The organism is Nocardioides sp. NPDC058538, assembly GCF_042719275.1.
Taxonomy (GTDB): Bacteria; Actinomycetota; Actinomycetes; order Propionibacteriales; family Nocardioidaceae; genus Nocardioides.
The window spans coordinates 1-111,042 of record NZ_JBHXNY010000008.1 but is presented as its reverse complement, the minus strand read 5'-3'; the positions used below and the strand labels follow the sequence as shown (position 1 = coordinate 111,042).

At 68.9% G+C, this 111,042-nt stretch carries 115 protein-coding genes and 1 tRNA gene (1 of these 116 only partly in view); 67 read left to right on the top strand and 49 right to left on the bottom strand.

Annotated elements, in window-relative coordinates:
- The 5 genes in view from ACFWQC_RS09940 to ACFWQC_RS09920 are tightly spaced (at most 60 nt apart) and all read left to right on the top strand, a layout consistent with a single transcriptional unit that may run on beyond the window.
- Positions 1-58, top strand: partial view of an alpha/beta fold hydrolase gene (locus tag ACFWQC_RS09940; protein WP_378676546.1) — the 3' end only. The gene continues 782 nt to the left of window position 1, outside the view; only the last 58 of its 840 coding nucleotides appear in the window; the start codon falls outside the window, past its left edge; it ends in the stop codon at positions 56-58.
- The gene (locus tag ACFWQC_RS09935; protein WP_378676543.1) at positions 55-981 is read left to right on the top strand and encodes a metal-dependent hydrolase; all 927 of its coding nucleotides are present in this window, start codon (positions 55-57) and stop codon (positions 979-981) included. The genes ACFWQC_RS09940 and ACFWQC_RS09935 overlap by 4 nt, the downstream gene beginning before the upstream one ends.
- A complete protein-coding gene (locus ACFWQC_RS09930) occupies positions 978-2,069 on the top strand; it encodes a PDR/VanB family oxidoreductase (protein ID WP_378676540.1) in 1,092 nt (363 codons plus the stop codon). The genes ACFWQC_RS09935 and ACFWQC_RS09930 overlap by 4 nt, the downstream gene beginning before the upstream one ends.
- A 60-nt stretch (positions 2,070-2,129) precedes the next feature.
- The gene (locus tag ACFWQC_RS09925; protein WP_378676537.1) at positions 2,130-2,663 is read left to right on the top strand and encodes a GNAT family N-acetyltransferase; all 534 of its coding nucleotides are present in this window, start codon (positions 2,130-2,132) and stop codon (positions 2,661-2,663) included.
- Complete coding sequence (locus ACFWQC_RS09920) at positions 2,660-2,938, top strand: hypothetical protein (protein ID WP_378676535.1); 279 nt, start codon at positions 2,660-2,662, stop codon at positions 2,936-2,938. The genes ACFWQC_RS09925 and ACFWQC_RS09920 overlap by 4 nt, the downstream gene beginning before the upstream one ends.
- Before the next feature lie 6 nt (positions 2,939-2,944).
- Here the strand turns inward: ACFWQC_RS09920 and ACFWQC_RS09915 are convergent, their stop codons facing one another.
- The gene (locus ACFWQC_RS09915; RefSeq protein WP_378676532.1) at positions 2,945-3,715 is read right to left on the bottom strand and encodes an IclR family transcriptional regulator; all 771 of its coding nucleotides are present in this window, start codon (positions 3,713-3,715) and stop codon (positions 2,945-2,947) included.
- Between the two features lie 69 nt (positions 3,716-3,784).
- On the opposite strand from ACFWQC_RS09915, the gene ACFWQC_RS09910 reads away from it, so the two are divergent.
- The 5 genes from ACFWQC_RS09910 (at position 3,785) to ACFWQC_RS09890 (ending at position 8,260) form a co-directional block, all read left to right on the top strand.
- Entirely contained in the window at positions 3,785-4,600 is an 816-nt protein-coding gene (locus tag ACFWQC_RS09910; RefSeq protein ID WP_378676529.1) for a 2-keto-4-pentenoate hydratase, read from the top strand.
- Positions 4,601-4,605: 5 nt separating this feature from the next.
- Positions 4,606-5,580, top strand: a complete 975-nt coding sequence (locus ACFWQC_RS09905) for an acetaldehyde dehydrogenase (acetylating) (protein WP_378676766.1) — start codon at positions 4,606-4,608, stop codon at positions 5,578-5,580.
- Positions 5,577-6,599: a 4-hydroxy-2-oxovalerate aldolase gene (gene dmpG / locus ACFWQC_RS09900; protein WP_378676525.1), complete on the top strand. Its 1,023-nt coding sequence runs from the start codon at positions 5,577-5,579 to the stop codon at positions 6,597-6,599. Before ACFWQC_RS09905 ends, dmpG begins: the two co-directional genes overlap by 4 nt.
- Before the next feature lie 62 nt (positions 6,600-6,661).
- Complete coding sequence (locus ACFWQC_RS09895; RefSeq protein WP_378676522.1) at positions 6,662-7,642, top strand: hypothetical protein; 981 nt, start codon at positions 6,662-6,664, stop codon at positions 7,640-7,642.
- 45 nt (positions 7,643-7,687) lie between these two features.
- On the top strand, positions 7,688-8,260 hold the full coding sequence (locus ACFWQC_RS09890; RefSeq protein WP_378676519.1) for a GNAT family N-acetyltransferase: 573 nt from the start codon (positions 7,688-7,690) through the stop codon (positions 8,258-8,260).
- A gap of 254 nt (positions 8,261-8,514) precedes the next feature.
- On the opposite strand, the gene ACFWQC_RS09885 is transcribed toward ACFWQC_RS09890, so the two are convergent.
- Complete coding sequence (locus ACFWQC_RS09885; RefSeq protein WP_378676516.1) at positions 8,515-8,976, bottom strand: GNAT family N-acetyltransferase; 462 nt, start codon at positions 8,974-8,976, stop codon at positions 8,515-8,517.
- Between the two features lie 114 nt (positions 8,977-9,090).
- On the opposite strand from ACFWQC_RS09885, the gene ACFWQC_RS09880 reads away from it, so the two are divergent.
- From ACFWQC_RS09880 to ACFWQC_RS09845, 8 genes are all read left to right on the top strand, one after another.
- Entirely contained in the window at positions 9,091-9,936 is an 846-nt protein-coding gene (locus ACFWQC_RS09880; RefSeq protein WP_378676513.1) for an LLM class flavin-dependent oxidoreductase, read from the top strand.
- Positions 9,937-10,299: 363 nt separating this feature from the next.
- The gene (locus ACFWQC_RS09875) at positions 10,300-10,710 is read left to right on the top strand and encodes a DoxX family protein (RefSeq protein ID WP_378676510.1); all 411 of its coding nucleotides are present in this window, start codon (positions 10,300-10,302) and stop codon (positions 10,708-10,710) included.
- Positions 10,707-11,768, top strand: coding sequence for an L-glyceraldehyde 3-phosphate reductase (gene mgrA, locus ACFWQC_RS09870; RefSeq protein ID WP_378676507.1), 1,062 nt, complete (start codon positions 10,707-10,709; stop codon positions 11,766-11,768). Before ACFWQC_RS09875 ends, mgrA begins: the two co-directional genes overlap by 4 nt.
- A 106-nt stretch (positions 11,769-11,874) precedes the next feature.
- Positions 11,875-13,485: an AbgT family transporter gene (locus ACFWQC_RS09865; protein ID WP_378676505.1), complete on the top strand. Its 1,611-nt coding sequence runs from the start codon at positions 11,875-11,877 to the stop codon at positions 13,483-13,485.
- Positions 13,486-13,666: 181 nt separating this feature from the next.
- Positions 13,667-15,142 (top strand): amidase, encoded by a 1,476-nt coding sequence (locus tag ACFWQC_RS09860; protein WP_378676503.1) that lies wholly within the window; start codon positions 13,667-13,669, stop codon positions 15,140-15,142.
- Positions 15,143-15,222: 80 nt separating this feature from the next.
- On the top strand, positions 15,223-17,046 hold the full coding sequence (locus ACFWQC_RS09855) for a serine hydrolase (protein WP_378676501.1): 1,824 nt from the start codon (positions 15,223-15,225) through the stop codon (positions 17,044-17,046).
- Positions 17,047-17,071: 25 nt separating this feature from the next.
- On the top strand, positions 17,072-18,391 hold the full coding sequence (locus tag ACFWQC_RS09850; RefSeq protein ID WP_378676499.1) for a M20 family metallopeptidase: 1,320 nt from the start codon (positions 17,072-17,074) through the stop codon (positions 18,389-18,391).
- Positions 18,392-18,531: 140 nt separating this feature from the next.
- Complete coding sequence (locus ACFWQC_RS09845) at positions 18,532-20,346, top strand: bifunctional metallophosphatase/5'-nucleotidase (protein WP_378676497.1); 1,815 nt, start codon at positions 18,532-18,534, stop codon at positions 20,344-20,346.
- A 58-nt stretch (positions 20,347-20,404) separates the two neighbouring features.
- Here the strand turns inward: ACFWQC_RS09845 and ACFWQC_RS09840 are convergent, their stop codons facing one another.
- On the bottom strand, positions 20,405-21,103 hold the full coding sequence (locus ACFWQC_RS09840) for a TetR/AcrR family transcriptional regulator (protein ID WP_378676495.1): 699 nt from the start codon (positions 21,101-21,103) through the stop codon (positions 20,405-20,407).
- Positions 21,104-21,260: 157 nt separating this feature from the next.
- Between ACFWQC_RS09840 and ACFWQC_RS09835 the strand changes: the two genes are divergently transcribed.
- The 4 genes from ACFWQC_RS09835 (at position 21,261) to ACFWQC_RS09820 (ending at position 23,184) form a co-directional block, all read left to right on the top strand.
- A complete protein-coding gene (locus ACFWQC_RS09835; RefSeq protein ID WP_378676493.1) occupies positions 21,261-22,136 on the top strand; it encodes a helix-turn-helix domain-containing protein in 876 nt (291 codons plus the stop codon).
- A gap of 31 nt (positions 22,137-22,167) precedes the next feature.
- Positions 22,168-22,240 (top strand) — tRNA-Lys (locus ACFWQC_RS09830).
- Between the two features lie 369 nt (positions 22,241-22,609).
- On the top strand, positions 22,610-22,813 hold the full coding sequence (locus ACFWQC_RS09825; protein ID WP_045548871.1) for a cold-shock protein: 204 nt from the start codon (positions 22,610-22,612) through the stop codon (positions 22,811-22,813).
- A gap of 224 nt (positions 22,814-23,037) precedes the next feature.
- A complete protein-coding gene (locus ACFWQC_RS09820) occupies positions 23,038-23,184 on the top strand; it encodes a hypothetical protein (protein WP_008360628.1) in 147 nt (48 codons plus the stop codon).
- A gap of 5 nt (positions 23,185-23,189) precedes the next feature.
- Here the strand turns inward: ACFWQC_RS09820 and ACFWQC_RS09815 are convergent, their stop codons facing one another.
- Entirely contained in the window at positions 23,190-24,323 is a 1,134-nt protein-coding gene (locus tag ACFWQC_RS09815; RefSeq protein WP_378676491.1) for a hypothetical protein, read from the bottom strand.
- Positions 24,324-24,373: 50 nt separating this feature from the next.
- On the opposite strand from ACFWQC_RS09815, the gene ACFWQC_RS09810 reads away from it, so the two are divergent.
- The 5 genes from ACFWQC_RS09810 to pstB all read left to right on the top strand — a co-directional run bounded on the left by ACFWQC_RS09810 (position 24,374) and on the right by pstB (position 29,431).
- Positions 24,374-25,240: an NUDIX domain-containing protein gene (locus tag ACFWQC_RS09810; RefSeq protein WP_378676489.1), complete on the top strand. Its 867-nt coding sequence runs from the start codon at positions 24,374-24,376 to the stop codon at positions 25,238-25,240.
- 177 nt (positions 25,241-25,417) lie between these two features.
- Positions 25,418-26,515, top strand: a complete 1,098-nt coding sequence (gene pstS, locus ACFWQC_RS09805; RefSeq protein WP_378676487.1) for a phosphate ABC transporter substrate-binding protein PstS — start codon at positions 25,418-25,420, stop codon at positions 26,513-26,515.
- A 100-nt stretch (positions 26,516-26,615) separates the two neighbouring features.
- Complete coding sequence (pstC, locus tag ACFWQC_RS09800; protein ID WP_378676484.1) at positions 26,616-27,572, top strand: phosphate ABC transporter permease subunit PstC; 957 nt, start codon at positions 26,616-26,618, stop codon at positions 27,570-27,572.
- Entirely contained in the window at positions 27,569-28,648 is a 1,080-nt protein-coding gene (pstA, locus tag ACFWQC_RS09795) for a phosphate ABC transporter permease PstA (protein ID WP_378676482.1), read from the top strand. The genes pstC and pstA overlap by 4 nt, the downstream gene beginning before the upstream one ends.
- Positions 28,649-28,657: 9 nt before the next feature.
- The gene (pstB, locus tag ACFWQC_RS09790; RefSeq protein ID WP_378676479.1) at positions 28,658-29,431 is read left to right on the top strand and encodes a phosphate ABC transporter ATP-binding protein PstB; all 774 of its coding nucleotides are present in this window, start codon (positions 28,658-28,660) and stop codon (positions 29,429-29,431) included.
- Positions 29,432-29,519: 88 nt separating this feature from the next.
- On the opposite strand, the gene ACFWQC_RS09785 is transcribed toward pstB, so the two are convergent.
- The 3 genes from ACFWQC_RS09785 to ACFWQC_RS09775 all read right to left on the bottom strand — a co-directional run bounded on the left by ACFWQC_RS09785 (position 29,520) and on the right by ACFWQC_RS09775 (position 33,420).
- On the bottom strand, positions 29,520-30,521 hold the full coding sequence (locus ACFWQC_RS09785) for an anion permease (protein ID WP_378676476.1): 1,002 nt from the start codon (positions 30,519-30,521) through the stop codon (positions 29,520-29,522).
- Positions 30,522-30,525: 4 nt separating this feature from the next.
- A complete protein-coding gene (locus ACFWQC_RS09780; protein WP_378676473.1) occupies positions 30,526-31,143 on the bottom strand; it encodes a DUF47 domain-containing protein in 618 nt (205 codons plus the stop codon).
- Positions 31,144-31,224: 81 nt separating this feature from the next.
- Positions 31,225-33,420, bottom strand: coding sequence for an RNA degradosome polyphosphate kinase (locus ACFWQC_RS09775; RefSeq protein WP_378676470.1), 2,196 nt, complete (start codon positions 33,418-33,420; stop codon positions 31,225-31,227).
- Positions 33,421-33,525: 105 nt separating this feature from the next.
- Between ACFWQC_RS09775 and ACFWQC_RS09770 the strand changes: the two genes are divergently transcribed.
- Positions 33,526-34,560, top strand: coding sequence for an alpha/beta hydrolase (locus tag ACFWQC_RS09770; RefSeq protein ID WP_378676467.1), 1,035 nt, complete (start codon positions 33,526-33,528; stop codon positions 34,558-34,560).
- A 15-nt stretch (positions 34,561-34,575) separates the two neighbouring features.
- Here the strand turns inward: ACFWQC_RS09770 and ACFWQC_RS09765 are convergent, their stop codons facing one another.
- Both ACFWQC_RS09765 and ACFWQC_RS09760 read right to left on the bottom strand, forming a co-directional pair.
- Entirely contained in the window at positions 34,576-37,200 is a 2,625-nt protein-coding gene (locus tag ACFWQC_RS09765; RefSeq protein WP_378676465.1) for a hypothetical protein, read from the bottom strand.
- A 103-nt stretch (positions 37,201-37,303) separates the two neighbouring features.
- On the bottom strand, positions 37,304-37,663 hold the full coding sequence (locus ACFWQC_RS09760) for a DsrE family protein (protein ID WP_378676463.1): 360 nt from the start codon (positions 37,661-37,663) through the stop codon (positions 37,304-37,306).
- A gap of 60 nt (positions 37,664-37,723) precedes the next feature.
- Between ACFWQC_RS09760 and ACFWQC_RS09755 the strand changes: the two genes are divergently transcribed.
- The 4 genes from ACFWQC_RS09755 (at position 37,724) to ACFWQC_RS09740 (ending at position 40,233) form a co-directional block, all read left to right on the top strand.
- Positions 37,724-38,224: an FABP family protein gene (locus tag ACFWQC_RS09755; protein ID WP_378676461.1), complete on the top strand. Its 501-nt coding sequence runs from the start codon at positions 37,724-37,726 to the stop codon at positions 38,222-38,224.
- A gap of 5 nt (positions 38,225-38,229) precedes the next feature.
- Positions 38,230-38,664: a Fur family transcriptional regulator gene (locus ACFWQC_RS09750; protein WP_378676458.1), complete on the top strand. Its 435-nt coding sequence runs from the start codon at positions 38,230-38,232 to the stop codon at positions 38,662-38,664.
- A complete protein-coding gene (locus tag ACFWQC_RS09745; protein WP_378676455.1) occupies positions 38,661-39,614 on the top strand; it encodes a YgfZ/GcvT domain-containing protein in 954 nt (317 codons plus the stop codon). The genes ACFWQC_RS09750 and ACFWQC_RS09745 overlap by 4 nt, the downstream gene beginning before the upstream one ends.
- A gap of 91 nt (positions 39,615-39,705) precedes the next feature.
- A complete protein-coding gene (locus ACFWQC_RS09740; RefSeq protein ID WP_378676452.1) occupies positions 39,706-40,233 on the top strand; it encodes a hypothetical protein in 528 nt (175 codons plus the stop codon).
- Here the strand turns inward: ACFWQC_RS09740 and ACFWQC_RS09735 are convergent.
- Genes ACFWQC_RS09735 through ACFWQC_RS09725 form a run of 3 tightly spaced genes read right to left on the bottom strand, consistent with a single transcriptional unit; the run spans position 40,158 to position 42,766 of the window.
- On the bottom strand, positions 40,158-41,150 hold the full coding sequence (locus ACFWQC_RS09735) for an ADP-ribosylglycohydrolase family protein (RefSeq protein WP_378676450.1): 993 nt from the start codon (positions 41,148-41,150) through the stop codon (positions 40,158-40,160). The genes ACFWQC_RS09740 and ACFWQC_RS09735 overlap by 76 nt on opposite strands.
- 11 nt (positions 41,151-41,161) lie before the next feature.
- A complete protein-coding gene (mshD, locus tag ACFWQC_RS09730; protein WP_378676448.1) occupies positions 41,162-42,010 on the bottom strand; it encodes a mycothiol synthase in 849 nt (282 codons plus the stop codon).
- Positions 42,011-42,019: 9 nt separating this feature from the next.
- Positions 42,020-42,766, bottom strand: a complete 747-nt coding sequence (locus tag ACFWQC_RS09725) for a response regulator transcription factor (RefSeq protein ID WP_378676445.1) — start codon at positions 42,764-42,766, stop codon at positions 42,020-42,022.
- A 122-nt stretch (positions 42,767-42,888) separates the two neighbouring features.
- On the opposite strand from ACFWQC_RS09725, the gene ACFWQC_RS09720 reads away from it, so the two are divergent.
- Complete coding sequence (locus ACFWQC_RS09720; RefSeq protein WP_160026766.1) at positions 42,889-43,158, top strand: MoaD/ThiS family protein; 270 nt, start codon at positions 42,889-42,891, stop codon at positions 43,156-43,158.
- Positions 43,159-43,308: 150 nt separating this feature from the next.
- Here the strand turns inward: ACFWQC_RS09720 and ACFWQC_RS09715 are convergent, their stop codons facing one another.
- Positions 43,309-43,743, bottom strand: a complete 435-nt coding sequence (locus tag ACFWQC_RS09715; RefSeq protein ID WP_378676441.1) for an Hsp20/alpha crystallin family protein — start codon at positions 43,741-43,743, stop codon at positions 43,309-43,311.
- A 95-nt stretch (positions 43,744-43,838) separates the two neighbouring features.
- On the opposite strand from ACFWQC_RS09715, the gene ACFWQC_RS09710 reads away from it, so the two are divergent.
- From ACFWQC_RS09710 to ACFWQC_RS09690, 5 genes are all read left to right on the top strand, one after another.
- Positions 43,839-44,129 (top strand): MerR family transcriptional regulator, encoded by a 291-nt coding sequence (locus ACFWQC_RS09710; protein ID WP_378676438.1) that lies wholly within the window; start codon positions 43,839-43,841, stop codon positions 44,127-44,129.
- Positions 44,130-44,158: 29 nt separating this feature from the next.
- A complete protein-coding gene (locus tag ACFWQC_RS09705; RefSeq protein ID WP_378676435.1) occupies positions 44,159-44,620 on the top strand; it encodes a thioredoxin family protein in 462 nt (153 codons plus the stop codon).
- 241 nt (positions 44,621-44,861) lie between these two features.
- Positions 44,862-45,323 (top strand): DUF4395 domain-containing protein, encoded by a 462-nt coding sequence (locus ACFWQC_RS09700; RefSeq protein WP_378676433.1) that lies wholly within the window; start codon positions 44,862-44,864, stop codon positions 45,321-45,323.
- A 52-nt stretch (positions 45,324-45,375) separates the two neighbouring features.
- The gene (locus ACFWQC_RS09695) at positions 45,376-46,224 is read left to right on the top strand and encodes a sulfurtransferase (protein ID WP_378676430.1); all 849 of its coding nucleotides are present in this window, start codon (positions 45,376-45,378) and stop codon (positions 46,222-46,224) included.
- Positions 46,225-46,226: 2 nt separating this feature from the next.
- Positions 46,227-46,526: a DUF1416 domain-containing protein gene (locus ACFWQC_RS09690; protein WP_357334369.1), complete on the top strand. Its 300-nt coding sequence runs from the start codon at positions 46,227-46,229 to the stop codon at positions 46,524-46,526.
- A 74-nt stretch (positions 46,527-46,600) separates the two neighbouring features.
- Here the strand turns inward: ACFWQC_RS09690 and ACFWQC_RS09685 are convergent, their stop codons facing one another.
- Together ACFWQC_RS09685 and ACFWQC_RS09680 are read right to left on the bottom strand one after the other, a co-directional pair.
- Entirely contained in the window at positions 46,601-47,191 is a 591-nt protein-coding gene (locus tag ACFWQC_RS09685) for a hypothetical protein (protein WP_378676425.1), read from the bottom strand.
- A gap of 29 nt (positions 47,192-47,220) precedes the next feature.
- Complete coding sequence (locus tag ACFWQC_RS09680) at positions 47,221-47,739, bottom strand: RNA polymerase sigma factor (protein WP_378676422.1); 519 nt, start codon at positions 47,737-47,739, stop codon at positions 47,221-47,223.
- 158 nt (positions 47,740-47,897) lie between these two features.
- Between ACFWQC_RS09680 and ACFWQC_RS09675 the strand changes: the two genes are divergently transcribed.
- The 3 genes from ACFWQC_RS09675 to ACFWQC_RS09665 are packed head-to-tail and all read left to right on the top strand — an operon-like array spanning position 47,898 to position 49,627.
- On the top strand, positions 47,898-48,209 hold the full coding sequence (locus ACFWQC_RS09675) for a hypothetical protein (RefSeq protein WP_378676420.1): 312 nt from the start codon (positions 47,898-47,900) through the stop codon (positions 48,207-48,209).
- The gene (locus ACFWQC_RS09670) at positions 48,193-48,747 is read left to right on the top strand and encodes a hypothetical protein (RefSeq protein ID WP_378676417.1); all 555 of its coding nucleotides are present in this window, start codon (positions 48,193-48,195) and stop codon (positions 48,745-48,747) included. The genes ACFWQC_RS09675 and ACFWQC_RS09670 overlap by 17 nt, the downstream gene beginning before the upstream one ends.
- A 55-nt stretch (positions 48,748-48,802) precedes the next feature.
- A complete protein-coding gene (locus tag ACFWQC_RS09665) occupies positions 48,803-49,627 on the top strand; it encodes a 3-keto-5-aminohexanoate cleavage protein (protein ID WP_355229437.1) in 825 nt (274 codons plus the stop codon).
- Between the two features lie 101 nt (positions 49,628-49,728).
- On the opposite strand, the gene cysC is transcribed toward ACFWQC_RS09665, so the two are convergent.
- The 5 genes from cysC to ACFWQC_RS09640 all read right to left on the bottom strand — a co-directional run bounded on the left by cysC (position 49,729) and on the right by ACFWQC_RS09640 (position 54,629).
- A complete protein-coding gene (gene cysC / locus ACFWQC_RS09660; protein ID WP_378676414.1) occupies positions 49,729-50,931 on the bottom strand; it encodes an adenylyl-sulfate kinase in 1,203 nt (400 codons plus the stop codon).
- Between the two features lie 226 nt (positions 50,932-51,157).
- Positions 51,158-52,408, bottom strand: a complete 1,251-nt coding sequence (locus tag ACFWQC_RS09655; RefSeq protein WP_355021524.1) for a GTP-binding protein — start codon at positions 52,406-52,408, stop codon at positions 51,158-51,160.
- Entirely contained in the window at positions 52,408-53,322 is a 915-nt protein-coding gene (gene cysD / locus ACFWQC_RS09650; protein WP_378676410.1) for a sulfate adenylyltransferase subunit CysD, read from the bottom strand. Before cysD ends, ACFWQC_RS09655 begins: the two co-directional genes overlap by 1 nt.
- Before the next feature lie 168 nt (positions 53,323-53,490).
- A complete protein-coding gene (locus ACFWQC_RS09645; protein WP_378676407.1) occupies positions 53,491-54,342 on the bottom strand; it encodes a HipA N-terminal domain-containing protein in 852 nt (283 codons plus the stop codon).
- Complete coding sequence (locus tag ACFWQC_RS09640) at positions 54,342-54,629, bottom strand: helix-turn-helix transcriptional regulator (protein WP_378676404.1); 288 nt, start codon at positions 54,627-54,629, stop codon at positions 54,342-54,344. The genes ACFWQC_RS09645 and ACFWQC_RS09640 overlap by 1 nt, the downstream gene beginning before the upstream one ends.
- A gap of 90 nt (positions 54,630-54,719) precedes the next feature.
- Between ACFWQC_RS09640 and ACFWQC_RS09635 the strand changes: the two genes are divergently transcribed.
- Complete coding sequence (locus tag ACFWQC_RS09635) at positions 54,720-55,886, top strand: nucleotide sugar dehydrogenase (protein WP_378676401.1); 1,167 nt, start codon at positions 54,720-54,722, stop codon at positions 55,884-55,886.
- A 141-nt stretch (positions 55,887-56,027) separates the two neighbouring features.
- Positions 56,028-56,405 (top strand): phosphomannose isomerase type II C-terminal cupin domain, encoded by a 378-nt coding sequence (locus tag ACFWQC_RS09630; RefSeq protein ID WP_355021519.1) that lies wholly within the window; start codon positions 56,028-56,030, stop codon positions 56,403-56,405.
- Positions 56,406-56,411: 6 nt separating this feature from the next.
- On the opposite strand, the gene rfbA is transcribed toward ACFWQC_RS09630, so the two are convergent.
- Positions 56,412-57,296, bottom strand: a complete 885-nt coding sequence (gene rfbA / locus ACFWQC_RS09625) for a glucose-1-phosphate thymidylyltransferase RfbA (RefSeq protein ID WP_378676398.1) — start codon at positions 57,294-57,296, stop codon at positions 56,412-56,414.
- Between the two features lie 94 nt (positions 57,297-57,390).
- On the opposite strand from rfbA, the gene rfbB reads away from it, so the two are divergent.
- Positions 57,391-58,389 carry a dTDP-glucose 4,6-dehydratase gene (rfbB, locus tag ACFWQC_RS09620; RefSeq protein ID WP_378676395.1) on the top strand — a complete coding sequence of 333 codons (999 nt, stop codon included), beginning with the start codon at positions 57,391-57,393 and terminating at the stop codon, positions 58,387-58,389.
- 4 nt (positions 58,390-58,393) lie between these two features.
- The gene (locus ACFWQC_RS09615; RefSeq protein ID WP_378676392.1) at positions 58,394-59,776 is read left to right on the top strand and encodes a sugar nucleotide-binding protein; all 1,383 of its coding nucleotides are present in this window, start codon (positions 58,394-58,396) and stop codon (positions 59,774-59,776) included.
- Between the two features lie 73 nt (positions 59,777-59,849).
- Here ACFWQC_RS09615 and ACFWQC_RS09610 read toward each other — a convergent pair whose 3' ends face one another.
- A complete protein-coding gene (locus tag ACFWQC_RS09610) occupies positions 59,850-60,785 on the bottom strand; it encodes a sulfite exporter TauE/SafE family protein (protein ID WP_355224522.1) in 936 nt (311 codons plus the stop codon).
- A 28-nt stretch (positions 60,786-60,813) separates the two neighbouring features.
- Here ACFWQC_RS09610 and ACFWQC_RS09605 point away from each other — a divergent pair, with 28 nt between their 5' ends.
- The 3 genes from ACFWQC_RS09605 to ACFWQC_RS09595 all read left to right on the top strand — a co-directional run bounded on the left by ACFWQC_RS09605 (position 60,814) and on the right by ACFWQC_RS09595 (position 62,881).
- On the top strand, positions 60,814-61,770 hold the full coding sequence (locus ACFWQC_RS09605) for an asparaginase (RefSeq protein WP_378676388.1): 957 nt from the start codon (positions 60,814-60,816) through the stop codon (positions 61,768-61,770).
- Between the two features lie 141 nt (positions 61,771-61,911).
- Positions 61,912-62,352 carry a helix-turn-helix domain-containing protein gene (locus ACFWQC_RS09600; protein WP_091045907.1) on the top strand — a complete coding sequence of 147 codons (441 nt, stop codon included), beginning with the start codon at positions 61,912-61,914 and terminating at the stop codon, positions 62,350-62,352.
- Complete coding sequence (locus ACFWQC_RS09595; protein ID WP_378676385.1) at positions 62,330-62,881, top strand: hypothetical protein; 552 nt, start codon at positions 62,330-62,332, stop codon at positions 62,879-62,881. Before ACFWQC_RS09600 ends, ACFWQC_RS09595 begins: the two co-directional genes overlap by 23 nt.
- Positions 62,882-63,026: 145 nt before the next feature.
- Here the strand turns inward: ACFWQC_RS09595 and galE are convergent, their stop codons facing one another.
- Positions 63,027-64,004: a UDP-glucose 4-epimerase GalE gene (galE, locus tag ACFWQC_RS09590; RefSeq protein WP_355021512.1), complete on the bottom strand. Its 978-nt coding sequence runs from the start codon at positions 64,002-64,004 to the stop codon at positions 63,027-63,029.
- Positions 64,005-64,047: 43 nt separating this feature from the next.
- Between galE and ACFWQC_RS09585 the strand changes: the two genes are divergently transcribed.
- The 4 genes from ACFWQC_RS09585 to ACFWQC_RS09570 all read left to right on the top strand — a co-directional run bounded on the left by ACFWQC_RS09585 (position 64,048) and on the right by ACFWQC_RS09570 (position 68,034).
- Complete coding sequence (locus ACFWQC_RS09585) at positions 64,048-64,722, top strand: dihydrofolate reductase family protein (protein WP_378676382.1); 675 nt, start codon at positions 64,048-64,050, stop codon at positions 64,720-64,722.
- A gap of 97 nt (positions 64,723-64,819) precedes the next feature.
- On the top strand, positions 64,820-65,734 hold the full coding sequence (locus ACFWQC_RS09580) for a sugar ABC transporter permease (RefSeq protein ID WP_355021510.1): 915 nt from the start codon (positions 64,820-64,822) through the stop codon (positions 65,732-65,734).
- The gene (locus ACFWQC_RS09575; RefSeq protein ID WP_378676379.1) at positions 65,731-66,615 is read left to right on the top strand and encodes a carbohydrate ABC transporter permease; all 885 of its coding nucleotides are present in this window, start codon (positions 65,731-65,733) and stop codon (positions 66,613-66,615) included. Before ACFWQC_RS09580 ends, ACFWQC_RS09575 begins: the two co-directional genes overlap by 4 nt.
- A 42-nt stretch (positions 66,616-66,657) precedes the next feature.
- On the top strand, positions 66,658-68,034 hold the full coding sequence (locus tag ACFWQC_RS09570; RefSeq protein ID WP_378676377.1) for an ABC transporter substrate-binding protein: 1,377 nt from the start codon (positions 66,658-66,660) through the stop codon (positions 68,032-68,034).
- Positions 68,035-68,118: 84 nt separating this feature from the next.
- Here the strand turns inward: ACFWQC_RS09570 and ACFWQC_RS09565 are convergent, their stop codons facing one another.
- Positions 68,119-68,877 (bottom strand): enoyl-CoA hydratase-related protein, encoded by a 759-nt coding sequence (locus ACFWQC_RS09565; protein WP_378676374.1) that lies wholly within the window; start codon positions 68,875-68,877, stop codon positions 68,119-68,121.
- A gap of 27 nt (positions 68,878-68,904) precedes the next feature.
- The gene (locus ACFWQC_RS09560) at positions 68,905-69,555 is read right to left on the bottom strand and encodes a TetR/AcrR family transcriptional regulator (RefSeq protein WP_378676371.1); all 651 of its coding nucleotides are present in this window, start codon (positions 69,553-69,555) and stop codon (positions 68,905-68,907) included.
- A 108-nt stretch (positions 69,556-69,663) separates the two neighbouring features.
- Between ACFWQC_RS09560 and ACFWQC_RS09555 the strand changes: the two genes are divergently transcribed.
- Genes ACFWQC_RS09555 through ACFWQC_RS09530 form a run of 6 tightly spaced genes read left to right on the top strand, consistent with a single transcriptional unit; the run spans position 69,664 to position 76,169 of the window.
- Positions 69,664-71,286: a class I adenylate-forming enzyme family protein gene (locus ACFWQC_RS09555; protein ID WP_378676369.1), complete on the top strand. Its 1,623-nt coding sequence runs from the start codon at positions 69,664-69,666 to the stop codon at positions 71,284-71,286.
- Positions 71,283-72,509 (top strand): acyl-CoA dehydrogenase family protein, encoded by a 1,227-nt coding sequence (locus tag ACFWQC_RS09550; RefSeq protein WP_378676366.1) that lies wholly within the window; start codon positions 71,283-71,285, stop codon positions 72,507-72,509. Before ACFWQC_RS09555 ends, ACFWQC_RS09550 begins: the two co-directional genes overlap by 4 nt.
- Complete coding sequence (locus ACFWQC_RS09545) at positions 72,506-73,612, top strand: phosphotransferase family protein (protein ID WP_378676363.1); 1,107 nt, start codon at positions 72,506-72,508, stop codon at positions 73,610-73,612. The genes ACFWQC_RS09550 and ACFWQC_RS09545 overlap by 4 nt, the downstream gene beginning before the upstream one ends.
- Before the next feature lie 52 nt (positions 73,613-73,664).
- Positions 73,665-74,972: an MFS transporter gene (locus ACFWQC_RS09540; RefSeq protein WP_378676360.1), complete on the top strand. Its 1,308-nt coding sequence runs from the start codon at positions 73,665-73,667 to the stop codon at positions 74,970-74,972.
- Between the two features lie 52 nt (positions 74,973-75,024).
- Positions 75,025-75,789, top strand: coding sequence for a DinB family protein (locus ACFWQC_RS09535; protein WP_378676357.1), 765 nt, complete (start codon positions 75,025-75,027; stop codon positions 75,787-75,789).
- A 29-nt stretch (positions 75,790-75,818) separates the two neighbouring features.
- Positions 75,819-76,169 carry a YrdB family protein gene (locus ACFWQC_RS09530; protein WP_378676354.1) on the top strand — a complete coding sequence of 117 codons (351 nt, stop codon included), beginning with the start codon at positions 75,819-75,821 and terminating at the stop codon, positions 76,167-76,169.
- On the opposite strand, the gene ACFWQC_RS09525 is transcribed toward ACFWQC_RS09530, so the two are convergent.
- Both ACFWQC_RS09525 and ACFWQC_RS09520 read right to left on the bottom strand, forming a co-directional pair.
- Positions 76,117-76,812 (bottom strand): helical backbone metal receptor, encoded by a 696-nt coding sequence (locus ACFWQC_RS09525; protein ID WP_378676351.1) that lies wholly within the window; start codon positions 76,810-76,812, stop codon positions 76,117-76,119. The genes ACFWQC_RS09530 and ACFWQC_RS09525 overlap by 53 nt on opposite strands.
- A gap of 1 nt (position 76,813) precedes the next feature.
- On the bottom strand, positions 76,814-77,497 hold the full coding sequence (locus ACFWQC_RS09520) for a GntR family transcriptional regulator (RefSeq protein ID WP_378676349.1): 684 nt from the start codon (positions 77,495-77,497) through the stop codon (positions 76,814-76,816).
- A gap of 113 nt (positions 77,498-77,610) precedes the next feature.
- Between ACFWQC_RS09520 and ACFWQC_RS09515 the strand changes: the two genes are divergently transcribed.
- The 4 genes from ACFWQC_RS09515 to ACFWQC_RS09500 are packed head-to-tail and all read left to right on the top strand — an operon-like array spanning position 77,611 to position 81,656.
- Positions 77,611-78,072, top strand: coding sequence for a nuclear transport factor 2 family protein (locus ACFWQC_RS09515; RefSeq protein ID WP_378676346.1), 462 nt, complete (start codon positions 77,611-77,613; stop codon positions 78,070-78,072).
- Positions 78,069-79,817, top strand: a complete 1,749-nt coding sequence (locus ACFWQC_RS09510; RefSeq protein ID WP_378676344.1) for an FAD-dependent oxidoreductase — start codon at positions 78,069-78,071, stop codon at positions 79,815-79,817. Before ACFWQC_RS09515 ends, ACFWQC_RS09510 begins: the two co-directional genes overlap by 4 nt.
- Before the next feature lie 31 nt (positions 79,818-79,848).
- Complete coding sequence (locus ACFWQC_RS09505; RefSeq protein WP_378676341.1) at positions 79,849-80,739, top strand: fumarylacetoacetate hydrolase family protein; 891 nt, start codon at positions 79,849-79,851, stop codon at positions 80,737-80,739.
- A complete protein-coding gene (locus tag ACFWQC_RS09500) occupies positions 80,736-81,656 on the top strand; it encodes a VOC family protein (protein WP_378676338.1) in 921 nt (306 codons plus the stop codon). Before ACFWQC_RS09505 ends, ACFWQC_RS09500 begins: the two co-directional genes overlap by 4 nt.
- 127 nt (positions 81,657-81,783) lie before the next feature.
- Here the strand turns inward: ACFWQC_RS09500 and icmF are convergent, their stop codons facing one another.
- The 15 genes from icmF to typA all read right to left on the bottom strand — a co-directional run bounded on the left by icmF (position 81,784) and on the right by typA (position 98,529).
- On the bottom strand, positions 81,784-84,900 hold the full coding sequence (icmF, locus tag ACFWQC_RS09495) for a fused isobutyryl-CoA mutase/GTPase IcmF (RefSeq protein WP_378676335.1): 3,117 nt from the start codon (positions 84,898-84,900) through the stop codon (positions 81,784-81,786).
- An 89-nt stretch (positions 84,901-84,989) separates the two neighbouring features.
- The gene (locus ACFWQC_RS09490; RefSeq protein WP_378676332.1) at positions 84,990-85,484 is read right to left on the bottom strand and encodes a MarR family winged helix-turn-helix transcriptional regulator; all 495 of its coding nucleotides are present in this window, start codon (positions 85,482-85,484) and stop codon (positions 84,990-84,992) included.
- Positions 85,485-85,507: 23 nt separating this feature from the next.
- Positions 85,508-86,059: a hypothetical protein gene (locus tag ACFWQC_RS09485; RefSeq protein ID WP_378676329.1), complete on the bottom strand. Its 552-nt coding sequence runs from the start codon at positions 86,057-86,059 to the stop codon at positions 85,508-85,510.
- Positions 86,060-86,096: 37 nt separating this feature from the next.
- A complete protein-coding gene (locus tag ACFWQC_RS09480; RefSeq protein ID WP_378676326.1) occupies positions 86,097-86,423 on the bottom strand; it encodes a DUF4333 domain-containing protein in 327 nt (108 codons plus the stop codon).
- Positions 86,424-86,492: 69 nt separating this feature from the next.
- Positions 86,493-87,392: an ectoine hydroxylase gene (thpD, locus tag ACFWQC_RS09475; RefSeq protein ID WP_378676323.1), complete on the bottom strand. Its 900-nt coding sequence runs from the start codon at positions 87,390-87,392 to the stop codon at positions 86,493-86,495.
- A complete protein-coding gene (locus ACFWQC_RS09470; RefSeq protein ID WP_378676321.1) occupies positions 87,389-87,823 on the bottom strand; it encodes an ectoine synthase in 435 nt (144 codons plus the stop codon). The genes thpD and ACFWQC_RS09470 overlap by 4 nt, the downstream gene beginning before the upstream one ends.
- 26 nt (positions 87,824-87,849) lie before the next feature.
- On the bottom strand, positions 87,850-89,163 hold the full coding sequence (ectB, locus tag ACFWQC_RS09465) for a diaminobutyrate--2-oxoglutarate transaminase (protein WP_378676319.1): 1,314 nt from the start codon (positions 89,161-89,163) through the stop codon (positions 87,850-87,852).
- A gap of 129 nt (positions 89,164-89,292) precedes the next feature.
- On the bottom strand, positions 89,293-89,793 hold the full coding sequence (gene ectA, locus ACFWQC_RS09460) for a diaminobutyrate acetyltransferase (protein WP_378676316.1): 501 nt from the start codon (positions 89,791-89,793) through the stop codon (positions 89,293-89,295).
- Positions 89,794-89,906: 113 nt separating this feature from the next.
- Positions 89,907-90,905, bottom strand: a complete 999-nt coding sequence (locus ACFWQC_RS09455; RefSeq protein ID WP_378676763.1) for a LacI family DNA-binding transcriptional regulator — start codon at positions 90,903-90,905, stop codon at positions 89,907-89,909.
- 2 nt (positions 90,906-90,907) lie between these two features.
- Positions 90,908-92,374, bottom strand: a complete 1,467-nt coding sequence (locus tag ACFWQC_RS09450; RefSeq protein WP_378676313.1) for a glycoside hydrolase family 1 protein — start codon at positions 92,372-92,374, stop codon at positions 90,908-90,910.
- Positions 92,371-93,201: a carbohydrate ABC transporter permease gene (locus tag ACFWQC_RS09445; RefSeq protein ID WP_378676310.1), complete on the bottom strand. Its 831-nt coding sequence runs from the start codon at positions 93,199-93,201 to the stop codon at positions 92,371-92,373. Before ACFWQC_RS09445 ends, ACFWQC_RS09450 begins: the two co-directional genes overlap by 4 nt.
- Positions 93,202-93,277: 76 nt before the next feature.
- Positions 93,278-94,270 (bottom strand): carbohydrate ABC transporter permease, encoded by a 993-nt coding sequence (locus ACFWQC_RS09440; protein ID WP_378676307.1) that lies wholly within the window; start codon positions 94,268-94,270, stop codon positions 93,278-93,280.
- Positions 94,271-94,273: 3 nt separating this feature from the next.
- Positions 94,274-95,566, bottom strand: coding sequence for an ABC transporter substrate-binding protein (locus ACFWQC_RS09435; protein ID WP_378676304.1), 1,293 nt, complete (start codon positions 95,564-95,566; stop codon positions 94,274-94,276).
- A gap of 160 nt (positions 95,567-95,726) precedes the next feature.
- Positions 95,727-96,560 carry a ketose-bisphosphate aldolase gene (locus tag ACFWQC_RS09430; protein ID WP_378676301.1) on the bottom strand — a complete coding sequence of 278 codons (834 nt, stop codon included), beginning with the start codon at positions 96,558-96,560 and terminating at the stop codon, positions 95,727-95,729.
- A 76-nt stretch (positions 96,561-96,636) separates the two neighbouring features.
- Entirely contained in the window at positions 96,637-98,529 is a 1,893-nt protein-coding gene (typA, locus tag ACFWQC_RS09425) for a translational GTPase TypA (RefSeq protein WP_378676298.1), read from the bottom strand.
- Between the two features lie 99 nt (positions 98,530-98,628).
- Here typA and ACFWQC_RS09420 point away from each other — a divergent pair, with 99 nt between their 5' ends.
- Entirely contained in the window at positions 98,629-99,924 is a 1,296-nt protein-coding gene (locus ACFWQC_RS09420; protein ID WP_378676295.1) for a M4 family metallopeptidase, read from the top strand.
- A 10-nt stretch (positions 99,925-99,934) separates the two neighbouring features.
- Here the strand turns inward: ACFWQC_RS09420 and ACFWQC_RS09415 are convergent, their stop codons facing one another.
- Positions 99,935-100,624, bottom strand: a complete 690-nt coding sequence (locus ACFWQC_RS09415; protein WP_378676293.1) for an aspartate/glutamate racemase family protein — start codon at positions 100,622-100,624, stop codon at positions 99,935-99,937.
- Positions 100,625-100,728: 104 nt separating this feature from the next.
- Positions 100,729-101,472 (bottom strand): SDR family NAD(P)-dependent oxidoreductase, encoded by a 744-nt coding sequence (locus ACFWQC_RS09410; protein ID WP_378676290.1) that lies wholly within the window; start codon positions 101,470-101,472, stop codon positions 100,729-100,731.
- Positions 101,473-101,618: 146 nt separating this feature from the next.
- On the opposite strand from ACFWQC_RS09410, the gene mshA reads away from it, so the two are divergent.
- A complete protein-coding gene (gene mshA / locus ACFWQC_RS09405) occupies positions 101,619-102,875 on the top strand; it encodes a D-inositol-3-phosphate glycosyltransferase (RefSeq protein ID WP_378676287.1) in 1,257 nt (418 codons plus the stop codon).
- Complete coding sequence (locus ACFWQC_RS09400; RefSeq protein ID WP_378676285.1) at positions 102,872-103,417, top strand: YbjN domain-containing protein; 546 nt, start codon at positions 102,872-102,874, stop codon at positions 103,415-103,417. The genes mshA and ACFWQC_RS09400 overlap by 4 nt, the downstream gene beginning before the upstream one ends.
- On the opposite strand, the gene ACFWQC_RS09395 is transcribed toward ACFWQC_RS09400, so the two are convergent.
- Positions 103,414-104,316, bottom strand: a complete 903-nt coding sequence (locus ACFWQC_RS09395; RefSeq protein ID WP_378676282.1) for a DMT family transporter — start codon at positions 104,314-104,316, stop codon at positions 103,414-103,416. The two genes, ACFWQC_RS09400 and ACFWQC_RS09395, sit on opposite strands and share 4 nt — an antisense overlap.
- Before the next feature lie 194 nt (positions 104,317-104,510).
- Entirely contained in the window at positions 104,511-105,494 is a 984-nt protein-coding gene (locus tag ACFWQC_RS09390; RefSeq protein ID WP_378676279.1) for a GlxA family transcriptional regulator, read from the bottom strand.
- 71 nt (positions 105,495-105,565) lie between these two features.
- Here ACFWQC_RS09390 and ACFWQC_RS09385 point away from each other — a divergent pair, with 71 nt between their 5' ends.
- Positions 105,566-106,879, top strand: coding sequence for an MFS transporter (locus ACFWQC_RS09385; protein ID WP_378676276.1), 1,314 nt, complete (start codon positions 105,566-105,568; stop codon positions 106,877-106,879).
- A gap of 5 nt (positions 106,880-106,884) precedes the next feature.
- Here the strand turns inward: ACFWQC_RS09385 and ACFWQC_RS09380 are convergent, their stop codons facing one another.
- From ACFWQC_RS09380 to ACFWQC_RS09370, 3 genes are all read right to left on the bottom strand, one after another.
- Entirely contained in the window at positions 106,885-108,174 is a 1,290-nt protein-coding gene (locus tag ACFWQC_RS09380; protein WP_378676273.1) for a hypothetical protein, read from the bottom strand.
- A gap of 129 nt (positions 108,175-108,303) precedes the next feature.
- Positions 108,304-108,981, bottom strand: coding sequence for a response regulator transcription factor (locus ACFWQC_RS09375; RefSeq protein WP_008360778.1), 678 nt, complete (start codon positions 108,979-108,981; stop codon positions 108,304-108,306).
- Positions 108,982-109,048: 67 nt separating this feature from the next.
- A complete protein-coding gene (locus ACFWQC_RS09370; protein ID WP_355020913.1) occupies positions 109,049-110,206 on the bottom strand; it encodes an ATP-binding protein in 1,158 nt (385 codons plus the stop codon).
- 120 nt (positions 110,207-110,326) lie between these two features.
- On the opposite strand from ACFWQC_RS09370, the gene phoU reads away from it, so the two are divergent.
- Positions 110,327-110,977, top strand: a complete 651-nt coding sequence (gene phoU / locus ACFWQC_RS09365; protein ID WP_378676269.1) for a phosphate signaling complex protein PhoU — start codon at positions 110,327-110,329, stop codon at positions 110,975-110,977.
- Positions 110,978-111,042 lie beyond the last annotated feature (65 nt).

Below are 111,042 nucleotides of genomic sequence, written 5' to 3'. Positions count from 1 at the left end.
TCCGGAGCTGGTCGCGGGCGAGATCGCGGCCTTCATCGAGAAGGAGGGTGTGCGATGAGCAAGGAGAGCAAGCGCGGGCACGAGCCGGCCAAGGTGGCCCTCCACCCGCGGAACGTGAAGTTCGACTGGAGCAAGCTGCCGCTGGTGTGGATCCCGGGCGAGGTCTTCGCCTCCCACTACGTCAACGTGCTGCACCTGCTGCTGCCCGAGGGGGAGCGGTGGTTCGTCAAGGTGTTCTCCGAGATCCTGCCGTTGATCGAGGACGACCAGCTGCGCGAGGACGTGATCGGCTTCATCGGCCAGGAGGGCGTGCATGCCGCCGCCCACCAGGAGGTGCAGGACTACTTCACCGACAACGGTCTCGACGTACGTCCGTTCGTGGCCGAGATCGAGGCCCTGTTCCGCAAGATCCTCGGCGACCGCGACCTGACCGGCCGGGCCAAGGAGGAGTGGCTGATCGAGCGCGCCGCGATCATCGCCGGCCTCGAGCACCTCACCGCCGTGCTCGGCAACTGGGTCCTCAACTCGCCCGCGCTCGATGAGAAGGGTGCCGACGAGACGATGCTCGATCTGTTGCGCTGGCACGGCGCCGAGGAGGTCGAGCACCGCAACGTGGCCTACGACGTCTTCCAGCATGTCGACGGGCGCTACGTCCGCCGGGTCCGCTCGTACCTGCTCGGCGGCACCGCCCTGCTCGTCCTGTGGTGGCGCGGCGCCGGCTACCTGATGAAGAACGACCCCACCGAGCCTGATCCGGCGAAGCGGCCGAAGGCAGGGCTGTTCCAGCTGATCGACGCCGAGCGTCGTGGGCTGGTGCCGGGCGTCGTACGCATCGGGTGGGCGACCTGGAAGTTCTTCCTGCCCGACTACGACCCGTCCAAGGAGGGGTCGACCGCCCAGGCGGTGAGCTACCTGGCCAAGTCTCCGGCGGCGCTGCGCGCCGACGCCATCGCGGAGACGCACAACGTGGAGGGTAAGTGAGCAAGCCGGCGCACTACGCCGTCCCGGACATCCCCGACTCACGGCTCTACCGAGGCTTCGAGGCGATCGTCGGGAGCTACTGGACCAAGGCCGCCTACCGATCCTGGCGGCGGCGCACGCCGCTCGGCAGGATCGACCGCGACCTGCACGTACGCGTCAGCCGGATCGACGAGGAGGGCCTCGACGTCAAGGCGATCTGGTTCGAGCGTGAGAACGGCAGCGAGCTGCCGGCCTGGGACCCGGGGGCGCACGTCGACGTGGTGCTGCCCAGCGGCCGGCTGCGGCAGTACTCGCTCAACTCCGACCCCGACGACCTCTCCGCCTATCGGATCAGCGTGCGCCGGATCGAGCCGACCGCGGGCGGAGGCGGTGGCTCCGTCGAGGCGCACTTCCTCTCCGTCGGCGACCGGCTGGTCCTGAAGGGACCGCGCAACGCGTTCCCGTTCGTCGACTCGCCAGCCGGCTACCTCTTCGTCGCCGGCGGCATCGGGATCACCCCGATCCTGCCGATGCTGCGCGACGTGGTGCGCCGGGGTGTGCCGTACGAGTTCGTCTACACCGGCCGCTCGCGCGAGACGATGCCGTTTCTCGCGGAGATCCGGGAGATCGTCGGCGACCACGAGATCCAGCTGTGGCCCGACGACGAGATGGCCCCAGGGACGGGGCGGAGTCCTGATGTGGCCAAGATCATCTCGCTGGCACCGGAGGGTGCTGCGCTCTACTGCTGCGGGCCGATGCCGATGATCGACGCGATCCGCGCGCAGATCCCCGACCCGCAGATCGACACGCTGCACTACGAGCGGTTCTCGCCGCCGCCGGTGCTCGGCGGCCGCCCGTTCCGGGTGCGCCTCGAGGACTCCGACATCGAGGTGGAGGTGGGCGCCGAGGAGTCGGCGCTGGCCGCCGTCCGCCGGGTGCGACCGGCCCAGGCGTACTCCTGTCAGCAGGGGTTCTGCGGCACCTGCCGGGTCAGGGTGCTGGAGGGAGAGGTCGAGCACCGCGACCATGCGCTGGCCGACTACGAGCGCGACGGCCACATGATCCTGTGCGTCTCGCGTGCGAAGGGGACGGTCGTGATCGACGGCTGACACCCGTCGTTCCGCGATATCGGTTTGTTCCGGCGGGCCGTGTGCTGGTCTGCTTGCGGCATGACAGCACTTGCCCTTCCCACGCTCGATCTCTACGACTCCTGGGCGGCGTCCGTCGCCGAGTTCGGCGGGGCTCATGTCGACGGCGCCGCCATCGCCGACGAGTTGGCCGCCGACGTGAGCCGTGAGGCGTGCGAGCGGCTGGTCACGAAGACCGCGCGGGACCGGAACCTCACGATCCCGCCGCCCGCCGGGCGGGTGCACGCCTCGTCCTTCTGGATCACCGACGACGGCCAGGTCGTCGGGTTCATCCAGCTCCGGCACGAGCTCAACGAGTTCCTGGAGAACGTGGGTGGGCACATCGGCTACTCGGTGCGGCCCTCGTCACGTCGCCAGGGGCATGCCCGGCGAGCGCTGGGTCTGGTGCTCGACGAGGCCCGGGCCCTGGGCCTCGAGCGCGTCCTGATCACCTGCGACGAGGACAACGGTGCCTCGGCGCGCACCATCGAGTCCCAGGGCGGCGAGCTCCAGGACGTCATCGACGCGGCTGCGTACGGCTACGGCCTCACCCGGCGCTACTGGATCAAGCTGTGACGGAGAATGACGTCGCCACCGAGGGGGAGGTGGAGTGGGCGCTGGCCGGTGACCCCGCCGCGCCCGCCGAGCAGGTCGAGGAGGTGCTGACGGCGCTGCGCACCACCGGAGGTACGCCCGAGGTGGGTGTCGAGGTGCTGCGGGCTGCTGCCTTCCGGCTCGTCTCCGAGGACAGGCTCGACGAGGTCGGCCGCGGCTGGCTGGAGCTCCTCGACGCCGTTCGAGCGCATCCGGACGCGAGGTTGGCCGACCTGCCGCCGGCACGCACGGACTGACCCGCGTCAGCTGGACAGGGAGCGGCGGCGGCTCGCCAGGCTGGAGAGGCCCTGGGCCGCGGCCCGGACGATCGTCACGTGGGCCTCGGGGCGGAAGCGGCCCACCGGGCCGGTGACGCTGATCGCGGCGAGCGCCTTGTCGCCGCCCTCGGCGAGGACCGGGGCCGCGATGCACTGCAGGCCTGCGGCCGACTCCTCGCGCTCGAAGGCGACGCCGTTATCGAGCACGGCGGCGAGCTGTCGCTCCAGCAGGCCGGGTGCCACGATCGTGTGAGGCGTACGCCGCTCGAGGGGGCCGCTGAGGATCTCCTGCTGCGCCTCGGGGTCGGCGTAGGCGAGCAGGACCTTGCCGATCGCGGTGCAGTGGACCGGCATCCGGCCGCCCGGGCGGGAGGGTGACTTCGCCTGGCGGTGGCCGCCGATCTTGGCGACGTAGACGACGTCGTGGCCCTCGCGTACGCCCAGGTGGACGGTCTCGTGGGTGCGCTCGTAGAGGTCCTGGAGGAACGGCATCGCCAGCTCCAGGAGCGAGCGTTCGACCGAGGCCCGCATGCCGAGCTCGAAGAGGCCGCCGGAGAGGCGGTAGCCGAGGTTGGTGCGGTCCAGGAGGCGGTTGCTGACCAGGTCACCGGCGACGCGGTGGGCGGTCGCCTTGGGGAGTCCGGTGCGGCGTACGAGCTCGGCCAGCGAGAGCACCTGGTCGTCGACCGTGAAGGCCCGCAGGATGGTCACCGCCTTGCCGAGCACGGTGTCGAGATCGGCAGATTGGTGAGGCATGGGATCACCGTACCGGTCAGCGGGACGACTGTGCCCCTGATCAGGCCCAACCGCTGAGACCGTGGGTACATGAGCGAAGTGACCTCCCAGCCCGACGTCGCCGGCGACGCTGCCGTCGCGGCCGCCGCAGACCGGCTGCTGACCGCCGCCGCCACCGGCACCCCCGTTCCTCCGATGCGGGACCTGCTGGCGGCGACCGATCTGGCGACGGCGTACGCGATCCAGGAGCGGCTCACCGCCGCCCGGGTCGCCGGCGGAGCCACCATCGTGGGCCGCAAGATCGGGCTCACGTCGAAGGCCGTGCAGGAGCAGATCGGCGTGGACACCCCCGACTTCGGTGTGCTCTTCGACGACATGGCGTACATGGACGGGGGAGCGCTCCCCGCCGATGCGATCCTGCAGCCGCGGGCCGAGGCGGAGATCGCCTTCGTGCTCGCCGCCGACCTGGCCGACGGTGATCTCTCCTACGACCAGGTCAGGGAGGCCATCGACTACGCCGTCGCCGCGATCGAGATCTGCGGCAGTCGGATCGCCGACTGGAAGATCGCCTTCGGCGACACCGTCGCGGACAACGCCTCCGCGGGCGCGTACGTACTCGGGACCGAGCGCCGGCGGCTGGACGAGTTCGAGCCTCGCGAGGTCACCATGTCGATGTCGATCGACGACGAGGAGGTCTCGACCGGGACCGGGGCGGCGTGCCTGGGCGACCCGGTCAACGCCGTCCAGTGGCTGGCTCGCTACGCGCGTGACTTCGGTGAGCCGCTGCGTGCGGGCCAGCTCATCCTCTCCGGCGCGCTCGGGCCGATGCGGCCGATCGCCCCGGGCAACACCGTTCGTTCCACCGTGTCGGGCCTCGGCTCGGTGGCCTTCAGCGTAGGGAAGTGACCTCCATGCCAGCGGAAAGCACAGGCAAGACCAAAGTGGCGATCATCGGGTCGGGCAACATCGGCACCGACTTGATGATCAAGGTGATGCGTACGTCGCAGCATCTGGAGATGGGCGCGATGGTCGGGATCGACCCGTCCTCCGACGGGCTCGCCCGGGCGGAGCGGTTCGGTTTCGCGACGACCGCCGACGGGGTCGAGGGGCTGATCGGGCTGCCCGGGTTCGACGACATCGAGATCGTCTTCGACGCGACCTCGGCCAAGGCGCACGTCGCCAACGCGGCAGCCCTGGAGCCCTACGGGAAGCGGCTGATCGACCTCACCCCCGCGGCGATCGGGCCGTACGTCATCCCGGCCGTCAACATCGACGAGCACATCGACGCCCCGAACGTGAACATGGTGACCTGCGGCGGGCAGGCGACCATCCCGATCGTGGCCGCGGTCGCGCGGGTGGTGCCGGTCGCCTACGGCGAGATCGTCGCCTCGATCTCGTCGAGCTCCGCCGGTCCCGGCACCCGGGCCAACATCGACGAGTTCACCGAGACCACCTCGGGCGCGATCGTGCAGGTCGGCGGCGCCAAGCGCGGCAAGGCCATCATCATCCTGAACCCGGCCGAGCCGCCGCTGATGATGCGCGACACCGTGTATGCGCTGGTCGAAGGCGGGTCTCGCTCCCTGGAGGAGCTGACCGCGGAGATCACCGAGTCGGTCGAGAAGATGGTCGGCGACGTCGCCGCGTACGTTCCCGGCTACCGGCTCAAGCAGAAGGTGCAGGTGCAGGAGATTCCCGACGACCAGCCGGTGGAGACGTTGCTGGCCTCGGCGGATGACGCCCGGCCCACGCACCAGGTGTCGGTGTTCCTCGAGGTCGAGGGCGCCGCGCACTACCTCCCTGCGTACGCGGGGAACCTCGACATCATGACCTCGGCCGCGCTGCAGATGGCCGACAGGATCGCTTCGTCCAAGGAGGCCGCGCGATGAGCACGCCCATCTACGTCCAGGAAGTCTCGCTGCGCGACGGCATGCATGCCGTCCGCCACCGGATCACGCCCGAGGACGTCAAGCGGATCGTCATCGCCGCCGACGAGGCCGGCGTCGACGCCATCGAGGTCGCCCACGGGGACGGTCTCACCGGCGGCTCGGTCAACTACGGCCCCGGCTCCAACAGCGACTGGGAGTGGATCGAGGCAGCGGTCTCGGTCATCAAGAACGCCCGCCTGACGACCTTGCTGCTTCCCGGCGTCGGCACGATTCACGACCTCGAGCGCGCCTATGACCTGGGCGTTCGCTCGGTGCGGGTCGCGACCCACTGCACCGAGGCCGACGTGTCGGCCCAGCACATCGCCGCCGCACGCGAGATGGGGATGGACGTCTCGGGCTTCCTGATGCTCTCGCACATGGCCCCGCCCGAGCAGCTCGCCGAGCAGGCGAAGCTGATGGAGTCCTACGGCGCCCACTGCGTCTACGTCACCGACTCCGGCGGCCGGCTGACGATGAACGACGTACGCGACCGGGTCCGCGCCTACCGGTCCGTGCTCGATGACGAGACCGAGATCGGCATCCACGCCCACGAGAACCTGTCGCTGTCCGTGGCCAACTCGGTCGTCGCTGTCGAGAACGGCGTCTATCGCGTCGACGCCTCCCTCGCCGGTCACGGGGCCGGCGCCGGCAACTGCCCGATCGAGGCGTTCATCGCGGTCGCCAACCTGTCGGACTTCAAGCACAACTGTGACCTGTTCAAGCTCCAGGACGCCGCCGACGACATCGTCCGTCCGCTCCAGGACCGCCCCGTCCGCGTCGACCGCGAGACCCTCACCATGGGCTACGCCGGCGTCTACTCCTCCTTCCTCCGCCACGCCGAGAACGCCTCCGCCCGCTACGGCGTCGACACCCGCGACATCCTCATGGAGTGCGGCCGCCGGGGTCTGGTGGGCGGCCAGGAGGACATGATCGTCGACATCTGCCTGACAAAGCTGGCTGAGGGCGAAGCGGCAAGCTGAGGGAACCCTGGGAGCGACAAGCGCACCAGGCGCGCCTGGCGCTCCCAGGGTTACCATGCCTCGTGGGTGATGAGCGGGAGGTGCGGGAGCGGCGGGAGGACGATGCTCGGCTGCTGCGGGCCCAGGTGCTGATGCAGGACGGGGTCGCGAGCCATGCGCAGCTGACCGCTGGCGGGGTGACGAAGACCGACATCGAGCGCGGGCTTCGTCGCAAGGAGCTCCGTCGTGTCCATCCGCGGGTCTACGTCGATCATGCCGGCCCGACGACGTGGCGCCAGCGTGCCTGGGCGGCGGTGCTCTACGCCGAGCCGGCCTACCTGTGCTGGACCAGCGTCGAGGAACCCCGGGGTCGCGATGACGGCGCCCCGATCCATGTCGCCATCGACCACCGGCGCCGGATCCGGCCGCAGGACGGGATCATCGTCCACCGGATGACGGGGCTGGAGCAGCGAGCCTATGGCGGCACCCCGCCCCGGCTCGCGGTCGAGGACAACGCGCTCGCAATGGCCCACGACGCCACCAAGGAGATCGACGCGATCGCCCGGCTGGCGGAGGTGGCGAGCAGGACGTACGTCACCGCGAGCTCGCTGCGCGCCGCACTCTCGCGCTATCCGTCGGTCCGCCGCCGGCCGCTCCTCGCCGCCCTGATCGGCGACCTCGAGGCCGGCACCCACTCGGTGCTCGAGCACGGATACCTCACCAAGGTCGAGCGCGCGCATGGCCTGCCTGTCGGCACTCGGCAAGCGCTCCGATCGGGTCCGGCGGGGACACAGCTCCGCGACGTGGACTATGCGGCGTACCAGCTCGTCGTCGAGCTCGACGGGGCCCTGGGCCATGACTCGTGGCGCGACCGGGCCCGCGACGCCGATCGTGCTCTCGACGATCTCGCGTCGGCAGGGTCGACCACCGCCCGCCTCCGCTTCCACCAGGTCTTCGACACCCCCTGCCAGACCGCCACCCGGATCGCCAGGATCCTCAGACGCAACGGCTGGGCGGGCGTGATGAAGGCCTGTGCCGAAGGATGTCGCATGAAGGAGGCCTGACTCGGGCCGCGGACACGACGGCTCGCCTGTGGTTGGATCCCTGGGGTGAGCTTGCCCGTGCTGAGCACCGAGCGGATCCGCCTCGAGCCGGTCTCCGACCGCCATCTGAGCGACCTGGTGGCGCTCAACTCCGACGCGGAAGTGATGGCGTTCCAGCTCGGTCGACCGGCGACACCTGAGGAGACCGCTGCCGAGTGGAAGACGCGGCTGGTGATGCAGTCGGATCCAGTGCGCGGGCTGGGTTACTGGGCGGGGAACGTCGGAGGCAAGTTCGTCGGTTGGTGGTCAGCATCAACTTTCGCGGGTCTGCCGGCACAGTCCGGTGTCGGCTACCGGTTGTGTCGTGATGCCTGGGGGAGTGGTCTAGCCACCGAGGGCGCCCGTGCGATGGTCGGGCAAGCCTTCTCGGTGCCGGGAGTGGAGCGAGTCGTCGCTTCGACGAGGGCGGCCAATACCCGCTCGCGCCGCGTGCTCGAGAAGGTCGGTCTTCAGCATGTCGCCGCCCAGCACAAGCAGCAGGAGGACCTGCTGTCTGGCGATCGAGAAGACGTCGTCTACGTGCTTGAGCTCGGCTCATGGCTCGACTCCGGTCGCGTCGCCAACGGATTGACGCCCTAACCCTGGGAGCGCCAGGCGTACGTGGTGCGCCCGACGCTCCCAGGGTCGACCTCGCGCGACGCTCCCAGATGTGCTCGCCGGTGGCGTCGCGTCCGGCCGGCAGACCCGTCTCCGGGTCGCCTAGGTAGGCGAGCTCGCGATCACCATGGATCGCCTGGTATCCCCGCCGCTGCAGTTCGTCGCAGACAGCGGTCTTCCCAGCGCCGGAGACGCCCTCGACGAGGTAGTTCCTGATGCCCATCGTGATGGCCGCCTCAGACCGTACGCCGCATCCGGACGTTCGGGCCGAACTCGGGGTCCTCCCATGGCGTGCCGACCGTGGCGAACCCGAGGTGCGTGAAGACGGCAGCACCGTCAGGTGTGGCGTTGCACCAGACGATGCCACCGCCGTGGTCGGCGATATGGGCGAGGCACCGCTGCAGCAGGCCGGTGGCGACCCCTTGGCCGCGCCACCCGGGTGCGGTGGCGAGCCGACGGAGCCGCCAGCCGGCATCCGCGCTCTCGGGCTGGTCGGGGTATGCCGCCGGGAACAGGGTGACGCAGCCGATCACCGTGCCTGCAGCATCCTGGGCGGCGTATGTTGCCACGTCAGGATGGTCCTCGCCCGGGATCCGCGCCACCTGGGGCGACGCGCCTCCGTGCAACACGTCAGCCCGTAGCCGATGTGTCCGGCTCGCTGCGACCTGCGAGATCTCGAGACGCTCCGCCGAAGCCATGCCGTGAACGTATCGGTCAGTGCCTGGAGTTTCGACCGGTTTCCGCCGTTGTGCAGGTGTGGTCGGCAAGAACGGTCAAGTGGACTGTCGGAGGTCGCGTCTAACGTGAGAGCCATGAAGTTCGGGTTCGTCGGAAGCTTTGGTACGCCGGCACAGCACGTGACGCTCGCGCGGGAGGCGGAGGCGCACGGTTGGGACGGGTTCTTCACCTGGGACGCGATCAGCATGGGGTCGTTCGGGCCGACGTGGGACCCGTTCGCGGTGCTCGCGTCGGTGGCGGCGGTCACCGAGCGGATCACGCTCGGGGCGATGGTCTTCGCTGCGCCGCGGCACCGGCCGTGGGAGTTCGCGCAGCGGGCGCTGACGGTCGACCATCTCTCCGGTGGGCGGCTGGTGCTGCCGGTCGGGGTCGGTGTTCTGGACGATCAGGGATACACGTCGGTCGACGGTCAGCTCACCGGGCTCAAGGAGCGCGCCGACCTGCTCGATGACCTGCTCGCCTTCCTGGAGAGGTCCTGGAGCGGCGAGCCGTTCGCCTTCGGCGGCACGCACACCCGCGTCGGCGAGATGGTCTTCCCCGAGCCGCCGGTCAACGGGCGCATCCCGGTCTGGCCGGTCGGGGTGTGGGACGCCGAGCGTCCCCCGGCCAAGAACCTGCGACGTACGCTGCGTTGGGACGGCATCGTCAGCCAGATCCGCAGCTCGATGGACGAGCCGGGCCCAGCCGACATCGCGGCGCTCGCGACGTGGCTGAGCGACCACGCCGAGGAGCCGGAGAAGTCGTTCGAGATCGTCACGCCCGGCCAGCTCTCCGGCGACCGCGAGCAGGACGCCGAGCTAGCTCGTGCGCGGGCCGATGCCGGTGCGACCTGGTGGATCGAGTCGTGGTGGGACCCGCAGACCGCGACCCCCGAGATGCTGCTCGAGAAGGTCCGCCAGGGTCCTCCCCGCCATGGCTGAGTCCGGTGCCGGCATCGTGATTTCGCGATACCGGTCCCCTATCGCGAAATCACGATAAAGTGCCTGTATCGCGGAATCACGATAGGGGACTGGACTGCTCTCGCGGCCTCGGACGTCAAGGCAGAGATCTCGAGATGGGGCGTACGCCGTGCCGACTGGGTCGTCGAGGACTGCCTTTGCGAGATCGCTGAGGTGGTCGCGAAGGAGACCCCGTTGCCCGGTGCCCACCCTGCCCTTCAAGACGACCTCGCAACCTTCACGAAAAATCTGCGGGAAGGAAGGCCGGCCGGGCGACCCGGGAGTCCTGAGGGCACTGGGTGACTCCACGGCTCCCACGTTGGGCGGGCGTGACAGAGTCGTCCCGTGAGCACTGAATCTTCTTCGCGGCTCGATCTGCCGCTCGTCGGGCTGGCCGCGCTCTTCCTGGGGTCCGGGACCCTGCATCTGGTGAGGCCGCAGGTCTTCGAACCGATCGTCCCGTCGGCGCTGCCGGATGCGCGCAAGGTGGTGGAGATCTCCGGGGTCGCGGAGATCGTCTGCGGGCTGGGGCTGCTGCACCCGAGGACCCGCCGGATCGCCGGGCTCGCGAGCGCCGCGCTGCTGGTGGGGGTCTTCCCGGCCAACGTGCAGATGAGCGTGGACGCGGGGAAGCGGGCGAACCGGAAGCGGACCCCCAAGTCGGCCGGGTTCTTCGCGGGCACCGTCGCACGGTTGCCGTTGCAGTGGCCGATGATCAAGGTGGCGCTGCGCGCCGGAAAGAGGACCGACGCATGACGTACGCCCCGGCAGAGGATCGCTACGACGCGATGCAGTATCGGCGGACCGGCAACAGTGGCCTGGATCTGCCGGCGGTCAGCCTCGGGCTGTGGCACAACTTCGGTGACGACCTGGCGTTCGAGCGGCAGCGGGCGATCCTGCGTACGGCCTTCGATGCCGGCATCACCCACTTCGACCTGGCCAACAACTACGGCCCGCCCTACGGGTCCGCCGAGGAGAACTTCGGCCGCCACCTGCGCGAGGACTTCGCCGGGCTGCGCGACGAGCTGGTGATCTCGACCAAGGCCGGCTGGGACATGTGGCCGGGGCCGTACGGCAAGATCGGCGGCTCGCGGAAGTACCTCATCTCCAGCCTCGATCAGTCGCTGAAGCGGATGGGGCTCGACTACGTCGACATCTACTATCACCACCGCCCCGACCCCAGCACACCGCTGGAGGAGACGATGGGCGCCCTCGACCAGATCGTGCGATCCGGGAAGGCGCTCTACGTCGGACTGAGCTCCTACTCCTCGGCGCTGACCCGGGAGGCGGCGGCGATCCTGCGCGACCTCGGTACGCCGCTGCTGATCCACCAGCCGTCCTACTCCATCCTCAACCGCTGGCTCGAGACCGACGGCCTGCTGGACACGCTCGACGAGGTCGGTGCCGGTGCGATCTCCTTCTCGCCGCTGGCGCAGGGTCTGCTGACGAACAAGTACCTCGGTAGTGGCGGCATCCCGGAGGACTCGCGCGCTGCCAAGGCCCGCTTCCTGACCCCGGAGGCGCTCACGCCCGAGACGCTCGCCGGCATCGAGTCGCTCAACGCCCTCGCTGTTGACCGCGGTCAGACGCTCGCCCAGATGGCGCTCGCCTGGGCGCTGCGTGATCCGCGGATGACCTCGGTGGTCATCGGCGCCTCCCGACCCGAGCAGGTCACCGACTGCATCGGCGCGCTCTCCGGTCCCGAGCTCACGGGCGAGGAGCTGGCCAGGATCGACGAGTACGCCGCTTCCACCGGCATCGACCTGTGGAAGCGCGAGCGGGTCGAGGGCGACCACCGCGAGATCTTCAACTGACCAACGGCCCCACCACATCGCGCCGGCCCGCGACGCTGATTTGCTAGCGTCGCGGGGCCTTCGTTGTTGCAGGCGACCCCACGCTCCGACTCGGTAGGAGAGCTGTATGTCCGCAACCACTGAACCGTACGCATCGACGCGAGGCGACCGGGTGCTCGCCTGGGTCGAGAGGACCGGCAACAAGCTGCCGGACCCGTTTATCCTGTTCCTGATCCTGTTCCTGGTCGTCGGGGTGATCTCGACGCTCCTGGCCGCCATGGACACCCAGGTGACCCTCCCCGGCGCCGACGAGCCGCTCGTGATCAACGGGCTCTTCACGGCCGAGGGCCTGACCTGGTTCACGGTCAACATCGGCGCGAACTTCATCGGGTTCCCGCCGCTGCTGACCGTGGTGACGATCCTGCTCGCCGTGACGGTCGCGGAGCGGACGGGGCTGCTGGCGGCGGCGATCCGCCTCACCCTGGCCTCCGCGCCGCGGTGGCTGCTGCCGTACGCCCTCGGGGTCGTCGGCGTCACCGCGAGCGTGATGGCAGACGCGTCGATGATCGTCATCCCTCCGCTGGCCGCCGCAGTGTTCAAAGCCGCCGGCCGGCACCCGATGGCGGGGCTGGTCGGAGGTTTCGCCGCCGCCGGCGCCGGTTACTCGACCAGCCTCGTGGTGACCAGCCTGGACGCGCTCTTCTCCGGGATCACCAACTCCGTCACCGCGACGCTCCCCGATCCGGGCGCCGCGGTGACGCCGGTCTCCAACTACTACTTCAACGTCGTCTCGGCGATCGTGCTCGCGTTGGTCGCGGGCTTCATCATCGACCGGGTCCTCGAGCCGAGGATGGTCCGCCAGAACGTACCGACCGACGAGGTCGAGGGCGATGCGGACGACCGCTTCCGGAGCAACGACGACGAGGTCGCCGCGGCCCTGAGGAGTCATCGCCAGGCGCTGGAGGCCCAGCTCACGCCGCAGGAGCGCAAGGCGTTCTGGGTGGCGATCGCGACCGGCACCGTCCTGGCGGTCGCGATGGTCCTGGCAGTGCTCCCGCAGGGATCGCCGTGGCGCAACGACGATGGGAACTTCCTGCCGGAGTCCGCGCTGATGGACTCGATCGTCTTCATCACCTTCGTCCTCTTCCTCGTCCCGGGAATCGTCTACGGATTCGTCGCGGGCACGTTGAAGACGGCCGCTGACGTGCCGAAGGTGATGGGTGAGGGGATCAAGGAGATGGCACCGTTCCTGGTGCTGGCGTTCATGCTCGGGCAGTTCATCGCGCTGTTCAACTGGTCCAACGTCGGTCCCGCGCTCGCGAAGGTCGGCGCCGACGGACTGCAGGGCACCGGCCTGACCGGCTTCCCGGTGATCATCGGCTTCATCATCCTGTGCTCGATCTTGAACCTGTTCATCATCAGCGGATCCTCGATGTACACGATCATGGGCGCGGTCTTCGTACCGATGTTCGCGCTGATCGGCTTCGAGCCCGGCTTCACCCAGGCCGCCTTCCGCATCGGCGACAGCGCGACCCAGGTGATCACGCCGATGAACCCCTACATGTTCGTCGTGCTGATGATGATCAGGAAGTACGAACCGGCAGCAGGTCTCGGCACCCTGATCTCCCGCACGCTCCCGTTCGTGATCCCGTTCTGGGTCGCCTGGCTGCTCGTGCTGACGGCCTTCTACTTCGGCGGGCTCGACGTCGGGCCGGGAGTCAGCCCACGGACGGACTGAAATGCCCTAGGGCATGTCTGGTGAAGACACGGCGGCCGCGAGCGGCGTTTCGGGCCGATCTGGCAAGGCGTCCGCCGCGAAGGCATCCTGGAGGCTGTCGAGCGGCGGCAACGCAGCCAGATCGGATGCGAAACGTCGCGTAGCGGGCGTGGATTCGCCAGACATGCCCTAGCCTGCGCTCATGCGGGTCGATGAGTATCTGACGTACGACGCCACCGGGCTGGCGCAGCTGGTCGCTGCCAAGGAGGTGACGGCGGCCGAGGTCCTGGCCGCGGCGCGGGAGCGGGCGGCGGCGGTGAACCCGCGGATCAACGCGATCGTCGCGGACATCCCGGAGGCCGATGCCCAGGTCGCGGGTGAGGGCCCGAGCGGGCCGTTCGCCGGGGTGCCGTTCCTGGTGAAGGACCTGGCTCAGGAGTATCAGGGGCACCCGACGACGTACGGCTCGCGGTCGCTCGTCGACGACGTCGCCGAGGAGCACTCCTACTTCACCCAGAGCGCTTTGGACGCCGGCCTGGTGATCTTCGGCAAGACGAACACCCCGGAGTTCGGGTCGAAGGGGATCACCGAGCCGGAGCTGTTCGGCGCTGCGCGCAACCCGTGGAACACCGACCACACGCCCGGCGGCTCCTCGGGTGGCTCCGGGGCGGCGGTGGCCGCCGGGATCGTCCCGGCCGCCGGCGCCAACGACGGCGGCGGGTCCATCCGGATCCCGGCGGCCTGCAACGGCCTGGTCGGTCTGAAGACCACCCGCGGGCTGCTGCCCCTCGGCCCGCAGAGCCTGGATGCCTCCAACGGCTTCGTCGTCCAGGGCGTGGTGACCCGCACGGTCCGCGACGCGGCCGGGCTCTACGACGCGCTCACCGGTGACCAGCCGCTGGCGATGATCCACGCGCCGCGCCCAGGCGCGGCCTTCTCCGAGGCCGTCGCGACCGCGCCGCGCAAGCTCCGGATCGGGTTCACCTCGACGTCCTCCATCACCGCGCCCGACCCGGAGGCGATCGCGGCCGTCGAGGACGCGGCCAAGGCCCTCGAAGCGCTCGGCCACGACGTCGAGGAGGTCGAGGCGCCCTACGACGCCGCCGAGCTCGGCCGCGACTTCCTCACCATCTGGTTCGCCTCCGCCGCTGCCGAGGTCGCCGAGGCCAAGCTCCGCGTCGGAGCCAAGAACGCCGACTTCGAGGCCGACACCCTCGCCGTTGCCGAGCTCGGCCGGGCCGGGGGAGTGGTCGCCGTCGAGCTCGCGCACATCAACCGCCGCAACCACGTACGCCGCCTCAGCGCGTTCCACGAGACGTACGACCTGCTGCTCACCCCGACGTTGGCCAAGCCGCCGCTGAAGGTCGGGCAGCTGACCACGCCCAAGGCGCTCCAGACCGCCGCGCGGGTGCTGCACAAGGTGCACGGCGGGCGGGTCATGCGCGCGACCGGGATGATCGACCAGCTGGTCGACGAGAACCTCGGCTGGGTGCCCTACACCCAGCTCGCCAACATCACCGGACGCCCGGCGATCTCGGTGCCGACCTACCGGACCGCCGCCGGACTGCCGCTGGGCATCCAGCTCTCCGGTCAGCTCGGCGACGACGGCCTGCTGCTGCAGGTCGCGGCTCAGCTGGAGCAGACGAAGCCGTGGGCGGAGCACTGGCCGACGCTCTGAGGGCCGGACCGGAGACCGGCGCCGTGAAAGAAAATTTCCTTTCACGCACGAAGCTCGCGCCGGAGCGGCAGTATCGGGGTATGACACCGTCTCCGGACATGCTCATGACCTCTCGGCGCACGCTTCTCGGCGGCACCCTGAGCGGAGTCGCGATGACTCTCCTCGGCGGTGCCGCGGTGGCCTCGACCCCAGAGGATCCGACCAAGGCAACCAGGTCGCTCGCCTCGCTGGCCGGCCAGCCACCGACGATCACGCCGGACGAGCTGACCTTCACCCCGCGCACCGTCCTGCGTCCCGGCCACGCCCGCCAGGTCGGCCTCGACCCGGCGCAGATCGCGAAGATCCGCACCGAGCTGGCCAGGTTCCTCGAGCCGACGACGGAGAACCCCGCCCATCCCCTGTACGCCGGGGCCACCGCGATCGCGGTCAAGGACGGCGTCATCGTCGCCCACGAGAGCGTCGGCAAGGCGCTCCGATACGGCCTGGACGGCACCACCGTCGTCGAGCTCTCGGCCGAGCAGCAGGTCGCGGCCGGGCTGGACACGATGTGGGACATCGCCTCGATGTCGAAGCTCTTCACCACGACCGCGATCCTCCAGCTGATGGAGCAGGGCAGCCTCGACCTCGAGGCGCCGGTGGTCACCTATCTGCCCGAGTTCGCGCCGCACGGCAAGGACGCGATCCTCGTACGCCACCTCCTCACCCACGTCTCCGGCCTACTCGCCGGCCCGTCGCCGTCGCTGTGGGCGGGCTACGACACCTACGAGGAGCGGGTCGCGGCGATCATGGACACGACGCCGACGCACGCGCCCGAGCAGATCTACCGCTACTCCGACATCAACCTGATCACCCTCGGGCTCCTGGTCGAGCGCCTCTCGGGGAAGAAGCTCGACGTCTACGTCCGCGACCACATCACCGAGCCGCTCGGGATGCGCGACACCATGTACAACCCGCCCGCCGACCGCCTCGACCGTGTCGCCGCGACCGAGTACCAGCCCTGGGCCGGCCGCCCGATGATCCGTGGCGAGGTGCACGACGAGAACGCCTGGGCCCTCGGCGGCGTCGCCGGTCACGCGGGCGTCTTCTCGACCGCGGCCGACATGGCAAGGTTCGGCCAGATGTACCTCAACGGCGGCGTCTACAACGGCACCAGGATCCTGACGGAGGACACGGTCAGGCTGTCGCTGCGCGACTACACCGGCGCCCGGTTCACCAGCTCCCGCGGCCTCGGCTGGGAGCTCGCCACGACCTGGTACCACGGCCCGATCTGGTCCCCGGTCTCCTTCGGCCACACCGGCTACACCGGCACCAGCATCGTGATGGACCCGATCGGCCACCAGCTCGTCGTGCTGATGACCAACCGCGTCCACCCCAGCCGCGACTGGGGCAGCAACAACCCCTCCCGACGTGCCGTCTCCGACGCGCTCGGCATGGCCTCGGCGGTCCGGCCGGCGAGGGGACGTACGTCGTGGTTCTCGGGTCGCACGAACGCGACGAAGGCGACGCTCGACGTGCCGCTCGCAGCCACCGACGGCGCGAGGCTTCGCTTCGACTACTTCTTCGACACCGAGCCACGCTTCGACTTCGGCCGGCTGCAGTACTCCACCGACGGCGCCACCTTCAGCCCGCTGCCCTGGACACTCGAGGGTGGTGACTGGAGGTGGGAGACCAGTGAGGCGGTCAACGGCTACGGTGGCCGCCGATGGCTGTGCGGCCGCGCCGAGCTCCCGGACGGCACGACCACGGTGCGGTGGACCTACGAGACCGACTCGTCCTCCCAGGGTCGCGGGGTCTACGTCGACGGCATCGTGGTGAGCCAGGGGCGGCGTACGTCGTTCGACTCCTCGCGTCCCGCCGACGAGGCACGCATCGTCGCCGACGGCTGGGCCCCCAGCTATCGGTGACACATCACCGATAGCCTCTGGGGACATGAGCCAGCCGCAGCAGCCGAACCCGTTCCTGGTCAACCAGCTCCGCGACGAGACAGACGCCAAGGCGCTCATCACGAAGGCCGCCGAGTCGACCTCGGCGGGTGCGCCGAGAGGGATTCTGGACGCGATCCGCGACAAGCTCGTGGACCTCGGTCCCGAGCTGATAGCGGTCTCCCACGACCTCGCCGAGCACCCGGAGACGGGCTTCGAGGAGCACCGCAGCTCGGCCGGGCTGGCCGAGTTCGTCGAGGCTCACGGCATCGAGGTGGCCCGTGGCGCCTACGGCCTCCCGACCGCCCTCTACGCCTCGGCGGGCGGCACCAAGGACGGCCCGACGATCGCCGTGCTCTCCGAGTACGACGCGCTTCCCGGCATCGGCCACGGATGCGGCCACAACCTGATCGCCACGGTCGGCGTGGGCGCGTTCCTGGCCATCGCGAGCGTGATCGACCGCCTCGGCGGCCGCGTGATCTGGCTCGGTACCCCGGCCGAGGAGGGCGGTGGCGGCAAGGAGCTGATGGCGCAGAAGGGCGCCTTCGACGGCGTCGACGCCGCGATCATGGTCCACCCGTTCACCTACGACAGCTCCGAGCCGGTCTTCCTGGGGCGCAGGCAGCTGAAGGTGACGTACGTCGGGGTGCCGGCGCACGCCTCGATCCAGCCGTTCATGGGGCGCAACGCCTTGGACGCGGCCAACCTGCTCTACACCGGCGTCGCGCTCAACCGGCAGCAGATGCCGCCGACCGACCGGGTGCACGCGATCATCACCGACGGCGGCCTGCGCCCCAACGTGATCCCGGAGCACGCCTCGATCGAGTTCTACGTACGCTCCGCCTACCCCGAGACGCTCAAGATCCTCTCCCAGCGACTGGAGGAGATGGCGATGGGCGCGGCGCTGATGACTGGCTGCGGTGTCGAGTTCAGCTGGGACACGTCGCCGGTCTACCTGCCGATCCGCAACAACAGCGGGCTGGCCCAGGCGTGGAACCGCCGCTACCAGGAGCGCAACCACACCGTCCTCGCGCCAGGCGTCGTCCCGGACCTGCTCGCCGGGTCCACCGACTTCGGCAACGTCTCCTTCCGCGTCCCCGGCCTGCACGCGATGGTCAAGATCGCCGAGCCCGACGTGTCTCTGCACAGCCGCGAGTTCGCCGCTGCCGCGGTCACGCCGTACGCCGACGAGGTGCTCGTCGATGCCGCCTACGGTCTCGCCGGGGTGGCTGCCGACTATCTCTCCGACGCGAAGCTGCGGGAGACGGTCCGCGAGGAGTTCGAGGAGGCTGGTGGAACGGTCAGCGTTACCGAATTTTTCGGGTGATTAACGGTTGATGACGATTCGGCAGCGGTAACCCGATTACCTCTTCCCAAGAAGAACCCGAAGGGGCATCGTTCCCTTCGTCGATCACTGAGATGGGGAGCCCCGCAATGTCTCGTAACATCCGAAGAATTCGCCCCGCTGTGGCCGTTGCCGCGGTCGCCCTCGCGGCCGCCGCGGTCGCCACCCCGTTGGCGACCTCTGCCTCGGCCAAGCCGGGGCCCGGTCACGGGAAGCATCTGGTCGACGTCCAGCTGCTCTCGTTCAACGACTTCCACGGCAATCTCGAGGCGCCGTCGGGTTCGAGCGGGCGCCTCGTCACCGGCCACCACATCGACCCGGCCACCGGTGCGCCGGTCGACGAGACCGTGAACGTGGGCGGCGTGGAATACCTCGCCTCCCACCTGGCCGAGGCCCGCAAGGGTCACAAGCGTTCGCTGACCGTCGCCGCGGGCGACCTGATCGGCGCCTCGCCGCTGCTCTCGGCCGCCTTCCACGACGAGCCATCCATCGAGGCGCTCAACAAGCTCGGCCTGGACGTGACCTCGGTCGGCAACCACGAGTTCGACGAGGGCTACAAGGAGCTGCAGCGCATCGCCGACGGCGGCTGCATCGACGACGGCGACGGCGAGGACAACCAGAACTCCTGCGCCGCCCACGAGTACGCGGGCGCCGACTTCGACATCCTCGCCTCCAACGTGATCGAGGACGCGAGCGGCAAGACGATCCTGCCGTCCTACGCGATCAAGCAGATCGACGGCGTCAAGATCGGCTTCATCGGCATGACCCTGGAGGGCACTCCCGACATCGTCACCGCCGAGGGGGTCAAGGGCCTCACCTTCAAGGACGAGGTCGAGACCGCCAACGCGCTCGTGCCCAAGCTGAAGAAGAAGGGCGTCAAGGCGATCGTTACCCTGATCCACGAGGGCGCCAACCTGCCGAGGGAGAAGTGGACCGATCCCGCCACCGGCACGGTCTACGACGTCAACGCCAGGTACGACTACACCTGCGAGGGCGGCGGCGAGCTGGTCGCCGGCTCGCCCATCGTGCCGATCGCCCAGGACCTCGACCCCGAGATCGACATGGTGGTCACCGGCCACACCCACAACCCTTACGTCTGCGACGTACCGGACCCCAAGGGGAAGTCCCGCCTGGTCACCTCGGCCTCGTCCTTCGGCCGGCTCTACACCGAGACCAACCTGAAGTACGACCTCAAGAAGCGCGACATCGTCCGCTCTTCGGTCAAGGGCTCGAACCTGCTGGTCACCCGCGACGTGGCCAAGGCCCCCGAGCAGACCACGCTGATCAACACCTACAAGGAGCTGGTCACCCCGATCGCCTCCCGCGTGCTCGGTTCGCTCTCCGGTGACGTCACCCGCACCACCAACGCCTCCGGCGAGAGCGCCCTCGGTGACCTGATCGCCGATGCCCAGCTCGCAGATCAGTCGACGGTCGTCAACGGGCAGGCGCCGGTGATCGCGTTCATGAACCCGGGCGGCATCCGCGCCGACCTGACCGCGACCAACTCGCCCTACGGCGAGGCGGTCGGTGAAGTGACCTACGACGAGGCGTTCACGGTCCAGCCGTTCAACAACTACATGGTCTCGCTGACCATGACGGGCCAGGACATCTACGACCTGCTCACCCAGCAGGTCACCGGCGCCAACGCCGCAACCCACAAGATCCTGCAGGTATCGGAGGGCTTCTCCTACCAGATCAGCCCCTCGGGTCCCGTCGACGGTTCGGTCACGCTCAACGGCCAGCCGATCGACAAGGCCGCGTCCTACCGGGTCGTGACCAACAACTTCCTGCAGGGCGGCGGCGACGCTTTCGCGGCCTTCACCAAGGGCACCGACCCCTACTACGGCGGCCTCGACATCGATGCCTTCTCCGCCTACCTGGAGGCCAACTCGCCTTACACCCCGGGCCCGCTCGACCGCATCACCGGGACCCGCTGAACGACGATTCGTTCGTACGCAGCGGGCCCGACCAGCTCTGAGCTGGTCGGGCCCGCTGTCATGTCGGCTCGCCCATCGACAGCTCCTCGACGAGGGTTGCCGCGGAGGAGGCTGCCGAGGCGATGCGACTGTCGGGGATCCCGCAGGCGCGCAGGCAGGTCGAGGCGATGACAGCGGCGGTCGCGTCGTCGATCGGCGCACCGCTGCTGCGGAGGGTGGTGGTGACCTCGACCAGATGCATGAGCATCTCGCCGAGGTGGCCCGGATCGGCCGCTGTTGCGACCCCGCGCGCCGCGGCCCGGGTGGCGATCCGCCCGTAGGCGTCGGCGAGCTCGGCGCGAATGCTGCGAAAAGCATCGAACGCCTCGCTGCTGGTCACATCGGGATGAGTGGCCAGCATGCCGATGTTGTCCGGTGCCTCGGCGAGCGTGCGGATGTCGACGAGGGCCAGCAGGTAGAGCGCGGCCTCGGGGCTCGCGGACGCGGTCAGCTGCCTGATCTGGTCGACCCGATCGACGGTCGGTCGGACGGACCGCTCCAAGAGCTCGGCGAGGATCTCGTCCTTGCCGGTGAAGTGGTAGTAGAGCGACGCCTGTCTGATCCCGACCTTGTCGGCGATCTCCCGTGTCGAGGTGGCCGCGAAGCCCCTTGTCACGAACAGCTGCGCCGCGGCATGAAGCACCTGCTCGCGCGGTGGAGCTGCTGTGCTCGAGGGGACGAGGCGTGGTCGTCCCGGGTGGGTTCGTCGGATGCTCATCGAGGCCCTGCCTTCCTGTCGACGTCGACCCCGGGAATCAGTAGAGCATAATATTTTGACCTTGCCAATCATGATGTGCATCTGGACGTGCAGTATGCCCATCGGGCACGATGGTGGTTCGCCGAACCTGTCGAAGCCGTCGAAGGAGGCTGTCGCCGTGCCCCGCCCCAACCGTCGAGCCCGTGAAGCGCTGACCGAGGCGCTCCGGGATGCCCGTCGCGCCGCCGGCCTGACCGGAGCCGGCCTGGCGGATGCCCTGGGCTCGGGCTGGTCCCAGCCCAAGGTCTCGAAGATCGAGTCCGGTCGTCAGTCGGTCTCCGAGGCCGAGGTCCGTGCCTGGGCGGCCGCGGTGGGGGCCGACCGGGAGATGCTGCTCGCGCTGCGCGCCCGCGCCGACCAGGAGCACGCCGCGTTCCGCGACGCTCATCCGACCGGCGGCGGTGCGGAGCAGCACCAGGACGCGTACGCAGCGACCGAGGTGGCCACGAAGGTCCTGACCAGCTACCAGCCGCACAGTGTCCCCGAGCTGCTGCAGACCCCCGACTACGCCCGTGCCCTGCTGGCCCTGGCGGGTGGTTCGCGCGACCGGGGCGCCGCTGCCGGGGAGGTCTCCCACGTGATCGCGGCCAGGCTCCGTCGCTCGGCGATCCTCTACGAGCCCGGCCGGACGATCACCATCCTGGTCGGCGAGGCCGCCCTCCATCACCTGGTGGGCTCGCCCGGCATCATGCGTGCCCAGATCGAGCACATCGCCAACCTTGCGACCACCACCCAGGCGACCATCGGCATCGTCGGTTTCGAGAGATTCCCCGTTCTGGTCCAGCACGGCTGGGACCAGCGCGACCGGATCGTCACCCTCGAGACCAGTGCCGGCGACCTCGAGATCGCCGATCCGGTCGAGGTCGCCCGCTACGAGCACTGGACGCAGCTCCTGCTCGAGCATGCGCTGACGGGCGAGGCCGCGGCCGAGCGCTGCGCCCGGATCATCAGCGAGCGCGGAAGGTCGTCGACGCGGCCGGGTGACCTCGAATAGGACACGGCTGCTGCTCCGGTAGACTCCCGGCGGGCCGTTAGCTCAGTTGGTAGAGCAGTGGACTTTTAATCCATGGGTCGTCGGTTCGAGACCGACACGGCCTACCGACGAAGACCCCCGCCCGGCCTCGGGTGGGGGTCTTCTGCTCTCCGGAAGCGCTCCGAAACCCGGGGGCGTACGTCCCGCTGGGCGGTCGTTTCGCGGCTCTGTTGGGCAACCTTCACCGCTTCGCGCGTAAAACGATCGGTCAAGGGGGGTTCGCACAGGCGCGTGAGTTGCTAGTGTCACTCCCGCAACAGGTGCAAGTTCCAGAAGGTCTGACGCCTGCGGAGTTTGTGATCCAACGGCGTTTCTGCTCTGTGCCCGCTCGGACCTCGGTCCGGGAACACAGGTCGGAGCGACGTGTCACCCGCCCCTGATGCGGGGCTACCGAACCTGGTGGCCTCTCGCCCCGACTAAGGAGTAACGAGCAGATGGCTCAGGGCACCGTTAAGTGGTTCAACGCCGAGAAGGGCTTCGGCTTCATTGCGCAGGAGGACGGCGGCGACGACGTCTTCGTTCACTACTCTGCGATTCAGACCAACGGCTACAAGTCGCTGGACGAGAACCAGAAGGTCGAGTTCGACGTCACCCAGGGCCCGAAGGGCCCGCAGGCGGAGAACGTTCGCCCTCTCTGAACAAGTAAGACGATCTCGGGTTCGGCATCTGCCGACACTGATCATCTGCAACGAGGCCCCAGCCGTTCGGCTGGGGCCTCGTGGTCTGATTGGGGCCCTCTCAGGCGTCTGTGTCACGCTTGATGTGACAACTTTTGATGGTTCTTGGTGGATCAGCGCGCAGATCCACCGAGACTGGGCGATGATGTGAAGACGAGCTTTTTGAGCGAGGTGAGGAGGCGGGCGTGGCTGATCAGTTCGATGTGACGCTGGAAGATCCCGAGCTGCTCCTCGAGGTCGAGCTCACCACCAATCTCATCGTCGCCGCCAGCGAGTCCGAGGATCACCTCTCCCAGGACGAGATCGACCGCATCCTCGGGATCATCCCCTAAAGACGTCAGCAGGTCGCGAAGAGCAGCGGCCCGTTCGCCAGGTCGGAGAGCACGGCCGTGCCGTCCTTCGGCCGCAGCTGCATGGTGACGACCTCGTCCTCGGCCGCGACCTTCCCGAGCTCGAACCGCTCGTCGAACGTGCCGCCCTGGCCGGGCGCCGGGCCGACGGCGAGCTTGGCCCGGGTGTCGGCGTTCGTACGCGCCTGGTCGTCGTTCTCGAACGACATCGCGACACGTACGTCGCCGTTCGGCTCGGCTGCCATGGCGAAGCCCCCGACCGGGTTGATGTCGCCCGCGGCGTCGACGAGGCCGTCGGCCTGGTCCTGGTCCGCGGCTGAGGCACCGCCCAGCCCGATCTCGGTGCAGGTGAAGTCACCGTCGTAGACGAACGCAGAGAGAGGGTCGTCGAGCCGGTCGGCGGCATCCGTCATCGGCTCGTGCAGGTCACCGTCGCCGAGGCTCTCGACCTGGTCGCTCAGATAGCGCCGGCCGTCCGAGGCGAGGATGAGGTCATCCTCGGGCAGGAAGGCGATGTAGGTGAGCTGCGGGCTGATCGTCGAGTCGATCCCGGAGTCGGTGAAGTTGGAGAACGGGACCAGGGTGCCGTCCCAGACGCCGCCGTCCGCAGGGTCGTCCTCGGGAGCGGTGAACCCCATCGAGGTGAGCTGCTCGACGAGGTGGTCGGCGTCCATGTCCTCGAGGTGCCCGACCATGAGCGCTCCCTCGGTCGACTGGGTGTAGAGCTCCCAGTCGAGGGTCGCGGGCGACCAGCCGAAGTGCTGTTGCAGCAGACCGGAGGCATCGGGGAGCACCGAGGTCGAGGTGAGGTCCTTCGTATAGGCCTCGTCGATCATCTCGTGGACCTCCTCCGGTGTGGAGTCGGCATCGAGGTCGGCACCGACTCTCTCGCGGATTCCCGTCCAGTCGGTGAAGGAGACCCGGGTCGCCTCGGCGGGGGCCAGCCGCAGCGCCTCGTCGAGGTCGCCTCCGCGGGTCGCCCATGCGCGGGCGAGGAAGATGACCAGCGCAACGACGACGACGCCCACCGCGATGGTCAACAAGGGGTGGGCGCGTACGACTCGGGATGATCGGCCTGCCCACGTCCTGGGGCGGCTGAGAAGCTGGGGGGTGCGGAGCATTGCGAGGAACCTTAGACGAATCAGCCGCCTTCTCGACATACCCTGTGCGCATGCCCGAGATCCCGGCCGCCGGCGTAGTGGTTTTTCGCGAGCGCGACGACCTGCGCGAGGTGGCGCTGGTCCACAGACCCAAGTACGACGACTGGTCCTTTCCCAAGGGAAAGGTCGACCCCGGCGAGACGGTGCCGGTGGCCGCGATCCGGGAGGTGCGTGAGGAGACCGGCCTGCGGGTCGCGCTCGGTCGCCCGCTCCAGCAGCAGCGCTATCCCGTCGAGGCGGGACAGAAGGTGGTCCACTACTGGGTCGGCCGCACCGCTGCCGGCGCCGACGACGATGTCGAGGGCTACCTGATCAACGACGAGATCGACGACGTCGAGTGGCTGCCGGTGGACGAGGCGCGCCAGCGGCTCACGTACCCGCACGATCGGGCGACGCTGCAGCAGGCCGAGGACGTACGCGACCCCACCACGCCCCTCGTGGTCCTCCGTCACGCCTCGTCCGTTGCCCGTTCGGCCTGGTCCGGTACGGACCAGGAGCGGCCGCTCGACGACACCGGACGGTCCCAGGCGGTCACTCTGGCCGGCCTGCTGTTGGCCTACGACATCCGCCGGGTGATCACCTCGCCGAGCGTCCGCTGCGCCCAGTCCGTCGCGCCGTACGCCGGGCTCGCCGGTATCGCGTCCGAGCAGATGAGACTGCTGAGCGAGGAGGGCGCAGAGGAAGGTAGCGTGTCCGCCCTGGCTGCCGACACCCTGCGTGACCTGGCCGTTCCGACGGTGATCTGCACGCACCGACCGGTGCTGCCGTGGGTCTTCGAGGGGCTGGGGATGCGTGACCCGAAGCTGGCGAAGGGCGAGCTGATGGTGCTGCACGTGCGCGCCGGTGAAGTGCGTGCTGTTGAGGCATTTCAGGTCTAGCAGAGGCTTGAGGCCTGCCTGTTCATCTCCTGTGCCCGGAACTGACACTGATTTGCCACCGACTTTGAATTCCTCGTTCAGCCTGCGTTCACCTTCACCGAGTTTCCCGTCCACCTCGGCTCCTTACGGTCATCGCGACAACTCCGAATCGACTGCATCATCAATCAGGAGACTTGCGTGAACACCACCTCGCTGCGCCGGGCACTCGTCCCGGGCATCACTGCTGCGACCCTTGCCCTTGCGATCAGCGCCTGCGGCGCCGCCAACGAGCAGAACAGCGGTAGCGACGGGGAAGGCACCCTCTCGGGCACCATCAAGGGTGGCGGAGCCTCCTCACAGGAGAAGGGCCAGGCGGCATGGGTCGCCGGCATCCAGGACGCGAACCCCGACCTCAGTGTCGTCTACGAGCCCGTGGGCTCCGGCTCGGGTCGTGAGGGCTTCATCACCGGCGGCTACCTCTTCGCCGGCACCGACTCCGCTCTCAACGACGACGAGGGCGAGCTGACCAAGGCCAAGGAGCAGTGCGGCGCGGACCCGATCCAGGTCCCGGGCTACGTCTCGCCGATCGCCGTCACCTTCAATGTCGAGGGCGTCGACGAGCTCAGCCTCGACCCCAAGACGATCGCCGACATCTTCGCGGGCAAGATCACCAAGTGGAACGACCCGGCGATCGCCGCGACCAACCCGGACGCCAAGCTTCCGGACACCGCGATCACCCCGGTCCACCGCTCCGACGACTCCGGCACCCAGGAGAACTTCACCGAGTACCTCTCGGCCGCCGGTGGCTGGGCCGAGGAGCCCTCCGGTGAGTGGCCCGCCTCCATCAAGGGCGGCGAGGGCGGCGACGGCACCTCCGGTGTCGTGACCGCGATGCAGGGCGCCGGCTACATCGGCTTCATGGACGAGTCGGCGGCGCGCGAGAACGACCTCGCCACCGTCAAGGTCAAGGTCGGCGAGGACTTCGTCGAGCCGACCGCCGAGGCCGCCGCGAAGATCCTGGCCGCCTCGAAGCCGGTCGGCACCAGCGACAACGACATGGCCGTCGAGGTCGCCCGGACCACCACGGAGGCCGGTGTCTACCCGGTCGTGCTGGTCTCCTACCTGCTGGCCTGCCCGACCTACGAGAACGCCGAGGACGCCGCCAACGTGAAGGGCTTCCTGGAGTACATCCTCTCCGAGGAGGGCCAGGAGGTCGCCTCCGAGGAGGCCGGCTCCGCACCGCTCGACCGTGAGACCGCCGACAAGGCTCTCGACCTGGTCGGCGGCATCAAGTAAGTGCCGGCACGTCTGATCTGATCGCCGTTCGGGCGGTGGCTGCGGCCGCCGCCCGTACGGCTGTCTTGAGAACCGAAACAAGAAAGTCGAGGAATGCCTTGTGACTGTCGCCGCTGACCCCGGCGCCGACCCTGGCGTTGACACGAAGTCGGAGCTGTCCGGCCGTGGCTCGATGGGGGATGTCGTCTTCCGGGGCCTCGCCGTCATCGCCGCCACTCTCATCATGGTGGCGCTGGCAGCCGTCTTCATCTTCCTGGGCATCGAGGGCATCCCGGGCTTCAACGTGGACGAGCAGCACTACGCCGGCCAGGGCTCGTTCCTGGGCCTGGTCGTGCCGCTGCTGTACGCCACCATGTACGCCGCCGTACTGGCACTGATCGTCGCGGTCCCCTTCAGCGTGGCGATCGCGCTCTTCATCAGCCACTACGCCCCGCGCCGGATCGCCACCCCTGTGGCGTACGTCATCGACCTGCTCGCCGCGGTCCCGTCGGTCGTCTTCGGCCTGTGGGGTGCGGTGGTGCTCGGCCCCTACCTGGTGCCGGCCCACGCCTGGCTCTCCGAGAACATGGCCTGGCTGCCGTTCTTCGACGGCCAGCCCTCCGGCAACGGCCGTACGCTGTTCACCGCATCGATCGTGCTGGCCGTGATGATCCTGCCGATCATCACCTCGATCTGCCGCGAGGTCTTCGCGCAGACGCCGCGACTGCACGAGGAGGCCGCGCTGGCGCTCGGCGCGACGCGCTGGGAGATGGTCCGTTACGCGGTCTTCCCCTACGCCCGCTCCGGCATGGTCTCCGCGGTCATGCTCGGCCTCGGCCGGGCCCTCGGCGAGACCATGGCGATCGCGATGATCGTCTCGCCGAAGGTCCTCATCTCGCTGTTCATCATCGGCACCAACAACCCGCAGACCATCGCGGCGCACATCGCCCAGGGCTACAAGGAGAGCACGCCCGACCGGCTCTCCGTGCTGATCGCGACCGGCCTCGTGCTGTTCGCCTTCACCTTCCTGGTCAACGCACTCGCCCGCTGGATCGTCGCCCGAGGGAGCGCCAAGTGAGCAATACCGACCCTTCGACAAGCTCAGGACACCGCCTCTCCAACGAGCAGACGAAGCTCTCCCACGCCACGCTCCCGCGAGGCGCCCAGTGGCTGGTCGGCGTCGCAGCCGTCGCTCTCGGCGGCCTGGCGCTCGTCCTCGGCGTGAGCATCGTCGGGGCAGCGGTCATCGGCGTGCTCGGCTTCCTGATCGGCTACCCGCTGTGGGCGCTGCTGGTGGAGAACCGGCGCTCGGCCACCGACAAGCTCGTCACCGGGCTGGTGTGGACGGCGTTCGCCGTCGCGGTCATCCCGTTGATCTGGCTGGTCTACACGGTGGTCTCCAAGGGCGCCGCGACCCTCAGCCCGGAGTTCCTCACGTACTCGATGCGTTCGGTCACCGGCGACGAGCAGGGCGGTCTCTACCACGCACTGATGGGCACCCTGATCGTCACCGGCATCGCCGCGGTGATCTCGATCCCGATCGGCATCATGACCGCGATCTACCTGATCGAGTACGGCAAGGGCAACCGCCTCGCCAAGACGATCACCTTCCTGGTCGACGTCATGACCGGCATCCCGTCCATCGTCGCGGGCCTGTTCGCGTTCGCGTTCTTCACCCTGCTCATGGGGCCGGGCACACGCTTCGGCTTCGGCGGCGGTGTCGCGCTCTCGCTGCTGATGATCCCGACCGTCGTCCGATCGACCGAGGAGATGCTCAAGCTGGTCCCCGACGACCTGCGCGAGGCTGCGTACGCCCTCGGGGTGCCGAAGTGGCGCACCATCACCAAGATGGTGCTCCCGACCGCGATCGGCGGCATCGTCACCGGTGTCGTGCTCTCGATCTCGCGCGTGATCGGTGAGACCGCGCCGCTGCTGGTCGCCTCGGGCTTCAACCCGAACCTGAACACCAACGCCTTCGAAGACAGCCCGATGATGACCGTGCCGGTCTTCATCTACACCCAGCTGTCCGAGGCCACGGCGAAGGGCGTCGAGTACGCCTGGGGTGGAGCACTGGTGCTCTTCATCCTCGTCATGGTCCTCAACCTCATCGCCCGTATCGTCGGCACGATCTTCGCCCCCAAGACCGGGCGCTAGGAGAAACACATGTCCATCCAAGTCAAGGACGCCAGCATCTTCTACGGCGACTTCAAGGCCGTCGAGGACGTCTCCATGTCCATCAAGCCGAAGTCGGTGACCGCCTTCATCGGGCCCTCCGGCTGCGGCAAGTCGACCTTCCTGCGCACCCTCAACCGGATGCACGAGGTCATCCCCGGCGCGTACGTCGAGGGGAAGATCCAGATCGGCGGCCAGGACATCTACGCGCCGAACGTGGACCCGGTGGCCGTACGCCGCAAGGTCGGCATGGTCTTCCAGCGGCCCAACCCGTTCCCGACGATGTCGATCTACGACAACGTGCTCGCCGGCAACAAGCTCAACTCCAAGCGGATCAAGAAGTCCGAGGCGGACTCGATCGTGGAGGGCGCGCTGCGGGGCGCCAACCTGTGGAACGAGGTCAAGGACCGTCTCGGCAAGCCCGGCATGGGCCTGTCCGGTGGTCAGCAGCAGCGGCTCTGCATCGCCCGTGCGATCGCGGTCCAGCCGGAGGTGCTGCTCATGGACGAGCCGTGCTCGGCTCTCGACCCGATCTCGACCGCCGCGATCGAGGACCTCATCCACGAGCTGAAGTCCGACTACACGATCGTGATCGTCACCCACAACATGCAGCAGGCCGCCCGTGTCTCCGACGACACCGGCTTCTTCAACCTGAAGGCCGCCGGCCAGCCGGGCCACCTGGTGGAGTTCAACCCCACCAAGCAGATGTTCACCAAGCCGGACAACCCGGACACGGAGGCGTACATCTCCGGTCGGTTCGGGTAGATCTGGTGAAGCCGAGTCGGCGCATCTGACCCCGTGTCTCGCGAAGCGAGCGAGAGGGGTCGGATGCGCCGACTCGGCGTGTTGTCGTCTACGGCAACTGGAAGACGAAGTGGCAGAGCAGGTAGACGAGCGCTGCCACGGTGCCGGCCGCCGGGAAGGTGAAGATCCAGGCGGCGACGATGGACTTCGCGACGCCCCAGCGGACCGCGGAGAACCGCTTGGTCGCGCCGACACCCATGATCGACGACGTGATCGTGTGGGTGGTCGAGATCGGAGCCTCCCAGACGTACGCCGTGGTGTAGAGCACCGAGGCGGCGACCGACTCGGCGGCGAAGCCCCGCGAGGGATCCAGGTGGATGATGCGACGGCCGAGGGTGCGCATGATGCGCCAGCCGCCGGACATGGTGCCGAGGGAGATCGCGGTCGCGGCCGCGGCGATCACCCAGAACGGCAGGTCGTCGTCGGCCGAGAGGAAGCCACCGGTGACCAGGGCCAGGAAGATGACGCCCATCGTCTTCTGGGCGTCCTGCAGGCCGTGACCGAGGGCCATCGCGGCGGCCGAGATCGTCTGGGCGATGCGGAAGCCCTTCTGTGCCTTGTGCTGGTTGGCGCGGCGGAAGATCCACATGATCGCGAGCATCACGCCGAACCCGAGTCCGAAGGCGACCACGGGCGAGATGAACATCGGGATGACGACCTTCTCCAGCACCGTCATCCAGTTGACGAACGCGCCGGCGGCGATCGCCGAACCGGCCAGACCACCGATGAGCGCGTGCGACGAGGACGAGGGAAGACCGAAGTACCAGGTGATCAGGTTCCAGGCGATCGCGCCGAGCAGGCCGGCCATGACCACGGTCAGACCATGCGCCCCTGATGGTGGCGTGATCGTGTCGGAGACGGTGTGGGCGACCTTCTGGCCCAGGAACGCGCCGACGAAGTTCATCACCGCCGCGAGCAGGAGGGCGATGCGCGGCGTGAGCGCGCGCGTGGAGACGGAGGTCGCGATGGCGTTGGCGGCGTCGTGGAAGCCGTTGGTGTAGTCGAAGACGAGGGCGACGACGACCACCGCGATGACGATGGCAAGTTCCACGGTGTCAGGATTCCTTGACGGCGATCTGCTCGACGGTGTTCGCAACCTTCTCGAAGCCGTCGATCGCGTCCTCGAGGGACTCGACGATGTCCTTCAGCTTGAGGACCTCCATCGCGTCGTACTCACCGGAGAAGAGCTTGGCGAGGATGCGACGGTGATTCTTGTCGCCCTGGTTCTCGAGACGGTTGATCTCGATCCAGTACTCGGAGAGCTCCTTCATCGAGCGCAGCTTGGGCATCGCCGCCGCGGTCAGCTCGGCGCAGCGCTGGAGCACGGTGACCTGGTCGGAGAGCTCCGGGGGCAGGATGTTGACGCCGTAGACGAAGATCTGGTCGACAACCTCGTCCATCGAGTCCATCACGTCGTCGAGACCGGAGCCGAGGGCGTAGATGTCCTCGCGGTCAAAGGGCGTGACGAAGGTCGAGTTGACCTTCTTGACGATCTCGTGGGTCGACTCGTCAGCTGCGTGCTCCGCGTCGCGCATCCGTCGCGCGACGTCCTCGCGATCGGCTGTGTCGCTGAGCATCTCGGCTAGCAGCGAGACACCACGGACGAGGTGGTTGGCGGACTCGGTGAACAGGTCGTAGAACGACGTGTCGACCGGGCGGATTCGGAAACGCACGGGGGGCTCCTGGCTGGATGAGGCAGACCTGCGGGCTCATGTTAGGCGAGTCCGCTTGACACGACGAAAGCCAGGGCGTGTCTAGCCTGCCGCGGCGCGCCTGCGCTGGCGCTGTCGAGTGATCAACATCGCCTGGAGATGGTTGGCAGCGTGGTTTCGGGTCCAGGTGCCGTCCGGCCCGAGGAGCCAGGCATCCGTGGTCGGTTCGAATGCCAGGTCGAACAGTGCGCCGACCTCGGCCACGAGCTCGGGGGTGGGGAGACGTACGAGGGCCTCGACCCGTCGGTCGAGGTTGCGGTGCATCATGTCGGCCGAGCCGATCCAGGCGCTCGGTCCGTCCCCGTCGTCGGCGTTGCCGTTCTCGAACCAGAAGATCCGCGAGTGCTCCAGGAACCGGCCAAGGATCGAGCGCACCTCGATGGTCTCGCTGAGCCCCTCCACGCCCGGACGGAGCGCGCAGATGCCGCGCACCAGCAGCTGCACGGGCACGCCCGCCTGGGAGGCCAGGTAGAGGGCGTCGATGATGGCCTCGTCGACCACCGAGTTGGCCTTGAGCCGGATCCTCGCCGGCCGCCCGGCCAGGTGGTGGGCGATCTCGGCGTGGATCTGCTCGATCAGACCGTTGCGTACGTTTCCGGGGGCGACCAGAAGCTGCTCGTACGTCGCCTCCCGGCTCCAGCCGGACAGGTTGTTGAACAGGTGGGCGACGTCCTCGCCGATCCCCTCGTTGGTGGTGATCAGCCCCATGTCCTCGTAGAGCCTGGAGGTCTTCGGGTTGTAGTTGCCGGTGCCGATGTGGGTGTAACGACGGATGGTGCCGTCGGGCTCCTCGCGGACCACCATCGCCAGCTTGCAGTGGGTCTTCAGGCCGACCAGGCCGTAGACCACGTGGCAGCCGGCCTGCTCGAGCTTGCGCGCCCAGCGGATGTTGGCCACCTCGTCGAAGCGCGCCTTGATCTCGACCAGCACCAGCACCTGCTTGCCGGCCTCGGCGGCGTCGATCAGGGCGTCGATGATGGGGGAGTCGCCAGAGGTCCGGTAGAGGGTCTGCTTGATCGCCAGCACTCGCGGGTCAGCCGCGGCCTGCTCGATGAAGCGCTGCACGCTGGTCGCGAACGAGTCGTAGGGATGGTGGAGGAGTACGTCACCACGACGGGCCGCCTTGAAGACGTCGACCGGTGCGGCGCTCTCGACCGGCGCGAGCGCCGGGTGGGTGCTCGGCACGAACGCTGGATACTTCAGCTGCTCGCGGTCGATGTCGGCGATGCCGTGCAGCCCGCGCAGGTCGAGCGGGCCGGGCAGCCGGAAGACCTCCTTGTCGGAGATGCCGAGCTCGGAGACCAGCAGGTCGAGGGTCGAGTCGGTCATCGACTCCTGCACCTCGAGGCGTACGGGAGGGCCGAAGCGCCGCCGCAGCAGCTCCTTCTCCAGCGCGGTGAGGAGGTTCTCGGTGTCGTCCTCCTCGACCTCGAGATCCTCGTTGCGGGTGACCCGGAAGGTGTGCACCTCGAGGATCTCCATGCCCGGGAAGAGCTTGGAGAGGCGCTCGCTCATGACCTCCTCCAGCGGGACGAAGCGGTCGTTGCCCAGCGGCACGAAGCGGCTGAAGATCGGCGGCACCTTCACCCGGGCGAAGTGCTTCTTCTTGGTCTTGGGGTCCCTGAGCCGGACGGCGAGGTTGAGCGAGAGGCCGGAGATGTAGGGGAAGGGGTGGGCCGGGTCCACCGCGAGCGGCGTCAGCACCGGGTAGACCCGCTCCTTGAACAGCTTCTTGCAGGCCTTGACCTCCTCGGGGGTCAGGTCCTCCCAGTGCAGCAGCTGGATGCCCTCCTCGAGCAGCGCCGGCTTGATCTTGCCGCGGAACACCTCGGCGTGCCGCTCGGAGAGCTCGCGGGTCGTACGCCAGATCACCTCGAGGACCTCGCGCGGCATCAGGCCGGAAGCGGCCTTGACCGCCACCCCCGCCGCGATCCGCCGCTTCAGGCCGGCCACCCGGACCATGAAGAACTCGTCCAGGTTTGAGGTGAAGATCGCCAGGAAACGTACGCGCTCCAGCAGCGGCAGCGTCTCGTCCTCCGCCAGTTCCAGCACCCGCTCGTTGAACCGCAGCCAGGACAGCTCCCGGTCGAGGAACCTGTCCTCGTACTTCTCGACCTCGGCCAGCGCCTCGTGGTCCGGGATGTATTCGGGCTCGACGTCGAACGGCTGGTCGGGAACCGCGGTCAGGCTCACGGTGTCCTCGGCCGAGCGGGTGGGGGCCTGCGGGTCGAGACTCATGGGACCAGTCTTCCATTCGGGTGCCGGTTTGAAACCGTCGATTCCACCGTACGTCTCATGAACTACCTGTTACACGATGTCCCTACTAGCGGGTAGTTTATGGGCATGTCGATTCTTGCGCTGATTGATCCGCTGGTGACCCCGATCAAGGGCCTGGCGTTCGCGGGGGCGTTGAACCTGCCGGCGGTGGTTCAGCGGCGGCTCGTGGGCAAGCCGGTGACGTACGACGGGCAGACGCTCGCGGTGGACACGCAGATCATGCTCGCGCTGATGAAGGTGTCAGGGGAGCCGGACCCGTCGACGCTGCCGATCCCGAAGGGGCGGGTGGCGCTGCTGCGTCAGTCGCAGCTCGGCGGCGGTCGTCAGGAGATCGGGTCGGTGCGCGAGCTCTGGGCCGCTGGACTGAAGGCGCGGCTCTACGTCCCGGAGGGCGCCTCGGGCAACGCGCCGCTGCTGGTCTTCCTGCACGGCGGCGGCTTCATCTTCGGTGACCTCGATTCCCACGACGCGCCCTGCCGGCTGCTGGCCAGCGAGTCGGGTGTCAAGGTGCTCTCGATCGACTACCGGCTGGCGCCGGAGTCACCGTTCCCAGCGGCGTACGACGACTCCGTCGCGGCGTTCCGGTGGGCGGTCGAGCATGCGGCCGAGCTCGGTGCGGACCCGGCCCGGATCGGTGTCGGCGGTGACTCCGCCGGCGGCAACCTGGCAGCGGGGGTCGCGCTCGCCGTCGGTGAGGACTGCGCGTTCCAGCTGCTCATCTACCCGGTGACGCAGTCGGAGGCGAACACCCGCAGCCGCGAGGATCTCAGCGAGGGCTTCTACCTGACCGCCGACTTCATCGCCGCGGCCACCAACAACTACCTGCCCGAGACCATCGATCGCCGCGACCCGCGCCATGCTCCGCTGTACGCGGAGATCCCGGCGAGCGGGATCGCGCCGGCGTACGTCGCGACCGCGGGTTTCGACCCGCTGCGCGATGAGGGCGAGGCGTACGCCGCCAAGCTCGACGAGGCCGGGGTCAAGGTCGTGCACCGGCGCTTCGCCGACCAGATCCATGGGTTCCTGAACGTGGTCGGCGCCGGGCGTACCTCACGCGCTGCCGTGCTGGAGATCGCGCAGGTCCTGAAGGAGAACCTGTAACGACCTGAGCGGCACTCAGCCGGCCATGTCGGGGCGCCAGCGGAGCACTTCCCGCTGGAACGCCTCGGGGTCGACCATCGACTTGTCGACCTTGACCGCACCCGCCTCGTCGGTGTTGAACTCGACGACCCACTCGTCGGCAGCCGGCTCACCCTTGATGGTGATGTCGGTGTGGGTGTCGTAGAGGTCGTAGGTGTGGGTCTGCTCGTCCTTGCGTACGTCGAGCACACCCTCCTCGGTGACCGTGACGGTGCTCTCGGTCATGAGCGAGCCGTCCTCGGGCCTGAAGGTGCGGACGGTGAGCCTCTTGGGGCCGACCGGCTCGCCCTCCGACTCGCCGGCAGGCGTGGCGGCCTCGGGGGCGGCAGTGCCGGCACCGGGGATCTTGGCGCCGGGGAACTTGCCGGACTCGGCGAGCTTGACCGCTGCCAGCCAGCCGCTCGAGCGCTGGGGGAGGGAGTCGCTCGGGGTGTCTGGCAGGTCTGCCGGCTCCGCGGGCGAGTCCTGCTTCTTGCCGGCCTGCTTCTTGCCGGTCTGCCGCTCGGGCAGCGTCACGGGCGCGGTCGGAGGACCGGCCGGCGGCGCTGCCGGTGAGTCGACCGGTGCCGGAGCGGTGGTCTCGACAGGCTCGACCAACGCAGTGCGCTCGACGGGTGCGAGGGGCTCGACCAGGAGTGCCTCGTCGGGAGCGTCCGGGATGGGGAACTGCGCCTCGGGCGGCGACGGGGTAGCGGCGAGGGTGAGCTCGAGGGCCTGCATCGCACGCTTGTTGGTGCTGCCGCCCTTGACCGCGAGCATGACGGCCTCGCGCAGGTCGGCGAGCTGCTTGGCGAGCTGGGCGCTACGGCGCTCGGCGATCTGCCGGTCCACGATGGCCTGCTCGACCAGCTGGGTGTTGTGCAGGATCGAAGCCTCGACGGCCTGACGGTCGATCGCCTTCTGGCCGGCGACCTCCTCGGCCTCGGCCCGAAGGCGCACGGCGTCGGCGGCCTGCTGCTGGACGTCGGCGAGACGGTTCATCATCTCCGTCATCCGGCGCTCGGCCTCTTCGCGCTCGTGGGCCTGTCCGGTGATGAGCTCGGTCATCGACTCGTGGGCGGTACGCAGCGCGGACTCCGCCGCGCGACGACCCTCGTTGGCCTCGGTAGCGGCCCGCTCGGCGGCGCGGCGGCCCTCCAGGGCCTGCACCGCGAGATCGGCGTGCTCGGAGGCGCGCTGGTCGGCCGCCATCCGGGCGAGGTTGGCGGACTCGGCCGCCTGCTCGGCCTGGGAGGCGAGCTCGGTGAGCTGCCGGTAGCGCTCCTCGTTCTCGTTGGCCTCGTGCGCGGCGGCAGCGGCGAACTCGGCGTACTGCTTCGCGCTCTTCTCGGCCTCGAGACGGGCGTCGTTGGCGGCGTCGGCGGCCTTGAAGGCGCGCAGCGCGGCCTCCTCCGCCTCGGTGCGCGCGGCAAGCGCCTCGGCTGCGACGGCGTACTGGTCGGCCGCGGTGGCCTCGGCCGCGGCCCGGGTCATCGCGTGGTCCTCGGCGTTGGCGTCGGCGGACTTGCGCTCCTCGAAGGCCTCCTTCGCCGCTTCCTCGGCCTCGGCGCGGGCGGTCGCCGCTTCCTCGGCAGCGGCATAGGCGGCCTCGGCCGCAGCCTCGGCCTCCTTGCGGGCCTGCTCGGCAAGCTCGGCCTGGGTCGCCATCGCGACCGCGGACTCCTCGGCCGTGATGCGTGCGGCGGCGGCCTTCTCGGCCTCGGTCGCCCGGTCGTTGGCAGCCTGCTCGGCGGCCTGGCGTGCGGTGAACGCGGCGAGCGCCTCGTCGGCCCGGCCGGCTGCGGCCGCGTCGGCCTCCTCGCGCATCCGCGCGAGCTCCTCGGAACGGGTGTCGGCCGCGGCGCGAGCGGTGTAGGCGGCCTCGGCGGCGGCCTCCGCCTCGCTGCGTGCGTCGTAGGCGGCGCGGGCCTCGTCGGCGGCCTTGCGGGCGGCCTTCTCGGCTGCGGCCAGCGCGTCGCGAAGCTCGTCCATCTCTTCGAGACGGTCCTCGGCGGCTGCCTCCGCGACGCTGCGCGCGGCGTAGGCGGCCTGGGCCAGCTCGGCGTGCTCGGCTGCCTTCGTGTGGGCCTCAGCGGCGGAAGCGGCCGCGGCGGCGGCCTCCTCGGCCCTGGCTCGGGCGGACTCCTCGGCCTCGGTGCGTGCGCTGGCCTGCTCGTCGGCGACACGGGCTGCCTCGAGCAGTCGGCTCTCGGCCGCCTCCAGCTCCTTGCCCCTCGCGACCGCGGCCTCCTCGGCCTCGGCGCGCTCCTTGGCCCGGGTGTCGGCGAGCTTCTCGGCCTCGACCCTGGCGAGGGCGTACTTCTCGGCTGCCTTCTCCGCGACCTCACGCGCCTGGTGGGCGTCGGCGGCCAGCTGGGCGTGCAGCTTCGCGGTCTCGTCGGCCTTCCCGCGGGCGGTGGCGTGCTCCGCGGCAGCTTCCTCGGCAACCAGCCGCTCGGCCGCCTGCTCGGCGGCCGCCTGCTCGGCTGCGATGCGAAGTGACTCGGCTGCGGCAGCGGCGCGGGCCAACTCCGCAGCACGCGCCGTCAGGTCCTCGTCGTCACCCGGCTGGGCGGCCGAATCCCGGCTCCACCACTTGCCACTGGGGGTCTGCGTGCTCACGAGGGTGAATGCTAACGGCGAAGTAGGTGGTGTGTGGAGTCTCCGAGAGGATTAACACGCCTGCTACCTGGAACTACATTGTTGTAGTTCTGGTAGTGGGGTCTCAGTAGACGAGCGCCTGCACGCCTTCGCGCAGGATCTCCTCGGCGAACACGACCGCGCCCTTGATGACGACGCCGTCGATGAGGTCGTCCTCGGAAAGTTCGCGACGTGAGGCGCACTGGCTGCACACGGTCACCTGCCCGGCCTCGATGACCAGCCCGATCAGCTCCTGCAGCGGCGCCGAGTTCTCCAGCGTGAACTCCTCCGCGCGCCCGGGCACCGCGAACCATGTCGCCTCACCGGTGAGCCAGAGGGACACCTTCGCGCCGGCGGTCGCGGCCGCAGAGGCGACCGTGAAGGCCTGGTTCGTACGCTCGGGCGCCTCGGCACCCACGGTCACCTTCACCACGAGTTCTTGCATGCCGAGCACACTAGCGCTTGCGTTTCGGGTCGTAGCCGACGTACGGCCTAAACTCGGGGTGTGGCTTTCGAACTTCCGGAGAACCTTCACCCCGATGCCGGTCCCTGTGCGTGGATGCTCGGCACCTGGCAGGGCAACGGACACGGTGACTATCCGACGATCGACAAGTTCGAGTTCGGGCAGGAGCTGATCTTCACCCACGACGGGCGACCGTTCTTCCACTACTTCGCGCGCTCGTGGATCATCGACCCCGAGACCGGCGAGAAGGTGCGCGACGCGGCGCTGGAGACCGGCTTCGTGCGCTTCCGCCCCGAGGGCGAGGTCGAGTGGGTGATGACGCACAACACCGGCATCGTCGAGGTCTGGTACGGCAAGGCCGAGGGTGGCAAGCTCGACCTCACCACCGACGCGGTCGCCCGCACCGAGACGGCGAAGGAGTACACCGCTGGCAAGCGCCTCTACGGCAACGTCGAGGGCGACCTTCTCTACGCCTTCGACATGGCCGCGATGGGCCAGGCGCTGCAGCCGCACCTGTGGGCGCGGCTCAAGCGAGCCAAGTAGTAGCGATGACCGAGGCGGCCGAGGACTGGCGCGAAGCCCTTCGGGCGAAGGGCTATCGACTCACGCCCCAGCGCGAGCTGGTCCTCGGCGCCATCGAGCGGCTGCGGCACGCCACCCCCGAGGAGGTGCTCGCGGTCGTACGCGAGTCGTCCTCGGCGATCAACCTGTCCACCGTCTATCGCAACCTCGAGGTGCTCGAGGAGCTGGGACTGGTGCGCCACGCCCACCTGGGCGAGCGGGCCTCGACCTACCACTCGGTCTCCGGCCGGCCGCATTTTCATGCGGTTTGCAGGAAGTGTCAGAAGGTCACCAGTGTTGACCCCTCAGTGGCCGACGGAATCAGCGAGCGGCTGCGTGAGGAGTACGCCTTCGAGGTAGATGTCGCTCATCTGACCGTCTTCGGGGCGTGCGTCGACTGTTCTTCCGAGGAGCCATCATGACCAGTCCGTTGTTGTCCCTGCCCGGTGCCGTCGCCGGCGATGGTGCCGACGCACCCGTCGCCGCGCACTACGGATCGTTCAACGTGGAGCAGCGGACGTTGGCCTCCGGTGAGGGATTCGTCGACCTCTCCCACCGTGACGTCCTACGGATCGCCGGTCCCGACCGGCTGACCTGGCTGCACTCGCTGACCTCGCAGGCCTTCGAGGGACTGGCTCCCGGGGTCTGGACCTCGTCCCTCATCCTGTCGCCGCAGGGTCATGTCGAGCACTTCTTCTCCGGCGTCGACGACGGCTCCTCCTTCCTGGCGTGGACCGAGCCGGGGGCCGGCGAGGCTCTGGTCGCCTACCTGGAGCGGATGAAGTTCTGGTCCGACGTGACCGTGGCGGCAGAGCCGTCGCAGGCCTCCGTCTGGCGTCCCGAGCAGGGCTACTCGTTCGTCCCGCGCGAGTCTTTGGAGACGTACGCCGCTGCCGCGGGCCCCGCCTGCGGGTTCTGGGCGTTCGAGGCCCTTCGGATCGAGCGCGGTGAGCCGCGGTTCGGCGTGGACACCGATGCGCGCACGATCCCCAACGAGGTCGGCTGGGTGCCCGGTTCGGAAGAGACCGTCGGCCCGGAGTACGCGGTCCATCTCGACAAGGGCTGCTACCGCGGCCAGGAGACGGTCGCCCGGGTCCACACGCTCGGCCGTCCGCCGCGTCGCCTCGTGCTGCTCCACCTCGACGGCTCCGAGAACCGGCTGCCGACCGCGGGTTCGGAGCTGGTCTTCGGTGAGAAGACGGTCGGCTTCGTCGGCTCGTCGGCTCGCCACCACGAGCTCGGCCCGATCGCGTTGGGGCTGGTCAAGCGCAACGTACCTGTGGACGCGCAGCTCGTCGTGGACGGGATGCCGGTTGCTCAGGAGGTCCTCGTCGACCCCGAGATCGGCCTCCACATCCGCCCGCTGCGGTAAGGCTGATGCCCGGCAGCCGGTCTGGTGGACTGCCGGGTCAATCAGCGATGAAACCCACATGGGGCATCGGAGGATCTGGAATGCTCCGGTCATGTCTGAGACTGAGTTCAGCGGCGTCATGGATCCCGGGGCGTCGCCGAATCGCTCGGGAGATCCAGGGCGGGGCCTTCGTGCGGTGGCTGCGCTACCGCTCGCGATGGCATGGGGCGCTCTCATACGCGGCCTGTACTTCCTGACGCCGACGAGCGACCCGATGCTGGATCTGGAGGCTGGTCACGGGTTCGCGGTCACCGTGGACGTCTACCTTCCGTCGATGCTCCTCGGGTGTCTGGTGCTCGTCGGGATTCCGCTGATGTTCCTCAATGGCGTCGGGACCGTCATGGGCATCATCTCCGCCGTCGGTACGGGCTTGTTCGCGGTCTGGGTCGCTCGATCGGATCAACTGCTGAACTACCTGCCCGGGCTGGGCACGGCGCTCCTGATCACCGGAGCTCTCAGCGCGCTGGCGTTGATGCTGGTTCTCGGCGCGGTCGGACTGAACGCTCAGGAACCAGCGAACCCGGCGGCAACGGCATCGAGGGCGAGAGTGGTGAGGACGTCACCGCGGATGCCGGGGTAGCCGTGGCTGAGGGCGCGCCACTCGGCCGGGATGGCGGAGGCGCCCCACCGGGCGCCGAGGAGCCCGCCGGCGATGGCGGCGACCGTGTCGGTGTCGTTGCCGATCCGGATGGCGGTGTTGAGCGCGTCGACGTAGTGGCTCGACGGGTCGGCCTCGGGCACGGGGGTCTGGGCGATCGAGGACCAGGCGGCCTGCAGCGCGGTGACGACCCAGCCGTTGGGGTTGAAGGTCGCCGGCGGCTCGGTCTCGGCCTCGTCGAGCCTCTCGGTCCAGAAGGTGGCCTCGGCGGGGGAGAGGAGGGAGAGGCCGGAGCGTACGTCGAGCTCGCCGTGCATCACCGCGTGCTCGATCGCCAGGGACCACAGGACGCATCCGGACCGGGCGTGCTCGTCCCAGTGGGTCAGGGCGCTCACCGAGGCGGCTGCCTCGGCGAGCGCCGGACGGTCGCCGAGATAGCGGAGCGGGACCGGAGCGGTACGCATCAGGGAGCCGTTGCCTCCCGTGCGACCGGTCATCTCATGCAGCTTCTCCGAGACGTGCCGCAGCTGCGCGGCGGTCGGCGCGGGACCGGCGGTGTTGAGCACCCGGGCGGTCTGGTTGCCGATGTCCTTCGGCTCCGACTCCGCCCACGTCCGGAAGTTGCGGGCGACCGCGGTCAGCCCCTCCTCGGTACGCAGGTCGAGACCGCCCGCGGTGACGTCGAGGATGCACCACGCCATCGTCGTGTCGTCGGTCCACTCCCCGGGCGCGAACGGGCCGAGCCCGCCGCCGAGCATCTGCGCCTTCTCGTCCGCGCCGAGCCGAGGGCGGTCGAACTCGTAGTGAGCCCCGAGCGCATCCGCCACGGCGGTTCCGACGATGGCCCCGACGGCCCGGTCACTCTGAGACTTGGTGAGATGGGAATCGGTCAGCTTCACGCGACCGAAGACTAGCCGCGGGTGTACTGGACGTGCGTGTCCGCCGCCGCACGGGTGAAACCGAGGCCTTCGTAGAGGCGTACGGCGGGGGTGTTGTCGCCCTCGACATAGAGATGGATGTTCGTAACCCCACCCTCTCTGGCAGTTGTGGTCCCGCCGCCGGAGGCGGCCAAATAGCGCAGCCCGAGGAGGGTGACCAGCTTGCCGAGGCCGCGGCCCTGCGCGGCGGGATCGACACCGACGACGTAGACCTCGCCCTCGGTCTCGCTGTGGCGCTTGGTCCAGTGGAACGCCAGGAGCTTCTCGCCCTCCCACGCGGTGACCAGCCCCGACGGGTCGAACCACGGCTCCGACATCCGCTCCCGCAGACCGGCCTCGTCCAGCGATCCCTGCTCGGGGTGGTGCGCGAAGGCGGCGGCGTTGACCCGGATCAGCTCGGCCTCGTCGCCGGGCTCGAAGCCGCGTACGACGATGCCGTCCGGGGTCTCCGGAGCCGGCGGCAGGCCGGCGACCGGGCGCCGCATCACCCACAGCTCACGGGTGCGCTCCCAACCCTGTGTCGCGGCCAGCCGGGCGGCCGCCGGGTTGTCCCCATGGGACCAGGCCGTGGTCCCGGGCGCCGGCGACGGCGCCCGGAGCAGCAGATGACGACCTAGGCCGACACCGCGATGCTGGGTCAGCACCACCAGCGACAGCTCGGTGCCGATCATCAGCCCGAAGCCGCGTACGTCCCCCCAGATCGTGGCGTCCTCCGGACGGTTGCGCAGCGTCAGGAGGGTCGCCTCATCGAGCGGCGCCACGCCGTCGTACGCCTCGGTCGCCTTCGCGATGGCCAGGACCTGGTCGACGGTGAGTGCCATAGGAGCAGCCTAGGCGCCGGCCCCCAGACGAGGAGACGGGGTCAGCCGGGCGCCGTCGGCGGCGGCCTCGTTGTTCTTCGACGGCAGCACGAAGCGGTAGCCGACGTTGCGGACGGTGCCGATGAGGGTCTCGTTCTCAGGGCCGAGCTTGGCGCGCAGGCGACGTACGTGGACGTCGACGGTGCGGGTGCCCCCGAAGTAGTCATAGCCCCACACCTCCTGCAGCAGCTGCTGGCGGGAGAAGACGCGGCCCGGGTGCTGGGCGAGGAACTTCAGGAGCTCGAACTCCTTGAAGGTCAGGTCGAGCGGGCGGCCGCCGATCTTGGCGGTGTAGGTGGCGTCGTCGACGACGACCTCGCCGGAGCGGATGACGTGGGCCTCGGGGTCGGAGGCCTCGCGGGCCGCCGAGATGCGGCCGATCGCGAGCTTGATCCGGGCCTCGAGCTCGGCCGGACCGCAGGTGTGCAGCACGACGTCGTCCATGCCCCAGTCGTGGGCGACGACGGCGAGGCCACCCTCGGTGGCGATCAGCAGAACGGGGATGTCGGTGCCGGTCGTGCGGATCAGGCGGCACAGGTCACGGGCCTGGGCGAGGTCCTGCCGGCCGTCTACGAGCAGCAGGTCGGAGTCGGGCGCCTCGAGAAGCGCGCTACCTTCAGCAGGAAGGATCTTCACCTGATGGCCGAGGAGCGAGAGCCCGGGCAGGACATCTGTCGAAGGCTGGAGCGAACTGGTCAACAACAGAAGCGAGCTCATGGGGGGTGCCTCTCGGTCAGAGAAAGAGGAGCACCGAAACGCAACATTGAGCCTCGGTGAGGTGATCGTTGCACCATATTAACGAAACCTGACGGTGACATAGGAAGGATGTCCACGAGAAAGTGACGAATGTTATAGAGGTCCGCTACTGGGCCGCGGCCAAGTCGGCGGCCGGGACTCCGTCCGACCGATTCGAGGTCGACGGCCCGCTGACGCTGGCAGAAGTCGTACGCCGCGCCGCGGAGCTGCACGCCGACACCCGCCTCCCCGAGGTCCTGAAGGTCTGCTCGGCACTCATCGGCGACCGCCCGGCGGGTACGGGCGACCCCGGCGGGATCGAGGTCCCACCGGGGTCGACGGTCGAGTTCCTTCCGCCGTTCGCCGGCGGCTAGGTCGCAGAGGGTTGGGGAGCCCGCACCCGGAGACTCGCCTGCGTAAGGGCCTGCCGGGGCGGGCACGTGTGTCAGCGCGGCCGCCTTCGGCGGCGGGTCTTCGTCGCTCGGCGCAAGTACACGAGCAAGCTCGGCACTTGACCTCGCTCCTCAGCCCTCGATCGCGGCAGGCTCCGACTGGGGGCTCGTGGCGACCTGGATCTTGCGCGGCTTGGCCTTCTCGGCGACCGGCACGACCAGGCGCAGCACGCCGGCGTCGTACGCAGCCTCGATGCGGTCGAGGTCGAGGTTGTCACCGAGAACGAGCTGGCGGCTGAAGCTGCCGCGGACGCGCTCGTTGGCAAGCATCTGCCAGTCGCCGTTCTTGGCGACCCGCTCGGCCTTGACGGTGAGTACGTTGCGCTCGACGTCCAGGTCGATCGTGTCCGGGCTGACGCCGGGAAGGTCGAACTCGATGACGAACCGGTCGCCCTCGCGCCAGGCATCCATGGGCATCACGGCCGGACGGTTGGTGGTGCCGCCGCCCAGGAGCTGCTGGGTGATGCGGTCGAACTCGCGGAACGGATCGGTGCTTCGGATCAGCATGGGATTCCCTCCTGACGGAATCTATATCAGCGGTTACACCTTTCATATATCCCAGCAGTTAGATGATTTCAAGTCCTCGTGTCAGAATTGATCGCGTGACGGAGCGAACCAGGGCTGTCTACGCCATCTCGGTGGCCGCGGAGATGGCCGAGATGCAGATCCAGAACCTCCGCGTCTACGAGCGCCGGGGCCTGGTCGACCCTGCGCGCACCGCGGGCGGCACCCGGCTCTACTCCGTCGCCGACATCGAGCGGCTCGTCCGCATCCGGGACCTGCTCGCCGACGGTCTCAACCTTGCCGGCATCGCCTGTGTGCTGGCCCTGGAGGAGGACGTACGCCGCCTGAAAGTGGTCAACGAGAGGCTTCGGCACGCCGCGGGGGAATGACTCGGGCAGCTTGCCGGTTCAATAGTCACATGAGCACCGGATCTTGGATCGCCGTCATCGCGATAGCCGTCGCCCTGGCATTCGGGCTGTTCCGGCTGCTCACCGACGGCCGCTTCCGAGGCACTAAGGAGCTCCACGTGGCCCACGAGGAACACGCGCCCGAGTCGCACGCGTGGGATGCGGTCACCGACGCGCTGGGCGAGGCCGAGCTTGGTGAGCGTGCGACGCTCGTGCAGTTCTCCAGCGCCTTCTGCGCGCCCTGCCGGGCGACCCGGAGGATCCTGGGCGAGGTCGCCGATATCGTTCCGGGTGTCGTTCACATCGAGGTCGACGCCGAGCACCACCTCGACCTGGTCCGCCGTCTCGACGTCCTGCGGACTCCTACCACGCTGGTGCTGGACGGTGCCGGCAACGAGGTCGCCCGGGCCTCCGGTGCGCCGCGCAAGGAGCAAGTGCTGAGCGCGATCCCGGCCTATGATCTCGAATCGTGACACGTCGGTCCGCATTATGAGACATGCGTTTCGTGCCCGTCGAGCATCGCGCTACTGTCATCGCATGTTCTCGACCATGCTGACCAAGCGCCGCGCAGTGGATCACTGCCGCGTGCGCTCGGCGCTGTGTCGTTCCTGCCGCTGATTCCCTGAGATTGTCGACCGAGTCGACCCTGGGGATCGCTTTCGCCTGTCAGGCTCGTCCTGACGACCTTTCCTCCACTCTCGCAGGAGCACACCCATGTCCGAGACCTCAGGCCAGACGGCGACACAGACCGGAATCGACCCTCGTGGCCCGCAGTTCGCTGCGGCGCTGACCGTTGTCGTACTCCTCCTGGCTCTGCTGCTCCCGCAGCCATGGGCTCTGGTGGTGACGGTCATCCAGACCGTGCTCTTCGCGATCGGGGCGGGTCTCGGCGTTCAGCGGACCCCACACGCCTGGCTCTTCAAGAAGTTCGTACGTCCCCGCCTCGGCGCCCCGGACGAGCTCGAGGACCCGGCACCGCCCCGGTTCGCCCAGGGCGTAGGCCTCGCCTTCGTGCTGGTCGCGCTCGTCGGCTTCCTGGTCGGCGCCACGGTCGTGGCGCAGATCGCCCTCGGCCTCGCGCTGGTCGCGGCCGTGCTCAACGCCGTCTTCAAGTTCTGCCTCGGCTGCGAGCTCTACCTGCTGATCAGGCGACTGGCTCCCACCCCGTCGGCCTGACCCCCTGAACGCAAGACTGAACCATTTTTTATGGCAAACGAAAGGTACCTAGATGACCCGCGAGAACTCCCTCGTCTCCGCCCAGTGGGTGGAGGAGCACCTCGATGACCCGAAGGTGGTGCTGATCGAGGTCGACGAAGACACCACCGCCTACGACAAGGGCCACATCAAGGGCGCGATCAAGCTCGACTGGACCACCGACCTGCAGGACCAGGTGCGCCGCGACTTCGTCAGCAAGGACCAGTTCTCCGCACTGCTCTCCGAGCGGGGCGTCTCCAACGACGACACTGTGGTGCTCTATGGCGGCAACAACAACTGGTTCGCCGCGTACGCCTTCTGGTACTTCAAGCTCTACGGCCACCAGGACGTCAAGCTGCTCGACGGCGGCCGCAAGAAGTGGGAGCTCGACTCCCGCGAGCTGACCGACGAGGCCGTCACCCGCGAGGCGGCGAGCTACACCGCCCAGGACCAGGACCTCTCGATCCGCGCCTTCCGCGACGAGACCGTCGAGGCCATCGGCGTCAAGAACCTGGTCGACGTGCGGTCGCCGGACGAGTATGCCGGTCGTCTGATGGCTCCGGCCCACCTGCCGCAGGAGCAGGCTCAGCGCGCCGGCCACGTGCCGACCTCGATCAACGTGCCGTGGAGCAAGGCGGCCAACGACGACGGCACCTTCAGGTCCGACGACGAGCTGCGTGAGATCTACGGCGAGGCCGGCCTCGACGACAGCAGGGACACCATCGCCCTGTGCCGTATCGGTGAGCGCTCCTCGCACACCTGGTTCGTGCTCAAGGAGCTCCTCGGCCACCAGAACGTGAAGAACTACGACGGCTCGTGGACCGAGTACGGCTCGCTCGTCGGGGTGCCCGTGGCGCTCGGCGACGAGCCCGGGGAGGTCTGAGCATGTGCGGAGCAACTGAGGGCGGGCTCTCGCTCGCCGGCGTCGATGTCGCCAAGGAAGCTGTCATCCAGGGTCAGGTGACCCGCGGTGGCGAGCCGGTCCACGGTGCCTACGTCCGGCTGCTCGACCGCAGCGGCGAGTTCACCGCCGAGGTACCCACCTCGGCCACCGGCCACTTCCGGTTCTTCGCCGGGGACGGCGAGTGGACCCTGCGTACGCTCGCGCCGAAGGCGGAGCCCGTGGACAAGAAGGTCCACGCCGCGGTCGGCAATGTCGCCGAGGTGACCATCCCGATCGGCTGATCGCTGGCCGATGCTTGTTGGCCCGTCCTGCTTCGGCAGGGCGGGCCAGCGGCGTTCACGGACCGGCCTGGTACTCAGTCCGGGGTCGACGAGCCCGGCGGAAGCCGCCGGTTGAGTGAGAAGAGTCGCCCCAGCACCGGCATGAGCACGATGTTGATCGCATGCAGGATGCCGATGATGAACAGGATCCCGGCGACCCGAGCGAGCGTGTCGCTGAGCTGGTCAGCCGTGATCGCCCCATCTGTGGTGGGCCACCAGTCGGCCGGCTCGAACCGAATCGTGAAGAGGATGTAGGCGGAGAAGATCAGGTAGTAGACGATGTCGGTCAGCACGATGTAGCTCTTGCCGGTCCGCGGATTGTCATGGAACACGTCGGCGGCGTACGCACGGCCGAATCGCTTGATCAGCGGCCCGAGCCACAGTGCGAGGCCGATGAGAATCGCGGTCGTCAGGATTTCGAGCGTCCACCAGGGCATGGTTTCCTCTCCGTTCAGTTCACGGATCTTGTTGGTGACGGCAACGGCGCCGACCGCCATGGCCACGGCGGCGACGAGCGCAACGATGCGGCGGCGTCGGCGCCTTCGCTCCCGGTCATCGGCGATGCCGCCGACCACCCGGGCGAAGAGATCGCCCGAGGGCTGCGGTGGGTTCTCCGGGTCACCCATCGCGTCGCGCAGAAGCTCGTCGAGCCGAGTCATCGGGCATCCTCCAGGGCCATGGCCAACGACTTCCGGCCGCGTCTCAGATGGGTCTTCACGGAGTTCTCCGACAGGCCGAGCGCGGCCGCGGTCGCGGCGATGCCGAGGTCGTAGTAGTAGTGCAACGTGAGGCACTCGCGCTGCCGCATGGGCAGCGCACGCAGTGCGGCGATCACCTCGGCCCGAGCGGCCCGGTCGCCGGCGACCTCCTCGGTCGACGGCTCGTCCGGTTGGGCGGGTGGTCGGTGACGGAACGACACGAACCCGCGACGGTTGTGGTCGCGAGCCAGGTTGATGACGGTCCGCCGAAGGTACGCCGTCGCCTTGCTCCGGTCCCGCAGCCGGTGGACATGCCTGGCCAGCCGGATGAAGGCCTCCTGGACGAGGTCCTCGGCCGCAGTCTTGTCGTCGACGTACCACCGCGCCATGTGCACCAGAGCCGCTCCCTCGCTCGCGAACAGCGCCCCGAGAAACCCGCTGTCGGCGCTCTCGCCGGCGACGATCTCTACGTTCATGGCACTCGTCCCCATCACTCTCGTTGACGAGTGAGACGGGATTGGGGGTGACAGCCCCGAGCAGGAAAAGAAACTCCTTCGGCCGGTCACCCTCCCTGGCCGGCACAGACGTCTTCGAAGCGATTCTACGAATTCATCACGTTCGAAGGAGGAGACCAATGTCCTACATGAATGACCCCCGCTTGGCTCAGTACCTGGCGGCGGAGCACCGCGACCGGGAGATCGCCGCCCTTCAGGCCCGACACCTCGTCCAGATCACCAGGCAGACTCGTCGACAGGCGAGGCTCGCCGAGCAGATCGCACGCCAGGCAGCTCTCTACGAGCAGAACCCGGGGCTGGCCGTGGAGTGGCTTCCGAAGCCCGCGCATCAGCACACCGACAGTGTCTTCGTCCTGGTGAGGCGGGTCACCGACTTCATCCGCAACCTGGCCGGACACGGCGGTAGGACTCCGGGTGTCCAGGCGCGGTGAGCTCGGCCGCTCCGTCCTCCTCTTCGTCGGGTTCGGGCTCGGCTGGGCGGTTGCTGCCCGCCTCTTCATGCGGTGCTTCACCGATGACCCCTCGTTCACCCTGCAGGGGACCGGCATGATCTCGGGCCTCGTACTGCTCGAGTTCATCGGGCTCGGGTTCGTCCGGGGTGCTCGGCTCTCAGGGCGTACGCGATGGTGGCGGCTCGCGCCGGTGCCTGGACTGCTGCTCTTCTTCGGGCCCGGGATGCTGCTCGTGCCGTTCGTCCTCACGGGCGTCGTCCTCGGGCGCTGTCGCAGACCCCTGGTTCGGGTGCTGGTGACGCTGGTCGGAGCATCCGCGTCAGTCGCCCCGATCGTCATCCTCTCGCGTGGAGCCACGGACAACCCGCCTGCTCCGACCCTCGCCGCCGGAATGGTCCTGTATGTCGGGTGCGGGCTGGCCCTCGTCGCCGCCACTCAGGAGTGGTCGCGCCCCTGGCGCCGGCCGCTTTCGACCGGCGACTCGTTGCTGCAACCGGTGTACGCCAGCGAGCCCTGAGCCCCGATGAAGGAAATCTTGCGGCTGAAGAAGGATATGACGATAGGTTGTCCTCATGTCTGGACTGCTTGTGACCGTGGCGCCAACCGGGGCGGAAACCGCGAAGGAAGACTGCCCGCAGCTGCCGACGACGCTGGAGGAGCTGGTGGCGACGGCCGTCGAGTGCGAGGAGGCGGGAGCGCGGATGATCCACGTCCACATCCGCGACGACGACCATGCGCCGACGCTCGATCTGGGACGGCTCACCGAGACCGTCGACGCGCTCCACGAGAAGACCGAGCTGATCGTGCAGCTCTCCACCGGTGGCTCGGTCCACGACCCGCTGGACAAGCGGCTGAAGGTGCTCGACGCCGGGCCGGACTCGTGCTCGCTGACGATGGGCACGACGAACTTCGGCGACGACGTCTTCTCCAATCCGTGGCCGTTCATCGCCGAGCTCTACCAGCTCACCCAGGAGCGCGGCGTGGTGCCGGAGTTCGAGCTCTTCGACCTGGGGCACGTCGCCGCGTTGCAGCGGCTGCTGGGGAAGTACGGGCTGCCCGCGGGCGGCAAGGTCCACGTCGACTTCGTCATGGGCGTGCCCGGTGGCATGCCCGGCACCTCGGCCGCGCTGGTCGCCGGCGTCGCCGCACTGCCGGACGAGGTGACCTCGTGGTCGGCGACCGGCATCGGCCGCTCGACCCTCCCGGTCATGCTCACCTCGCTGGCCATGGGCGGGCATCTGCGGGTCGGGATGGAGGACGTACTCACCCTCGCCAAGGGTGTCCCGGTCGACGCCAACCGCCAGCTCGTCGAGCGCGCCGTCGAGGCCGCGGCGGTCGCCCAGCGTGAGCCGATGAGCACGGACGAAGCCTGGGCCCTCCTCGGACTCAAGCGCTAGGCGCGCTCGCCCGAGTGCAGGATTCGCCGAGTCGGCGGTTCCGGCGGATGCTCGCCTGGCGGCTGTCCGGGCTGGTCTACCGCGACCGCTGAGGCGCGGGATCAGGAGAGGTCGAGGTAGCCGGCCTCGCGCAGGCCGGCGATGACATCCTCCAGAGCCTCGTCGATCGAGCGGCCGGTGGTGTCGACGCGTACGTCGGCGTCGGCCGGCTCCTCGTAGGGCGAGGAGATCCCGGTGAACTCCGGGATCTCGCCACGTCGGGCCTTGGCGTAGAGGCCCTTGCGGTCACGCCGCTCGCACTCCTCCAGCGGCGTGGCCACGTGCACCAGGAAGAAGGCGCCACCGGCGTCGTCGACGTAGCCGCGTACGTCCTGGCGGGTCGAGTCGAAGGGCGCGATGGGGGAGCAGACGGCGAGGCCGCCGTGGCGGGAGATCTCGGCGGCGACCCAGCCGATGCGGCGGATGTTGGTCTCCCGGTCCTCCTTGGAGAAGGTCAGCCCGGCGGAGAGGTTGCGGCGCACGACATCGCCGTCGAGCGAGGTGACCGTGCGCGCACCCTGCTCGAGGATCCGGTCCATCAGGGCGCGGGCGAGGGTGGACTTGCCGGAGCCGGAGAGGCCGGTGAAGAAGATGACCAGGCCCTGGTCCTCGGGCGCCGGCTGGTCGGAGGCGATGACCGCGGCGATGGCCTCGGTGTAGTCGGCCGACTCGGTCGAGGTGCCAGAGGCGAGCGCGTGGATAGGGTCACCCCCGGCGTACGCCTCCACGACGGCCACGCCGAGGGCGTGGTCGGCCTCGGGGTCGTCGTGCGACGCCAGCGGCACCGCGACGACGGCCGCGTCGGGCAGGTCCTCCGCGGCCAGCAACGACGCGCGCAGCAGCGCGACGCGGGAGAGCGCGGGTGTGCCGTGCCCGACCAGAGCGAGCAGCAGCACCGGCCCGAGGTCCGCGATCTCAGCGATCTCGGTGGTGGTGAGCGCGTCGGTGACCGGGACGACCGTCCGCCCGGCGTACGCCTTCCGGGTCTGCTCCGGGGTGAGGTAGAGCCTCCGGAACGGGCCGTAGGCGGGGGAGGCGAGCTCGGTCACCTCACCTTCCGGCCAGCTGACCCGGGCCAGCGGGAGGCCCTCGGGGTCGACGATCTCGACGGCGCCCGCCGCGACCGCGGACCCCTCGACCGCGGCCGGCAGTTGCAGGGTCAGGGCCGATCCGTCTGCGTTGACCGGCCCGGGAAGGGCTCCGGAGACGATCAGCTCGACGTCGTCGAGCTCACGGGAAGAGGGAGAGTACTGCGGCACAGGCACGCCCCGAACTCTAACGTCGCGCTCGGTGGCGGCCCGCACCACGCTCGTGGGTGGACTGGTCCGCTGAATGCCCGCCGAGGTAACTCGGCGAACGACCACTGCCTTCGTGGAACTCCCCGAGGGCAGTGACCGCTGACTGAGTTACCTCGGTCAGCATCCGGCCCGCCGCCAGACGCGAAGCGGCGGCTCCCGGGCAGGGAGCCGCCGCTTCGTACGAAACCGATGATCAGTCGTTGATCATGCCCGCGCCGACGGTGACGCCGGTCGCCTCGTCGATGAGGATGAAGGAGCCGGTGGTGCGGTTCTTCGAGTAGGGGTCGCACAGCAGCGGCTTGGTGGTGCGCAGCTGAACGCGGCCGATCTCGTTGAGGCCGAGCTCCTTGGTCTCCAGGTCGCGGTGGAGGCTGTTGACGTCCAGGCGGTACTGGATGTCCTTGACCAGCGCTCGCGCCGAGTTGGAGGTGTGCTTGATGGCCAGCTTCTGCCGCGGACGCAGCGGAGCGTTGGTCATCCAGCAGATCATCGCGTCGATGTCCTGGCTCGGCTCGGGGGCGTTCTTGACCCGCGAGATCATGTCGCCGCGGCTCACGTCGACGTCGTCCTCGAGCCGGACGGTCACCGACATCGGCGGGAACGCCTCGGGGATCTCCTTGTCGAACAGGTCGATCCCGGCGATCTTGCTGGTCATCCCGGAGGGAAGGACCATGACCTCGTCGCCCGGCTTGAGTACGCCACCGGCGACCTGGCCCGCGTAGCCGCGGTAGTCGTGGTGGTCGTCGGACTTCGGCCGGATGACGTACTGCACCGGAAGGCGCACGTCGACCAGGTCGCGGTCGGAGGCGACGTGGACGTGCTCGAGGTGGTGGATCAGCGTCGGGCCGGAGTACCAGTCCATGCTGGTGGAGCGGGTCACCACGTTGTCACCCTGGAGCGCCGAGATCGGGATGACCTCGAGGTCCGGGATGTTGAGCTTGGTCGCGAACGCGGTGAACTCGGCCGAGATCTTGTTGTAGACCTCCTGGGAGTAGTCCACGAGGTCCATCTTGTTGATGCACAGCACCAGGTGCGGCACGCGCAGCAAGGACAAGAGCACCGCGTGCCGGCGCGACTGCTCGGTCAGACCGTGACGAGCGTCGACGAGCACCAGGCCGAGGTCGGCGGTGGAGGCACCGGTGACCATGTTGCGCGTGTACTGCACGTGGCCCGGGGTGTCGGCGATGATGAACTTGCGGTTGGGCGTCGCGAAGTAGCGGTAGGCCACGTCGATGGTGATGCCCTGCTCACGCTCGGACCGCAGTCCGTCCGTGAGCAGCGACAGGTCGACGTAGCCGTGGCCCTTGTCCTGCGAGGTCTTCTCGACCGACTCGAGCTGGTCGGTGAAGATCGACTTCGAGTCGAACAGCAGCCGCCCGATGAGGGTGGACTTGCCGTCGTCGACCGAACCGGCGGTGGCGAACCGCAGAAGGTCCATGGCCATCAGAAGTAACCTTCCTTCTTGCGGTCCTCCATGGCAGCCTCGGAGAACCGGTCGTCACCGCGGGTCGCGCCTCGCTCGGTGACCCGGGCGGCGGCGACCTCCTCGATGATCTCGGGGATCGTGGATGCGGTCGACTCGACGCAGCCGGTCAGCGTCATGTCGCCGCAGGTGCGGTAGCGGACCGTACGCTCGGTGGCGACCTCGCCCTCACGCAGCGGGTTGAGCGGGGTCTCGGTCAGCAGCATGCCGTCGCGCTCGAAGACGCGACGCTGGTGGGCGAAGTAGACCTGCGGGATCTCGATGCCTTCGCGGCCGATGTAGTCCCAGATGTCGAGCTCGGTCCAGTTGGAGATCGGGAAGATCCGCATGTGCTCGCCCTCGTGCAGGCGGCCGTTGTAGAGCGACCAGAGCTCGGGGCGCTGCATCTTGGGGTCCCACTGGCCGAACTCGTCGCGGTGGGAGTAGACGCGCTCCTTGGCGCGGGCCTTCTCCTCGTCGCGGCGACCGCCACCGAAGGCGGCGGTGAAGCCGTTCTCCTCGATCGCGTTCAGCAGGGTGGGGGTCTGGAGCCGGTTGCGCGAGGTCTTGCCGTCGTCGACGACGATGCCGCGCGCGATGGCGTCATCGATGCTCGCGATCACCAGGCGTACGCCCAGACGGCTGACCCAGCGGTCACGGGTCTCGGCGACCTCGGGGAAGTCGAGGCCGTTGTCGATCTGGAGGACCGGGAACGGGATCTTGGCAGGGAAGAAGGCCTTCTCCGCAAGTCGCAGCATCACGATGCTGTCCTTGCCTCCCGAGAACATCAGGACAGGCTTCTCGAACTCGGCCGCGGCCTCGCGGAAGATGTGGATCGACTCGGCTTCCAGCTGGTCGAGCTGGCTGAGCCGGTAGTCGGCGTGTGTTGCAGTCATTACGGAACCAGAGGACCTCTCCGTCAGGTTGAGGCGCCCATGCTAGTGGCGGCTTCCACGGCACGGCGAAATGTCCCATCCCCGCGTGGGCAGGAATCCGAGTGTACGCAGGCGACGGGCCAGGTCCGGAAGCGCCACTCGCACGGTGAGATGGCCGGCGTGACGTGGTCAGCGCCGCGGTGCCACGGCGACCCGGTCCCCGGCCAGCAGGAAGGCGATCTTGTCGACGTCATCGCCCGGAGACGGCGTCAGGTCGAGGCTCCGGAACAGGTCGCGTACGCCGCCGGGGTCGATGTCCTCGCCCGGCCGAAGAGCCAGCGCCTGCCGGATCGTCCCGGCGTGGATGCGCCGGCCGCCGAGCCGGTCCCAGCGCTCCGCGACGAGCGCCGCCTGCGCGCCGAAGGTGACCAGCTCCGTGCGGGTGGCGGGGATCCCGCCGGAGCGGGCCCGGCCCAGGTCGGCGATCCTCGCGGAGGCCTCCTCGGGTGTCGTCGGCCGCAGGATGTGCGTCGAAGGATGCTCGTACGTCGGCCAGAACCACTTCCCCGAGGCCCGCCGCAGCGCGAACTTCCCCTGGTGACCGCCGAGGGAGAACCGGGGCCTGGCCCGCTGGTCGAGCCACGAGGTGGGCTGGTTGCGCAGCGCCGCGAGCCGGGTCGTGATCTCGGGCAGCGGCGCCTCGACGGGGTGCGGCGCCCGGCGCCAGGGCAGGTCCGGGTCGGCCGAGAGCGAGACCGCGCCGGGGAGATCGTCGCCGTAGGAGGCGAGCAGCGTCATCGGCTCGGTGTCGGGCAGCCCTCGCTCGCGCGCCCATCGGCGGCGTACGTCCTCGCGGGTGGGGAGCAGGTTGTCCAGCCAGGCGCGCGCGGCTCCCGGGACCAGCGCCGGGCCGGTGCGGGGGAGGGAGAGGGAGATCGGTGTCGGGCCGGCGGTCTCTGCGTAGGTGAAGTCGACCCGGTCGCCGACCTGACGGAAGGTGCCCATCCGGCGGCGGCCGGCGAAGGCGTACAGCTCTCGCATCAGGTGGCGCTCAGGCAGTGGGCCAGGACGGCGTCGAGGTCGACGTCCTCCAGGGGTGGGGCGATCGGGGAGAGCTGCGTGGGGGCGAGGTAGACGTCGAGGACCTCCAGCAGCGCGAGGGCCTTGCCGAGCTCGGCGCGCGGGTGGCCGGACTCGACGTCGACCACGAACCGCCGGCCCACCCCGGCCCGGTGGGCCAGGTCGCTCTGGGTGAGGCCGGCACGGCGCCGGGCGGAGCGCACGGCCGACCCGAAGGCGGCCGGTGAGGTCAGGTACGGCGACGGCACGATGAACACTTTACCTCGATGTTCCCGTACGGGAACATCGCTGGTTCATATGCTGTGACCGGTCTCGAACCGCTGCTTACAGTGCCGAACATGAAGATCACCGTTGTCGGCGTGGGCTACGTCGGGATGTCGCTCGCCGTCCTGCTCGCCCAGAAGCACGACGTCGTCGTGCTGGACATCTCCCAGGAGCGGGTCGACCTGGTCAACGCTGCCAGGACCCCGATCGAGGACGCCGAGATCACCAGCTTCCTGGCCACCAAGGAGCTCGGCCTGCGTGCGACCCTCGACAAGGAGGACGCCTACGCGGGCGCCGCGTACGTCATCGTCGCCACCCCGACGAACTACGACGAGGCCTCGAACTACTTCGACACCTCCAGCGTCGACGGCGTGATCGCCGACGCGGCGAGCTACGCGCCCGATGCGGCGATCGTGGTGAAGTCGACCATCCCGGTCGGCTACATCGCGGCCAGGCGCCACCAGCACCCGGAGGCGACGCTCTTCTTCAGCCCCGAGTTCCTCCGCGAGGGCAAGGCGCTCCACGACAACCTGCACCCCTCCCGCATCGTCGTCGGCGACGACTCCCCGGCCGCGAAGGGCTTCGCCGAGCTGCTGCTCGAGGGCTCGCTCGAGCCCGACGTACCGGTGCTGATGACAGGGGCCACCGAGGCCGAGGCGATCAAGCTGTTCGCCAACACCTACCTGGCGCTGCGGGTCGCCTACTTCAACGAGCTGGACACCTACGCCGCGACCCACGGACTCAACACGACCCAGATCATCGAGGGCGTCGGCCTGGACCCGCGGATCGGGACGCACTACAACAACCCGAGCTTCGGCTACGGCGGCTACTGTCTGCCCAAGGACACCAGGCAGCTGCAGGCCAACTACCAGGAGGTCCCGCAGAACCTCATCTCGGCGATCGTCGAGGCCAACACCACGCGCAAGGACTTCGTCGCCACCGACATCCTGCGGCGTGAGCCGAAGGTGGTCGGCGTCTACCGGCTGATCATGAAGTCCGGCTCGGACAACTTCCGCGAGTCCTCGGTCCAGGGCGTGATGAAGCGGATCAAGGCAAAGGGCGTCGAGGTGGTCATCTACGAGCCCGAGCTCGACGAGCCGGAGTTCTTCCGCTCCGAGATCATCAAGGACCTCGACGAGTTCAAGCAGCGGGCCGACGTGATCATCGCCAACCGGCGCACCGACGTGCTCGCCGATGTCGCCGACAAGGTCTACACGCGCGACATCTACGGGCGCGACTGAGGCCCTCCGGCCGAAGAGTTCTGCCCCCGTGGGCGACCTGCGGGTAACGGACCGGTGAACATCGGTTCGCAATGAACCGTGCGCGGATGCGTACAGTTATGGTCGCGTCTTCTGCTCAGTGTCTAGGAATGAGGCAACATCATGGCTGGTGACTCCGAGACCCGCCCCTGGGGTTCGTGGCACGTCATCGACATCGGTCCGGGCTACAAGGTCAAGCGGATCGAGGTGCTGCCCAACAGCCGCCTCTCCTACCAGACCCACACCCACCGATCCGAGCACTGGGTGGTCATCTACGGCAAGGCCACCTGCATCATCGACGGTGTGACCACCATCGCTGGCCCCGGCGAGTCCGTCGACGTCGCCGTCGGCCAGGCCCACCGGATCTGCAACGAGACCGCCGAGCCGCTCTCGATCATCGAGGTCCAGCGCGGTGGCTACACGGGCGAGGACGACATCGTCCGCCTGGAGGACGACTTCGGCCGCGCCGAGCAGACGGCCGCGGTCGCGGCTGAGGCCTGATTCGGCCTAGGTCAGCAGCCCGAGCAGGTACTTCCCGTAGCCGCTCTTCAGCAGCGGCTGGGCGAGCTCGGAGAGCTCCTCGTCGGAGAGCCAGCCCTGGCGCCAGGCGACCTCCTCGGGGGCGCCGATCTTGGTGCCCTGGCGGTGCTCGATGGCGCGGATGAAGTTGGCGGCCTCGTTGAGGTCCTCGAGGGTGCCGGTGTCGAGCCAGGCGGTGCCGCGCGGCAGCACCTCGACCGAGAGGGTGCCGGCCTCGAGGTAGATCCGGTTGAGGTCGGTGATCTCGAGCTCTCCGCGAGCGGACGGCTGGAGGTTGCGGGCGTGCCCGATGACCGAGCTGTCGTAGAAGTAGAGGCCGGGGACGGCGTACGGGCTCTTGGGCTTCTCCGGCTTCTCCTCCAAGGAGACGGCCTTGCGATTCTCGTCGAACTCCACGACGCCGTACGCGCGCGGGTCGGCGACGCGGTAGCCGAAGACGGCGCCGCCGGTGATCGTCTTGAAGCGGGCCAGCTGGGTGCCGAGGCCGGGGCCGTAGAAGATGTTGTCGCCCAGGACGAGGCCGACACAGTTGTCGTCCTCGCTTGCGCTCGCATCGAGGAAGCCGACGTCGGCGCCGATCGTGAACGCCTGGGCGAGGCCGTCGGGCGAGGGCTGCTCGGCGTAGCTGATGTTGACGCCGAGATGGCTGCCGTCACCGAGGAGCCGGTGGAAGCCGGAGGCCTCGTGGGGCGTCGTGATCACCAGGATGTCCCGGATTCCGGCCAGCATCAGCGTGGTCAGCGGGTAGTAGATCATCGGCTTGTCGTAGATCGGCATCAGCTGCTTGCTGATCGCGAGAGTGATCGGGTGCAGACGTGAGCCGGTGCCTCCGGCGAGGATGATCCCCTTCATGGTCAGTTGATCCTACGGATGTTCACCCCACGTTCTAGGGAACCCACCGGGGCGAGGCGACCACCGGGTGGTTAATTCTGCCTACGATGAACCGGTGAGACGGATTCTTGTGACAGGCGGGGCCGGGTTCATCGGCTCCAACTTCGTGCACCACCTCGTGGCCAACACCGATGCGTACGTGACGGTGCTCGACAAGCTGACCTATGCCTCCTCGGAGGCATCGTTGGCGGGGCTCCCGGAGGATCGGGTGAAGCTGGTGGTCGGCGACATCGCGGACGCCGCGGTCGTCGAACCGCTGGTGGCGGAGTCGGATGCCGTGGTGCACTACGCGGCCGAGTCGCACAACGACAACTCCCTCTCGGACCCGGCTCCGTTCGTCCAGACCAACATCGTCGGCACCTTCGTGCTGCTCGAGGCGGTCCGTCGCCATGACGTACGTTTCCACCACGTCTCCACCGACGAGGTCTACGGCGATCTCGACCTTGACGACCCGAAGCGGTTCACCGAGGACACCCCCTACCAGCCGTCCTCGCCCTACTCGGCCTCCAAGGCCGGCTCCGACCACCTCGTCCGCGCCTGGGTGCGCTCCTTCGGCGTACGCGCGACGATCTCCAACTGCTCCAACAACTACGGCCCCTGGCAGCACGTCGAGAAGTTCATCCCGCGCCAGATCACCGAGGTGATCGAGGGGCGCCGGCCGCGCGTCTACGGCGACGGGCTCAATGTGCGCGACTGGATCCACACCGACGACCACTCCTCGGCGGTCTGGACGATCCTGGAGAAGGGCCGGATCGGGGAGACGTACCTGATCGGTGCCGACGGCGAGAAGTCCAACGTCGACGTCGTCCGCGCGATCCTGCGTCACTTCGGGCGTCCCGATGACGACATCGAGTGGGTCACCGACCGCGCCGGCCACGACCGCCGCTACGCCATCGAGTCGGGCAAGCTGCGCAGCGAGCTCGACTGGGAGCCGAAGTACCAGGACTTCGACAAGGGCCTGGCCGCGACGATCGCCTGGTATCAGGAGAACGAGGCCTGGTGGTCGCCGCTGAAGCACGAGACCGAAGCCAAGTACGCCGTGAAGGGGCAGTGATCTCGTGCCGGATCTGACCATCGAGCAGACCCCGATCCCGGGTCTGCTGGTTGCCCATCTGCCCGTGCACGGTGACGCCCGCGGCTGGTTCAAGGAGAACTGGCAGCGCGAGAAGATGGTGGAGCTGGGGCTCCCCGACTTCGGGCCGGTGCAGAACAACATGTCCTTCAACGCCGCCCGTGGCGCGACCCGGGGCATCCACACCGAGCCGTGGGACAAGTTCGTCTCCGTCGCGTGCGGGCGGGTGTTCGCGGCGTGGGTCGACATGCGTGAAGGGTCGTCCTTCGGGACGACCTTCTCGATCGAGATCGGCCCGGAGACCGCGGTCTTCGTGCCGCGCGGGGTCGGCAACTCCTACCAGGCGCTGGAGGACCGCACCGTCTACTCCTACCTGGTCAACGACCACTGGCGTCCCGGGTTCGCCTACCCGGCGCTCAACCTCGCCGACGAGACCGCCGCGATCGCCTGGCCGATCCCACTGGACTCCGCCGAGATCTCGGAGAAGGACAGGGCCAACCCGCGCCTGGCCGAGATCACCCCGATGAAGCCGAAGAAGACGCTGATCATCGGCGCCAACGGCCAGCTCGGCCGGGCCCTCGTGGCGGTCTTCCCGGACGCGGACGCGGTCGACCTCGACGAGCTCGACATCTCCGACGAGAAGGCGGTCGCGGCCTGGCCATGGCCCGACTACCAGCTCATCCTCAACGCCGCCGCCTACACCGCCGTCGACGTCGCCGAGACCGCCGACGGCCGGCGCACCGCCTGGGCCGCCAACGCGACCGCCCCGGCGCTGCTCGCCCGGGTCGCGACCGAGCACCGGCTGACCCTGGTGCACTACTCCACCGAGTACGTCTTCGACGGCACCGCCACCGAGCACACCGAGGACGAGCCGGTCTCGCCCCTCGGCGTCTACGCCCAGTCCAAGGCCGCCGGCGACATCGCGGTCGCCGGCGCCGCTCGTCACTACATCCTGCGCACCTCCTGGGTCGTCGGCGACGGCAAGAACTTCGTACGCACCATGGCGGCCCTCGCCGAGAAGGGCGTCTCGCCCACCGTGGTCGACGACCAGATCGGCCGGCTCACCTTCACCGACACGCTCGCCGCGGCCACCGCTCACCTGCTGCGGTCCGGGGCTGCGTACGGGGTCTACAACTGCACCAACGCCGGTGACCCGTGCTCGTGGCGCGACGTCGCCGCCGAGGTGTTCTCGCTGTCGGGGCGAGACGCGGGCGACGTCGGCGCCACCTCCACCGAGGCCTACTTCGCGGGCAAGGAGAGCGTCGCGCCGCGACCGCTCAACTCGGTGATGTCCCTCGACAAGCTCACCGCCACCGGCTTCGAGCCCGAGGACCACCTCGACGCGCTACGCCGCTACCTGAAGGCCTGACGCCCCGCTGGTCGAGCCGCCGGAGCGACACGCTCGGCCGCAGGCGGCCTCGCGGCTCGACCAGCGGGGCGTACTACTTCTCAGAGCGCTCCGGCAGCCGCCAGGCGGCGGCGTTGTTGTCGAAGGCCTCCAGGCCGCGCGACTGGCGGATGAAGCCCCACAGGAGTGGGCCGAGGAGCAGCATCGCGCCGCCGAGGAGCAGCAGGAAGGTGGCGTCGGCGCCGAGCATCTTGGCGCCCGAGAGGGTCAGCATGATGACGATGCCGCGCCGGATGACCGACTGCGAGACCCAGCGCGCCATCCGGGAGCCGAGGAACGTGCCCGGGGTGCCGCCGAGGATGAGCGGGATCAGCACCGCCCAGTCGACGCCGTGGTTGAGCACCTGGCCGATCGCGGCGGCCAGGACGAGCGGCACCGCCTGGAGCAGGTCGGTGCCGACCAGCTTCACCGCGGAGAGGGTCGGGTAGACCAGCAGCAGCGCGATCATGATGACCGAGCCGGAGCCGACCGAGGTGATGCCGACCAGCAGACCGCCGAGGGCGCCGATGACGATGGTGAGCAGCGGCTTCAGGCGCGGGTCTTCCTCGGGAGCCTCGTTGCCGCCGGTGACCAGGCGCAGCTGCAGGTACATCCGGAACATGTAGGACGCCGCCGCGAACAGCAGGGCCCCACCGAGGACGAGCTTGAGGAAGTGGTCGGTGTCGCCCGGCGCCAGCTTGTGGACGAAGGTGCCCAGGAACGCGCACGGCACCGAGCCGATGATCAGGTACGTCGCCAGCTTGATGTTGGGCGAGCCGTGGCGCCAGTGCACCGCGGCGCCGACCGACTTGTTGACCGAGGCGGCGACGAGGTCGTTGGCGACCGCGGTCGTCGGGGGCACCCCGAGGAAGATCAGCGCCGGCGTCATCAGGGCGCCACCGCCCATGCCGGTCAGCCCGACGACGATGCCGATGCCGAAGCTGACCACGAGCACGCTGAGCGCTTCTTGGGTGAGGAGGTCGGCGAACACGGGGCAACTCTCACATAGTCTCGCCCCCATGCCAGCACCTGTGCCGTTCGCCGAGATCATCCGCTCCGACTTCGTCGAGGGACACCACTACGGATCCGCCGTCTCCCTGGCGCCCGACGGCACCGTGAGCTGGTCGCTCGGGGACGTCGACTCGCCGATCCTGCCGCGCTCCTCGAACAAGCCGGTCCAGGCCCTCGCGATGGTGATCCTCGGCCTCGACCTGCCGCCCGACCTGCTCGCCCTCGCCTGCGCCTCCCACTCGGGCGAGGCGTTCCACAAGGAAGGCGTACGCCGCATCCTCGCCACCGTTGGCCTGGACGAGTCCGCGCTCGGCAACATCGAGGACTACCCGTTCGGCGTCGAGGCGCGGGAGGAGGCGCTCCGTCGCGGCGAGCCGAAGACCCGGCTGGCGATGAACTGCTCCGGCAAGCACGCCGCGATGCTCGCCACCTGCGTCGCGGCCGGCTGGTCGCTGGAGGGCTATCTGGACCCGAAGCACCCGCTCCAGGTGGGGATCCAGGAGGTGCTCGAGGCGTGCACCGGCGAGGCGGCGTACGCCACTGTCGACGGCTGCGGGGCACCGGCCCTGTCCGCCTCGCTGACCGGGCTGGCGCGAGCGTTCTCGACGATCGGCTCGGCGATCGACGGTCCGGGCGCGCGGGTCGCCGAGGCGATCCGGTCCCACCCCGAGTACGTCTCGGGCACGACCCGCGACGAGGTCGCGCTGCACCGGGCCGTACCCGGGCTGATCGGCAAGCTGGGTGCAGAGGCCGTCTATGCCGTCGCGCTACCCGACGGCCGTGCGTGGGCGCTGAAGGCCGACGACGGCGGTGACCGGGCGCGGGCGGCGGTGATGGCCGCCGCGCTGCTGCGGGACGGGGTCGGGGACTTGGACGGGGTCGACGCCGACGCGTTGCGTGCGACCGGGGACGCGCCGATCCTCGGCGGTGGGCGCCGGGTGGGGGAGATCCGCGCGCTTCTGTGATTTGCTAGCGGAATGCTAGCGAGGCGCGAGTGCCGTGGCGCCGGGTGTTTTCGCCGGTTGATGAGGTAATTAGTGGGTGATGTGTGTCACTTCGGTTGCCCAGGGCTTGTGTTTGCTAGCAATTGTTAGCACACTGGAGTCATGGTCAAGAGCAAGGTCACGAGTGCGGTCGGCACGCTCGGCGAGTATCTGAAGGAACAGAGGATCTCGGCTGAGATGTCACTGCGTCAGCTCGCCGACCAAGCAGGTGTGTCCAACCCCTACCTCAGTCAGATCGAGCGCGGTCTGCGCAAGCCATCGGCCGAGGTCCTCCAGCAGATCGCCAAGGCGCTGCGTATCTCGGCGGAGCAGGTCTATGTCCGTGCCGGGATCCTCAGCCCCGACTCCAACGTCGGGGGATCCGTGGAGCTCGCGGTGCTCGCCGACCCGAACCTGACCGAGCGGCAGAAGCACTCGCTGCTCGACGTCTATCACTCGTTCCTTGCTCTCAACAGTCGTGTCACCGACGATGCGCCGGCCGCCGATGAAACCGCTGAACCCCATCACGAGGAGAACCCAGATGCCCACGCTGCCCAAGATTGAGACCACCAAGCCCCTCAACGCCGTCGCCGGCGTTGCCGACCTCGCCTACGAGACCGTCAAGAGCTACGCCACCGACCTGCAGAAGAAGGTCGACGACTACCGCTCCGAGGCGACCACCAAGCTGACCGACGCCCGCTCCAAGGCGACCGAGAAGGCCACCGAGTACCGGACCCAGGCGACCGAGAAGGCGACCGCTGCCAAGACCACCGTGACCGGCTTCGACCCGAAGACGCTCCCGGCCCTGGCCAAGGAGCAGTACGCCGTGCTCCCCGAGAAGGTCAAGACCACCGTCAAGGCCAAGCTCGACGAGACCACCGGCTCCGCCACCGGCACCTACGACAAGCTCGCCACCCGCGGTGAGACCTTCGTCGCGAAGTTCAAGAAGGCCGAGACCGCTGACGCCCCGGCCGAGGCCCCCAAGGCTGAGGCCCCGAAGACCGAGGCTCCCAAGGCCGAGGCTGCTCCGGCCGCGAAGCCGGCTCCCGCCAAGAAGGCCCCGGCCAAGAAGACGGCTGCCAAGAAGGCCTGATCCTGGCCCTGTACGCCCGACGGCTCACCGAGGTAACTCGGTGAGCCGTCGCTGGTTTCGTGGAGTTCCACCAGGGAAGCGAGCGCAGACCGAGTTGCCTCGGTGAACATCCCGCCCGAGGCGATGTCCTGAGCCTGTCGAAGGGTCAGCTCGGGTAGTCGGCCCCGGCAGCCTGGCGGGCCTCCCAGGCGGTGGCGACCATGGAACGCAGGTCGTGGCGCATCTCCCAGTCGAGGTCGCGCCGGGCGAGCTCGCCGGTGGCGACGATGCGGGCGGGGTCGCCGGGACGACGCGGCTTGATGATCGGCTCGAAGTCGATGCCGGTCACCTCGCGGATGGCGTCCATGATCTGACGTACGGAGGAGCCGTCGCCCGAGCCGAGGTTGTAGACCGGCTCGAGGTCCTTGCCCTCGGCGAGCCGCTTGGCGGCGACGACGTGGGAGTGGGCGAGGTCGGCGACGTGCACGTAGTCGCGTACGCAGGTGCCGTCGGGGGTCGGGTAGTCGTCGCCGTTGATCTGCGGCGTCTTGCCCTTGGCCAGCGCGTCGAAGACGAGCGGGAAGAGGTTGTGGGGGCTGGTGTCGTAGAGGTCCTTGCTACCGGACCCGACGACGTTGAAGTAGCGCAGGCTGGTGTGCGAGAGCCCCTCGGAGCGCGCCACGTCGGCGATCAGCCACTCGCCGATCAGCTTCGACTCGCCGTAGGGGCTCTCCGGGTTGGTCGGCGTGGTCTCGGTGACCAGGTCGACGTCGGGGGTGCCGAAGGTCGCGGCGGAGGAGGAGAAGACCAGCGCGTCGACACCGGTGGCCGTCATCGCCTCGAGCAGGTTGGCGGTGCCGGTCACGTTCTGTGCGTACGTGTGCAGCGGCCGTTGCACCGACACGCCTGCGTACTTGAAACCGGCGAGGTGGATGACTCCCTCGACGCCGTGGTTGGAGATCGCCTGCTCGATCGCGGACTTGTCCAGCAGCGTCGCCTCGACGAACGTGACGTTGTCGGGCACGAACTTCGCGAACCCCGAGGACAGGTCGTCGATGACGACCGGCTCCATGCCCGCGTCGAGCAGTGCCTGCACGACGTGCGATCCGATGTAGCCCGCGCCTCCGGTAACCAACCAACTCATGCGATGAAGATAGCGGGGTGTCCTGAGCGGTTAGGTTTGCGGGGTGAGGCTCCTGCACGGTGACGGCGACCCGACGACCCCCGAAGGCCTGCGCGCCATCTACGCGCCGCCCCGCCTGCGGTGGTTGCGGGCCAACATGGTCAGCTCGCTGGACGGTGCGGCGACCGGCTCCGACGGCCGCTCCGGCACGGTCAACAACGCCGTCGACGTCGACGTCTTCCACGTCCTGCGCGACCTCGCCGACGCCGTTCTGGTCGGCGCCGGGACCGCCATCGCCGAGACGTACGAAGCCAAGGGCGCGCCGATCGTCGTCGTCTCCCGCCGCGGCCGGATCCCCGACGATCTCCGTGGCTGCGAGCCCGGCGCGGTCCGGCTCGCCACGGTGGCCGAAGCGCCCGGCCTGGCCGCCGCGCGCGACGAGATCGGCGAGGAGAACGTCTACGTCGCCGGCACCTCCGAGGTCGACCTTTCGGCGCTCGTCGACCGGCTGCACGAGGAGGGCATGCAGCACGTGCTGTGCGAGGGCGGGCCGACCCTTCTCGGCTCGCTGCTCGAGGCCGGCTTGGTCGACGAGCTCTGCCACACGATCACGCCCAAGCTCCTCGCGGGCGACGGCCGACGGATCGTGACCGGGCCGCCCAGGGACGTACCGGTGTCGTTGGGTTCCCTCATCGAGCACGACGGCACGTTGCTCGGGCGGTGGCTCGTAGCACGATGACGTTCACGGTCAGTTTCCGGTAACGAAATCTCGAGACCAAGAGTTTTACTCTTGACGGGGTCCGGCCCAGCCGCTTGACTCACCGATCGTGCCAGGTATGACGGCCGTCACGACCAAGCGACCACGTCAGGCACTCTCGGGAAGACGCTTACGGGAGTGGCTGATCTTCGTCGCGTTCGTTGCGCCCAACGTCGCTCTGATCGCGGTCTTCACCTATCGACCGCTCTTCCAGAACATCTACTACTCCACGCTCAACTGGACGCTCGGGTCGAAGTTCGCGACCCCGGTCGGGCTGGGCAACTACCGCGACTTCTTCACCTCCGGCGAGGCGAGCAAGGTGCTCACCACGACGGCGATCTTCACCGTCGCGACCGTCGGTCTCACTCTCGCCCTGGGCCTGGGTGTCGCGCTGGCGCTCAACCGCAAGCTGCCGGGTGCCGGCTTCGCGCAGGCGACGGTCTTCGCGCCCTACATCCTGTCCGGCTACGGCGTCGGGCTCGCCTGGCTCTACATCTTCGACCCCAACATCGGCGCGCTCTCGGCGGTCCTGCGCGACGTCGGCCTGAACAGCCCGGAGTGGATCAACTCGCCTCCCTGGACGCTGACGATGGTGATCATCGTCTACGTCTGGAAGAACCTCGGTTACGCCGCGGTCATCTACCTCGCCGGCCTGCAGGCGGTGCCGGGCGACGTGCTGGAGGCGGCCGATCTCGACGGCGCCGGCCCGGTGAGGCGGTTCTTCACGGTGACCCTCCCGCTGCTCTCGCCGACCACGTTCTTCCTGATGGTCACCACGATCCTCAACAGCCTGCAGGCGTTCGACCTGCTGATCGCGATGGACAAGCTCGGCCGCGGCGCCCGCACCCTGATCTTCGACGCCTACCTGACCGGCTTCAAGGAGCAGAGCCAGGCGGGCTACTCCGCGATGCTGTCCACGGTGCTCTTCGCGATCCTCGTGGTGATCACGCTCGTCCAGCTGATCGTCGTGGAGAGGCGGGTCCACTACCGATGAGCACGACTGCTCCCTCACGCAAGGTGCGGCTGAAGCGAAGCCCGAAGCAGTTCAGGTCCCTGACGCCGCTGACCGTACGCGACTACCTGGTGCTCCTGCTCGCGGTGCTCGTCGTCGTGCTGCCGCTCGGCTACATGCTCCTGGCCTCCTTCAAGGGCCCCGGCGACCTGGCGACCACCGACCTGGTCGTCTTTCCCGAGGTCTGGCAGCCGGAGAACTACTCCGAGGCCGCGCAGAAGGTCCCCTTCGGACGGCTCTTCCTCAACTCCACCATCGTCACGGTCGTGGGTGCCGGGCTGAAGGTGCTGCTGGCGATCCTGACGGCGTACGGCCTGGTCTTCTGCGAGTTCCCCGGCAGGAAGTACATCTTCTGGGGTGTGCTCGCCACGATGATGGTGCCGCCGCAGGTCACCGCGCTGCCCAACTACGTCTTCATCAGCAGCCTCGGCGGCGAGAACACCTACTGGGGCCTCATCCTGCCGGGCCTCGGCACCGGCTTCGGTACGTTCCTGCTGCGCCAGGCCTTCATGCAGCTGCCCTACGAGGTGATCGAGGCGGCTCACCTCGACGGCGCCGGCCACTGGCGGAGGCTGTGGCACTGCGTGGTGCCGATGTCGCTGCCGTCGATCGCGACCGTGGCCCTGGTCAACGTGGTCTACGAGTGGAACGACTACCTGTGGCCGCTGATCATCATCACCGATCCGGAGATGATGACGCTGCCGCGCGGTCTGACGCTGCTGCAGAACAGCGAGTCCGCGGCCAGCTCGTTCGGCGTCCTGATGGCCGGCACGGTGATGGTGCTGCTGCCGATCCTCGTCCTCTTCGCGTTCCTGCAGCGTCACATCGTCAACGGCTTCACCCAAGGCGGCGTCAAAGGCTGACGTCCTCAGCCCACAGTTGGCACAACAGGGAAAGGATGCTTCATGAACACCTCGTCCAACCTGCATCGCTCGGGTCTGATCCTGGACCGACGACGATTCCTCGGCCTCAGCGCCCTGGGCATCTCCGCGGCGGCGCTCTCCGCCTGCGGTGGGGGCCCGTCGACCAGCGGTGGTGGCGGCGGCGCCAGCGCAGTCGAGCAGATCGACTTCAGTGGCGTGAAGCCGGCCAAGGAGATCACCTTCTGGACCTCCAACCCGGGTGACTCGATCAAGGTCAGCACCGAGATCGTCAACGCCTTCAACGCCTCCCAGTCCGACATCACCGTCAAGCTCGTCACGGCCGGGGCGGACTACGAGGAGATCGCGCAGAAGTTCCAGACCGCGCAGACCGGCGGCGACCTGCCCGACATCATCAACCTGTCGGACGTGTGGTGGTTCCGCTACATGATGAACGACCAGATCATCCCGCTCGACTCCCTCTTCGAGGCGCTCGAGTTCGACACCGGCGACTACGTCGACTCGCTGCTCGGTGACTACCTCTACGACGACGCCCACTGGGCGGTTCCGTGGGCCCGCTCGACGCCGCTCTTCTACTACAACAAGGACCACTGGAAGAAGGCCGGCCTCTCCGACCAGGGCCCGCAGACCTGGGAGGAGTTCGGCGAGTGGAAGACCGAGCTCGCCGCGACCAGCGGCGCGAAGTTCGCCTTCCAGTTCCCGGCCCTGGCGGGCTACGCCGGCTGGACCCTGCAGAACAACCTCTGGGGCTGGGGCGGCGGGTGGTCGAAGGAGGAGTCCTTCGACATCACCTGCAACTCGGCCACGTCGGTCGAGGCGCTCTCCTTCCTCAAGGACTGGGTCTACAAGGACAAGGTCGCCGGGGTCGCCGGCGTCGACCAGATCCAGGACTTCGCCGCGGGCGTGGCCAGTGCGACCGTGGGCTCGACCGGTGACCTGATCAACGCGATCACCTCGGCGAAGTTCGACGTCGGTGTCGCGCCGCTGCCGGCCGGGCCGGCGGAGGCCGAGCGGATCTGCCCGACCGGCGGCTCCGGTGTCGGCATCCCGAAGGACATCAGCCCCGAGCGGCAGCTCGCTGCCGGCACCTTCATCAAGTTCCTCACCGAGCCCGAGCAGGCGATCAAGTTCTCGGAGGCGACCGGCTACGTGCCGATCCGCAAGTCCGCCGACCCCGCCGCGATCCTGAAGAAGACCCCGCAGGCCCAGGTCGCGATCGACCAGCTCCCCAACACCCGCTCGCAGGACTACGCCCGGGTCTTCCTGCCCGGTGGCGACCTGGAGATGGCCAACCACATGGCCTCGATCCTCACCGAGAACAAGGACGTCCAGACGGAGATGGACAGCCTGAAGGCGGCGCTGGAGAAGATCTACACCGACCAGGTGAAGCCGCACATCTGATCCTGCCCCGGCAGGTGACGGGCAGCGCCCGGTGCTCCGAGCAATGGGTCACCGGGCGCTGCCGGGTCGCGCTCGGTCGGCGGGTCATCGGAAAGCTGGTTTCTCCTTGGCGAGGAAGGCACGGACGCCCTCTTTGAAGTCCTCACCCGTGTAGACCTCCCGGAGAAGATCTTCGTCGCCGTCAGGAGCGGCCTCGACGCGTGCGGAGTAGCCCGCCAGCTGCGACTTGGTGGCCGCGAGAGTGACCGAGGAGAGCCCGAGCACGGAGTCGACGAGCGCGTTCACCTCCTGCTCGAGGGTTTCGGTGACGGCAGTGATCGCGCCGACGGAGTAGGCGCGCTCGGCTCCCACGAGGCGGGCCCCGAGGAGCATCTCCCGGGTGAGCGGCTCTCCGAAAACCGCTGCGCACCGGTAGACGATCGGTGCCGCGAGCGCGTTGCCGAGCGTCTTGGCGATGGGGTAGCCGAAGCGCGAGTGCGGCGTCGCGACTCGCAGGTCGCAGTGCGTGGCAACAGCGAGGCCGCCACCGACGCAGACGCCGTCGACGGCGGCGATGGTGACCTGCGGCAGTGAGTACAGCTTGCCGAGAAGCTCTCGAATCCAATCCTCGTACGCCACGGCGTCCTGCTTCAGGAAGTCGGAGATCTCGTTGCCGGCAGCGAAGGCGCGGCCGCCGGCCCCTTGCAGGACCAAGACCTTCACCGACGTGTCCGAGGCCAGCTCATCGCAGAGATCGTGCAGCCCGGCGTACATCGCCTGGGTGAACGCATTGTGCCGTTCGGGCCGCTCGAAGGTCACGTGGACGACACCGGGGTGCCGCTCGATGCGCAGATTCTCAGTCACGCCGCAGCAGCATAGTCGCGGCTCGTCTCACCCCGCCGCGACGTCCATCGGGGCACCGACGGTCATCCGCGTCATGATGACGTACCTGGTGGCGAGGTCGGCGGGGGAGAGCTCGCCACGGGGCCGATACCACTGGGCGACGCCCGTGCACATCGTAACGACCGCGCGGCTCACGTCGCGGGGATACGGGGTGCTGAACACGCCCTGCTCGGTTCCGGTGACGACGACGTCGTCCATCAGACGCTGCTGGCGGTCGCGGGCGGCGATGTGCGTCTCGCGGGCGTCGGCCTGCAGGCTGCGGAGCTCGTTGGCCGCGATGAACGCGAGCTCGGGACGGTGGGCGTGGAAGAGGACCAGGCACTCGGTCAGCAGGTCCAGGCGGCGTACGACATCGTCTCCTGCTTGGGCGAGCGCGGATCGACTCCGCTCCCACAGGTCCGCCATCGCGGTCTCGCAGATGGCCACGAGAAGCCCCTGCTTCGACGCGTGGTGGTGGTAGAGGCCGGGTACGGAGAGTCCTGCTGCGGCGGCGAGCTGGCGGATGGTCGTGCCGTGGTAGCCGTGCCCGATGAACGTCATCAGCGCGGCGTCGAGGATCGGCGGCAGCGGTGGGTGGGAGAAATCCCGCCAGTCGCTGCCAGCCTCGCTGGTCTCGTCCACGGTCCCGCTCAGGCTCATCTGCGTGCCCCTTTCCCGATTGCGAACCATATCCCTCTTGACACCGTGCGTGACGCACACCACAGTAGCACCCGACCGAGCGATCGATCGGTCGGGAAGGAGGGATCCGTGCAGACCGAGAAAGCCCGCCCCGAGTCGAGGCCCGAGTCGTTGGTCGCCGCCTGGCGTGAGCGCGTCGCTGGCCGCCCGAACGGAGTGGCGCTCACCTACTTCGACGGTCGCCTCACCGCGGCCGAGCTGGAGGAGGAGTCCGACGCGCTGGCCGTGGCCTTCGCGGGTCTCGGGACCGGGCGCGGTGACCGGGTGGGTGTCTACCTGCAGAACATCCCGCAGTACGCCGTCGTGCTGCTCGCTCTGTGGAAGCTCGGTGCGACGGCGCTGGTCCTGAACCCGATGTACCGGCGCCAGGAGCTGCGCCGACTGGTCGATGACGCCGAGGCGACAGGGTTCGTCTGTGCAGGCGAGGACGTCGCCGAGACGCTCGCGACGCTGGCCGGCAGCAGCGTGAGCTGGACGGTGAGCACCTCGCCGGCGGACTATCAGACCCGTAACGACCCCAGAGTCCTGCCCTCCGTCGAGCGCGCTCCAGCTGCCCCCGACGGTGATCTGGTCGCACTGGTCGAGGAGTGCCGTGGCCTACGGCCCGCCGCGATCGACCTGACCCGCGACGACATCGCGCTGCTGACGTACACCTCCGGGACGACCGGTCCACCCAAGGGCGCGATGAACACGCACGGCAACCTTCTTGCCGTCACCTCGACGTACGCCCGTTGGACCGGCATCGAGCCGGGGGATGTCGTGTTCGGGATGGCGCCGCTGTTCCACATCACGGGCGCGGTCGTGAACGCCGCCGTCGCGCTGCTCTCGGACGCGACGTTGGCACTGGCCGGCCGGTTCCACCCCGAGGTCGCCCTCGAGACATTCGCCGAGCAGGGCGTCACCTCCACGATCGGGTCGATCACGGCGTACAACGCCATCGCGGCGCTGCCGCAGGCGAGCGCCGAGCACTTCGCGACCGCCAAGCGGCTCTACTCTGGGGGAGCGCCCATCCCGCCGGCCACGGTGGAGCGATTCGAGGAGCGCTTCGGGCACTACATCCACAACGGGTACGGCATGACCGAGACCTCCTCGGCCGTGATCGCCGTGCCGCCCGGAGTGCGCGCTCCTGTGCACGGGCCGAGCGGCACCCTGCCCATCGGTGTGCCGCTGCCGGGGATGCAGGCCCGGGTGGTCGACGCCGACGGGAACCCGCTGGCGCCCGGCGGGCAGGGTGAGCTCGAGCTGGCCGGCCCACAGGTGGTGCCCGGCTACTGGCGCCGGCCGGAGGCCACCGAGCATGCGATGCCGCAGGGCCGGCTGCGTACCGGCGACGTCGCCATCATCGACGAGGACGGCTGGGTCTATCTGGTCGACCGGCTCAAGGACCAGATCAACGTCTCCGGCTACAAGGTCTGGCCGCGCGAGGTCGAGGACGCGCTCTACGAGCACGACTCGGTCCGCGAGGCAGCGGTCGTAGGTGAGCCTGACGAGTACCGCGGCGAGAGCGTGGTCGCCTACGTCTCGCTGGTGGCGGGCGCGCAGGTGACGCCCGAGGAGTTGATCGCGTTCGCCCGCGAGCGCCTGGCGGCGTACAAGGCGCCCCGCCGGGTGGTCGTCATCGACGAGCTGCCCAAGACCCAGACCGGGAAGATCCGTCGCAATGTCCTGCGTGACCAGGGAGGAAACCCATGAACGACGCCGCAGCTCTGCCCGCCGAGGTGGAGGACCTGCGCGTACGCACCCGCGCCTTCATCCGCGAGATCGTGATCCCGCGCGAGCCGGCGCCGGGCGAGCGGATGCCGCAAGACGTCCGCGACGAGCTGATGGCCGCGGCCCGCGAGGCCGCGGTGTTCGCGCCGCACGTCCCTGTCGAGTTCGGGGGCCAGGGTGTGCCGCTGCGGCACTGGTCGCCGATCTTCCAGGAGGCCGGCTACTCGCCGATCGGCCCGAGCGTCCTGAACTGTATGGCACCCGACGAGGGCAACGTGCACATGCTGGAGCTGATCGCGACCGAGGAGCAGAAGCGGCGCTACCTCGCTCCGTTGGCCGCCGGCGAGGTGCGGTCGTGCTTCGGCATGACCGAGCCGCACCCGGGGGCCGGGTCCGACCCGGCTGCGCTGCAGACCACCGTGGTTCGCCGCGGCGACCGCTGGGTGATCAACGGCCACAAGCGATTCATCTCCGGTGCGATCGGTGCCGCGTTCTGCATCGTCATGGCCCGCAACGAGGACGGTGGCGCGACCATGCTGCTGGTCGACATGGACAACCCGGGCATCCGTGTCGGGGAGCCCATCCACACGGTCGACCGCTACATCGACGGGGGACACCCGCACGTCTACCTCGAGGACTGCGAGGTCGGCGACGACGCAGTGCTCGGCGAGGTCGGGGAGGGCTTCCGTCACGCCCAGGTGCGGCTCGGGCCCGCGCGGCTCACGCACTGCATGCGATGGCTGGGACTCGCCCGGCGCTCGCTCGACATCGCCCTCGACCGGGCGGAGACGCGCGAGGTCTTCGGGTCGCGGCTCAACGAGCTCGGGATCTCCCAGAACCTGATCGCCGAGTCGGTCATCGACCTCGAGACGTCCGACGCGATCATCACCAAGACCGCCGGCCTGCTGGAGAGCGATCCGCGGGCAGGGTCCGCGCTGTCCTCGATCGCCAAGGTGCACTGTTCCGAGGCGATCTACCGGGTCATTGACCGTGCCGTGCAGCTGACCGGCGGCGACGGGGTTTCCGACGGGCTGCCGCTCGCGCAGTACCTCAACGAGGTCCGCCCCTTCCGCATCTACGACGGCACCAACGAGACCCACAAGTGGGCGATCTCCCGTCGTGCCTCCGGGCACCGGCGCAAGGAGATCGCGGCGGGGGAACCCTTCCGTGGCGAAGCGACCGTGCATGCCGAGGAGCCGACGTGAGCGCCGTCATCGCGACGTGTGCCGAACCCGACGGCGTCGAGGTAGTGCAGCGCCACGAGGACGCCGTGTCGCTGCCGCACCCGCCGCTGCTGGTCCTCGACTCCGTGGCCGCGTTCCTGGACACGCACGACCTCGGTGAGGGACCGGTCGAGTGGCAGCGGATCGGCGACGGGCAGTCGAATGTGACGTACCTGCTCCGCCGTGGGGGCATCGAGATGGTCCTTCGGCGCGGGCCGCGGCCGCCGCTCCCGCGCTCGGCTCACGACATGGTCCGCGAGGCGCGGATCCAGCAGCTGCTCCGCCCCGAGGGTGTTCCGGTGCCGGAGATCCTCGCGGTCTGCGAGGACGAGTCCGTGCTCGGTGTGCCGTTCTACCTCATGGAGGCGCTGGACGGTGAGGTGCTCACCGACCGCGTGCCCGACGCGCTGAACGCCTCGGTCGAGCGGGCCGCCACCTGCCGCGCGCTGGTCGACACCCTCCTCCGGCTGCACGCCATCGACGTCGCCGGCGGCGAGCTGGCGAGACTCGGCCGCCCCGAGGGCTACCTCGAGCGCCAGGTACGCCGCTTCGCCGGTCTGTGGGAGGTCAACTCCCGGCGCAGTCTCCCCGAGGTCGGCGCCCTCGCGGGCTGGCTGGGGTCCAGGGTGCCGCGCACTCAGGGCACCGCGCTCGTCCACGGTGACTACCGGCTCGGCAACCTCATGCTGCACCGGAACGCACCCGCTCGGGTGCTGGCCGTCCTGGACTGGGAGATGGCGACGCTGGGCGACCCCCTCGCTGACCTCGGCTATCTCACCGCCTCGTGGTCGGAACCGGGCGTCGCGGCCACGCCGCTCCACCTGACGCCGGTGACCGCCGGCCGCGGCTACGTCGCCTCGGCCGAGCTCGCCGAGCGGTACGCCGCAGGCACCGGCCTCGACCTGACCCCGTTGCCCTGGTACCAGGCGCTCGCCTTGTGGAAGGCCGCCATCTTCTGCGAGGCCATGTACACCCGTTGGCTCGCCGGCGAACGCCCCGGCGACGACTACGCCGCCGGTCTCGGGTCCGGCGTGCCGTTGCTGCTCGAGCGGGCCCAGGCGTACGCGGACCTGGCCAGCCGATGACGTTCCGCGCTGTTCGCAGCGCCGCCCCCAACCCCATCCCGAGGAGAGAACGGTGACCCACCACACCGCCGGCACGACGCCGGCCCACGCGACGAGCGGTACGCTCCGGTCCAAGCGCAAGTCCATGCTCGCCAGCAGCGTCGGCAACGTCATGGAGTGGTACGAGTGGAGCGCGTACGCCGTGTTCGCGCCGTTCATCGCCGCTGCCATGTTCAACAACGCCGACCCGGTCTCGGCACTGCTCTCGACGTTCGCCGTGTTCGCGGTCGGCTTCCTGATGCGGCCGCTCGGCGGCCTCGTGTTCGGCCGGATCGCGGACCGCAAGGGCCGCAAGTTCGTCCTGGTCACGACCATGCTCACCATGGCGACGGGCAGCCTGGTCATCGGGCTGATGCCGACGTACTCCTCGATTGGGGTCGGCGCCTCCGCGATCCTGCTGCTCGCTCGCGTCGCACAGGGGTTTGCCCATGGTGGTGAGTCGGCGACGGCGAACACCTACATCGCCGAGATCGCGCCGTCTGAGCGACGCGGTCTGTGGGGCAGCATCGTCTTCGCCGCGATCTTCGGCGGCTCGGTCGTGGCCTACACCGTCGGCGGTGTCGTCACCACCGTTCTCTCCGAGAGCGCCGTCGCCGCGTGGGGCTGGCGGATCCCCTTCCTGCTCGGTGCGCTGCTCGCGCTCGCGGCGCTGTGGCTGCGGCGCACGATGGACGAGAGCGATGTCTTCGAGTCCAGTGACAAGGCGGACGCTGAGGTGGCGCCGTTGCCCCGTGGTCGGGTCGTCCGGGCGATCCTCCTCGTCGTCGCCATGACGTCCGGTATCACCGCCGCGCACTACACCTGGACCTCGTACGTCTCGACCTATGCCATCGGGCAGGGCATGGCTCCCAACACCGCCTACTGGGTGACCGTCGGTGCACAGCTCCTCGGGCTGGCAGCGCTGCCGTTCTGGGGCAGGCTCTCTGACCGGATCGGGCGTCGGCCGGTCATGATCGGCTTCGCGGTCATCATGACGGTGCTGCAGCTTCCGCTCACCGCGCTGATCGGGCCTGCCGGATGGACGCTGCTCGTCGCGTCGGGCATCGCCCTCGTCGTGATCGCCGCGCCCGGGTCGATCCTGTCCTCGATCATGTCCGAGGCGTTTCCCACTCGGATCCGCACACAGGGGATCGGCTTCGCCTACTCGGTCTCCGTCGCCGTCTTCGGCGGGACCGCGCCCTACCTCAACCAGCTGTTCAACAACCTCGAGATCGGCTGGATGTCGAGCGGTTACATCATGATCCTCTGCGTGTGCACCGGCATCGCCGTGTTCCTCATGCGGGAGACCAAGGGCATCCGGTTGGAGGACGCCCACTGCTGAGCGCTGCCCGAATCCCGTTGACCTGCTGCTCGACAGGGCAGAGACTCGCCCCATGGTTGAGGAACAGGTCGACGGGATCGAGCACATCGAGTCGGACCGGTTCCGCGACGCGCTGATCCGGCAGAGCGATCTCAGTGGCCTGGAGATCCGGGACTGCTGGTTCGAGGAGCGGGTGAAGATCGTCGACTGCTGGGGCCCCGAGGTCTATCTCGCCGGGGACATCGGGCGGATCGTGGTCAACGACGTCGACGTGACAGCGTACGTCCGGGCCGAGCTCGATCGGGTCGAGCCCAACCGGGTCCTGGCCCGCGAGGCGCGGACCGCCGACGAGATCCGTGCGGCGTGGACGGCGATCGAGGAGACCTGGACCGCGACGGTGTCCCGGGTGCGGGAGATGCCCGAGGAGCTGCACCGCCGGCGGGTCGACGACGAGTGGTCGTTCGTCGAGACCTTGCGGCACCTGCTCTACGCCAGCGACAAGTGGCTCGGCAACCCCGTCCTCGAGGAGGATGCGCCCTACCATCCGCTCGGCTTCGGTCCCGGCGGCGAGCCTGACGGAGTTCAGGGACTCACCGTCGACGCCGACCCGTCCCTCGACGAGATCCTCGAGCCCCGCCTCGCCCGGATGGACACCATGCGGGCCTACGTCGCGACGGTCACTGATGCGGACCTCGACCGGCTCTGCACCCGCAAGCCGATCGGCAACGACCCCGAGGCCGACTACACCGTGCGCCGCTGTCTGAAGGTCGTACTCGCGGAGGAGGCCGAGCACCACCGCTATGCCGCGCGTGACCTGGCCGTTCTCGCGGCGGGCTGAGGCCGAGGATGAAGGTGTTCGGATGGTCCGTGCTGACTCTGGTGTTCCTCGACGAGCTGCTGGCGATGGCTGCCTTCGGGGTATGGGGCTGGCAGCACGATCCGCGCTGGCTGCTGGTCTGGCTGCTGCCCCTGGTGGCGATGTTCGTCTGGTGGGCCTTCGCCTCGCCGAAGGCGCCTCGCGGTGGTCCCGTCGTCCGGCCGGTCGCCAAGGTGATCGTCTTCGTGCTCGCCTCGCTGGCGCTCCTCGACGCCGGTCACCCGGGATGGGCGCTCGCCCTGCTGGTCTTCTCGGTCGTGGTCAACGGCCTGGCTCAGGTGCCCGCGATCAGCCGGCTGCCCACCGATGCGCTTCGAGGAGGCTCGGCCCGTACCAGGTGATCAGCCGGCCGCTGACCAGCTCGGTCGGCGGCCGTGTGAAGGCTTCCGGGCCGTCCTCGGCGGTGAAGACGTACGGCTCGTCAGGGAGCAGCACGACATCGGCACCAGCACCGTCGATCTCGACCAGGTCGACGTGCGGATAGCGGTCCGCGTGCTCGCCGAAGACGTTCTCCCAGCCCAGCCGCCGCAGCAGGTCTCCGGTGAACGTCCGTGAGCCGACCACCATCCAGGGGTCCCGCCAGATCGGCACCACGACCCGGCGAGTGACCCGGGGGAGCGGCTCGCACCAGAGCCGGCGGGCCTCCAGCAGCCAGTCCGGGCGGTCCCAGCCGAGAAGGTCGTCGAAGAGCCGCTCGTAGGTCGCGACGGCCGCCGGGACGTTCTCGATCTCGGTGACCTCGACCCGGATGCCGGCCTCGCGCATCCGGCGGACGTCGAGCTCCCGGTTCTCCTCCTTGTTGGCGATCACCAGGTCCGGCTCGAGCTCGCGGATGAGACCGAGATTCGGGTTCTTGGTGCCGCGAACCCGGGTCACCTCGAGGTCGGCAGGACGGGTGCACCAGTCCGTGGCTCCGACCAGTGCGTCCGGGTGTACCGATGCCAGCGCCTCGGTGATCGAGGGGACCAGACTGACGATCCGCACGTCAGGTGTGCCGAGCCGTGTCGCGCTCGGCGAGGGCTCGCTCGAGGATGTCGGCCGTGTGCTGATAGTGCTGGGTGAGCGCGCGTACGGCCCGGTCGGCATCCCGGGCGAGGGTCGCCTCCAGGATCTCGCGGTGCTCGCCGGCGACGTCTCGCCCCGGCTCATGGACCTGCGACCATCGCCGGTAGAACTCGCCGGCATCACGCAGCGTGGTGGCGATGCCGAGCAGCCACGGGTTCGGGGCGCCGTCGAGCAGCGCGCCGTGGAAGCAGCTGTGGGCCACCTCCCAGTCGTCGGAGACGCGGGGCGGAGCGTCGGCGGTGAGCATCGGCGTACGTTCCATCCGGTGGTGGGCTGCCACCACCTCGGACTCCCAGTTCATGTCGCCCTGCTCGATCGCGTAGCGCAGCGTGAGCGTCTCGATGTCGATGCGGGCGCTGGTCAGGTGGCGCAGATCATCGACGCTCACCTGCCGGACGCGGAAGCCGATCCGGGGCTCGGACTCCACGAGCCCCTGCTCGGTGAGCCTCGAGAGGGTCTCGCGAATGACGCTGACGCTGGCCCCGTATGCCTCGCACAGCGGCGTGGACTTCAGCCGCTCGCCGGGAGCGTAGACGCCGCCGAGGACATCCGCGCGAAGACGGGCGTAGACCTCCTCGGTGCTTGCGCGTGGTCGAGTCGCCATGCGAGCACCCTAGCATGATGCGAATATTTAGAGATTTTCGAATATCTCTTGTTTCTTCGATTATCTGTGGTCAGACTGTGATGACAGTCACCTGTGCCGAAAGGGGTTTGGACATGACTGAGGCAATGACGGACGAGGCGCGCAAGGCCCTCGCCCTGGAGTACCTGAAGCGGCTCGACCGCGGTGAAGACTTCTTCGAGCTCTTCGACGAGCACATCCAGGTCTACTTCCCGAAGATCGGGATCGCTGACGGGATCGACGCCGTCCGAGAGGCCTTCGCCAAGGTCGGCTCGCTGCTCGGTGGGATCAAGCACGACTACGCGTACTTCAACTACGTCGTCGCCGGCGACACCGTGGTGGTCGAGGGCACCTCGGCCGGCACCACCTCCGACGGCACCGAGTTCCGTGCCGGCGTGACGCACGCGGGTCGCTGGTGCGACGTGATGGAGATCCGCGACGGCCGGATCCAGCGGCTGTTCGTCTACCTCGACCCGGACTACGCCGGCGCCGACACGGAGCGTTACCCCTGGCTGGTCGAGGCGGAGCCCGAGCCGATGGGATCGGCGGCGTCATGACGGACGACATCACGACCGACGTCCTGGTCGTCGGCGCCGGACCCGCGGGCCTGAGCATGGCGGCCCTGCTGGCGGCGTACGGCGTCGATGCGATCACGGTGACGAAGTACGCCGGCACCGCGCACTCTCCTCGTGCCCACATCACCAACCAGCGCACCATGGAGGTCTTCCGTGACCTCGGCCTCGAGGAGGCGGTTCGCGAGGTCGCGACGCCCAACGAGATGATGGGGAACAACGTCTGGGCGACCAGCTTCGCCGACCCGGAGATCGCTCGCCTGCTCACCTGGGGGAGTGGACCGGAGCGTCGCACCGACTACGACCTGGCCAGCCCGAGCGCGATGTGCAACGTCCCTCAGCACGTCCTCGAGCCGGTGCTGCGGACCGGTGCCGAGCGGCTCGGCGCCGACCTGCGCTTCTCCACCGAGCTGGTCGAGGTGAGCCAGGACGACGAGGGTGTCACCGCCCTCGTTCGTCACCGCGAGAGCGGCCGTACCGAGACCATCCGGGCCAAGTACGTCGTCGGCGCCGACGGCGGCCGCTCGACCGTCGCCGAGAAGCTCGGCTTCGCGATGGACGGCGAGCTGGGCCTGGGCGCTGCGGCCAACGTCTGGCTCGAGGCCGACCTCACCGACCACACCGCCTACCGTCCCGGCACCCTCTACTGGATGTGCCAGCCCGGCAACGACTACTGGGTCGGGTCGGGCACCTGGATCTGTGTGAAGCCCTGGACCGAGTGGGTCCTGCTCTTCATGTACGACCCCACCGAAGGTGAGCCCGACCTCTCCGAGGGAGCCGTCATCGCCCGCGCCCGCGCCACGATCGGAGACCCCGACGTGGACATCAGGATCAAGGCGACCAGCCTGTGGCAGATCAACCACATGGTCGCCGAGCGCTACCAGATCGGTCGCGCCTTCCTCGCCGGCGACGCCGCGCACCGTCACCCGCCCGCGAACGGGCTGGGCACCAACACCTCGGTGCAGGACGCGTACAACCTGGCGTGGAAGCTCGCCATGGTGCTCCGCGGCGACGCCGGCGAGGAGCTTCTCGCCAGCTATCACGACGAGCGTCAGCCGGTCGGGCGGCAGGTGGTCGACCGGGCGCTCAAGAGCGTGCAGGACATGCTGCCGATCTCGCAGGCGCTCGGCTTCGAGCCGGGGCAGAGCGCCGAGGACGGACAGCGGGCGCTCGACGGCCTGCACGCCCCCGGCCCGGAGGGGGAGCGGCGGCGCCGGCAGCTCGCCGAGGCCGTACGCCTGCAGAACTACCAGTTCAACGCGCACGGCGTCGAGCTCGACCAGCGCTACGTCTCCGGCGCCGTTCTCGGCGACGGGACGCCGTGGCCCGAGCCCGAGCGAGACCCGGAGCTCTACCACCACCCGACCACCCATCCCGGAGCTCGGCTGCCGCACGCCTGGGTCGAGAAGGACCGCGTCCGGCGCTCGACCCTCGATCTCGCCGGTCACGGCGAGTTCGCCCTGCTCACCGGTGTCGGCGGCGAACCCTGGGCCGACGCCGCCGGCAAGGTGGCAGCTGACCTGGGCGTACGCATCAGCGTCAAGGCGATCGGTCCCGGATGTGACCACACCGACCCGACCGGCGACTGGGCGGCTCGACGTGAGGTCGGCGACGCCGGCGCCATCCTCGTCCGTCCCGACCAGCACGTGGCCTGGCGGGCCCACGACATCACCGACGACCCCGCCGAGGATCTCGAGCGCGCTCTCCGCGCCGTCCTCGACCGACCCTGATCGACCCTGACCGATCCACGAAGGAATCATCATGAAGCTCGGCAACCTGGACGGACGCGCCGTCCTGATCACCACCGACAACCCCGACGAGCCGCGAGCCGTCGATGTCCACAAGGCCAGCGACGGCCGGTTCGGACCGGATCCGGCCAGCCTGTTCGCGGACTGGTCGGCCTTCTTCGACTGGGCGCTGAGCGTCAGGGTCGACGACCCGGGGAACGCGCTCGGGTTCGAGGTGGCGAAGCTTGGTGCCCCGTCCCCGGCGCCGCGCCAGATCTTCGCGATCGGGCTCAATTACACCGCGCACGCCGCCGAGTCCGGCTTCGAGGCGCCCACCGGCCTGCCGCCGGTCTTCCCGAAGTTCGTCAGCAGCCTGACCGGGCCGGTCACCGAGGTGGTGCTTCCCGAGGGTGGCAACACCGACTGGGAGGTGGAGTTGGTGGCGGTGATCGGGCGCACCGCCAGCCACGTCGCCGAGGCCGATGCCTGGGATCATGTAGCCGGCGTCACCGTCGGTCAGGACATCTCCGAGCGGGTCACCCAGCTCAGCGGCCCGGCGCCGCAGTTCGGCCTCGGGAAGTCCTTCCCCGGCTTCTCGCCGACCGGTCCCTGGCTCGTCACTGCCGACGAGCTGCCCGACCGTGACGACCTCGAGCTGCGCTGCGACCTGGACGGCGAGAACGTCCAGCTCGGCCGCACCAGCAACCTGATCGCACCGGTTCCCCGGCTGATCGCCGAGCTGTCGAAAGTCGTCACCCTGTATCCGGGTGACCTGATCTTCACCGGTACGCCCGACGGCGTCGGCCTCGGCCGTGACCCGCAACGTTTCATCGAAGCCGGCCAGACCCTGGTGAGTACGATCGAAGGGATCGGCGATCTGCGACAGACCTTCGTGGCTACGCCGACCGGGAGTGAACCGCGATGAGTCTGCACCGTCTCAGTCATGTCACCATCGGCGTCCCCGACGTCGCCGCGACCACGGACTACTACACCGACTTCGGGCTCCGGCCGAGCGGCGAGGCGACGTTGGCGACCCGGGACGGCGGGGACCAGCTCCAGCTCACGCGAGCACCCTTCCGCCGGCTCGTCGAGCTGGGTGTCGCGGCCGACGACCCCGACGACCTCGCCCGGATCGCCGCGTCCCTGCAGCGTCTCGGGCATCCGGCATCCCTGGACGGGGACACGCTGCTGACCACCGAACCGGTCAGCGGCTTCACGGTTCGGGTACGCGTCCTGCCTCGGTTGCGGCAGGATCCGCAGCCGGCCACGCCCTACAACGGACCCGGCCGGATCGAGCGGTCGGGGCGTGCGCCCGGGGTGCTGCGTACGGAACGGGTCCGGCCCCGGCGGTTGGGGCACGCGGTGGCCGGCACCACCGACTTGGCCACGACGATGCGGTTCTTCGTCGACGGGCTGGGCTTCAAGGTCTCCGACCACATCGGTGACAAGGGTGCGTTCATGCGCTGCTCCACGGACCACCACAACTTCCTGGCGCTGCAGTCTCCGGTCAACTACCTGCACCACACCAGCTGGCAGGTCGACGACATCGACGACGTCGGCCGCGGGGCGCACGCCATGCTCGAGGGCGCTCCCGAGCGCCACGTGTGGGGGCTCGGCCGCCACCACGCCGGCTCGAACTTCTTCTGGTATCTCAAGGACCCGGCCGGCAACTTCTCGGAGTACTTCTCCGACATGGACTGCATCCCCGAGGACGAGATCTGGACGCCGGAGGTCCTCGAGGGCGCCAATGGTCTGTTCAGCTGGGGACCACCGCCCCCGCCGTCGTTCCTCGAGCCCGAGGACCTCGCTGCGCTGATGACCGGGGCCCACAGCAAGAGGTGACGTACGGCGGGGGTGCACCTGCGTAGATCTCGACACGGCGGTCACGCCCGGTCGCAAGCTCCCGGGCGTGCGCCTGCTCGATCTCTTCGCCGACGCGACTGCCCTCCTTCGTCGGGCAGTCGCTGGCTCAGACGTTGCGCCGGTACTGCCCACCGACCTCGAAGAACGCCTCGGTGACCTGGCCCAGCGAGCAGACGCGAGCGGCGTCCATGAGCGCGGCGAAGACGTTCTCGTCGGAGGTGGCGGCCTGCTTGAGGCGTACGATCGCGGCTTCCGCCTCGGCCGAGTGGGCGGCCTGGAAGGTGTGGACTCGGTCGAGCTGGGACTTCTTCTCGGTCTCGGTCGCACGGGCGAGCTCCACGGGGCCGGCGGGGGCGCCGTTGGTGTCACGTACGAACGTGTTGACGCCGACGATCGGCAGCGTGCCGTCGTGCTTCTGGTGCTCGTAGAGCATCGACTCGTCCTGGATCTTGCCGCGCTGGTAGCCGGTCTCCATCGCGCCGAGGACGCCGCCGCGCTCGGAGATCCGGTCGAACTCCTTGAGCACGGCCTCCTCGACGAGGTCGGTGAGCTCGTCGATGATGAAGGAGCCCTGGAGCGGGTTCTCGTTGAACGCCAGGCCCCACTCGCGGTTGATGATCAGCTGGATCGCCAGCGCGCGCCGCACCGACTCCTCGGACGGGGTCGTCACGGCCTCGTCGAAGGCGTTGGTGTGCAGCGACTGGGCGTTGTCGTAGATCGCGATCAGTGCCTGCAGCGTGGTGCGGATGTCGTTGAAGTCCATCTCCTGCGCGTGCAGGGACCGGCCCGAGGTCTGGATGTGGTACTTCAGCTTCTGCGAGCGCTCCGAGGCGCCGTAGCGCTCCCGCATCGCGACCGCCCAGATCCGGCGGGCGACGCGGCCGATGACCGAGTACTCCGGGTCCATCCCGTTGGAGAAGAAGAAGGACAGATTCGGGGCGAAGTCGTCGATCGACATGCCGCGGGCCAGGTAGGACTCCACGTAGGTGAAGCCGTTGGCGAGCGTGAAGGCGAGCTGGGAGATGGGGTTCGCCCCGGCCTCGGCGATGTGATAGCCGGAGATGCTCACCGAGTAGAAGTTGCGCACCCCGTTCTCGATGAACCACTCCTGGATGTCGGCCATGCAGCGCAGCGAGAACTCCGTGGAGAACAGGCAGGTGTTCTGGCCCTGGTCCTCCTTGAGAATGTCGGCCTGCACCGTGCCGCGGACCGTCTGCAGCGCCTTCGCCGGGTCGATCCCGCGCTCGCGCGCCTGGTCGATCACGGTGTTGAGGAAGAACGCCAGGATCGTCGGCGCCGGTCCGTTGATCGTCATCGAGACCGAGGTCGTCGCGGCCAGCAGGTCGAAGCCGTCGTAGAGCGCCTTCATGTCGTCCAGCGTCGCCACCGAGACGCCGGAGGTGCCGACCTTGCCGTAGATGTCGGGGCGTACGTCGGGGTCACGGCCATACAAAGTGACCGAGTCGAACGCGGTCGAGAGCCGGGTCGCGGGCTGGCCCTCGGAGAGCAGCTTGAAGCGGCGGTTGGTGCGGAACGGGTCGCCCTCGCCGGCGAACATCCGCGCCGGGTCCTCGTTGGCCCGCTTGTAGGGGAAGACGCCCGCGGTGTACGGGAAGAACCCGGGCAGGTTCTCGTTGCGCAGGAACCGGGTCAGCTCGCCGCGGTCGGTGTAGCGGGGGGTCGCCACCCGCGGGATGTAGTTGCCGGCCAGCGACGTGCGGCCGCTCTCGTCGGCGGCGTACGTCTCCTGGGTCTCCTCCCACGAGGCGAGCTGGTTCCGCAGGTCATCGGGGATCTCGCTGGCGGGAGCCTCGAGCTCAGGGTGGTCCTCGGCCACGATCTCGTAGGCCTGCGCCTTCCGCGCCGCGGCGACGAGCTCGACGGTGCGGGCGTGGTAGTCGCGTACGTCGCCCGCGATGTCGGCCAGGTAGCGGACCCGCCTCTCGGGGATGATCGGGTGCAGGCCCGTCGAGTGGCGGGTCGAGACGCGGGGCAGGACGCCCTCGCTGACCGCGAGGCCCGCCTCGGCGAGGAGGCCGCGCAGGTGCTGGTAGAGCGCGGTGACGCCGTCGTCGTCGAAGGCCGCGGCCGAGGTGCCGAAGACGGGCATGTCGTCGGGGGAGGAGGTGAACGCCTGGCGGTTGCGGACGAGCTGGCGGGACACGTCGCGCAGCGCGTCCTCGGCCCCGCGACGCTCGAACTTGTTGATCGCCACGACGTCGGCGAAGTCGAGCATGTCGATCTTCTCCAGCTGCGAGGCGGCGCCGAACTCGGGCGTCATCACGTAGAGCGAGACGTCGACGAAGTCGCTGATCCCGGTGTCGCCCTGGCCGATGCCGGGCGTCTCGACGATGACGAGGTCGACGGCGGACTTCATCACCGCGAGCACGTCGGCGAAGTGCTCGGGCACCTCGTGACCGCCGCGGGTGGCCAGGGAGCGATAGTAGGTCGTCGAGCCGCCGTCCTTGATCGCTGCCAGCGAGTTCATCCGGATCCGGTCGCCCAGCAGTGCGCCGCCACCGCGTCGCCGGGTCGGGTCGATGGCGAGGACGCCGATGCGGATCTTGTCCTCCTGGTCGACGCGCAGGCGCCGGACCAGCTCGTCGGTGAGCGAGGACTTGCCGGAGCCACCCGTGCCGGTGATGCCGAGCACGATCGCCTGGTCGGCCTGGCGCAGAGGATCCGCGATCTCGGCAGGGAGCCGCCCCTGCTCAGCGGCGGTGATGGACCGCGACAGCGAGAGGGGGCAGCCGGCCAGCACGTCCTGGGCCGCGAACTCGAAGGTCGGCCACAGGTCCCGGTCGACGTCGCGCACGACCGTGTTGATCATCCCCGGCAGGCCCAGTCGCTGACCGTCCTCGGGGGAGAAGATCTTGACGCCGGAGTTGGCCAGCCGCTCGATCTCGTAGGGAACGATGACGCCGCCGCCACCGCCCACGACCTTGACGTGCCCGGCGCCCCGGTCCTTGAGCGCGGTGACCAGGTACTCGAAGAACTCGACGTGGCCGCCCTGGTAGGAGGAGACCGCCACGCAGTGGGCGTCCTCCTGGACGGCGGCGTCGGCGATCTCGGTCACCGAGCGGTTGTGGCCGAGGTGGATCACCTCGCATCCCTGGGCCTGGAAGATCCGACGCATGATGTTGATCGCCGCGTCGTGCCCGTCGAACAGGCTGCTCGCGGTCACGATCCGTACGTGGTTCTGGGGGATGTGGAGGTCGGACATGGGCGGGGCTCCCAGGGAATAGTTGGACGTCCAAGTAATTCCAGCATAGGTCGTCCCTGGCGTACTTGCCAGTACGCGACGTCGGCGTCTCAGCCGACGGCATCCCCCGAGGCCGCGCGGAGCTGGGTGAGCAGCGCGGTCAGACCGGGTACGTCCTCGATGTCAGGCTTCTCGAAGACCTCGCTGTTGAGCGAGATCGTGGCCGCCTCGACCGCCTCGCGACCGGCGTCGGTGATGGCGGCGAGGACCACGCGCCCGTCGTCGGCGGTGCGGCTGCGGCGTACGAAGCCCTGCTTCTCCAGGCGGGCGACGGCGCTGGTCACCGAGGCGGGGTGGACCTGGAGGCGGGAGCCGAGCTTGGCCATCGGGAGCTGGCCGTCCTGGGTGAAGGAGAGGAGGCGGAGCACCTCGTAGCGGGCGAAGGAGAGGTCGTGGGGGCGCAGCGCGGCGTCGACGCGCTCCATGACGAGCTGGTGCACGCGCACGAGCGAGGTCACCAGTGCCATCCCGTCGGCGGCATCGGCCCAGCCGTGCGCGATCCACTGCCGTTTCGCCTCGCCGATCGGATCCATGCGGGCCAGCATCACACAAAGTGTTTGCGAGGTGTTTACGAAGGCGCGCCGAACGTCCCGAGCAGGTTGAGAATCACCGCGACGCCGATCACGGTCGCGATCACCGAGAGCGTCACGACCAGGCCGACGGCGACGGAGAAGCCCGCCCCCTCGTGCCGCGCGCCGCGCTGCTGCAGCGCGTAGAGCCGGGCGACGCTGGTGATCAGCGTGCGCCCCTCCTCGGCGTCGTAACGGTACTGGTCCGTGTCGGGGACGGCCTCAGGGTCGTGCACGGTCCACACGCCCTGGTCAGTCTGCTCGTCATCGGCCTCGATGCGGCGTACGCCGGTCCTCTGTGTGTGGGGCACGTCGCCGAACCAGACGAGGCTGCGGGTGTCCTCGATGATCGCGTACGAGCTCCGGGTCGGCATCGAGACGTGGTAGGTGAAGACCCAGTGCAGCTTGGCGGCCATCAGGGTGTCGTGCCAGCGCTCGTCGGCCAGGTCGAGCTCCACGTCGAAGCCGCGCGCCGTCTCGGTCGCCTTGTAGGGAGTTCCGTCGCACACGCGCGCGACATGGTCGAAGAAGGGCCTCGCATGAGGGGACACGATTCAACAGGCTATCTGCTCAGAGGACTCTGTGGGCTCACTCCGTGGCGTTGGGCGGCACGTCGATCTGGAAGTGGACCCGGCCGCCGTCGACGTCGTCGACGGTGATGATCGCGTCGTACTTCTCGCCCTCGGAGGTGAGGACGCAGGTCATCTCGGTGCCGACCTTGCCCTCGAGATCACCGGGGCAGTCGAGGCCCTCGGGGGTGACGCCGATGGCGTTGGTGAGCTGCTCGGTCGCGATCCGCTCGACCGTCTTCTCCTGCACGTAGTCCTTGCTCGAACCGCAGGCGGTCAGGGCCAGGGACAGGAGGAGCAGTGCCGCGCCGGTCATGGCGCCCGAGAAGGCGCGGGTGCGTGTCATGGGCTCAGCCTAGGGGTAGGCAAAGACCAGGCAGACGTACGCCGCACCAGCTCGGGCGCCGCAGGGCGGTCAGCCCACCGGGGTGAAGTCGCGCGCCCCGATGAACGCGGGCCGCGGCCTCGGGGCCGAGAACGGCTCGACCGCGGTGTTCTCCACGCTGTTGAACACCAGGAAGACGTTCGAGCGCGGGTACGGCGTGATGTTCCCGTTGGAGCCGTGCATGCAGTTGCAGTCGAACATGACCGCGCTGCCGGCGGCGCCGGCGAGCACGTCGATCCCGTAGGCGTCGGCCATCTTCGTGATGGTCCCCTGGTCCGGGGTTCCGGCGCCCTGCATCACCAGCGAGGACTTGTAGTTGTCCTCAGGGGTGGCGCCACCACACGAGACATACGTCCTGTGCGTGCCGGGCATGATCATCAGCGGCCCGTTGAAGGAGTGGTTGTCGGTGAGCGAGATGGAGATGCTGGCGGTCCGCATCCGGGGCAGGCCGTCCTCGGCGTGCCAGGTCTCGAAGTCGGAGTGCCAGTAGAAGTCACCGCCCCCGAAGCCGGGTTTGAAGTTGATCCGGCTCTGGTGGATGTAGACGTCCGAGCCCAGGACCTGCCGGGCCCGGCCGACCACGCGCGGGTCGGCCGCCAGCCGGGCGATGAGGTCGCTGGTCCTGTGCACCTCGAAGATCGAGCGCACCTCCTGCGAGGCGGGTTCGATGATGGTGCGCTCATCGGCCCGCGTCTCGGGGTCGTTGCTGAGGCGGTGCAGCTCGGCGCGCAGCTCGGCGACCTCGTCGGGCGTGACGAGGTCGGGGACGGTCAGGTAGCCGCGCTCGTCGTAGGAGTCGAGCGTCTGCTGGTCCATCGGCCCGTCGGCCGCGGTGCCCCAGACGACCTCGTCCTGGCGGGGGAGCGTGCTGAAGCCCTCCGCGAGACGGGTGGGGTACACGTCCTCGACGTGTTCGATTGCAGCGGTCATGCAGTTACCTCCTCGGTCGGGTTGCTGGCGTCGGGTTCGGTGAGGAGCGGGTAGACGCCGTTCTCGTCGTGCACCTCCCGGCCGGTGACCGGCGGGTTGAAGGTGCAGATCAGACGCAGGTCGGTCTTGGCGGTGACGGTGTGCCTGTCGTTCTGGTCGAGCAGGTAGCACATCCCGTCACGGATCTCGTACGTCTCCCCGGTCTCGCGGTCGAGGAGCTCGCCCTCACCGCCGACGCAGTAGACGCACTCGATGTGGTTGGCGTACCAGAACTCGTTCGTCGTCCCGGCGGGGATGTTGGTCTCGTGGAAGGAGAAGCCGACGCCCTCGCGGGCCAGCACGATCCGGCGGCTGCGCCAGGTGCCGTGCTCGGACTCGACGCGTACGTCTCGGTCGGTCTCGGTGAGGTCTTCCAGGTAGGTGACGCGCATGTTCTCTCGTTTCGGGTCGGGGGAGGTCAGGCGGGGACACCGTCACCGAGGACGGCCGCGGTGGCCTCCTCGAGGACGGCAAGACCGCGGGCGAGCTCCGCGGAGGTGATGGTCAGCGGGGGCATCGTCTTGAGCACCTCGTCCTCGGGCCCGGAGGTCTCGACCAGCAGGCCCCGCTCGTACGCCGCCGCCGCGATCTTCCCGGCCGCGCTGGCATCCGGGAAGGCGATGCCGGTCAGGAGGCCGCGACCGCGGACGGCCGCACCCTCGTACCGGTCGGCGATCTGCGTCAGCCCCGCGCGCAGGTCGGCGGCCTTCGCTTGGACCTCCTTCTGGAAGGAGTCGTCGGCCCAGTACCGCTCCAGCGCTGCCCGGCCGGTGACGAAGGCGAGGTTGTGACCGCGGAAGGTGCCGTTGTGCTCACCGGGCTCGAACTGGTCCAGCTCGGGCCGGATCAGGGTCAGCGCCATCGGTAGGCCGAAGCCGGAGATCGACTTCGACAGGCAGACGATGTCGGGGGAGAACCCGGCCTCCTCGAAGCTGAAGAACGTGCCGGTACGCCCGCAGCCGGCCTGCACGTCGTCGACGATCAGGATGATGTCGTACTCGCGGCACAGGTCCGAGAGCGCCTTGAGCCACTCCAGGCGGGCGGCGTTGAGGCCACCCTCACCCTGGACGGACTCCACGATGATCGCGGCCGGCTTGTCGACGCCGGAGCCACTGTCCTGGAGCACCCGCTCCAGCCACATGAAGTCGTCGACGGCACCGTTGAAGTAGTCGTCGTACGGGATCTTCGAGCTGTTGGTCAGCGGGATGCCTGCGCCCTTGCGCTTCATCGAGTTGCCGGTCACGGCCAGCGAGCCGAGCGTCATCCCGTGGAACGCGTTGGTGAACGAGAGCACGTGCTGGCGGCCGGTCACCTTGCGGGCCAGCTTGAGCGCGGCCTCGACGGAGTTGGTCCCGGTCGGGCCGGGGAACATCACCTTGTAGTCGAGGTCGCGCGGCTCGAGGATCAGGTCGGAGAAGGTCTGCAGGAAGTCCCGCTTCGCGCTGGTGTGCATGTCCAGCGAGTGCAGGATGCGGCCCTCGCGCAGGTAGTCGAGCAGCGGGTCCAGCAGCGCGGGGTTGTTGTGCCCGTAGTTGAGCGCGCCGGCGCCGGCGAAGAAGTCCAGGAACTCACGTCCGTCCTCGCTGGTGAGGGTGGAGCCCTGGGAGTGGGTCATCACGGCTGGCCAGCTGCGGCAGTAGCTGCGGACCTGCGACTCCAGTGAGTCGAAGATCGCGGTGCCGGCGACGGCCTGAGGCGTGTCGGTAGGGGCGGGTTCGGTGGTCGTCGTCATGGACATGACACCTCCGTGTGTCGTCGATCCCGGTACGCGGGCGCGCACAGCGCCCGGCGGACCGGGGTGCGGTTCGGTCGGATCGTGCGGACAGATCGTGCGGACAGATCGTGCGGACGGATCGTTCGGTCAGAACGGGCCGATGCGGAACAGCAGCTCCGCGTCGTGCCCGTCGGGGAACATCGCGGCCTCGAAGAGCGGCGTGCGCTCGATCGGGGCGTTGCGTGCGCTCGCGAACGAGGTGAACAGCGCGATCGAGGCGCTGTTGTCGGCCGTGATGGTCGTCTCCAGGTGGCGTACGCCGTGGTCTACGGCCAAGCGGTCGACGAGCGCGTCGAGCATGCGGCGGGCCAGGCCCTGGCCGCGGTGCGCCTCGTCGACGGCGACCTGCCAGATCATCAGCGTCTCCGGATCGTCCGGACGCCGGTAGCCGGTGACGAATCCTCCTGGATCGTCATCGATGGTCGCGATGAGCGACGTCTTCGCGAAGTCGCGCGCCCACAGCAGGTAGGCGTAGGAGGCATTGACGTCGAGTACCCGAGATTTCGTTGCCATCCGCCACAGGTGCTGACCGTCCTCGAGGGCCGGTGAGCGGAAGTCGACTCGGGAAGCCGACTCCGGGCGGGGCACGCTGCCAGTCGAATTGCGATGTGGCATCGCGTCAGGACGCTAACAGCCTTGCGGTAGGCATGCCCGGATCGCGTCCGCACTCCGATATGCGGGCGGACGAGCGGCGCGTCAGGTCAGGCAGACGTACGCCGCACCAGCTCGGGCGCGAAGACGACGCGCCGCGGGATGGTGGTGGTGCCGTCGAGCTGGGCGAGGAGGAGCCGGGCAGCCTCCTCGGCCATGTCGCCTATCGGGTTCTTGACCGTGGTGAGCGGGGGAGTGGTGCGCTCGGCGATGCCGAGGTCGTCGTAGCCGACGACCGCGACGTCGTCGGGGACACGGCGGCCCGCCCGGCCGAGGGCGCGGAGCGCGCCCGCGGCCATCAGGTCGGAGGCGACCATGAGGCCGTCGATGTCCGGATGGCTGCCCAGCAGGATCTCGCAGGCGGCCTCGCCGCCGTCCTCGGTGAAGTCGCCCTCGACGGCCGCGTCGGCGGCGAGCCCGGCAGCGTCCAGGGCGGCCCGCCAGCCGGCGACCCGGTCGGCGCCCGCGCTCATGTCGGCGGGGCCGGTGATGGTGCCGATCCGGCGGCAGCCGCGGTCGATGAGCACCTGGGTGACCTCGCGGGCGCCGGCGAAGTTGTCGGTGTCGGCGTAGGAGACCCGGTGGGCGCCGGTCCACGGGCGGCCGACGAAGGCCGCCGGTATGCCGAGGTCGGCGACGTGGTCGGCGAGCAGGTCGCTGCGGTGCGAGGAGACGACGATGGCGCCGTCGATGTGACCACCACGCAGGTAGCGCAGCATCCGGTCCTCCTCCTCGCCCGGCCGCGCGATCAGGAGGACCACCTGCAGGTCGCGGGAGGAGAGGGCCCGGGTGACGATGCGCAGCGTACGGGCGAAGAACGGGTCGGCGAAGACCCGCTCGTCGGCCTCGGGGATGACCATGGCGACCGAGTCGGTACGCCGGGTCACCAGCGAACGCGCCGCCGGGTTGGGGGTGTAGCCGAGGGTGGCGACGGCCTCGGCGACGGCCTCGGCGGCCTTCGCGGAGACGCGCGAGCCGCCGTTGATCGCGCGCGACGCCGTCGCCCGGCTGACACCAGCCAGCCGGGCGACCTCGTCGAGCGTGGGCATGTTCACGCGCGCGCCGGCACCCGGTTGCTGGCGGCGACATCGGCGAACCAGAGTCCGCTGTCCTTCGGCGTACGCACCTGGGTCTCGAAGTCGACGTGCACGATCCCGAACCGGTGCGCGTAGCCGTAGCTCCACTCGAAGTTGTCGAGCATGGACCAGGCGAAGTAGCCGCGTACGTCCGCCCCCTGCTCCATCGCATCGAGGGTCGCGCGCAGGTGCGTGTCGATGTAGTCGAGGCGGGCGGTGTCGTGCACGGCGCCATCCTCCACCACGTCATCGTAGTAAGCCCCGTTCTCGGTGATGTAGATGGGCGGGGCACCGTACTCACCGCTGAGCCGGGTCAGCAGCCGGGTCAGCCAGACCGGGTCGATCTCCCAGTCCCGGGCGGTCGTGGCGCGGCCCGTGCGCGGGGTGACGAACTCGGCGCCGGGGTAGGGGTTCCCCCGCGGCAGGTCGGAGTGCACGAGCCGACTGCCCAGCACCTGGTCGGGGTCGATCTCGAACGGCTCCGCCGCGATGGCGTTGCCGAAGTAGAAGTTGACCCCGAGCACGTCGAGCGGCGCGGAGATGACCTCCAGGTCGCCCTCGAGAACCCAGTCCTGCCACTGACGGCCCTGGAAGGTCAGACCCTCGGTGTCCGCGGCCAGGTCGTCGGCGTACTTGCCCCGGAACAGCGGGTCGAGGAACACCCGGTTGTGCAGACCGTCGATCCGCCGGGTCATGTCGACGTCCTCGGGACGGTCGGCGTCGTAGGGGTCGACGACCGTCGGGTTGAGGGTGATGCCGAGGGACTTCCCGTTCTCCGGCGTCGCACCGCGGCTACGCAGCTCGTTGACCACGAGGCCGTGCCCGAGCATGAGGTGGTGGGCCGCGACGATGCCGGCCACACCCTCTTGGCGACCCGGCGCGTGCTGGCCACCGGAGTAGCCGAGGAACGCCGAGCACCAGGGCTCGTTCAGCGTCGTCCAGTTGTCGACGCGGTCGGAGAGTGCGTCGTAGACGGTCGTGGAGTACTCCACGAACCGGTAGGCGGTGTCACGGCTGGTCCAGCCGCCCTGGTCCTCCAGCGCCTGCGGCAGGTCCCAGTGGTAGAGCGTGATCCACGGCGCTATCTCGGCCTCGAGCAGCTCGTCGACGAGACGGCTGTAGAAGTCGAGCCCCGCCTGGTTGACCTTCCCGCCGTCGGGACGGATCCGCGGCCACGCCGTCGAGAACCGGTACGAAGCCAGGTTGAGGCGCTTCATCAGCGCGACGTCCTCGGGAACCCGGTGGTAGTGGTCGCAGGCCACCTCGCCGGTGTCGCCGTTGAGGATCGCCCCCGGAACCTTGGTGAAGGTGTCCCAGTTGCTGGGCGTACGTCCGTCTTCGTCGATGGCTCCCTCGATCTGGTAGGAAGCCGTCGCCGCACCCCAGAGGAAGTCCTGGGGAAACGTACGCTCGGCGCGGGCTGGGTTTGTCGAGAGATTCATCCCTTGACGGCTCCTTGCATGATGCCGGACACCAGGTGGCGGCCGGTGGCGATGAACAACAGAAGTAGGGGCACGGTCGCGAGGATCGTTCCGGCCTGGACCAGCGCCATGTCGGCGTGCCCCTGTCCGGGCGCGACCTTGAGCGCGTCCAGTGCGGTCTGCAGGGTCTGGACGTCGGAGCCCTGCAGCACGATCAGCGGCCACATGAAGTCGGTCCACACCTGCATGAAGGTGAACAGGCCGAGGATCGCCATCGCGGGTCTGGCTGCCGGGATGGCGACGGTCCAGAACGTACGGATCATGGACGCGCCGTCGACGCGGGCAGCGTCGATGAGCTCGTCGGGGATCGCGTCGACGAGGTATTGCCTCATGAAGAAGACACCGAACGCGGTCACCACCCACGGCAGGATCACGGCGGCGTGGGTGCCGGTCAGGCCGAGGTTGGAGAACTGCTTGAGCATCGGCACCAGGGCCAGCTGCGTCGGCACCGCCAGGGTGGCGACGACGAAGATCATCCCCGCGTTGGAGCCGCGGAAGCGGAGCTTGGCGAAGGAGTAGCCGGCCAGGGTCGAGAAGAGCACGACCGAGGCTGCCGAGATCCCGGAGATGATGATCGAGTTGAGCAGCGCCGACCAGAAGTCGATCTGGTCGAAGACCCGGGCGGCGTTCTCGAAGAAGTGCCCTCCCGGGACCAGCGGCGGAGGCGACTGGATCGCCCGGTGCCGGGTGACCGAGCCGATGACGAACGACCAGTACAGCGGGAACGCCGAGCCCAGCAGGAATGCCGTGAGCAGGCCGTAAACGAGGAATCCGGGACGCCTGCTCATGCCACCGCCTCCGTGGCGCAAGCGCCAGAATACGGACGCGGTGTCCTGAGGTTGATTGTCGCTCGCTGACGCTCGCTCATCTGAGGTTCCTCCGTTGTACGGCCCGGGTGACCAGGAAGTTGACCAGGGCGATCCCCACGATGATCAGGAACAGCACCCAGGCGGCGGCGGCCGCACGTGGGTAGGGGTTGGTCGTGGTCTGGGCGGTGTTGAAGACGTACATCGTCAAGGTCGTGTACTGGAAGTCGGATCCACCCTGGAAGCGCAGGTTGGTGTCGAAGATCCGGGGCTCGGTGAAGATCTGCAGGCCACCGATGGTCGAGGTGACGATGACGAAGATCATCGTCGGCCGGATCGAGGGCAGCGTGACGTGGAAGAACTGCTTCACCTTGGAGGCGCCGTCGATCTCGGCCGCCTCGTAGAGATCCCGCGGGATCGCCTGCATGGCGGCGAGGATGATCAGCGCGTTGTAGCCCGTCCAGCGCCAGTTGACCATGGTCGCGATCGCGGTCCAGCTCGCGAACCGGTCGGCGTGCCACGGCACCTTGTCGAAGCCGAAGCCGTCGAGCGTCTGGTTGATCAGGCCGGTGCCGTCGGCGAAGATCGCGCCGAAGATCATCGCCGACGCCGCAGGAGCGACCACGAAGGGCAGCAGGATGCTCATCCGCCACAGGGTGCGGCCCCGGAGCCGGGTGTCGAGCAGGGCGGCGAGGATCGTCGCCACCATGATCTGCGGCACCGAGGAGAGCAGGAAGATCCCGATGGTGTTCCAGAAGGCCTTGCGGAAGACAGAGTCACCGAGAACGTGGGCGTAGTTGTCCCAGCCGACCCACGGGCCGACCTCGGAGCCGTAGGCGGGCCAGGAGAAGAAGGACAGGTAGCCGGTGTAGAGCATCGGGTAGAGCCCGATGATCAGGAACACCAGGAAGAACGGCGCGACGTACAGGTAGGGCGAGAACTTGAAGTCCCACCGGGAGAGCCGGTTACGCCACGCCTGGCGGCGGGGTGCTGCCCCGGTCGAGGGCGCCGGGGTGGCGTTCTCGACCGGGGCAGAGGTGGTGGTCGGCATGGATCAGGACATTCCTTCGACGCCCTCGACGAAGGTCGCCCACGACTTCTCGGGGTCGGTGCCCTCGTCGACACGTCGGATCGCCTGCTGGAAGAGACCCAGGATGTCGGAGTACTTGTCACCCTTGAACGGGACACCCGCCGGCACAGCCTCCGCGCGGCTGGCGAGGATCTGCGAGGTGGGGGCGTTGTTGAAGTAGGGGTCGGTGGCGTTCTCGTCGGCCAGGACCGTCTGCGCCTCCAGGTTGGCCGGGAAGTTGCCGGCCACCTTCGACGCGGCCACCTGGGACTCGGCGGTGGTCAGGTAGTTGGCGAACTCCTTGGCCTCGTCCTGGTGCTCCGACTGCGCCGGGACGGCGAGGTAGGAGCCACCCCAGTTGCCGCCGCCGCCGGGGAAGGCGTCGACGATGTCCCAGCCCTTCACCTCGGGCGCGGAGTCCTTGATGTTGGCGAACATCCAGCCCGGGCACGGGATGGTGGCGAAGCCGTCGTTGGTGAAGTTGGCCGTCCAGTCCTCGCCCCACTGCTCGACCTTCGTCGACTGGGTGGAGGCGTACTGCGAGACCGTGTCGTAGACCTCCCGGAGCTCCGGGTTGTCGACGTCGATCTTCTGGTCCTTGGTCTGGAAGGGGTACTCGACCTGGTTGAGCATCGCCTGGGCGATCGCGCCGCTGGAGTCGTACCAGGCCGTCTTCGGCATCTTCTTCTTGAACTGCTCGCCGGTGGCGAAGTAGGTGTCCCAGTCCTTGAAGAGCTCCTTCACGGCCTCGCGGTCGCTCGGGAGGCCGGCCTTCTCGAAGAGGTCGGCGCGGTAGCAGAACGCCTCCGGGCCGGCGTCGGTCGGATAGCCGATCTGCTTGCCGTCGGCCGTCTGGCCCTCGAGGTACTTCGACTCCATCCAGCGGCTGTCGAGCTCCTTGTCGGTGAGGTCGACGAACTGCTCGGAGGCGCCCTCGGCGACGAGCGCGGGCATCATGTCGCCCTCGATGCCGACGATGTCGGTGAGACCCTCGCCCGACTGCAGGCCGGTGGTGAGGCTCTGCTTCCAGGTGTCCCACTCGGCAACGACGGTCTGCTTGACCTTGAAGGGGCGATCAGGGTCGGCGTTCCACTGCTCGATGAGGTCGCCGTAGCCGAACTCGCTGAAGGTCGTGATGGTCAGGGTGTCGTCCTTGCCGAGCTTGGCCTGCTCGCCGGTGTCGTCGCTGCCGCCGCAGGCCCCGACGAGGCCAGCGACGAGAGTAGCGACCGCGCCGGCGGCTAGGCCGCGGCGCCAGGACTTGGAGATCTTGGACACGGGGTGCTCCTGCACGTCTGTGTGGGGAGTGAGAGCGCTTCCACTCTCGGGATTACGGAGAGTGTGAGTGTGCTCACATAGCTGTGTCAAGAGGCGCGCTGGTAACGATTTCGTGTGTGTGGGAGCGCTTCCACCAAAATGGGGAAACCGGAGGCGTCGCTCAGCTCGAGATGACGGTGAGCAACCGGGCGGCCTCGGCGGCCATCGCGTCGCGGCCGGCACCGAGGTAGCGGCGCTGGTCGACCAGGGCCGGGTCGGCTTCGAGGGTCTCGCGGACCGCGGCCGTGAAGGCCTTGTTGAGCTGGGTGGCGACGTTGATCTTCGTCATCCCGGCGGCGATGGCGGCCCGGAGCCCGTCGTCGCTCACGCCGGAGGAGCCGTGCAGGACCAGCGGGACGTCGACGGCGCGGCGGATCGCTGCGATCAGCGACTCGTCCAGGGCTGCGTCGCGGGTGGTCATCTTGTGGCTCGAGCCGACCGCGACGGCGAGGGCGTCGACGCCGGTGCTGGCGACGAACGTGGCCGCCTCGGCCGGGTCGGTGCGTACGCCGGGAGCGTGGACGCCGTTCTTCCCGCCGACCTCGCCGAGCTCGGCCTCGAGGTGGGCGCCGCGGTCATGGCAGCGGCGGGCGACGGCGGCGGTGCGGGTGAGGTTGTCCTCGTAGGGAAGCTGGGAGGCGTCGTACATCACCGAGGAGAAGCCGAGGTCGACCGCGATCCCGACCAGACGCTCGTCGGTCGCGTGGTCCAGATGGAGCGAGACCGGCATCGTCGAGCCGGACGCGACCGCGATCGCGGCATGGGCCAGGGGAGCCAGGCCGCCGTGGTAGCGCACCGCGTTCTCGCTGATCTGAAAGATGACCGGCCGGTTCGCGCTCTCGGCTCCGGTGGCGATCGCCTCGACGGTCTCCAGGTTGATCGCGTTGAAGGCGGCGACGCCGCGGCCTTCCGCATAGGCCGAGCTGATCAGCGAGGCGGTGGTCGTGAGGGTCATGGTCGAAGTGTCGCAGGCAGCCGACGACGAGAACGGCCGCCGACCCTCGAGGGTCGGCGGCCGTCACACAAGCCGGTCAGGACTTGTTGGCCTTGCGCGCTCGGCTCGCGATCTTCCCGCGGTCGTTGGCGTCGAGGACGACCTTGCGGATGCGGACCATGTCGGGGGTGACCTCGACGCACTCGTCCTCGCGGCAGAACTCCAGGCACTGCTCGAGCGAGAGCTTCTTCGGCGGGATGAGCTTCTCGAAGTTGTCGGAGGTGGCGGAGCGGACGTTGGTCTGCTGCTTCTCCTTGGTGATGTTGACGTCCATGTCGTCGGCGCGGGAGTTCTCGCCGACGATCATGCCCTCGTAGACCTCGGTGGCCGGGTCGACGAACATGACGCCGCGCTCCTGCAGCGAGGTCATCGCGTACGCCGTGGCCGCACCGGACCGGTCGGCGACGAGCGAGCCGTTGTTGCGCGAGCGGATCTCGCCGGCCCAGCGGTCGTAGCCCTCGGAGATGTGGTGGGCGATGCCGGTGCCGCGGGTCTCGGTGAGGAACTCGGTGCGGAAGCCGATCAGGCCACGCGCCGGGACGATGAACTCCATGCGCACCCAGCCGGTGCCGTGGTTGGTCATGCCCTCCATGCGGCCCTTGCGGTTCGCGAGCAGCTCGGTGATGGGGCCGAGGTATTCCTCGGGCGCGTCGATGGTCAGGCGCTCGTACGGCTCGTGGATCTTGCCGTCGACCTCCTTGGTGACCACCTGCGGCTTGCCGACGGTCAGCTCATAGCCCTCGCGTCGCATCTGCTCGACCAGGATCGCCAGCGCCAGCTCGCCACGGCCCTGGACCTCCCAGGCGTCGGGACGCTCGGTGTTGAGGATCTTCAGCGACACGTTGCCGATGAGCTCGGAGTCGAGGCGATCCTTGACCAGACGCGCGGTCACCTTCGAGCCCTTGACCTTGCCGACCAGCGGCGAGGTGTTGGTGCCGATGGTCATCGAGATGGCCGGCTCGTCGACGTGGATGAGCGGCAGCGCGACCGGGTTCTCCGGGTCGGCGAGGGTCTCGCCGATGGTGATCTCCGGGATGCCGGCGATGGCGACGATGTCACCGGGGCCGGCGACCTCGCCCGGCTTGCGCTCGAGGCCCTCGGTGATGAGCAGCTCGGTGATGCGTACGTTCTTGACCTCGCCGTCACGGCGCATCCAGGCGACGTTCTGGCCCTTCTTCAGGGTGCCCTGGTGGATGCGGACCAGCGCGAGGCGGCCGAGGAACGGGCTCGCGTCGAGGTTGGTGACGTGGGCCTGGAGGGGCGCGCCCTCGACGTACGTCGGAGCCGGGATGGTGTCCATGATCGTCTGGAACAGCGGCTCCAGGTCCTTGGAGTCGGGCAGCTCGCCGTTGCCGGGCTGCTCGAGCGACGCGACGCCGGCCTTGCCCGAGGCGTAGATCACCGGGAAGTCGAGCGCGTCCTGGCTGTGGGAGTCGTCGAGCAGGTCCATGAAGAGCTCGTACGTCTCGTCGACGACCTCCTCGATGCGCGCGTCGGGGCGGTCGACCTTGTTGACCACCAGCACGACCGGCATGTCGGCGTTGAGCGCCTTGCGCAGCACGAACCGGGTCTGGGGGAGCGGGCCCTCGGAGGCGTCCACCAGCAGCACGATCCCGTCGACCATCGACAGGCCGCGCTCGACCTCACCACCGAAGTCGGCGTGGCCGGGGGTGTCGATGATGTTGATCGTCATCCCCTCGGGCGCGCTCGGCCCGGAGTAGTGGATGGCGGTGTTCTTCGCGAGGATGGTGATGCCCTTCTCGCGCTCGAGCTCACCGGAGTCCATGACCCGGTCGGCGACCGACTCGGCCTCGTGCTCGGTGAAGGTGCCTGCCTGACGCAGCATGGCGTCGACCAGCGTGGTCTTGCCGTGGTCGACGTGCGCAACGATGGCGACGTTGCGGAGATTGGCCTTGAGGATCTCGGACATGTGCGAAGCGGCTCGATTTCTGGCGCGGGACGGGACGTCTGATCTTATCCGCCGTGACCTCCTTGACCTGCATCCGGAGATGACGGTTGGCTGAGGCCCATGACTTCTCGGAAACACGTCTGCCAGATCGTGCCCCCGTATCTCATGCAGCGGCTCGACGCCGGCCGCCTCGACCAGGACAACGCGTTTCGAGCCGCTCGGACCGAGCACCTGACCAGGGTTCTCGCCCAGCGTCCCGCCCCCGAAGCCGGCGAGACCACCGCCGAGGCCGGGGACTGGACCGTCTACACCGCGAACAACGGCACCGACCTGCCGGGGGAGAAGGTCCGCGCCGCGGGGGACCCGGATTCTGGCGACGAGAGCGTCGACGAGGCGGCGACCGGCATCACCGGCTCGCTGGCGCTCTTCGAGGAGGTCTACGGCCGCGACTCCTACGACGGCCAGGGCATCGAGGTCGTGATGACCGTCCATTACGACCGCGACTACGCCAACGCCTTCTGGGACGGCACCCAGCTGGTCTTCGGCGACGGTGACGGCGAGATCTTCCAGCGGTTCACCAAGGCCGTCGACGTGATCGGTCACGAGCTCTCCCACGCGGTCACCGAGCACACCGCCGGGCTCGTCTACCAGGGCCAGCCCGGCGCGCTCAACGAGTCGATGTCAGACGTGTTCGGCTCGTGCCTCAAGCAGCGTCTCCTCGGCCAGAGCGCCGACGACGCCGACTGGATCATCGGCGAGGGCCTCTTCACCGAGACGGTCCAGGGCGTCGGGCTGCGGCACATGCTCGAGCCCGGGACCGCCTACGACGACCCGACCCTGGGCAAGGACCCGCAGCCGGCCCACATGGACGACATCTACGACGGCACCGACGACAACGGCGGCGTCCACATCAACTCCGGCATCCCCAACCGCGCCTTCGCCCTCGCCGCCAAGGCGATCGGCGGCAACTCCTGGGACGGTGCCGGCAAGATCTGGTACGCCGCGCTGACCAGCGGCGCCGTCACGACCGAGACCGACTTCGCGGGGTTCGCCGCGGCCACCATCGCCGAGGCCGGCGAGCAGGCCGAGGCGGTCACCACCGCCTGGTCCGAGGTCGGGGTCACCCCGGCCTCCGGGACGTCCGCGCCTGACGGTGAGCAGCCGACCGTGGTGAAGGTACGCCGCAGCGGCGGTTTCCTGGGACGTACCAAGGAGGGGGCCGCGGAGCTGGCGCCGTCGGCCGCCCACGTGGCCGCCCTGCGCAACCTGGTCGCCGGTGGCGCCGCTCCTTCGAAGCCGAAGGGCGCCGACCGCTACATCTACGAGTTCGAGGTCGACGGCCGGACCGTCGTCGTGCACGAGGGCGACATGAGCCCCGAGCTGCGCGCCGTCGCCAACGAGCTGCTCGAGAGCTAGCTGACCGGCCTCAGGGGAGGGCGCGGTCGAGCGCGGCCTCGACGTGCACGGTGATGGCGTCGAGGATCGGTACGTCGACGTCGCTGGGCCGCACCAGGAGGCTGAGCTCGGAGGCACCGAGGATCACACCGTCGGAGCCCGCGTCCCACAGCTCGTGGACGACCTCGAGGACCCGCTTGCGCGAGCCCGGCACGACGTTGCGGTGGACGAGCTCCTCGTAGAGGATCGAGTCGAGCATCTCCACGTGGAGGGTGTCGGGCAGGTTCACGTCGACGCCGTGGTCCGAGATCCGCTGGGCGAAGAAGTCGTTCTCCACGGTGTAGCGGGAGGCGAGGAACCCGGCCTTGGTGATGCCGAGCTCCTTGGCCTTCGCGGCGAGCTCGTCGGCCAGGTGCAGCACGGGTACGTCGACGGCGGCCGCCACCTCGTCGTAGACCTTGTGGAAGGTGGTGGTGCACAGCAGGATGAAGTCGGCGCCGCCGGCCACCACGCTGCGGGCCGCGGCGATCAGGATCTCGGCGATCTGGTCCCAGGACTCCTTCTCCTGCAGTGCCGTCAGCTCGGCCAGGTCGACGGAGGCCAGCACGATCTTGGCGGAGTGGAGACCGCCCAGCCGCTCCTGGACACCCTTGTTGAGTCCCTCGTAGTAAGCGGCGGTGCTTTCCCAGCTCATGCCGCCGATGAGTCCGATCGTCTGCACTGTTCGAGTGTGACACCGTCGGCTGTCGCGTACTGAATCCTCGGCGTCATCCTCGGCGTCGGTCCGACCTGGACTAGACCAGGTCAGAGGCCGGATCGTGGCGGTCAGCCCTCTCGGTGCACCTTGTGCGGGGCGGCCTGGGCGCGTGGCTTGATGACCAGCTCGTCGATGTTGACGTGAGCCGGACGGGTCGCCATCCACACGATGGCGTCGGCGACGTCCTCGGCCACCAGCGGCTCGGCGACGCCCTGGTAGACGGCGTCGGCCTTCGCCTGGTCGCCCCCGAGACGTACGAGCGAGAACTCCTCGGTCTGGACCATGCCCGGGGCGATCTCCATGATCCGCACCGGCTTGTCGACGATCTCCAGGCGCAGTGCTTCGGTGACCGCGCGGGTGCCGAACTTAGCCGCGTTGTAGCCCGCGCCGCCTTCATAGGCGCGCCGGCCGGCGATCGAGCCGACGTTGATGATCGCGCCTGCTCCCGAGGCGACCAGCGCAGGCAGCAGCGCCTTGGTCACCCGGGTCAGGCCGAGCACGTTGACCTCGAACATCGCCTGCCACTTGGTCAGGTCCGCCTCGGCCACCTTGTCCACACCGAAGGCGCCGCCGGCGTTGTTGACCAGCAGGTCGAGACGGTCGCCGACCGCCTCGACGAGCGCGGCGACGGAGTCGTCGGAGGTGACGTCGGTCGCGATCGCGGTGCCGCCGATCTCCTCGGCCAGGGCCTCGATCCGATCGGCCCGGCGAGCGGCGAGGAAGACGTGGTAGCCCTCCTTGGCGAGCCGGCGGGCGGTGGCGGCGCCGATCCCGCTCGAGGCGCCGGTGACGACAGCATTCTTGGACGACATGGCGCCATTCTCTCGTCGCTCGCTCGACTTTGCCCACCGGGTCCCACGATCGAAGACGGTTCAAGCGGGTTCACGCGGCCGGGAATGATGAGCGAGATCCGATTGTTGAGAGACGGGACCACAGGCGTATACACAAAGGGGCAGGAATGATCCACCGCGTAGCGATGGTCAGTCTGCACACCTCTCCGCTCGACCAGCCCGGCACCGGCGACGCCGGCGGCATGAACGTCTACGTGCTCGAGCTCTCCCGGCGGCTGGCCACCCAGGGCATCGCGGTCGACATCTTCACGCGCGCGACCTCCTCGCGCCTGCCGCAGGTCGTGGAGGCGTACGACGGGGTAGCTGTCCACCACGTCCACGCCGGGCCGTTCGAGGGGCTGGCCAAGGGAGATCTTCCCGGGCAGCTGTGCACGTTCGCGCGTGAGGTGCTCCGCGCGGAGGCGTCCAACCCGCCGGGCTACTTCGACGCCGTGCACTCCCACTACTGGCTCTCGGGCCAGGTCGGGGCGCTCTCCCGCGACCGCTGGGGCGTGCCGCTGGTCCACTCGATGCACACGATGGCCAAGGTCAAGAACGAGGCGCTCGCCGAGGGCGACTGTCCCGAGCCCGAGGCCCGGGTGATCGGGGAGGAGCAGGTCGTCGATGCCGCCGACATGCTGATCGCCAACACCGATCTCGAGGCCAAGCAGCTGATCAACATGTACGACGCGGAGCCAGGCCGTGTCGCCGTCGTGCATCCCGGGGTCGACCTGCGGGTCTTCCGTCCGCGCGGGCGGGCCGCGGCGCGTGCCGCGCTCGGGCTCCCGGCCCGGGCTCACGTGCTCCTCTTCGCCGGTCGCATCCAGCCGCTCAAGGCTCCCGACGTACTCCTGCGGGCGGCCGCGGTCATGCTCGCGCGTGACCCGTCGCTGCGCCGCAACCTCGTCGTCCCGATCGTCGGCGGTCCCTCCGGCTCCGGTCTGGAGCACCCGACCGTGCTGGTCGATCTCGCCGCTGAGCTGGGGATATCCGATGTGGTCCGGTTCGTCCCGCCGGTGCGCCAGGACCAGCTCGCGCTCTGGTACTCCGCCGCCTCCGTCGTCGCCGTCCCCTCCTACAACGAGTCGTTCGGGCTGGTCGCCGTCGAGGCCCAGGCCTGTGGCACGCCCGTCGTCGCGGCCGCGGTCGGCGGCCTGACCACCGCCGTGCGCCACGGCCGCAGCGGTCTCCTGGTCGACGGGCACGACCCGGCGCGGTGGGCCGACGCGCTCACCAACGCCATCGCCTCCCACTCGCGCTGGTCCGCCCTGGCCGACGGAGCCCGCGAACACGCCCAGGACTTCTCCTGGGATCTCACCGCACGCAATACCCTCGAGGTCTATGAAGACGCCAAGATGTCGATGCGTGAGGAGCTGACGGCATGAGTGAGCGCCAGCGGATGACTGCGGATTCGCGGGAGGACCTGGAAGAGGTCGTACGCGGCTGGCTGAAGTCCAACGACCTGACCTGGGAGGAGACGTCGCAGCCGTCGGGCGACCTGATCTTCTCGTTCTCGCTCCCGGGCGAGCGGAAGCTGCAGACGCCGGTCCGGCTCGACCTGGGACAGCATGCGTTGGGCGTGCACGCCTTCGTCTGCCGCCGGCCCGACGAGAACTTCGAGACCGTCTACCGCTGGCTGCTCGAGCGCAACCTGCGGCTCTACGGGGTCGCGTTCGGGCTGGACCGGCTCGGCGACATCTACCTCGACGGCCGGCTGCCGCTGGCGATGGTCGCCGAGGACGAGCTCGATCGCCTGCTCGGCTCGGTCCTGACGTACGCGGACGAGTCCTTCAACACCATCCTCGAGCTCGGCTTCGCCTCCTCGATCCGCAAGGAATGGGAGTGGCGCAAGCTGCGCGGTGAATCCACCGCCAACCTCGAGGCGTTCCGGGGCTGGCTGGAGCGTGAGGAAGACCCGAAGGACTAGCGCGGCTGGCGGCGGGTGATCAGTACACCCGCGATGCACATCGCGCCACCGATGAAGGCGAGCGCCGGCGGCACCTCGTCGAGCACCAGCCACGCCATCAACGCGGTGATGAACGGCACCAGGAACGTCGACTGCGCGAACTTGCCGGCATCTGAGTGGGACAGGGCGTAAGCCCAGGTCACGAAGGCCAGAGCGCTCGGGAAGAGGCCGAGGTAGACGATCCAGCCGATGTCGCCGACGCTGATGTCGGGGATCGTGGTGGCCAGCTCGAACGACCAGGGCAGGCAGATGACGAGGCCGGCGATGGCGTACCAGAACGTCAGCAGCAGCGCGCTCATCGTCGGCAGCAGCTTCTTCTGGGTGAGGACACCGACCGCGAAGGTGAGTGCCGCGACGACCGAGAGGGCGACGCCGATCCAGTCGCCGGTGTCACCGTTGGCCGAGGCGCGGCCGATGACGACGACTCCTGCGAAGCCGACGCCGGTGCCGATCAGGATCCATCTGTGGATCGTCTCCTTGAGCACGAGGCCCGCCAGCAGGGCCACCACGATCGGGCCGACCTGCACGATCAGCGCCGCCGTCGCCGCGTCGATCCGGCGCTCGGACTCGTTGAGCGCCAGGTTGTAGACGCCCAGCCACGACGCACCGCCCAGCGCGATCAGAGGCCACTCCTTCCGGGTCGGCAGCCGGAACCCGCCCTTGATCGCGAGGTAGATGCCCAGGGCCGCCACCATCACCACCAGCCGCCCCAATGACAGGCTTCCCGGGGGCACCGTGTCGCCCAGGTGCCGGATCCCCACGAAGGCCGATGCCCACAGGACCAGCGTGATCCCGCAAGCGACGAGTGGCTTCCAGAGCGGCGTGGTCGCAGCGGGCGCGGGGCTAATCGTCGTCGTCACGATAAAAGCGTAAAGATCCACGCCCTGGCGCGCGAGCGGATAACGGTCATCGATGTTCGACATCCCGCCATCTCGTCCTCGCCGAGGCGTCAGCCCCGTCGGTCGAAAAGTCACGGGCGTCGGCCGAGACGTCGCTCGCGTCGGCCGAGAGGTCACGTCGGTGCCATCTCGGCCGACGGGGGTGACGCTTCGGCTCAGCCGCGGAAGGTGCGGCGGTACGCGGTGGGGGTGACGCCGAGGGCGGCGTGGAAGTGGAGGCGGAGGGACTGGGCGGTGTTGAGGCCGCAGCGGGCGGCCACCTGCTCCATCGAGAGGTCGGTGGTCTCCAGCAGGTTGCGGGCGAGCTCGATGCGCTGACGCTGGAGCCAGCGGCCGGGGGAGTCGCCGGTCTCGTCGCGGAAACGCCGGGTGAAGGTGCGTACGGACATCGAGACCTGGGCGGCCATCGACTCCAGGCTGAGCGGCTGGTCGAGGTGAGCGAGGGTCCAGGCGGTCGCCGCCGAGATGCCGGTGCCGCCGGGGGCAGGTGCGTGGTGCCGGATGAACTGGGCCTGGCCGCCGTCGCGGTGGGGAGGTACGACCGTCACCCGGGCGACGCGGTTCGCGATCGCGGCGCCGTGGTCGCTGCGTACGACATGCAGGCAGAGGTCCACGCCGGAGGCCACGCCGGCGGAGGTGAGGATGTCGCCGTCGTCGACGAAGAGTACGTCTGGGTCCAGCTTGACCTGCGGAAACAAGGCGCGGAAGTCGTCGGTGTGCGCCCAGTGGGTGGTGGCCGGACGACCATCGAGGAGACCCGCGGCGGCGAGCGCGAAGGCGCCGGTGCAGATCGACATGATCCGGGTCCCGGGGCGGATCATGTCGAGCGCCTCCTTCAACGGCGCCGACAACACTCCGTCCGAGACCGTCGGGTAGTCGCGGCCGAACTTCGGGATCACGACGGTGTCCGCGTTCGCCAGCACCTCGGGCCCGTGCGGCGCGAGGACGACGACGTCCGAGTCCGACTGCACCGGTCCGGGGCCGCCGGTGGTGCAGGTGACGACCTCGTAGAGCAGTCGGTCCTCGCTGTCGCGGGCCTTGCCGAAGATCCGGTGCGGGATGCCGATCTCGAACGGGATGAACCCGTCCTGGATCAGCACCGCGACCCGATGCGGAGAAGCCACCCGTACGTCGCTCATGGCTGGATCTTAGCGATAGATGTCAATCAGGCCACTGTCTGGAGCGGTGTCGATCCGGAAGGATCATCCCCATGAACCTTCGACAGGCTCAGGACGCCGCCCAGACGACGACCCCGCCGCCTGCCGGCAGCGCAGCCGCGCGCCGCCCCCGCATCCACCCGGCCTGGTGGGTGGCCGCCGTCGCCTTCGTGACCATCGTGGGTGCCGCCGCCTTCACCGCGGCACCGGGCCTCCTGGTCGATCCGCTGAACGAGGACTTCGGCTGGTCGCGAGGAACGATCGGGATCGGGATCACGCTCCAGCTCGCGCTCTACGGTCTGACCGCGCCGTTCGCCGCCGCCCTGATGGACCGCTTCGGGATCCGTCCGGTGGTGGCCGTCGCGCTCACCATGATCACCCTCGGCTCGCTCAGCACTGTCTGGATGAGCCAGTCGTGGCAGTTCGTCCTCGGCTGGGGCGTCCTCGTCGGCGGCGGCAGCGGCTGCATGGCGCTCGCCTTCGGCGCGACGATCACCACCCGCTGGTTCGAGAAACGACAGGGCCTGGTCAGCGGTCTGCTGACCGCCGGCGGCGCCTCGGGACAGCTGATCTTCCTGCCGGTGCTGGCAATCCTGATCGGGGAGTACGGCTGGCGGGCCGCCTCGGTCACGATCGCCCTGGTCGCTGCCGCAGTGATCCCGTTCGTGTTGCTGCTGCTCCGCGACTACCCGGCGGACATCGGCATGGCGCCCTACGGCGCCTCGAAGATCGTGCCGCGGCCCGCGTCCGCGACCGGCGCCGCGCTACGGACCGTGCGCGTGCTCGGGATGGCGATGCGTACCAAGGCCTTCTGGCTCCTCGCCGGTGCCTTCGCGATCTGCGGGATCACCACGAACGGCCTGATCAGGACCCACTTCGTGCCCGCCGCGCACGACCATGGGATGGCCACGGTCGCGGCCGCCTCGCTGCTCGCCGTGATCGGGATCTTCGACGTCGCCGGGACGATCTTCTCCGGCTGGCTCACCGACCGCTTCAACCCCGTGGTGCTGCTCGGCGTCTACTACTCGCTGCGCGGGATCTCGCTGATCTTCCTGCCGATGCTGCTCTCGTCCGAGGTACACCTGCCGATGGTGTTCTTCATCGTCTTCTACGGCCTCGACTGGGTCGCCACCGTGCCGCCCACGCTCGCGCTGTGCCGCGAGATCTGGCCCGAGGACGCCCCGATCGTCTTCGGCTGGGTCCTCGCCTCCCACCAGGTCGGAGCCGGTCTGGTCGCGTGGGTCGGCGGCGTCGTACGCGATGTCACCGGGTCCTACGACCTGGTCTGGTACGCAGCCGGCGCCCTGTGCGCCGCCGCCGCGTTGATGTCGCTCGTCATGCCGCGCGCCCCTGCGGTCCAGTCATAACGCATTCAGCCGCCGGGGCACTCGTCGCTGTCGCCGCCGGAGTAGCAGACATGTGCGCCGGGTGGCGGCTCGGGATCGACCCGCTCGGAGGTGGGCCGCTCTGGGGCAGGCCGCTGCCAGTCGATCGCGGGCACAGCGAACAGAACCGCGCTCACCGCGACGATCAAGGCGACGACCAGGTGTGAGACCACGCCGGCCACCGAGCGTCGCAGGACCGCCAGCCCGAGGGCTCCCAGCGATGCCAGCGCCATCAGGACGAGGACGACTCGGTAGGTAATCACGTTCTCGGCCGGCGGTGGTCCGCAGGACCCCGCTCCGGCGAAGCAGAAGTAGGAGTCGAAGACGTTGGCCAGGGCGACGAGGACGAGCACCAGCGAGAGCCCGACGAGCGCGATCTCGATCCAGCGGGACCGAGGGCTGAGGCGTACCGGCTCGTCGTCCGTCTGCACCTGCGGCTCCTCGACGGCGTCCGGCGAAAGCGCCTGCGCACCCGCCCGGCGGTCGAGGACCCGCCGTACGACGACGACCACGAGTGCGATCACGACCGACCACCCGAGCAGAGACGGCTGGTGCGCGCCGGGTGTCATGAAGATGTCGGATGCGTAGGCGAGGAACTCGCCGAACAAGACATCGGGGTGCTCCTCGATGCCGTACCCGGGACGGATCATCGGCCCGATCGCGGTGAGGGCGATGATGACGGTCTGGACCGTCCACACTCCTGCGAGCACGACCGGCCAGGTCAGGAGCGCGAGCAGCCCGCGTGGTCCACGGTCGACGCTCAGCACGAGGACACCGGCCAGCACCGGAACCATCAGCCATACCCACCAGTGCGACGTCGTGGGCGGCACGGCTTGACCGAACCAGCTGTACGCAGCACCGACCAACGGAGCGAGAGCGAGACTGCGCAGCCAGGTCGGTCCGAGCGAGGCCACGAGACCCAGCGCGACGGTCACGACCGTGACGAGCACCGTGAGCAGCTGCAGCCCGCGGAGAACGAGCTCGATGTACAGCCCACGTTCTCCCAGCACGTGGATGGTGGCGAGAGCGACCAGAGCGACCCCACCGCTCGCCGCAGCGATCGCCGCCGCCGGCCAGTCGCGCCGGACCGCGGCCGCAGCGCCGCCGAGCGTGCCGGCGACGATGGCGAGAGCGACCAGCTCGCCCATGGCCGCGGCGTCGAACGGCGACGCGTCAGGAAGCAGCCCGGGCAGGAATCCGACGAGCCAGGCAAGCGCGGCGAGCAGGACGATCGCGATCACCGGGATCGGGGGCCGCCGGGTGTGGGAGAGAGTCACCCCCGAATCCTGCAGGAACACCGTCGTGCAGCACATGAGTTCGGACACTCAACCGGGCAGGCGTGAATAGATCGTGGGAGTCGTGAGGTCAGCCTGTGACCTCACGACTCCCACGTCGGGAACGACTTCCTACAGGTCGAGCTTGTAGCCCAGGCCTCGAACCGTCACCAGGAACTTCGGCTCGGACGGGTCCGGCTCGAGCTTGGCGCGCAGGCGCTTGACGTGTACGTCGAGGGTCTTGGTGTCGCCGACGTAGTCGGAGCCCCAGACGCGGTCGATGAGCTGGCCGCGGGTGAGGACACGGCCGGGGTTGCGCAGGAACATCTCCAGGAGCTCGAACTCCTTGAGCGGCAGGCGCTGCTCGTTGCCGTCCACGGTCACGACGTGGCGCTCCACGTCCATCCGGACGGGTCCGGCCTCGAGGGTGGCCGGGGCCGCGTCGGGCTCGGTGCCTCGGCGGAGGACGGCTCGGATCCGGGCGACGAGCTCGCGCGGGGAGTAGGGCTTGGTGACGTAGTCGTCGGCGCCGAGCTCGAGGCCGACGACCTTGTCGACCTCGTCGTCCTTGGCGGTCACCATGATGACCGGGACCGACGAGGTGGCCCGGATCTGCCGGCACACCTCGGTGCCGGAGAGGCCGGGAAGCATCAGATCGAGCAGCACGATGTCTGCCCCGTTGCGGTCGAACTCCTTCAGAGCGTCGGTGCCGTCCTCGGCGACAGCGACCTCGAAGCCCTCCTTGCGGAGCATGTAGGACAGTGCCTCGCTGTAGCTGGCTTCATCTTCGACGACGAGTACCCGGGTCATGCGGGGTCCCCGGGAAGTTGTTCGCCGGAGGAGCGAAGCGGGGGAGGCGAAGAACTTGCTGGGGTGCTCAAGGGCGTTCCTCCTTGCTTGTGCCGGACTTCCCGGCAGTTGGTAGGTGCTGGGGCAGGGTGAGGGTGAAGGTGGAACCCTGACCCTCCTGCGACCAGACCTTGACCTCGCCACCATGCGTAGCGGCGACGTGCTTGACGATCGACAGGCCGAGCCCGGTGCCGCCGGTGGAGCGGTGCCGCGCCGGGTCGACGCGATAGAAGCGCTCGAAGATCCGATCGATCTCCGTGGACGGGATCCCGATGCCCTGGTCGACCACGGAGATCTCGACGGAGCCGTCGGTCGCGCGGGTCGAGACGGTCACGGTCGAGCCCGGTTCGGAGTAGGCGACCGCGTTGGAGACCAGGTTGGTGACCGCGGTCGAGACCTGCTCGTCGTTGCCGAAGACGTGCAGCCCGGCCGTGCCGGCGCTGACCACGTTGATGCCCTTGGCATCGGCGTCGACCGTCGAGGCGTCGACAGCGGCCGCGATGACCTTGTCGACGTCGACCGCGATGGGTGCCTCCAGGGGCTCGTCGCCCTGGAGCCGGGAGAGCTCGATGATCTGCTGAACGAGCGCGGTCAGGCGCTCGGACTCGGTGATCATCCGGTTGGAGAAGCGGCGTACGGCCTCGGGGTCGTCGGAGGCCTCGGTGACCGCGTCGGCGAGCACTCGTATCGCGCCGACGGGCGTCTTGAGCTCGTGGCTGACGTTGGCGACGAAGTCGCGGCGTACGGCCTCGACGCGGCGCTCGCGGGTGCGGTCCTCGACCAGGGCGAGCGCCAGGCGGGTGCCGAGCGGAGCGACCCGGGCGGTGACGTGCCGCGAGGCTCCGTTGGCGCGGGAGATCACCAGCTCGGTCTCCCGGATCTGGCCGTCACGGCGCACACCGTGGACGAGCTCGGAGAGCTCGGGCGAGACCAGCGAGGTGCCGCGCACCAGACCCAGGGCGTACGCCGGAGCGCTGGCCTTGAGCACCGTGTCGTGCTCGTCGACGACGACCGCGCTGCTGCGCAGCACCGAGAGGACCGCAGCCACCTCGGAGGGAACCTTCGGCGGCTCGACCTCGGGGATCCGGCGGCGGGAACGTTCGCTCATCGCCCACGCAAGCACCGCCGCTCCGGCGACGACAGCGCCGAGGAGCGCAGCAAGAAAGGCCTGCGTCGTCGAGTCCACACGATCAGGGTAAGCCCATCAAACACCCAAACTTCGCCTCTGGACGTCTCCGCGCCGAACGTTCACCGTCGGTTCACTCGGGATGAAGACCAGTACATCTCGTGTGTCTAGGATCGGCCCATGCGCGCTGCTTTCCATGAGGACCTCGATGCCATCTTCACCGATCTCACCAGTGTTTGTGAGCTGGTGTCGGTGGCCGTACGCGACGCCACCACCTCTCTCCTCGAGGCCCGCAACGACCTCGCCGAGCAGGTGATCGACAAGGACGTCGAGATCGACGACGCCCGCGAGCGCATCGAGGAGAACGCCCTCGAGCTGCTCGGCCTCCAGTCGCCGGTCGCCGGCGACCTGCGCGTGGTCGTCGCCGCGCTGCGGATGATCTCCGACCTCGAGCGGATGGGCGACCTCTCCGTCCACGTCGCCAAGATCGCCAGGCTGCGTACGCCGAACAAGGCCGTCCCCGAGCTGGCTCAGCCGACCATCGCCAAGATGGCCGAGATCGCCCAGCAGATGGTCGAGCGCACCTGCGAGATCCTCCGCACCCGCGATGTCTCCGCTGCTCAGGACCTGGTCGCCGACGACGACGAGATGGACCAGCTGCGACGCAAGTCCTTCGCCGAGCTGCTGGGCCAGGACTGGACCCACGGCGTCGAGCCCGCCGTCGACGTGGCTCTCCTGGGCCGCTACTACGAGCGCATCGCCGACCACGCCGTCACGGTGGCCAACCGGGTCGTCTTCGTCGTGACCGGCGAGACCCCCGCGGACTCCTGACCCGCCGAGTCGGCTCGTACTGACCGAAGATCCCGCCGGGTCGGCTCGTCAGGACGAGCCGACCC

Excerpts from the sequence above, each read along its gene's own strand:
- ACFWQC_RS09935 (WP_378676543.1), top strand. The coding sequence starts at position 55 with ATGAGCAAGGAGAGCAAGCGCGGGCACGAGCCGGCCAAGGTGGCCCTC.
- ACFWQC_RS09925 (WP_378676537.1), top strand. The coding sequence starts at position 2,130 with ATGACAGCACTTGCCCTTCCCACGCTCGATCTCTACGACTCCTGGGCG.
- ACFWQC_RS09915 (WP_378676532.1), bottom strand. The coding sequence starts at position 3,715 with ATGCCTCACCAATCTGCCGATCTCGACACCGTGCTCGGCAAGGCGGTG.
- ACFWQC_RS09910 (WP_378676529.1), top strand. The coding sequence starts at position 3,785 with ATGAGCGAAGTGACCTCCCAGCCCGACGTCGCCGGCGACGCTGCCGTC.
- ACFWQC_RS09905 (WP_378676766.1), top strand. The coding sequence starts at position 4,606 with ATGCCAGCGGAAAGCACAGGCAAGACCAAAGTGGCGATCATCGGGTCG.
- dmpG (WP_378676525.1), top strand. The coding sequence starts at position 5,577 with ATGAGCACGCCCATCTACGTCCAGGAAGTCTCGCTGCGCGACGGCATG.
- ACFWQC_RS09885 (WP_378676516.1), bottom strand. The coding sequence starts at position 8,976 with ATGGCTTCGGCGGAGCGTCTCGAGATCTCGCAGGTCGCAGCGAGCCGG.
- ACFWQC_RS09880 (WP_378676513.1), top strand. The coding sequence starts at position 9,091 with ATGAAGTTCGGGTTCGTCGGAAGCTTTGGTACGCCGGCACAGCACGTG.
- mgrA (WP_378676507.1), top strand. The coding sequence starts at position 10,707 with ATGACGTACGCCCCGGCAGAGGATCGCTACGACGCGATGCAGTATCGG.
- ACFWQC_RS09865 (WP_378676505.1), top strand. The coding sequence starts at position 11,875 with ATGTCCGCAACCACTGAACCGTACGCATCGACGCGAGGCGACCGGGTG.
- ACFWQC_RS09860 (WP_378676503.1), top strand. The coding sequence starts at position 13,667 with ATGCGGGTCGATGAGTATCTGACGTACGACGCCACCGGGCTGGCGCAG.
- ACFWQC_RS09855 (WP_378676501.1), top strand. The coding sequence starts at position 15,223 with ATGACACCGTCTCCGGACATGCTCATGACCTCTCGGCGCACGCTTCTC.
- ACFWQC_RS09850 (WP_378676499.1), top strand. The coding sequence starts at position 17,072 with ATGAGCCAGCCGCAGCAGCCGAACCCGTTCCTGGTCAACCAGCTCCGC.
- ACFWQC_RS09840 (WP_378676495.1), bottom strand. The coding sequence starts at position 21,103 with ATGAGCATCCGACGAACCCACCCGGGACGACCACGCCTCGTCCCCTCG.
- ACFWQC_RS09825 (WP_045548871.1), top strand. The coding sequence starts at position 22,610 with ATGGCTCAGGGCACCGTTAAGTGGTTCAACGCCGAGAAGGGCTTCGGC.
- ACFWQC_RS09815 (WP_378676491.1), bottom strand. The coding sequence starts at position 24,323 with ATGCTCCGCACCCCCCAGCTTCTCAGCCGCCCCAGGACGTGGGCAGGC.
- ACFWQC_RS09810 (WP_378676489.1), top strand. The coding sequence starts at position 24,374 with ATGCCCGAGATCCCGGCCGCCGGCGTAGTGGTTTTTCGCGAGCGCGAC.
- pstB (WP_378676479.1), top strand. The coding sequence starts at position 28,658 with ATGTCCATCCAAGTCAAGGACGCCAGCATCTTCTACGGCGACTTCAAG.
- ACFWQC_RS09775 (WP_378676470.1), bottom strand. The coding sequence starts at position 33,420 with ATGAGTCTCGACCCGCAGGCCCCCACCCGCTCGGCCGAGGACACCGTG.
- ACFWQC_RS09770 (WP_378676467.1), top strand. The coding sequence starts at position 33,526 with ATGTCGATTCTTGCGCTGATTGATCCGCTGGTGACCCCGATCAAGGGC.
- ACFWQC_RS09760 (WP_378676463.1), bottom strand. The coding sequence starts at position 37,663 with ATGCAAGAACTCGTGGTGAAGGTGACCGTGGGTGCCGAGGCGCCCGAG.
- ACFWQC_RS09750 (WP_378676458.1), top strand. The coding sequence starts at position 38,230 with ATGACCGAGGCGGCCGAGGACTGGCGCGAAGCCCTTCGGGCGAAGGGC.
- ACFWQC_RS09745 (WP_378676455.1), top strand. The coding sequence starts at position 38,661 with ATGACCAGTCCGTTGTTGTCCCTGCCCGGTGCCGTCGCCGGCGATGGT.
- ACFWQC_RS09740 (WP_378676452.1), top strand. The coding sequence starts at position 39,706 with ATGTCTGAGACTGAGTTCAGCGGCGTCATGGATCCCGGGGCGTCGCCG.
- mshD (WP_378676448.1), bottom strand. The coding sequence starts at position 42,010 with ATGGCACTCACCGTCGACCAGGTCCTGGCCATCGCGAAGGCGACCGAG.
- ACFWQC_RS09725 (WP_378676445.1), bottom strand. The coding sequence starts at position 42,766 with ATGAGCTCGCTTCTGTTGTTGACCAGTTCGCTCCAGCCTTCGACAGAT.
- ACFWQC_RS09715 (WP_378676441.1), bottom strand. The coding sequence starts at position 43,743 with ATGCTGATCCGAAGCACCGATCCGTTCCGCGAGTTCGACCGCATCACC.
- ACFWQC_RS09705 (WP_378676435.1), top strand. The coding sequence starts at position 44,159 with ATGAGCACCGGATCTTGGATCGCCGTCATCGCGATAGCCGTCGCCCTG.
- ACFWQC_RS09700 (WP_378676433.1), top strand. The coding sequence starts at position 44,862 with ATGTCCGAGACCTCAGGCCAGACGGCGACACAGACCGGAATCGACCCT.
- ACFWQC_RS09695 (WP_378676430.1), top strand. The coding sequence starts at position 45,376 with ATGACCCGCGAGAACTCCCTCGTCTCCGCCCAGTGGGTGGAGGAGCAC.
- ACFWQC_RS09690 (WP_357334369.1), top strand. The coding sequence starts at position 46,227 with ATGTGCGGAGCAACTGAGGGCGGGCTCTCGCTCGCCGGCGTCGATGTC.
- ACFWQC_RS09685 (WP_378676425.1), bottom strand. The coding sequence starts at position 47,191 with ATGGGTGACCCGGAGAACCCACCGCAGCCCTCGGGCGATCTCTTCGCC.
- ACFWQC_RS09680 (WP_378676422.1), bottom strand. The coding sequence starts at position 47,739 with ATGAACGTAGAGATCGTCGCCGGCGAGAGCGCCGACAGCGGGTTTCTC.
- ACFWQC_RS09675 (WP_378676420.1), top strand. The coding sequence starts at position 47,898 with ATGTCCTACATGAATGACCCCCGCTTGGCTCAGTACCTGGCGGCGGAG.
- ACFWQC_RS09665 (WP_355229437.1), top strand. The coding sequence starts at position 48,803 with ATGTCTGGACTGCTTGTGACCGTGGCGCCAACCGGGGCGGAAACCGCG.
- ACFWQC_RS09655 (WP_355021524.1), bottom strand. The coding sequence starts at position 52,408 with ATGGCCATGGACCTTCTGCGGTTCGCCACCGCCGGTTCGGTCGACGAC.
- cysD (WP_378676410.1), bottom strand. The coding sequence starts at position 53,322 with ATGACTGCAACACACGCCGACTACCGGCTCAGCCAGCTCGACCAGCTG.
- ACFWQC_RS09645 (WP_378676407.1), bottom strand. The coding sequence starts at position 54,342 with ATGCGAGAGCTGTACGCCTTCGCCGGCCGCCGCCGGATGGGCACCTTC.
- ACFWQC_RS09635 (WP_378676401.1), top strand. The coding sequence starts at position 54,720 with ATGAAGATCACCGTTGTCGGCGTGGGCTACGTCGGGATGTCGCTCGCC.
- ACFWQC_RS09630 (WP_355021519.1), top strand. The coding sequence starts at position 56,028 with ATGGCTGGTGACTCCGAGACCCGCCCCTGGGGTTCGTGGCACGTCATC.
- rfbA (WP_378676398.1), bottom strand. The coding sequence starts at position 57,296 with ATGAAGGGGATCATCCTCGCCGGAGGCACCGGCTCACGTCTGCACCCG.
- ACFWQC_RS09605 (WP_378676388.1), top strand. The coding sequence starts at position 60,814 with ATGCCAGCACCTGTGCCGTTCGCCGAGATCATCCGCTCCGACTTCGTC.
- ACFWQC_RS09600 (WP_091045907.1), top strand. The coding sequence starts at position 61,912 with ATGGTCAAGAGCAAGGTCACGAGTGCGGTCGGCACGCTCGGCGAGTAT.
- ACFWQC_RS09595 (WP_378676385.1), top strand. The coding sequence starts at position 62,330 with ATGCCCACGCTGCCCAAGATTGAGACCACCAAGCCCCTCAACGCCGTC.
- galE (WP_355021512.1), bottom strand. The coding sequence starts at position 64,004 with ATGAGTTGGTTGGTTACCGGAGGCGCGGGCTACATCGGATCGCACGTC.
- ACFWQC_RS09580 (WP_355021510.1), top strand. The coding sequence starts at position 64,820 with ATGACGGCCGTCACGACCAAGCGACCACGTCAGGCACTCTCGGGAAGA.
- ACFWQC_RS09575 (WP_378676379.1), top strand. The coding sequence starts at position 65,731 with ATGAGCACGACTGCTCCCTCACGCAAGGTGCGGCTGAAGCGAAGCCCG.
- ACFWQC_RS09570 (WP_378676377.1), top strand. The coding sequence starts at position 66,658 with ATGAACACCTCGTCCAACCTGCATCGCTCGGGTCTGATCCTGGACCGA.
- ACFWQC_RS09560 (WP_378676371.1), bottom strand. The coding sequence starts at position 69,555 with ATGAGCCTGAGCGGGACCGTGGACGAGACCAGCGAGGCTGGCAGCGAC.
- ACFWQC_RS09550 (WP_378676366.1), top strand. The coding sequence starts at position 71,283 with ATGAACGACGCCGCAGCTCTGCCCGCCGAGGTGGAGGACCTGCGCGTA.
- ACFWQC_RS09535 (WP_378676357.1), top strand. The coding sequence starts at position 75,025 with ATGGTTGAGGAACAGGTCGACGGGATCGAGCACATCGAGTCGGACCGG.
- ACFWQC_RS09520 (WP_378676349.1), bottom strand. The coding sequence starts at position 77,497 with ATGGCGACTCGACCACGCGCAAGCACCGAGGAGGTCTACGCCCGTCTT.
- ACFWQC_RS09515 (WP_378676346.1), top strand. The coding sequence starts at position 77,611 with ATGACTGAGGCAATGACGGACGAGGCGCGCAAGGCCCTCGCCCTGGAG.
- ACFWQC_RS09510 (WP_378676344.1), top strand. The coding sequence starts at position 78,069 with ATGACGGACGACATCACGACCGACGTCCTGGTCGTCGGCGCCGGACCC.
- ACFWQC_RS09505 (WP_378676341.1), top strand. The coding sequence starts at position 79,849 with ATGAAGCTCGGCAACCTGGACGGACGCGCCGTCCTGATCACCACCGAC.
- ACFWQC_RS09500 (WP_378676338.1), top strand. The coding sequence starts at position 80,736 with ATGAGTCTGCACCGTCTCAGTCATGTCACCATCGGCGTCCCCGACGTC.
- icmF (WP_378676335.1), bottom strand. The coding sequence starts at position 84,900 with ATGTCCGACCTCCACATCCCCCAGAACCACGTACGGATCGTGACCGCG.
- ACFWQC_RS09490 (WP_378676332.1), bottom strand. The coding sequence starts at position 85,484 with ATGCTGGCCCGCATGGATCCGATCGGCGAGGCGAAACGGCAGTGGATC.
- ACFWQC_RS09480 (WP_378676326.1), bottom strand. The coding sequence starts at position 86,423 with ATGACACGCACCCGCGCCTTCTCGGGCGCCATGACCGGCGCGGCACTG.
- thpD (WP_378676323.1), bottom strand. The coding sequence starts at position 87,392 with ATGACCGCTGCAATCGAACACGTCGAGGACGTGTACCCCACCCGTCTC.
- ACFWQC_RS09470 (WP_378676321.1), bottom strand. The coding sequence starts at position 87,823 with ATGCGCGTCACCTACCTGGAAGACCTCACCGAGACCGACCGAGACGTA.
- ectB (WP_378676319.1), bottom strand. The coding sequence starts at position 89,163 with ATGACGACGACCACCGAACCCGCCCCTACCGACACGCCTCAGGCCGTC.
- ACFWQC_RS09455 (WP_378676763.1), bottom strand. The coding sequence starts at position 90,905 with ATGCCCACGCTCGACGAGGTCGCCCGGCTGGCTGGTGTCAGCCGGGCG.
- ACFWQC_RS09450 (WP_378676313.1), bottom strand. The coding sequence starts at position 92,374 with ATGAATCTCTCGACAAACCCAGCCCGCGCCGAGCGTACGTTTCCCCAG.
- ACFWQC_RS09445 (WP_378676310.1), bottom strand. The coding sequence starts at position 93,201 with ATGAGCAGGCGTCCCGGATTCCTCGTTTACGGCCTGCTCACGGCATTC.
- ACFWQC_RS09440 (WP_378676307.1), bottom strand. The coding sequence starts at position 94,270 with ATGCCGACCACCACCTCTGCCCCGGTCGAGAACGCCACCCCGGCGCCC.
- ACFWQC_RS09430 (WP_378676301.1), bottom strand. The coding sequence starts at position 96,560 with ATGACCCTCACGACCACCGCCTCGCTGATCAGCTCGGCCTATGCGGAA.
- typA (WP_378676298.1), bottom strand. The coding sequence starts at position 98,529 with ATGTCCGAGATCCTCAAGGCCAATCTCCGCAACGTCGCCATCGTTGCG.
- ACFWQC_RS09420 (WP_378676295.1), top strand. The coding sequence starts at position 98,629 with ATGACTTCTCGGAAACACGTCTGCCAGATCGTGCCCCCGTATCTCATG.
- ACFWQC_RS09410 (WP_378676290.1), bottom strand. The coding sequence starts at position 101,472 with ATGTCGTCCAAGAATGCTGTCGTCACCGGCGCCTCGAGCGGGATCGGC.
- mshA (WP_378676287.1), top strand. The coding sequence starts at position 101,619 with ATGATCCACCGCGTAGCGATGGTCAGTCTGCACACCTCTCCGCTCGAC.
- ACFWQC_RS09400 (WP_378676285.1), top strand. The coding sequence starts at position 102,872 with ATGAGTGAGCGCCAGCGGATGACTGCGGATTCGCGGGAGGACCTGGAA.
- ACFWQC_RS09390 (WP_378676279.1), bottom strand. The coding sequence starts at position 105,494 with ATGAGCGACGTACGGGTGGCTTCTCCGCATCGGGTCGCGGTGCTGATC.
- ACFWQC_RS09385 (WP_378676276.1), top strand. The coding sequence starts at position 105,566 with ATGAACCTTCGACAGGCTCAGGACGCCGCCCAGACGACGACCCCGCCG.
- ACFWQC_RS09375 (WP_008360778.1), bottom strand. The coding sequence starts at position 108,981 with ATGACCCGGGTACTCGTCGTCGAAGATGAAGCCAGCTACAGCGAGGCA.
- phoU (WP_378676269.1), top strand. The coding sequence starts at position 110,327 with ATGCGCGCTGCTTTCCATGAGGACCTCGATGCCATCTTCACCGATCTC.